The organism is Sphingobium sp. JAI105 (assembly GCF_015752145.1).
GTDB lineage: Bacteria > Pseudomonadota > Alphaproteobacteria > Sphingomonadales > Sphingomonadaceae > Sphingobium > Sphingobium xenophagum.
This window is the reverse complement of record NZ_JADOUC010000002.1, coordinates 1-115,343: the sequence shown is the minus strand read 5'-3', so window position 1 is coordinate 115,343 and position 115,343 is coordinate 1. Positions and strand designations below refer to the sequence as shown.

Annotated in this window: 104 protein-coding genes and 2 pseudogenes (1 of these 106 running past the window's edge); 49 read left to right on the top strand and 57 right to left on the bottom strand. The window is 60.6% G+C overall.

The features are described from left to right. Together chrA and IWY39_RS17995 are read right to left on the bottom strand one after the other, a co-directional pair. A protein-coding gene (gene chrA, locus IWY39_RS18000; protein WP_181316780.1) for a chromate efflux transporter crosses the window boundary here: on the bottom strand, window positions 1-285 show its start. It extends 1,119 nt beyond the left edge of the window; the window shows 285 of its 1,404 coding nt (coding positions 1-285); its start codon is at window positions 283-285; the stop codon falls past the left edge of the window. Continuing rightward, window positions 282-1,235 (bottom strand): chromate resistance protein ChrB domain-containing protein, encoded by a 954-nt coding sequence (locus IWY39_RS17995; RefSeq protein ID WP_107125263.1) that lies wholly within the window; start codon window positions 1,233-1,235, stop codon window positions 282-284. The genes chrA and IWY39_RS17995 overlap by 4 nt, the downstream gene beginning before the upstream one ends. Before the next feature lie 50 nt (window positions 1,236-1,285). On the opposite strand from IWY39_RS17995, the gene IWY39_RS17990 reads away from it, so the two are divergent. From IWY39_RS17990 to IWY39_RS17930, 13 genes and pseudogenes are all read left to right on the top strand, one after another. Next, complete coding sequence (locus IWY39_RS17990; protein WP_107125264.1) at window positions 1,286-2,644, top strand: alginate export family protein; 1,359 nt, start codon at window positions 1,286-1,288, stop codon at window positions 2,642-2,644. A gap of 212 nt (window positions 2,645-2,856) precedes the next feature. Then, a complete protein-coding gene (locus IWY39_RS17985) occupies window positions 2,857-4,857 on the top strand; it encodes an ATP-binding protein (protein WP_107125265.1) in 2,001 nt (666 codons plus the stop codon). Window positions 4,858-5,051: 194 nt separating this feature from the next. After that, entirely contained in the window at window positions 5,052-5,378 is a 327-nt protein-coding gene (locus tag IWY39_RS17980) for a site-specific integrase (RefSeq protein ID WP_231377794.1), read from the top strand. Window positions 5,379-5,409: 31 nt separating this feature from the next. Next, window positions 5,410-5,802 carry an IS66-like element accessory protein TnpA gene (gene tnpA / locus IWY39_RS17975; protein ID WP_107126048.1) on the top strand — a complete coding sequence of 131 codons (393 nt, stop codon included), beginning with the start codon at window positions 5,410-5,412 and terminating at the stop codon, window positions 5,800-5,802. Beyond that, entirely contained in the window at window positions 5,799-6,155 is a 357-nt protein-coding gene (gene tnpB / locus IWY39_RS17970) for an IS66 family insertion sequence element accessory protein TnpB (RefSeq protein WP_409994392.1), read from the top strand. Before tnpA ends, tnpB begins: the two co-directional genes overlap by 4 nt. Before the next feature lie 118 nt (window positions 6,156-6,273). Then, a complete protein-coding gene (gene tnpC, locus IWY39_RS17965) occupies window positions 6,274-7,524 on the top strand; it encodes an IS66 family transposase (RefSeq protein WP_196871669.1) in 1,251 nt (416 codons plus the stop codon). A 490-nt stretch (window positions 7,525-8,014) separates the two neighbouring features. Continuing rightward, window positions 8,015-9,253 carry a site-specific integrase gene (locus tag IWY39_RS17960; protein ID WP_196871299.1) on the top strand — a complete coding sequence of 413 codons (1,239 nt, stop codon included), beginning with the start codon at window positions 8,015-8,017 and terminating at the stop codon, window positions 9,251-9,253. Then, window positions 9,250-10,221 carry a tyrosine-type recombinase/integrase gene (locus IWY39_RS17955; RefSeq protein WP_145169986.1) on the top strand — a complete coding sequence of 324 codons (972 nt, stop codon included), beginning with the start codon at window positions 9,250-9,252 and terminating at the stop codon, window positions 10,219-10,221. The genes IWY39_RS17960 and IWY39_RS17955 overlap by 4 nt, the downstream gene beginning before the upstream one ends. Continuing rightward, window positions 10,218-11,234, top strand: a complete 1,017-nt coding sequence (locus IWY39_RS17950) for a tyrosine-type recombinase/integrase (protein WP_145169984.1) — start codon at window positions 10,218-10,220, stop codon at window positions 11,232-11,234. Before IWY39_RS17955 ends, IWY39_RS17950 begins: the two co-directional genes overlap by 4 nt. Before the next feature lie 125 nt (window positions 11,235-11,359). Further along, window positions 11,360-11,917 (top strand): annotated as a pseudogene (locus IWY39_RS17945) (IS66 family transposase); the annotation flags it as partial. Then, window positions 11,914-12,507, top strand: coding sequence for a plasmid pRiA4b ORF-3 family protein (locus tag IWY39_RS17940; RefSeq protein WP_229380777.1), 594 nt, complete (start codon window positions 11,914-11,916; stop codon window positions 12,505-12,507). The pseudogene IWY39_RS17945 and the gene IWY39_RS17940, both read left to right, overlap by 4 nt. Window positions 12,508-12,544: 37 nt before the next feature. Then, a pseudogene (locus tag IWY39_RS17935) lies at window positions 12,545-13,174 on the top strand (tyrosine-type recombinase/integrase); the annotation flags it as partial. A gap of 4 nt (window positions 13,175-13,178) precedes the next feature. After that, on the top strand, window positions 13,179-14,372 hold the full coding sequence (locus IWY39_RS17930; protein ID WP_145169995.1) for an IS91 family transposase: 1,194 nt from the start codon (window positions 13,179-13,181) through the stop codon (window positions 14,370-14,372). 479 nt (window positions 14,373-14,851) lie between these two features. Here the strand turns inward: IWY39_RS17930 and IWY39_RS17925 are convergent, their stop codons facing one another. From IWY39_RS17925 to IWY39_RS17885, 9 genes are all read right to left on the bottom strand, one after another. Then, window positions 14,852-15,772, bottom strand: a complete 921-nt coding sequence (locus tag IWY39_RS17925; RefSeq protein ID WP_107126616.1) for a nucleotidyltransferase and HEPN domain-containing protein — start codon at window positions 15,770-15,772, stop codon at window positions 14,852-14,854. Then, complete coding sequence (locus IWY39_RS17920) at window positions 15,772-16,185, bottom strand: TA system VapC family ribonuclease toxin (protein WP_107126615.1); 414 nt, start codon at window positions 16,183-16,185, stop codon at window positions 15,772-15,774. Before IWY39_RS17920 ends, IWY39_RS17925 begins: the two co-directional genes overlap by 1 nt. An 87-nt stretch (window positions 16,186-16,272) precedes the next feature. Continuing rightward, the gene (istB, locus tag IWY39_RS17915) at window positions 16,273-17,022 is read right to left on the bottom strand and encodes an IS21-like element helper ATPase IstB (RefSeq protein ID WP_231377638.1); all 750 of its coding nucleotides are present in this window, start codon (window positions 17,020-17,022) and stop codon (window positions 16,273-16,275) included. Between the two features lie 42 nt (window positions 17,023-17,064). Continuing rightward, window positions 17,065-18,618 (bottom strand): IS21 family transposase, encoded by a 1,554-nt coding sequence (istA, locus tag IWY39_RS17910; RefSeq protein ID WP_107126060.1) that lies wholly within the window; start codon window positions 18,616-18,618, stop codon window positions 17,065-17,067. 216 nt (window positions 18,619-18,834) lie between these two features. Further along, window positions 18,835-19,059 carry a CopG family transcriptional regulator gene (locus tag IWY39_RS17905; RefSeq protein ID WP_095687313.1) on the bottom strand — a complete coding sequence of 75 codons (225 nt, stop codon included), beginning with the start codon at window positions 19,057-19,059 and terminating at the stop codon, window positions 18,835-18,837. 68 nt (window positions 19,060-19,127) lie between these two features. Beyond that, window positions 19,128-19,526 carry a MarR family transcriptional regulator gene (locus IWY39_RS17900; protein WP_145169972.1) on the bottom strand — a complete coding sequence of 133 codons (399 nt, stop codon included), beginning with the start codon at window positions 19,524-19,526 and terminating at the stop codon, window positions 19,128-19,130. Between the two features lie 16 nt (window positions 19,527-19,542). Beyond that, a complete protein-coding gene (locus IWY39_RS17895) occupies window positions 19,543-20,448 on the bottom strand; it encodes a phytanoyl-CoA dioxygenase family protein (protein ID WP_107125733.1) in 906 nt (301 codons plus the stop codon). A gap of 54 nt (window positions 20,449-20,502) precedes the next feature. Further along, complete coding sequence (locus IWY39_RS17890) at window positions 20,503-20,706, bottom strand: hypothetical protein (protein ID WP_107125732.1); 204 nt, start codon at window positions 20,704-20,706, stop codon at window positions 20,503-20,505. A 73-nt stretch (window positions 20,707-20,779) separates the two neighbouring features. Continuing rightward, the gene (locus IWY39_RS17885; protein WP_196871667.1) at window positions 20,780-22,468 is read right to left on the bottom strand and encodes a DUF4153 domain-containing protein; all 1,689 of its coding nucleotides are present in this window, start codon (window positions 22,466-22,468) and stop codon (window positions 20,780-20,782) included. A 268-nt stretch (window positions 22,469-22,736) separates the two neighbouring features. Between IWY39_RS17885 and IWY39_RS17880 the strand changes: the two genes are divergently transcribed. After that, window positions 22,737-23,633 carry a vWA domain-containing protein gene (locus IWY39_RS17880; RefSeq protein WP_181316813.1) on the top strand — a complete coding sequence of 299 codons (897 nt, stop codon included), beginning with the start codon at window positions 22,737-22,739 and terminating at the stop codon, window positions 23,631-23,633. 81 nt (window positions 23,634-23,714) lie between these two features. Continuing rightward, window positions 23,715-24,065 (top strand): hypothetical protein, encoded by a 351-nt coding sequence (locus IWY39_RS17875; protein ID WP_181316812.1) that lies wholly within the window; start codon window positions 23,715-23,717, stop codon window positions 24,063-24,065. A 72-nt stretch (window positions 24,066-24,137) separates the two neighbouring features. Here the strand turns inward: IWY39_RS17875 and IWY39_RS17870 are convergent, their stop codons facing one another. Next, the gene (locus IWY39_RS17870) at window positions 24,138-25,094 is read right to left on the bottom strand and encodes an IS630 family transposase (protein ID WP_107124870.1); all 957 of its coding nucleotides are present in this window, start codon (window positions 25,092-25,094) and stop codon (window positions 24,138-24,140) included. Window positions 25,095-25,442: 348 nt separating this feature from the next. Here IWY39_RS17870 and IWY39_RS17865 point away from each other — a divergent pair, with 348 nt between their 5' ends. After that, window positions 25,443-25,640, top strand: coding sequence for an S-adenosylmethionine decarboxylase family protein (locus IWY39_RS17865; protein WP_315897875.1), 198 nt, complete (start codon window positions 25,443-25,445; stop codon window positions 25,638-25,640). 69 nt (window positions 25,641-25,709) lie between these two features. Here IWY39_RS17865 and IWY39_RS17860 read toward each other — a convergent pair whose 3' ends face one another. The 4 genes from IWY39_RS17860 to IWY39_RS17845 form a co-directional block, all read right to left on the bottom strand. Continuing rightward, complete coding sequence (locus tag IWY39_RS17860; RefSeq protein WP_196871666.1) at window positions 25,710-27,341, bottom strand: SDR family oxidoreductase; 1,632 nt, start codon at window positions 27,339-27,341, stop codon at window positions 25,710-25,712. Then, a complete protein-coding gene (locus tag IWY39_RS17855) occupies window positions 27,338-27,754 on the bottom strand; it encodes a thiol-disulfide oxidoreductase DCC family protein (protein ID WP_107125730.1) in 417 nt (138 codons plus the stop codon). The genes IWY39_RS17860 and IWY39_RS17855 overlap by 4 nt, the downstream gene beginning before the upstream one ends. After that, a complete protein-coding gene (locus IWY39_RS17850; RefSeq protein ID WP_196871665.1) occupies window positions 27,751-28,983 on the bottom strand; it encodes an FAD-dependent oxidoreductase in 1,233 nt (410 codons plus the stop codon). The genes IWY39_RS17855 and IWY39_RS17850 overlap by 4 nt, the downstream gene beginning before the upstream one ends. 162 nt (window positions 28,984-29,145) lie before the next feature. Further along, the gene (locus IWY39_RS17845) at window positions 29,146-29,388 is read right to left on the bottom strand and encodes a hypothetical protein (RefSeq protein WP_145169821.1); all 243 of its coding nucleotides are present in this window, start codon (window positions 29,386-29,388) and stop codon (window positions 29,146-29,148) included. Window positions 29,389-29,431: 43 nt separating this feature from the next. Here IWY39_RS17845 and IWY39_RS17840 point away from each other — a divergent pair, with 43 nt between their 5' ends. After that, window positions 29,432-30,271: a phosphotransferase family protein gene (locus IWY39_RS17840; protein WP_229380715.1), complete on the top strand. Its 840-nt coding sequence runs from the start codon at window positions 29,432-29,434 to the stop codon at window positions 30,269-30,271. A 241-nt stretch (window positions 30,272-30,512) separates the two neighbouring features. Here the strand turns inward: IWY39_RS17840 and IWY39_RS17835 are convergent, their stop codons facing one another. The 10 genes from IWY39_RS17835 to IWY39_RS17790 all read right to left on the bottom strand — a co-directional run bounded on the left by IWY39_RS17835 (window position 30,513) and on the right by IWY39_RS17790 (window position 40,799). Beyond that, a complete protein-coding gene (locus tag IWY39_RS17835; RefSeq protein WP_107125726.1) occupies window positions 30,513-31,409 on the bottom strand; it encodes an HpcH/HpaI aldolase/citrate lyase family protein in 897 nt (298 codons plus the stop codon). Then, window positions 31,406-31,861 carry a MaoC family dehydratase gene (locus IWY39_RS17830; RefSeq protein ID WP_107125725.1) on the bottom strand — a complete coding sequence of 152 codons (456 nt, stop codon included), beginning with the start codon at window positions 31,859-31,861 and terminating at the stop codon, window positions 31,406-31,408. Before IWY39_RS17830 ends, IWY39_RS17835 begins: the two co-directional genes overlap by 4 nt. A 339-nt stretch (window positions 31,862-32,200) precedes the next feature. Further along, window positions 32,201-33,067 carry a glycosyltransferase family 2 protein gene (locus tag IWY39_RS17825; RefSeq protein ID WP_107125724.1) on the bottom strand — a complete coding sequence of 289 codons (867 nt, stop codon included), beginning with the start codon at window positions 33,065-33,067 and terminating at the stop codon, window positions 32,201-32,203. After that, the gene (locus IWY39_RS17820; protein ID WP_107125723.1) at window positions 33,049-33,639 is read right to left on the bottom strand and encodes an SAM-dependent methyltransferase; all 591 of its coding nucleotides are present in this window, start codon (window positions 33,637-33,639) and stop codon (window positions 33,049-33,051) included. The genes IWY39_RS17825 and IWY39_RS17820 overlap by 19 nt, the downstream gene beginning before the upstream one ends. Beyond that, window positions 33,636-34,316 (bottom strand): PIG-L deacetylase family protein, encoded by a 681-nt coding sequence (locus tag IWY39_RS17815; RefSeq protein ID WP_181316811.1) that lies wholly within the window; start codon window positions 34,314-34,316, stop codon window positions 33,636-33,638. The genes IWY39_RS17820 and IWY39_RS17815 overlap by 4 nt, the downstream gene beginning before the upstream one ends. Continuing rightward, the gene (locus tag IWY39_RS17810) at window positions 34,310-35,425 is read right to left on the bottom strand and encodes an acyl-CoA dehydrogenase family protein (protein ID WP_107125722.1); all 1,116 of its coding nucleotides are present in this window, start codon (window positions 35,423-35,425) and stop codon (window positions 34,310-34,312) included. The genes IWY39_RS17815 and IWY39_RS17810 overlap by 7 nt, the downstream gene beginning before the upstream one ends. Beyond that, complete coding sequence (locus IWY39_RS17805; protein WP_107125721.1) at window positions 35,422-36,465, bottom strand: glycosyltransferase; 1,044 nt, start codon at window positions 36,463-36,465, stop codon at window positions 35,422-35,424. Before IWY39_RS17805 ends, IWY39_RS17810 begins: the two co-directional genes overlap by 4 nt. Next, entirely contained in the window at window positions 36,462-37,397 is a 936-nt protein-coding gene (locus IWY39_RS17800; protein WP_107125720.1) for a glycosyltransferase, read from the bottom strand. Before IWY39_RS17800 ends, IWY39_RS17805 begins: the two co-directional genes overlap by 4 nt. Beyond that, the gene (locus tag IWY39_RS17795) at window positions 37,390-38,544 is read right to left on the bottom strand and encodes a glycosyltransferase family 4 protein (protein ID WP_107125719.1); all 1,155 of its coding nucleotides are present in this window, start codon (window positions 38,542-38,544) and stop codon (window positions 37,390-37,392) included. Before IWY39_RS17795 ends, IWY39_RS17800 begins: the two co-directional genes overlap by 8 nt. 77 nt (window positions 38,545-38,621) lie before the next feature. Further along, window positions 38,622-40,799 (bottom strand): catalase, encoded by a 2,178-nt coding sequence (locus tag IWY39_RS17790; protein ID WP_181316810.1) that lies wholly within the window; start codon window positions 40,797-40,799, stop codon window positions 38,622-38,624. Window positions 40,800-41,058: 259 nt separating this feature from the next. On the opposite strand from IWY39_RS17790, the gene IWY39_RS17785 reads away from it, so the two are divergent. Both IWY39_RS17785 and IWY39_RS17780 read left to right on the top strand, forming a co-directional pair. After that, the gene (locus tag IWY39_RS17785) at window positions 41,059-41,805 is read left to right on the top strand and encodes a Crp/Fnr family transcriptional regulator (RefSeq protein WP_181316809.1); all 747 of its coding nucleotides are present in this window, start codon (window positions 41,059-41,061) and stop codon (window positions 41,803-41,805) included. After that, window positions 41,802-41,993 carry a hypothetical protein gene (locus IWY39_RS17780; protein WP_107125717.1) on the top strand — a complete coding sequence of 64 codons (192 nt, stop codon included), beginning with the start codon at window positions 41,802-41,804 and terminating at the stop codon, window positions 41,991-41,993. The genes IWY39_RS17785 and IWY39_RS17780 overlap by 4 nt, the downstream gene beginning before the upstream one ends. A gap of 224 nt (window positions 41,994-42,217) precedes the next feature. On the opposite strand, the gene IWY39_RS17775 is transcribed toward IWY39_RS17780, so the two are convergent. Together IWY39_RS17775 and IWY39_RS17770 are read right to left on the bottom strand one after the other, a co-directional pair. Further along, entirely contained in the window at window positions 42,218-43,543 is a 1,326-nt protein-coding gene (locus tag IWY39_RS17775; protein ID WP_107125716.1) for an aspartate aminotransferase family protein, read from the bottom strand. Next, the gene (locus IWY39_RS17770) at window positions 43,540-44,586 is read right to left on the bottom strand and encodes a phosphotransferase (protein ID WP_107125715.1); all 1,047 of its coding nucleotides are present in this window, start codon (window positions 44,584-44,586) and stop codon (window positions 43,540-43,542) included. The genes IWY39_RS17775 and IWY39_RS17770 overlap by 4 nt, the downstream gene beginning before the upstream one ends. Before the next feature lie 111 nt (window positions 44,587-44,697). On the opposite strand from IWY39_RS17770, the gene IWY39_RS17765 reads away from it, so the two are divergent. Beyond that, window positions 44,698-44,850, top strand: coding sequence for a hypothetical protein (locus IWY39_RS17765; protein WP_181316808.1), 153 nt, complete (start codon window positions 44,698-44,700; stop codon window positions 44,848-44,850). Window positions 44,851-44,891: 41 nt separating this feature from the next. Here the strand turns inward: IWY39_RS17765 and IWY39_RS17760 are convergent, their stop codons facing one another. The 3 genes from IWY39_RS17760 to IWY39_RS17750 form a co-directional block, all read right to left on the bottom strand. Continuing rightward, window positions 44,892-45,374, bottom strand: coding sequence for an Lrp/AsnC family transcriptional regulator (locus tag IWY39_RS17760; protein ID WP_107125714.1), 483 nt, complete (start codon window positions 45,372-45,374; stop codon window positions 44,892-44,894). A gap of 89 nt (window positions 45,375-45,463) precedes the next feature. Next, window positions 45,464-46,126, bottom strand: coding sequence for a haloacid dehalogenase type II (locus tag IWY39_RS17755; RefSeq protein WP_107125713.1), 663 nt, complete (start codon window positions 46,124-46,126; stop codon window positions 45,464-45,466). 161 nt (window positions 46,127-46,287) lie between these two features. Next, the gene (locus tag IWY39_RS17750; RefSeq protein ID WP_231377792.1) at window positions 46,288-46,929 is read right to left on the bottom strand and encodes an Lrp/AsnC family transcriptional regulator; all 642 of its coding nucleotides are present in this window, start codon (window positions 46,927-46,929) and stop codon (window positions 46,288-46,290) included. A gap of 262 nt (window positions 46,930-47,191) precedes the next feature. Here IWY39_RS17750 and IWY39_RS17745 point away from each other — a divergent pair, with 262 nt between their 5' ends. Then, the gene (locus IWY39_RS17745) at window positions 47,192-47,674 is read left to right on the top strand and encodes an Lrp/AsnC family transcriptional regulator (RefSeq protein ID WP_107125711.1); all 483 of its coding nucleotides are present in this window, start codon (window positions 47,192-47,194) and stop codon (window positions 47,672-47,674) included. 245 nt (window positions 47,675-47,919) lie between these two features. Here the strand turns inward: IWY39_RS17745 and IWY39_RS17740 are convergent, their stop codons facing one another. Genes IWY39_RS17740 through uxaC form a run of 3 tightly spaced genes read right to left on the bottom strand, consistent with a single transcriptional unit; the run spans window position 47,920 to window position 51,563 of the window. After that, a complete protein-coding gene (locus tag IWY39_RS17740; protein WP_107125743.1) occupies window positions 47,920-48,660 on the bottom strand; it encodes a FadR/GntR family transcriptional regulator in 741 nt (246 codons plus the stop codon). A 51-nt stretch (window positions 48,661-48,711) separates the two neighbouring features. Then, entirely contained in the window at window positions 48,712-50,136 is a 1,425-nt protein-coding gene (locus IWY39_RS17735; protein ID WP_107125742.1) for a mannitol dehydrogenase family protein, read from the bottom strand. A gap of 11 nt (window positions 50,137-50,147) precedes the next feature. Continuing rightward, window positions 50,148-51,563, bottom strand: coding sequence for a glucuronate isomerase (gene uxaC / locus IWY39_RS17730; protein WP_107125710.1), 1,416 nt, complete (start codon window positions 51,561-51,563; stop codon window positions 50,148-50,150). Window positions 51,564-51,711: 148 nt separating this feature from the next. On the opposite strand from uxaC, the gene manD reads away from it, so the two are divergent. The 3 genes from manD to IWY39_RS17715 all read left to right on the top strand — a co-directional run bounded on the left by manD (window position 51,712) and on the right by IWY39_RS17715 (window position 54,092). Beyond that, window positions 51,712-52,920 carry a D-mannonate dehydratase ManD gene (gene manD / locus IWY39_RS17725; RefSeq protein ID WP_107125709.1) on the top strand — a complete coding sequence of 403 codons (1,209 nt, stop codon included), beginning with the start codon at window positions 51,712-51,714 and terminating at the stop codon, window positions 52,918-52,920. Between the two features lie 31 nt (window positions 52,921-52,951). Beyond that, window positions 52,952-53,845, top strand: a complete 894-nt coding sequence (locus IWY39_RS17720) for a sugar kinase (RefSeq protein ID WP_107125741.1) — start codon at window positions 52,952-52,954, stop codon at window positions 53,843-53,845. Window positions 53,846-53,912: 67 nt separating this feature from the next. Further along, window positions 53,913-54,092 (top strand): hypothetical protein, encoded by a 180-nt coding sequence (locus IWY39_RS17715; protein WP_107125708.1) that lies wholly within the window; start codon window positions 53,913-53,915, stop codon window positions 54,090-54,092. A gap of 23 nt (window positions 54,093-54,115) precedes the next feature. On the opposite strand, the gene IWY39_RS17710 is transcribed toward IWY39_RS17715, so the two are convergent. The 6 genes from IWY39_RS17710 to IWY39_RS17685 all read right to left on the bottom strand — a co-directional run bounded on the left by IWY39_RS17710 (window position 54,116) and on the right by IWY39_RS17685 (window position 59,468). Then, window positions 54,116-55,081, bottom strand: a complete 966-nt coding sequence (locus IWY39_RS17710; protein ID WP_107125707.1) for a fumarylacetoacetate hydrolase family protein — start codon at window positions 55,079-55,081, stop codon at window positions 54,116-54,118. 108 nt (window positions 55,082-55,189) lie between these two features. Continuing rightward, window positions 55,190-55,759 carry a cupin domain-containing protein gene (locus IWY39_RS17705; RefSeq protein WP_107125706.1) on the bottom strand — a complete coding sequence of 190 codons (570 nt, stop codon included), beginning with the start codon at window positions 55,757-55,759 and terminating at the stop codon, window positions 55,190-55,192. A 141-nt stretch (window positions 55,760-55,900) separates the two neighbouring features. Next, window positions 55,901-57,058, bottom strand: a complete 1,158-nt coding sequence (locus IWY39_RS17700; protein ID WP_107125705.1) for an alpha/beta hydrolase family protein — start codon at window positions 57,056-57,058, stop codon at window positions 55,901-55,903. Between the two features lie 3 nt (window positions 57,059-57,061). Continuing rightward, a complete protein-coding gene (locus IWY39_RS17695) occupies window positions 57,062-57,964 on the bottom strand; it encodes a VOC family protein (RefSeq protein ID WP_107125704.1) in 903 nt (300 codons plus the stop codon). Window positions 57,965-57,978: 14 nt separating this feature from the next. After that, a complete protein-coding gene (locus tag IWY39_RS17690) occupies window positions 57,979-59,094 on the bottom strand; it encodes an FAD-dependent oxidoreductase (RefSeq protein ID WP_107125703.1) in 1,116 nt (371 codons plus the stop codon). Continuing rightward, on the bottom strand, window positions 59,091-59,468 hold the full coding sequence (locus tag IWY39_RS17685) for a hypothetical protein (protein WP_107125702.1): 378 nt from the start codon (window positions 59,466-59,468) through the stop codon (window positions 59,091-59,093). The genes IWY39_RS17690 and IWY39_RS17685 overlap by 4 nt, the downstream gene beginning before the upstream one ends. Before the next feature lie 111 nt (window positions 59,469-59,579). On the opposite strand from IWY39_RS17685, the gene IWY39_RS17680 reads away from it, so the two are divergent. The 5 genes from IWY39_RS17680 to IWY39_RS17660 all read left to right on the top strand — a co-directional run bounded on the left by IWY39_RS17680 (window position 59,580) and on the right by IWY39_RS17660 (window position 69,506). Next, window positions 59,580-60,500, top strand: a complete 921-nt coding sequence (locus IWY39_RS17680; protein ID WP_107125701.1) for a LysR family transcriptional regulator — start codon at window positions 59,580-59,582, stop codon at window positions 60,498-60,500. 263 nt (window positions 60,501-60,763) lie between these two features. Then, on the top strand, window positions 60,764-63,688 hold the full coding sequence (locus tag IWY39_RS17675) for a TonB-dependent receptor domain-containing protein (protein ID WP_107125700.1): 2,925 nt from the start codon (window positions 60,764-60,766) through the stop codon (window positions 63,686-63,688). 115 nt (window positions 63,689-63,803) lie between these two features. Then, the gene (locus IWY39_RS17670) at window positions 63,804-65,381 is read left to right on the top strand and encodes a carboxylesterase/lipase family protein (protein WP_231377791.1); all 1,578 of its coding nucleotides are present in this window, start codon (window positions 63,804-63,806) and stop codon (window positions 65,379-65,381) included. Window positions 65,382-65,553: 172 nt separating this feature from the next. Beyond that, entirely contained in the window at window positions 65,554-68,238 is a 2,685-nt protein-coding gene (locus IWY39_RS17665) for a glycoside hydrolase family 2 TIM barrel-domain containing protein (protein ID WP_107125698.1), read from the top strand. Between the two features lie 2 nt (window positions 68,239-68,240). Further along, a complete protein-coding gene (locus IWY39_RS17660; RefSeq protein ID WP_107125697.1) occupies window positions 68,241-69,506 on the top strand; it encodes an MFS transporter in 1,266 nt (421 codons plus the stop codon). Between the two features lie 174 nt (window positions 69,507-69,680). Here IWY39_RS17660 and IWY39_RS17655 read toward each other — a convergent pair whose 3' ends face one another. Next, window positions 69,681-70,280: a DUF1989 domain-containing protein gene (locus IWY39_RS17655; protein WP_107125696.1), complete on the bottom strand. Its 600-nt coding sequence runs from the start codon at window positions 70,278-70,280 to the stop codon at window positions 69,681-69,683. Then, window positions 70,277-70,963, bottom strand: coding sequence for a guanitoxin biosynthesis heme-dependent pre-guanitoxin N-hydroxylase GntA (gene gntA / locus IWY39_RS17650; RefSeq protein ID WP_107125695.1), 687 nt, complete (start codon window positions 70,961-70,963; stop codon window positions 70,277-70,279). The genes IWY39_RS17655 and gntA overlap by 4 nt, the downstream gene beginning before the upstream one ends. A 327-nt stretch (window positions 70,964-71,290) precedes the next feature. Between gntA and IWY39_RS17645 the strand changes: the two genes are divergently transcribed. The 9 genes from IWY39_RS17645 to IWY39_RS17610 all read left to right on the top strand — a co-directional run bounded on the left by IWY39_RS17645 (window position 71,291) and on the right by IWY39_RS17610 (window position 79,106). After that, entirely contained in the window at window positions 71,291-72,589 is a 1,299-nt protein-coding gene (locus IWY39_RS17645) for an aminotransferase class V-fold PLP-dependent enzyme (RefSeq protein WP_107125740.1), read from the top strand. Window positions 72,590-72,734: 145 nt separating this feature from the next. Then, window positions 72,735-73,133, top strand: coding sequence for a DUF2946 family protein (locus tag IWY39_RS17640; RefSeq protein WP_107125694.1), 399 nt, complete (start codon window positions 72,735-72,737; stop codon window positions 73,131-73,133). A gap of 111 nt (window positions 73,134-73,244) precedes the next feature. Continuing rightward, on the top strand, window positions 73,245-73,388 hold the full coding sequence (locus IWY39_RS17635; protein ID WP_181316806.1) for a hypothetical protein: 144 nt from the start codon (window positions 73,245-73,247) through the stop codon (window positions 73,386-73,388). After that, window positions 73,385-74,695 (top strand): PepSY-associated TM helix domain-containing protein, encoded by a 1,311-nt coding sequence (locus tag IWY39_RS24140; protein ID WP_107125692.1) that lies wholly within the window; start codon window positions 73,385-73,387, stop codon window positions 74,693-74,695. Before IWY39_RS17635 ends, IWY39_RS24140 begins: the two co-directional genes overlap by 4 nt. Then, window positions 74,692-75,021 (top strand): copper chaperone PCu(A)C, encoded by a 330-nt coding sequence (locus IWY39_RS17630; RefSeq protein WP_181316818.1) that lies wholly within the window; start codon window positions 74,692-74,694, stop codon window positions 75,019-75,021. Before IWY39_RS24140 ends, IWY39_RS17630 begins: the two co-directional genes overlap by 4 nt. Then, window positions 75,008-75,646 (top strand): SCO family protein, encoded by a 639-nt coding sequence (locus tag IWY39_RS17625; RefSeq protein ID WP_107125690.1) that lies wholly within the window; start codon window positions 75,008-75,010, stop codon window positions 75,644-75,646. The genes IWY39_RS17630 and IWY39_RS17625 overlap by 14 nt, the downstream gene beginning before the upstream one ends. Further along, window positions 75,639-75,983 (top strand): copper uptake system-associated protein, encoded by a 345-nt coding sequence (locus tag IWY39_RS17620; protein WP_107125689.1) that lies wholly within the window; start codon window positions 75,639-75,641, stop codon window positions 75,981-75,983. The genes IWY39_RS17625 and IWY39_RS17620 overlap by 8 nt, the downstream gene beginning before the upstream one ends. Before the next feature lie 64 nt (window positions 75,984-76,047). Next, complete coding sequence (locus IWY39_RS17615; RefSeq protein WP_107125688.1) at window positions 76,048-78,171, top strand: TonB-dependent siderophore receptor; 2,124 nt, start codon at window positions 76,048-76,050, stop codon at window positions 78,169-78,171. Between the two features lie 14 nt (window positions 78,172-78,185). Next, window positions 78,186-79,106 (top strand): alpha/beta hydrolase, encoded by a 921-nt coding sequence (locus IWY39_RS17610; RefSeq protein ID WP_107125739.1) that lies wholly within the window; start codon window positions 78,186-78,188, stop codon window positions 79,104-79,106. Here the strand turns inward: IWY39_RS17610 and IWY39_RS17605 are convergent. The 3 genes from IWY39_RS17605 to IWY39_RS17595 form a co-directional block, all read right to left on the bottom strand. Further along, window positions 79,103-79,798, bottom strand: a complete 696-nt coding sequence (locus IWY39_RS17605) for a DJ-1/PfpI family protein (protein WP_196871663.1) — start codon at window positions 79,796-79,798, stop codon at window positions 79,103-79,105. The two genes, IWY39_RS17610 and IWY39_RS17605, sit on opposite strands and share 4 nt — an antisense overlap. Before the next feature lie 117 nt (window positions 79,799-79,915). Next, window positions 79,916-81,775, bottom strand: a complete 1,860-nt coding sequence (locus IWY39_RS17600) for a TonB-dependent receptor (RefSeq protein ID WP_145246954.1) — start codon at window positions 81,773-81,775, stop codon at window positions 79,916-79,918. A 56-nt stretch (window positions 81,776-81,831) separates the two neighbouring features. After that, entirely contained in the window at window positions 81,832-83,919 is a 2,088-nt protein-coding gene (locus tag IWY39_RS17595) for a TonB-dependent siderophore receptor (RefSeq protein ID WP_196871662.1), read from the bottom strand. 160 nt (window positions 83,920-84,079) lie between these two features. Between IWY39_RS17595 and IWY39_RS17590 the strand changes: the two genes are divergently transcribed. The 4 genes from IWY39_RS17590 to IWY39_RS17575 all read left to right on the top strand — a co-directional run bounded on the left by IWY39_RS17590 (window position 84,080) and on the right by IWY39_RS17575 (window position 89,017). Continuing rightward, on the top strand, window positions 84,080-84,817 hold the full coding sequence (locus IWY39_RS17590) for an ABC transporter ATP-binding protein (protein WP_107125685.1): 738 nt from the start codon (window positions 84,080-84,082) through the stop codon (window positions 84,815-84,817). Continuing rightward, window positions 84,814-86,256 (top strand): ABC transporter permease, encoded by a 1,443-nt coding sequence (locus IWY39_RS17585; protein WP_107125684.1) that lies wholly within the window; start codon window positions 84,814-84,816, stop codon window positions 86,254-86,256. Before IWY39_RS17590 ends, IWY39_RS17585 begins: the two co-directional genes overlap by 4 nt. Continuing rightward, window positions 86,253-87,503, top strand: a complete 1,251-nt coding sequence (locus IWY39_RS17580; RefSeq protein ID WP_107125683.1) for a DUF3526 domain-containing protein — start codon at window positions 86,253-86,255, stop codon at window positions 87,501-87,503. Before IWY39_RS17585 ends, IWY39_RS17580 begins: the two co-directional genes overlap by 4 nt. Window positions 87,504-87,619: 116 nt before the next feature. After that, entirely contained in the window at window positions 87,620-89,017 is a 1,398-nt protein-coding gene (locus tag IWY39_RS17575; RefSeq protein WP_331274486.1) for an alkaline phosphatase PhoX, read from the top strand. A gap of 48 nt (window positions 89,018-89,065) precedes the next feature. Here IWY39_RS17575 and IWY39_RS17570 read toward each other — a convergent pair whose 3' ends face one another. The 5 genes from IWY39_RS17570 to IWY39_RS17550 all read right to left on the bottom strand — a co-directional run bounded on the left by IWY39_RS17570 (window position 89,066) and on the right by IWY39_RS17550 (window position 95,802). Beyond that, a complete protein-coding gene (locus tag IWY39_RS17570) occupies window positions 89,066-90,868 on the bottom strand; it encodes a CocE/NonD family hydrolase (protein WP_229380716.1) in 1,803 nt (600 codons plus the stop codon). 161 nt (window positions 90,869-91,029) lie between these two features. Then, window positions 91,030-91,854, bottom strand: coding sequence for a class I SAM-dependent methyltransferase (locus tag IWY39_RS17565; protein WP_196871661.1), 825 nt, complete (start codon window positions 91,852-91,854; stop codon window positions 91,030-91,032). Between the two features lies 1 nt (window position 91,855). Then, the gene (locus IWY39_RS17560) at window positions 91,856-93,910 is read right to left on the bottom strand and encodes a S46 family peptidase (RefSeq protein WP_107125681.1); all 2,055 of its coding nucleotides are present in this window, start codon (window positions 93,908-93,910) and stop codon (window positions 91,856-91,858) included. A gap of 75 nt (window positions 93,911-93,985) precedes the next feature. Next, a complete protein-coding gene (locus IWY39_RS17555; RefSeq protein ID WP_107125680.1) occupies window positions 93,986-94,582 on the bottom strand; it encodes a DUF1826 domain-containing protein in 597 nt (198 codons plus the stop codon). Then, complete coding sequence (locus IWY39_RS17550) at window positions 94,579-95,802, bottom strand: GTP-binding protein (RefSeq protein WP_107125679.1); 1,224 nt, start codon at window positions 95,800-95,802, stop codon at window positions 94,579-94,581. The genes IWY39_RS17555 and IWY39_RS17550 overlap by 4 nt, the downstream gene beginning before the upstream one ends. A gap of 85 nt (window positions 95,803-95,887) precedes the next feature. Here IWY39_RS17550 and IWY39_RS17545 point away from each other — a divergent pair, with 85 nt between their 5' ends. Beyond that, window positions 95,888-96,292 (top strand): MerC domain-containing protein, encoded by a 405-nt coding sequence (locus IWY39_RS17545; protein ID WP_107125678.1) that lies wholly within the window; start codon window positions 95,888-95,890, stop codon window positions 96,290-96,292. A 61-nt stretch (window positions 96,293-96,353) separates the two neighbouring features. Here the strand turns inward: IWY39_RS17545 and IWY39_RS17540 are convergent, their stop codons facing one another. Beyond that, a complete protein-coding gene (locus tag IWY39_RS17540) occupies window positions 96,354-97,010 on the bottom strand; it encodes a hypothetical protein (RefSeq protein ID WP_107125677.1) in 657 nt (218 codons plus the stop codon). 122 nt (window positions 97,011-97,132) lie between these two features. Then, complete coding sequence (locus IWY39_RS17535) at window positions 97,133-99,214, bottom strand: TonB-dependent receptor domain-containing protein (RefSeq protein ID WP_107125676.1); 2,082 nt, start codon at window positions 99,212-99,214, stop codon at window positions 97,133-97,135. A 226-nt stretch (window positions 99,215-99,440) separates the two neighbouring features. Between IWY39_RS17535 and IWY39_RS17530 the strand changes: the two genes are divergently transcribed. From IWY39_RS17530 to IWY39_RS17515, 4 genes are all read left to right on the top strand, one after another. Beyond that, the gene (locus IWY39_RS17530; RefSeq protein WP_107125675.1) at window positions 99,441-100,112 is read left to right on the top strand and encodes an ABC transporter ATP-binding protein; all 672 of its coding nucleotides are present in this window, start codon (window positions 99,441-99,443) and stop codon (window positions 100,110-100,112) included. Then, window positions 100,109-101,428, top strand: a complete 1,320-nt coding sequence (locus IWY39_RS17525; protein WP_107125674.1) for an ABC transporter permease — start codon at window positions 100,109-100,111, stop codon at window positions 101,426-101,428. Before IWY39_RS17530 ends, IWY39_RS17525 begins: the two co-directional genes overlap by 4 nt. Before the next feature lie 70 nt (window positions 101,429-101,498). Next, entirely contained in the window at window positions 101,499-101,930 is a 432-nt protein-coding gene (locus IWY39_RS17520) for a DUF3299 domain-containing protein (protein WP_229380709.1), read from the top strand. A gap of 225 nt (window positions 101,931-102,155) precedes the next feature. Continuing rightward, the gene (locus tag IWY39_RS17515) at window positions 102,156-104,279 is read left to right on the top strand and encodes a TonB-dependent receptor (protein WP_107125673.1); all 2,124 of its coding nucleotides are present in this window, start codon (window positions 102,156-102,158) and stop codon (window positions 104,277-104,279) included. A gap of 83 nt (window positions 104,280-104,362) precedes the next feature. Here IWY39_RS17515 and IWY39_RS17510 read toward each other — a convergent pair whose 3' ends face one another. After that, a complete protein-coding gene (locus tag IWY39_RS17510) occupies window positions 104,363-105,643 on the bottom strand; it encodes a cation:proton antiporter (protein WP_107125672.1) in 1,281 nt (426 codons plus the stop codon). A 58-nt stretch (window positions 105,644-105,701) separates the two neighbouring features. Next, the gene (locus tag IWY39_RS17505) at window positions 105,702-106,532 is read right to left on the bottom strand and encodes a 23S rRNA (adenine(2030)-N(6))-methyltransferase RlmJ (protein ID WP_107125671.1); all 831 of its coding nucleotides are present in this window, start codon (window positions 106,530-106,532) and stop codon (window positions 105,702-105,704) included. A gap of 300 nt (window positions 106,533-106,832) precedes the next feature. Here IWY39_RS17505 and IWY39_RS17500 point away from each other — a divergent pair, with 300 nt between their 5' ends. Both IWY39_RS17500 and IWY39_RS17495 read left to right on the top strand, forming a co-directional pair. After that, window positions 106,833-107,927 carry a glycosyltransferase family 4 protein gene (locus IWY39_RS17500; RefSeq protein ID WP_107125670.1) on the top strand — a complete coding sequence of 365 codons (1,095 nt, stop codon included), beginning with the start codon at window positions 106,833-106,835 and terminating at the stop codon, window positions 107,925-107,927. An 8-nt stretch (window positions 107,928-107,935) separates the two neighbouring features. After that, complete coding sequence (locus IWY39_RS17495; protein ID WP_107125669.1) at window positions 107,936-110,152, top strand: amylo-alpha-1,6-glucosidase; 2,217 nt, start codon at window positions 107,936-107,938, stop codon at window positions 110,150-110,152. A 32-nt stretch (window positions 110,153-110,184) separates the two neighbouring features. Here IWY39_RS17495 and IWY39_RS17490 read toward each other — a convergent pair whose 3' ends face one another. The 3 genes from IWY39_RS17490 to IWY39_RS17480 form a co-directional block, all read right to left on the bottom strand. Continuing rightward, window positions 110,185-111,681, bottom strand: a complete 1,497-nt coding sequence (locus IWY39_RS17490; RefSeq protein WP_107125668.1) for an MFS transporter — start codon at window positions 111,679-111,681, stop codon at window positions 110,185-110,187. 143 nt (window positions 111,682-111,824) lie between these two features. Beyond that, window positions 111,825-113,882: a glycoside hydrolase family 97 protein gene (locus IWY39_RS17485; RefSeq protein WP_107125667.1), complete on the bottom strand. Its 2,058-nt coding sequence runs from the start codon at window positions 113,880-113,882 to the stop codon at window positions 111,825-111,827. After that, a partial coding sequence (locus tag IWY39_RS17480; RefSeq protein WP_196871660.1) for an alpha-glucosidase occupies window positions 113,879-115,343 on the bottom strand: 1,465 nt, incomplete at its 5' end. The genes IWY39_RS17485 and IWY39_RS17480, both read right to left, overlap by 4 nt.

Genomic DNA, 115,343 nt, shown 5'->3' with positions numbered 1-115,343 from the left:
ACCGCGCGTCTTGTGCAACAGCCAGCCGATATAGATGGCAAGCTGCTGCGCCTCCGGGCCGGGCAGCAACATGCAATAGTTGAGCGCATGGAGAAACCGTTCCTCGCCGATCCAGCGCTTCTCCTCGACCAATATTCGGTGCATCACCGCGATCTGGCCAGCCGGTCCGCCAAAACTCAACGCGGCGATGCGCGCCCAGATGCGGGTCGCCTCCCCAAGCGGGATGCCATGATCGCTCGCTTTCGGCCCAGATGGATTGGCGAGCATGGAGCCGGTTGCGGTCATCGGTCTGCCTTTCGGTTCGAGAAATAGGCGTGGAACTGGTTCAGCGCGTCGCTGGCCGTCGCGATGCGTTGCAGGTCATCGTCGGTTGAGGCGCAGACGCCCGACAGCATCGCGCCAAGGCCCGCCGTCTCTGGCCGCGCGAACTTGCCGTCGGCAATATCCAGGTCGTGAATGATTTCCGCGATGGCGACGAGCGCCGGATCATCGGTCAGGCAGCCGCGCGCGACGAGGGTCTCGAAGCTGCAATTTTCGCCCTCATGGGTGAACTCTGCATCCGCCATGTCGAAGCGCAGCTCATCCTTTTGCGGCGCGTAGCTGCGGCCGTCGACGAAACGGAAGGTCGCATCCGGGTCGATGAAGCGGCGGATCAACCAGGCGCAGGCGATACGATCGACATGGACGCCGCTGCGCGTCACCCATGTCCTGCCCTTCAGATCGCGCGGCAGGTCGGCGGCCGGTTCGTCGCGACTGACGTCGGGATGCTGATAGCGTTGCCGATCGAGATCCGCCAACGCCGCCTGCGCCTGCTGCCGCCCATGCGCGCCGAAAAAGTCGAGTTGGACGACATCCGCCATCCGCTTCTGGAGCTTGGCGATATCGGCGCCGCTGGCAGGGCCTGTATCGATCAACAGCCGCGCCGCCTGGGCTATGTCATCATAGTCGGAGTTGCGTGCGGCGTCGAACATGGCGCGGATATCACCGTCGCTCTGGCCGCCCAGCATCCGCGCCTCGATGAGGGTCGCCTCGCCGCCGCCATCGATGATCTCGGCCATCAGACCGCGAAACGCCGCGTCATGTTCGTCCCGAAGAGGCAGGACATGCACCGCATTTTTGAGCGGCACCGCACCGATCGCCTGCAAGCGACGCCAGATTTTCACCCGCAGATAGGGCGGCTTGACGGGAAGCTGGTGCAGCAGGGCGAGCCAGATGGAGGGTTCTCTTGCCGTCATGATAGAACATATATATCATCTGATTTGCATTAAAGGAATATATATATCTTATGCCGATTGCTCCTGCCCGGTTGCCTGTTTTGTTGACGTCCTGCCTTGCGCTTAGCCTGCCGTCCGCCGCAATGGCCGATGAAGCGCCCGACGGCATCACCGTCAGCGGGGCGATCCGCGTCCGCTACGAAGTGATCGAAGGACAGGCGCGCGCGGGCTTTAACGCAAGCGACGACCTACTCAACGTCCGCACGAATATTCTCGCCGAATACAGGACGGGCGATGTGCGCTTCGGCGTCGAGCTGTACGATAGCCGCGTGTTCGGCCACGATGCCGGCACGCCGGTCACGGTTGGAGAAGTGAATGCGCTGGAGCCGGTCCAGGCCTATGTGGCCGCCGACATCCTGGTGCCCTTCGGCAAGGGGTCGAAACTGACTCTGACGGCGAGGCGTATGATGCTGAACCTGGGATCTCGGCGTCTCGTCGCAGCCGATGACTATCGCAACACTACCAACGGCTATACGGGCGGGCGCGCCGATCTGGTCATGCCGCAGGGGATCAAGGCGACGATGATATACACCCTGCCGCAGGTCCGGCTGCCGGACAGTCCGCAAGATCTCCGCGACGCCAGGGTCAAGCTCGACAGGGAAAGTTTCGATCTGGTCCTGTGGGGGGGCCTGATGACGAAGAGCAACATCCTAGGATCGGCGATGGGCGAGATCAGCTATTATCATCTTGGCGAACGCGATGCGCCGTGGCGTCCGACGCGCGATCGTTCGCTCGATACGTTCGGGGTTCGCATCACCGCGGAGCCGCGTGTTGGGGAATTCGATTATGAAATCGAAGCCCTTTTCCAGACCGGGGCCATCAGTGCGTCGCTTGCGTCCGTGGCATCGCGCCAGTCGGTCAGCGCCGACTTCCTTCACGCCGACATCGGCTATAGTTTTGCAGGAGTATGGAAGCCCCGACTCTCTGTGGAATTCGACCGCGCCAGCGGCGACCGGCGTGGCGGGAGCTATGGGCGTTTCGACACGCTGTTCGGCATGCGCCGGGCGGACCTGGCTCCAGCGGGTCTATACAATGCGATCGCCCGCACGAACATCATGACGCCTGGCATCAGGCTGGAGGCCACGCCCAGCAAGCGCCTCGATGCCTTTGCGGTGTATCGGGCGATGTGGTTGGCCGTCAGCGAGGACAGCTTTGCAGGGACTGGGGTGCGCGATGCATCGGGACGGTCCGGGGATTTTGCCGGCCATCAACTGGAAGCACGGCTGCGTTACTGGCTCATTCCAGTGCGGTTGCGCTTCGAATTTGAGGGACTGCTGTTGGCCAAGGGCCACTTCTTGCGCGACGCGCCTAACGCGCCATCGGGGCGCTGGACGAAATATGGATCGTTCAACCTGACCGCCAGCTTCTGATAGGTTGGATCTGTCAGATGATGTCGCGAAGATCGGCTGACGAGGGTCGACCCATCGCGGAGGCAAAGGCTGACTTTCTGTTCCCATTGCGGACGGATTGTTATCTAAGGTGCCGTGCCGTGCCGTGCCGTGCCGTGTCGCGGCTTCGAGCCAGAGCCAACTTGCGAATTAGTGCCATCTTGTTAGGACAAGCCGGGATAAGGGAGTGGCGTTTGAGCAGCATCAACATCAAGCGGGCGGTGGAAAACATCCGCTCTGGTACCACGGTGTACACGCCCGTGATCGAGTTGATCGTCAACGCCATCCAAGCGATCCGTGTCGCGAAGCCAGTAGGCGGCCAGATCAAGATCACGATCCTTCGTGATGGCCAGGTCGATCTCATTGAGCGGATTGCCTCTGTAGATGGCTTCATCGTGGAGGACGACGGCGTCGGCTTCGACCAAGACCACAGAGATTCGTTCGACACGCTCTACAGCGGCCTGAAGGCCGGACAGGGCGGCAAAGGCTTCGGCCGCTTCACCTGCCTGAAGTATTTCGAACGCTTCGATGTGGAAAGTGTGTTCCGCGATGGCGATGTACTGCGTGCGCGTTTCTTCGAGATGGGAATGCTGACCGACATCATCATCAACGAGCGGGTCTCTGACACGACGGCGACATCGACCGGCTCGAAGATCACCATCAGCGGTTCGAAGACGGTGAAGTTCTCTGACAAGTCCCTCGATGTCATCGCGCGCGTGCTGGTCGAGCGTCTGCTGCCCTATTTTATTGATCCTAAGGCAGAATGCCCGCGGATCGTGATCGTCGATGAGAAGGACGGCGTTCCGATCGTACTCAACGACTATCTGACGCAGGAGAATCGGCAGATCGTCGAGCTTGGCGTTGGCGAACCTGAAATCGTCATCGCCGCTAACGACGAGACCGAGACCTTCAGCGTGCGGGTCTTCAAATTCTATGCCCCCCGCATGAGCAAGAGCAAAATCGCACTTGTCGCACACCGGCGAGAGGTGACCGATGTCGCGATTCAAACGCACATCCCGGAATTCGCGGATGAGTTCTACGATAGCAGTGAAAGCGATGGAACGCGGCGCGACCGCAACTATGTTATCAAAGCGTACGTGTTCGGCGAATATCTCGACCGGAACGTGTCACTCGAGCGCGGCGCCTTCAACTTCCAGCGCGAAACCGACATGTTCTACGGAATCTCGCAGACTCAGATCGAGGCGCGGGCGGCCGAGGTTGCAAGCGACGCGATGGGACCAGAGATTCTGATCCGTAAAGAGCGCAAGGCCGCTAGGATCGAGGACTACATAGCCACCCAAGCACCTTGGCATCGCGCGCTCAGCCGCGAAACCGACTTCTCCTCATTGCCGATGAAACCCACGCCGCAAGACATCGAGCTGCACCTTCAGACGGTCAAGTTCGCGCGCGAAATGGAGACGCGGGCGCAGGTCCAGCAGATACTTTCCAGCGAAGACCCGAACACGCTTCACCAGCAGGTGGCCGATGTCGTGGCTAGCATTTCCCAGACAAGCAAAAATGACCTGATCCATTACGTCTCCATGCGGAAGTGCGTGCTCGACCTGTTTGGGAAGGCGCTGGAGACGGACAACGAAGGCAGCTACCAGTCCGAAGGTGATGTCCACGACATCATCATGCCCAGGCGCAAGGACTCAGATGTGCTCGACTATGAACATCACAACCTGTGGATCCTAGACGAGCGCCTCAACTTCGCCGACTATGTGGCTTCAGACATCCCGATCAACGGCGCGCGGACGGACCGCACTGACATCTCCATCTTCAACCGGCGGATCGCCTTCCGTGGCGATAACGAGCTGAGCAACCCCATCACGATCTTCGAATTCAAGAAGCCGCAGCGCCACGACTTCGCCAACACCTCGTCTGACGACGATCCGGTCCAGCAGATCATCCGCTACGTCAATCAATTCAGGGACGGGAAGTTCAGAACGCCGAAAGGTCGTGACATCCTCGTCTCCGACAACACGACTTTCTATGGCTATGTGGTCTGCGATCTGCCCCGCAAGGTGTCTAATTGGCTTCACAACGAGAAGCAGTTCACGGTCATGCCCGACGGCCTAGGCTATTTTCAGTGGTTTCCGAACATCCGTTTGTACATGGAGGTATTGAGCTGGACGAAGGTGCTCGCCGACGCAGAGATGCGGAACAAGGTCTTTTTCCACAAGCTGGGGATTTGAGCCTACGCACAACTCCGCCCAAGGGCAATTTAGCTGAACTATTGTGACGACACGAATGTCGGCTTTGAGCACAGAGCACGAACCCGCTCCGCGGGAGGGTCGCTTGGGGTGACGTAGCGTAGTATTGTTCAGGCTTTGCGAGCGGCGATGTCGCCTTGCGACCGGGGAGTTCCTTCAACGGAAAGGAACTCACCATGGATGCCATCACTTCCCCGAACCCGAAGAATTCTCTGCGCGAGCGTATGTTGCAGGACATGACGATGCGTGGCTTTGGGGAGCACACGCAGAAGGACTATATCCGGCACGTCCGATCATTTGCCGCGTTTCTCGGTCGGCCTCCCGATACGGCTACGATCGAAGACCTCCGGCGCTTTCAGATCGATCAGCATGAGCGGGCTGTTGGTCCAGCAACCATCAATGGGGCCGTATCGGCACTGCGTTTCCTGTTCAGTATAACTCTCAAGCGACCGGAGATGGGTAAGCGCCGACGGAAGGCGGCCTTGTTGCCGGCATCGGAATAGGAAAGCTCGCGGCCTTTGAGGAGGTGTGAGCATGGACATCGAGCAGTCAAACGAGCCTCGTATGAGCGGTCGCGGTGATGGCGGAGCGCTTGTACGGGTGGAGCGGCGTCGGAACTGGAGCGACGAGGAGAAGCTGGCGATCCTGAAGGAGACGACGGTGCCGGGGGCGATCGTCTCGGCCGTGGCTCGGCGGCACAGCGTTGGAACAGGCCAGCTTTATACCTGGCGCAAGCAGCTGCTTCGCGGGGCGATGGCGGGCTTCGTGCCTGTCGAACTGGCATCGTCTTCTCCGTCGGCCAAAGCTCGGCAGCCAGGGCGGATTGAGGTTCGAGGGCGGTGCGGCCTGACGGTGTTGGTTGATGGCGAGGTCGATCGGGCCGCCCTGAAACAGGTGCTCGATGTCTTGCGGGAGCTGGATCATTGAGCCTGGCTTTCCCGCCTTCGACGAAAATCTATCTGTCGCTGGCGCCGTGCGACATGCGCAAGGGGTTTGATGGGCTGTCGGCGCAGGTGCGCAATATTCTTCAGCTTGATCCCTTCTCGGGGGCGGTTTTCCTGTTCCGCGGGAAAAGGGGCGACAGGTTGAAGGCTCTGGTCTGGGACGGCTCAGGGCTATGCGTGTATGCGAAGCGTCTCGAGCGCGGAAAGTTTGTTTGGCCACGTGCCCATGAGGGTGCGCTGCGGCTGTCGGCAGCCCAGCTTGCGATGTTGCTCGAAGGCATGAACTGGAAGCAGGCGATCGTCCACGACGAGGTCATCACGCCGAGGCTCGCATAGCCAAAAAGATCAGGAAAGCCGCCATTTTATGTAGGATTTACCGTGGGCTTGGGCTATTATCGGTGGCATGCGGTTCGCCCTTGATCGCCTTCCCACAGACCCAGTCCTCCTGCAGAAAATGCTGCTGGAGATGGCCGATGCCATGGAGCAGGAACGGGCCGAACGGAGGGCCGCGGAAGCCACGGTCAAAGCCCAGACCTTGCGGATCGAAAAGCTCGAGCATCGCGTCGCGCGGCTGCTGCGCGTCCAGTTCGGTCGTAGCTCAGAGAAAATGGATATCGCCCAGCTGCGGCTGATGTTCGAGGAGGTCGAGGCACCGCAACCCGCCAACGATGAGGTGGCGGCACCGTCTGTGGCGAAATCGGCCCGCAAATCCGGCGGCCGTGTTCCGCTTCCTGCGCACTTCCCGCGTCATACAGTCGATCATCAGCCCAGCCCGTGCAGTACCGGTTGTAACGGGCCGTCAGTACAGATTAACGAGGCTGTCACTGAGGTTCTCGACTATGTCCCGGCGCGCTTCCGGGTCATTCGCCACGTGCGACCAAGACTGGTGTGCCGGTCCTGCGAACAGATCCGCCAGGCCCCCGCTGTCGATCTGCCACTCCCCAAGGTGATGGCGAGCAGCAGCTTGCTGGCCCATCTCGTCGTCAATCGCTTTGTCGATCATCAGCCCTGGCATCGGCAGTCGGTGATCTTCCGCCGCGTGGGACTCCACATCGATCGGGACGTGATGAGCCGCTGGGCCCGAAAACTGGCATGGCTGCTGGCGCCGCTGGGTGAGCGGCTGTTCGCCTATATCCGGGAAGCCGCCAAGATCCACGGTGACGACACGCCGGTCACGCTGCTGGGCAATGGCGATGGCAGCCGGACTGGGCACTTCTGGGTATATCTGCGTGATGACCGCTCCAGCGGCGATATGAGCCCGCCTGCCGTGGTCTTCCGCTTCAGCGCCGATCGTGGCGGAGCGCATCCGGCAGAACATCTCGCCGACTATCGGGGGTATCTACAGGCAGACGGCTTTGCCGGGTACAACGCACTTTACCGTGACCCCAAGACCAAGGCGCCCAGGGATATCGTCGAAGTGGGATGCTGGAGCCATTATCCAGAGCATGGTTTTATCTGGGATATTTTGGGATATAGTCCGTGCTTGCCGGAGATTTCGGCGCGCTGGGCTCCAGATAAAAGCCGCGACCTTGCTGTTGGCGGCCGCCGCGTGCGGGGGCGAAGTTGCAGATACCATTGCGTACCAGGTCGACGATCGAGGACTATGTCGCCACACAGGAGTGGCGGCGCGCGCGACTGTCGCGCTGCCCGCTCCACCCGAACGGTGGCTGTGCATTTCGGCGTCACGGCAGTTATGCGCGCCTGACCAGCCCGGGTGTACGGATCGCTCGCTGCTATTGCCCACAAGGGCGCATAACATTCAGCTTGCTCCCGGATTTTCTCGCCGCTCGCCTGCCCGGTTCGCTTGCCGCGATTGATCGCAGCGCTGGGATCGCCGCGTCGGCGCGGAGCATGGAAGCCGCCGCAGACGCAGCACGCGGGCCCGATATTTGCCTTCCAGGCGCGGTGCGCTGGCTTCGCCGCCGTGTGGTCGCGGTGCGCAGATCCGTTGCCGCCGTTGAAGTGATGGCGCCCCAGCTGGCAAGGCCGGGCTTGCCGGTGGGTGACGTTCCGGCCCTTGCAATGCTTCGCCGAGCTCTTTCCCCGCAGCTGTTGCACTGCATTCCGGCGCCCCTGGGATTCCGGCCTATCCAGAGGATTGGCAGTGGCGACGCCGCCGGTGGCTCTTGCCAACACGATGCGGGGCGTGATCACGCGTTCATCGCGAGCTACGCTTTGCCGATCGAGGTAAAGCCATGCCCATACATGTCGATCATATCGCCGCAGCCGACCCTGCCGCGCCCACCCCCGACGATATCCGCCGCATCTGGAGCGCGGAGCGGCGGCTTGGGGCAGGAACAACGATTGTCTATCTGAACCGCATCCAGCAGTTTCGTACCTATTGCGCCTTGCACGGCTTGGTCGAGCGAGAAGAGTTGACCCTCGAACGAGTTGGCCGGTTCATAGACTGGTATGCGAAGCGACGGGGTCTCGACCCGCTTTCTCTCCGCCTTTCCAGCACCGCCCTGCTGTCGCTCAGCCGTGTCTATCATCGCTTGGGGCTTGCCCCACCTGACTGGCGACCGCCTCGTCCGGTGAAGGCTCTGCTGACGCCGTTGCTCGCGCAATATGCCGCCTATCTGACCCAGCACCGCGGTAATCCAGAGGTGACGGTTCACAAGAAGCTGGGCCACATCGGCAGACTTCAGGATCATTTGATCCAGGCCGGCAAGGACTGGCACTCGATGCAGCTAACCGATGTCGACGCATTTCTGGTTGGCTGCGCCGCGCGATATTCCCGATCGCATGTGAGCGATCTCGCTTGCACGGTACGCTGCTTTTCCCGTTTCCTGCACTGGAGTGGCCAGAGCCCGGTCGATATCAGCGAGGCCGTGATCGCGCCCGTGCAACGACGGCACGAGCGACCGAGACGGTCCCTTTCCTGGGACGATGTGAAGCGGCTCCTGATGGCCGTGGACAGATCGAGTCCGTCGGGCCTTCGCGACTACGCGATCCTGCTGATGATGAGCACCTATGGCTTTGGCGCCGGCGAGATCATCCGCTTGCAGTTTCAGGATATTGACTGGGATAGCGGCACGCTGTCAGTCCTTCGCCCAAAGACGGGCGTCGCATTCACGCTGCCGCTGTTGCCACCCGTCGCCAAGGCGCTGGCAGAGTATCTACGCCACGGCCGGCCCGCTGATACACCCACCCGCCATCTTTTCGTGCAGATGAAGATGCCGCTGGAGCCATTCGTCGCTTCGAGCGCGATACGCCACATCTTGATGAAGCATGCGAAGATCGCGGGGATCGATGCGCCATTTCTGGGCAGCCATGTCTTGCGACACTCTCACGCGGCGCGCCAGATCGACCTTGGTGCGCGGCCCCAGGTGGTATCGGATCTCCTTGGTCACCGGGATCCAGAGTCGGTCTCGGCCTATGTGCGGATCGCCACCGCATCCCTGCGCGAGATCGCATTGCCGGTGCCAACATGACCACCGTCGTCGTCCTGGAAGAGTTGAGGAACGACGCCGCGAGCTTTCTGGCATTCAAGCGCGCCATGGGCCATCCCTATCGACGCGGCGAGTTTGAGATCGAACGCTTCCTTCGCTTCGTCGAAGACCAGTGGGGCGACGATGTCGATATTCCGCTGGCCGAAGCGATTAGCCGCTGGTGTGGCCGCTTGCCCGACCGCAAGGCCGTCACGCTCGGCAATGAGTTCGGGGTCATTCGTCAACTTTGCCTGCATCGCCGTCGTCGCGATCCCACCAGCTATGTGCCCGAGCACGCCTTTGCGCCGGTGAAGGAGTCGACGTTCTTTCCTTATATTTTCAGCCGCGACGAGATCCGCTGCATTCTCGCCGCCGCGTCAGCGCACCAAGGCCGCTTCATATGGGCATCGATGCTGCGAAGGCTGATTCTCGTGCTTTACTGCACCGGCCTCAGGCTCGGCGAGGCGGTGCGTCTGACCATGGATGATGTCGATCTCGACCGTGGGACCTTGCTCATCCGCAACAGCAAACGGCGTACGCGGATCGTCCCCATGCGCGACGATCTTGTCGCAGAGCTTCGCCTCTATGTCGATGATCGATGCCGGTTACTTCACGATCGTGGTCAAGTGGATTCCGAAGCGCTGTTCGTTCGCCTCAACGGCGCGCCACTCCATACCCACGCTGCGTCCGAAGCTATTCGCAAGCTCCTGCGCCGCCTCGATATCAAGCCTGCGCAAGGGCGCGTCGGAGCGCGTCCATATGAGTTTCGGCATGCATTCGCGGTTCACCGCCTGACGGCATGGGCGGAGGAAGGTGCTGACATTCACGCCAAGCTCCCTTGGCTTTCGGCCTATCTCGGGCACCAGAACGTCATTGGGACCGAGGTCTATCTGAAGGCGACGCCGCAACTCCTGGAACTCGCGAGCACGCGCTTCGAACAACATATGCGACACGCCCGGCAGCCACGATGAGTAAGGCCGGACCTCAGATGCTGTTCGCTCTGGTGGAGTCGTTCTTCTCCAACTATCTGCCGCGTCAGCGCGGCGCGAGCCCACATACGACGCGCGCCTATCGCGACACGCTCAAGCTGCTGTTTCAATTCATTGCCCAGCATCGCAGCCGCGAGGTCGCCGCGCTTGTGCTGGAGGATCTCGATGCCGACACCGTCGCTGGGTTCCTCGATCATCTCGAGGGCGGAAGATCGAACTCCACCGCGACGCGCAACTGCCGCCGTGCCGCGCTTCGCAGCTTCTTCAAGCACCTCTTGCGCAACGATCTCGACAATGCCCTCCGTTACACGCAGGTGCTGGCGCTGCCGTCGAAGCGGGCGAGGCAAAAGCCCGCAACTTACCTCGAAGCAACCGACGTGCGGGCCATCATCGCCCATCCCGATCGGCGGACCCGCAGTGGCTGGCGCGACTACACGCTGCTGCTTTTCCTCTATAATTGCGGCGCCAGAGTGAGCGAAGCAACCGGCCTGCTGTGGCAGGACCTTCAACTGACGCCGCCACACCAGGCCCGACTACATGGGAAGGGCCGCAAGGAGCGGTTCGTTCCGCTATGGCGCGAGACGGCCGACGCGTTGCGGCGCCTGCAAAACCTGTCGGGTGCCGCGGGTCAGCAGCATGTTTTTATGAACCGACACGGCCAGCCGCTGACCCGCGATGGAGCGGCGTACATCCTTACCAAGCATGCCTCGCCAGTCGTCCAGGATCGGCCAAGGTTGGCGCGTGACCGCATCACTCCTCACGTTTTCCGCCACAGCTGCGCCGTCGCGCTCCTGCAGTCAGGCACCGACGTGACCGTGATCCGCGATTATCTCGGTCATTCCAGCATCGCGACCACGAACCGGTATATCTTAACGAACCTGAAGATGAAGCGCGATGCGCTACAGAACTTTTGGAAGCACGCTGGCATCGAACCCGCAAAGGCCACGCCTTGGAAGCCAAAGCCGGATCTGCTTTTGTACCTCCGGTCCCTATGATTTTATCACGAGGTCCACGCAGAGCTTTTTCGCCGATCCCGGACATCAGCATCGCGTGGCCCCAGATAAAACCATGCTCTGGATAATGGCTCTTATGTCGATCTCGACATAAGAGCCACGCGCGCCGGAAATTTACCGACATCTTGGACAAGAGCCCGTCACCGATCGCGGCGGAGGCGGTTGTGCGGATCGCCGAGCTCTTCGCCATCGAGCGCGACATCAAGAGCGCGCCACCCGATGAGCGACGACGCATCCGCCAGATCAAGGCGGTGCCGAAGCTGGAGGCGCTGCGCGTCTGGCTCGAAACCCAGAACCGAGGCTTGTCGTCTGACAGCAATCTGGCGCGTGCGTGTCGCTATCCGCTTAACCGCTGGCAGGCCATGATCCGTTACTGCGATGACGGTCGGCTTGAGATCAGCAACAATCTGGTGGAAAATGCCCTGCGCGGTGTCGCGCTCGGGCGCCGGAACTGGATGTTCGTCGGCTCCATGAAGGGGGGAGAGGCGGCCGCGTTATTTTACTCCCTGGCCGGCACATGCCGGCTCAACGGCGTCGAGCCTGAAGCGTGGTTCACAGACGTCATTGAGCGCATCGGCAACCATCCGATCAATCGGATCGATGACTTCCTGCCGTGGAAATGGCAGGCATCAAAGCTGAGCAACGATCTGGAGAAGGCTGCGTGAGCAACGGCACTGTGGTGCGGATGAAGATTGCGCTGGACGATGTCACACCGGCCGTCAGCCGAACGCTGGAGGTGCCGCTCAATATCCGCCTGGACCGCTTGCACACCGTCATCCAGACCGCCTTCTCGTGGACGGACTCTCACCTGTGGGAAATGAGCTTCGGGCAGACTGGCTTTGGCATCCCTGATCCTGAATATGGCTTCGACGGGCCGCTCGATGCCCGTAAGGCCACTCTCGCCCAGGTCCTGGCGGATACGAGGCGCAAGACCTTCCGATATCTCTATGACTTTGGCGACGCCTGGGAGCATAGCGTCAAGATCGAGCGCGTCAGCCCGGCCAGCCCGCACCTGACATATCCACTCATCCTCGACGCAGTAGGCATGCGGCCTCCAGAGGACTGTGGCGGCCCATGGGGTTACGCCGAAAAGCTCGAAGCGCTCGGCGACCCCCAGCATGAGTATCATGAAGAAGCGCTCGATACCCTCGGCGAAGACCATGATCCCAACGCCCAGCCCGATATCCCCCTGATCGAGGCAAGGCTGGAAGCGCTCGCGAAAAAATGGGCGCCGCGAACACGCCGGAAAGCCTGACAGGCCGCGTCAACGCCACCTTCCGTCGGCGCTTACGGAGATGGCGCTGGGGCTTGTCGTCATGCACTACGCGCCCAAGTTGCGGGTGGTTTTGAGCGTCGAGGAGACAGCGCGACTGCTCGAGGCTGCGCCAGGTATCAAATACAAAGCAGCGCTCAGCGTCGCCTATGGCGCGGGCCTGCGCGTTTCGGAAGTTGCCCACCTCAAGGTCGATGACATCGACAGCACCCGGATGGTGATCCGCGTCGAGCAGGGCAAGGGACGCAAGGATCGCAACGCCATACTTTCACCGCACCTGCTGGATTTGCTTCGTCAATGGTGGCGCGAAGGCAAGCGGCGGGGAGTGATGTTGCCACATGGCTGGCTGTTCCCCGGCCGCAACGGCACGGATCCGGTCTCAGCGCGCCAGTTGCATCGCGTCGTGCAGGAAGCGGCCGAGCGCGCCGAGATCCATAAGCGGGTAAGCCCGCACACATTGCGGCATTCGTTTGCCACTCACCTGCTCGAGCAGGGTGTCGATATCCGCGTCATTCAGGTCCTGCTGGGACACGTGAACATCAACACGACCGGCATCTATACTCAGGTTTCGAGCAAGACTATGCGGGCGGTGGCCAGTCCGCTCGACCAGATCGTGGCCGTGATGGAAGGCAGGGGCCCTCCCGGTTGAACCGGTGCGCACCTCACTCGAGGTCGCCGACATCTTCCGTAGCGCCGGGCCCGCCTATCGCGCAGCCCATGCCGGGCATCTGAGCCTTGGCCAGCTCAAGGTTATGACAGCGATCGAGAACTGCCGCACAGCCGCACTGGGCGGTCACGTCGAGGCCTGCGATGACTGCGGGCATTGGCGGATCGCCTACAACTCCTGCCGCAACCGGCACTGCCCCAAGTGTCAGGGCGCGGCCGCGCGCACTTGGCTGGCCGCGCGCGAGGCCGATCTGTTGCCGGTCGGTTACTTCCACGTCGTGTTCACCCTGCCTGCCGAGATCGCGGACATCGCCTTCCAGAACAAGGCGGTGGTCTATGATCTGCTGTTCCGCGCGGCTGCGGACACCATGCTGACCATCGCGGCCGATCCGAAACACCTCGGCGCTCGCATCGGCATCACTGCCGTGCTGCACACATGGGGATCAGCGCTCACGCACCACCCGCATGTGCACATGATCGTGCCCGGCGGCGGCATCACGCCGGACGGCACGCGGTGGATCTCCTCGCGCCCCGCCTTCCTGCTACCGGTACGCGTGCTGGGTGCGTTGTTCCGCCGGCTGTTCCTCACACGCCTGCTGGCGTTGTTCGACGCTGGGAAGCTGGCCTTCTTCAACGCCTTGGCGGGCCTGGCCTCACGTAAGCCCTTCCTGCGGCATCTGTCGCCGATCCGGAAGAAGCGCTGGGTGGTCTATGCCAAACCGCCCTTTGCGGGGCCGCAGGCGGTGCTGGCCTATCTCTCGCGCTACACGCACCGCGTTGCCATCTCGAACCGGCGGCTCATTGGCTTCGACGAGGCCGGAGTGACATTCCGGTACAAGGATTATCGCCGCGATAGTGCTGAACGCCAGCAGGTCATGACGTTGGCGACAGACGAGTTCATCCGCCGCTTCCTGATCCATGTCCTGCCGCGCGGCTTCCATCGCATCCGGCATTATGGCCTGCTCGCCAGTTCGACGCACAAGGAAGCTATGGCGCTCGCCCGCAGGCTGCTGGGCGTTGCTGCGCCGATCGAGGAATCCGAACCCGACGAGCCGCCCGATCATCGCCCGCCATGCCCATGTTGCGGCGGGCATATGACTATCGTCGAAACCTTCGCCCGCTGGTGCCAACCGCGCGCACCACCAACGCCAGCCTCACACGCCCGGAGACACGCGCCATGATCCGGCATGGCTCGCTCTACATGATGGTCACGCTCATAGCGTCCTGGCCGACGACCGGGCGCATGCCCATCCCGGAATTAGAGCGGGCGCAGGACACGCTGATCCGTAAAACCACCGCTGCTAGCGGCCTAACGCGGCCCGAAATCATGCCGTTCCGCCCGATAGTCGCACTTCCGGCCCGGCAACGTCTACCCGCCAGAACCATCCCAAAGCCTATTTACCCATAGAGCAGCGCGTGGGGCCCGCGGGTTCCTGCACTGGAGGCTTTCGTACGCAGGGCGCCCGAAACCCTTCACATAGGCGGCCATCAACGCAAACGCCTTCGAATGTCTAGTTTCCCAACGCCTGCCCTCCGAAGCGGACAGTCTCGAAAGTCCCAGTCCTTGCCGTTGTAGGGCCTCTGGGTTTGACGTTGGAAAAGGTGCCGGAGCCACTGCCAACGCACAATTTACGATGCAGTAGCCCTATATTCCATCGCCTCAATGGGCAGCATTCCTTCGCAGATTCGCAATATGGGCGGTGCAGATTTCATGCGTCATCTGCCCCAGAATTTTGATCCGCTCGGCGAGCCAGTTCAATTCTTCAGGTGTGATCCGGTAGTGCTTTGAATAGCGCGCCTTCACATAGGCGTCCTTGAGCTTCTGGAACATCGCCCGTTCCTTCCGGGTACCGCGCGGCCAAACGTCGAACAGCGATTGGTTGCGGCCTTCTGCCTGAAGCCTCAGGAACGCGACATTGTGATCGTAAGGCGTATAGAACGTCAACGTAAGCAGGATGGCCTGATACAGTGCCTCTGTAGTTCGATGGAACAGGAACGCCGCCTGTTTGTGGAAATTTCGCTCAACCGCAACCTTTGCGAGTTCGAAATTGCTCATCGCGTCCGGGAAATATTCGTCAAAATATTCCTGCGCAGCCTCCAGCGCCTGGTTTGGCGTCTTGGGCTTGGGCTTGGCGAGTTCGCGACTGTCTCCGTCATAGAGGGCGATGCCTTGCTCCGCGATCTCCATGAAGAAGACCCGGCCATGGGCAAGGCCCTGATTAACCTGCTGGAGCGAATGGACGATGAAATGCACCGGCGTGTTGATCCGCTTCTCGATGATATAGGCGTCGATCAGCCTTTGCTCCGCCGCCGACCAGTATGCGGCAACATCGGCCATCTCCTTCTGGTTGACGATCACCAGTATATCCATGTCTGACTTGTACTGGTTGGCGTCGAACGGCGCATCGACCCAGTCGCCCCGTGCATAGGAGCCGAACAGAATGATCTTGAGGATGCGCGCCGATTTCCGCCGGCCCGTCGCATTTTCGGTTGCCTCGCGAAATTCCGCGAACAGAATGCGAACGACCTCCTCAAGCTCGCGCTGCTTGGCCGCCGGAAGATGGTCGAGGTCCGTGCGCATCACTGATGTCCGATAAGGTGGAGGGCGGCTTTGCCGCCGCTGACGGCCCGGGGCGAGAGCCGCCGGTCGAACGTGGCAAGCTTGCCATCATGCGCTACGGCAAGGGCAAGGAGATAGGTGTCGGTAACCTGCGCAGAGGTGAGAAGCTGGCTCTCGTCGACCCGCTCGTCCGACAGCAGGCTGATATCGTCAGCCCAGAAGCTGTGCCCTGGCAACTGCCGCATCTGCCCGATGATGCGCGCCACCTCGGCTGGCGAACCGGGGGTCGAGGGATATCTGACGTTCCCCACGATGCGGATGACACCATTCTCGGTGATAGGGCAGGTCGCCCAGGCCCTGGCACCGATGGACTCGAACCATTGATGCGCGGCATCATGGCCGACATGATTGGGATCGATCTGCGTATTTCGCAAAAGTCGGACAGCTGCTTCGCTAAATCCCGGACAAGCGCTTCAGTAAATCCGGGACAGCTGGTGTAGGCAGTGGATGCCTGGTTGCTGTCAGGGTTGAGTGATTTCGATATTTGCTTCCTGGGTCAAGCCATGCGGAGCTTTTTGTCGCCGCATGCTGTCTCCTTTCAGCGTGATGCGATGGGCATTGTGGACGATGCGGTCGAGGATAGCATCGGCGATCGTGGGCTCGCCGATCATTTCGTGCCAGGCCGCCACGGGGAGCTGGGCGGTGATGAGCGTGGATCTGCGGCGATACCGTTCCTCGAAGATTTCGAGCAGATCAAGGCGTTGCTGATCGTTGAGACTATGGGTACCCCAGTCGTCCAGAATGAGCAGCTGAACGCGGGCAAGCTTGTCGACGACGCGTGGGAAGCGACCGTCGAGGCGCGCGAGTGCAAGATCCTCGAACAGGCGCGGCATGCGCAGATATAAGACGGAGTGATCCTGGCGCGCCGCCTGTCGCCCGAACGCACATCCCAGCCACGTTTTTCCCGTGCCGGTTTGGCCGGTGATAATGAGATTCTCATTTGCCTTGAGCCAGGCACCCTGTGCGAGCGAGAGGATATTGCGGCGATCCAGTCCGCGATGCGCCCCGAAGTCGATATTTTCGACACAGGCGTCGACAAAGCGCAGTTTCGCGCTGGCAAGACGATTAGTCAGCCGTCGATCGGCGCGAGTGGCGATCTCGCGGTCCAGCATGAGCCCGAGCCATTCGTCTCGGGTCAGATCGCCAGCGGTGTCTTGCTCGGCAATGTCGCGCCACGCGGCCGCCATGCCCGCTAGCCCCAGGCTATGCATTTGATCAAGGGTAGGATGCGTCAGCACAAGATCGTCCTTTCATTATTGATAATAGGACCCGCCACGGATGTTGTCGTGCGCCGGTGTTGGTTTGAGCGGCCCCGCTGTCGGCTGGATCTTGTCGAGCCCGGCCTTGAGGATGGCGTTGAGGGATGAGTAGGTAACGGCGCCGATCACCAGCGCTCGATCGCAGGCGGCTTCAAGCCGATCGCGCTCGTAGCGCCGGGCCAGCGAGAGGACGCCCATGGCGGAGCGATAGCCCTGCTCGGGATGTGGCTTGTCGATCATCAGCCTTTCCACGAACGTCGCTGTGTTAGGACCGGTTTTCCTGGCGCGCTCGATCAGGCTCGCTGGCGATATATTCGCATAGCGCTGATGCGCCTTGGGCATGTGCTCATTCACGGTAACGTGCCCACGGCGCTGCGATGTCCGCATATGGCTGGCGACCCGCGCATGATCGTAGAAGATCTCGACCACTCGATGCGTCAGGCGGATATCGACCTGCCGGCCGATCAGTCCGTGCGGCACGGAGTAAAAGGTCTTGTCGACCTCGACATGATAATCAGGATGGACCTTGGCGCGTTTCCACTCGGCATATTCGAACACCGACGTAGGTAACGCCGCCAATGCCGTCCGTTCGATCTCGTCAAAGATTGCGCGACGGGATTTGCCGACATGGCGCATGGGCCGATCATTGAGATCAACCAGCAAGTCCGCGATCGCGGCATTGAGATCCGCCAGACTGAAGAAGCGCCGATTGCGCAGCCGCGCCAGGATCCAGCGCTCCACGATCAACACTGCGCCCTCGACCTTTCCTTTGTCGCGCGGCCGCCGGCTCCGGGTAGGCAGGATCGTCGTATCGTAATGCTCGGCCATCGCCGCAAAGGTCGCGCTGAGCGTGGGCTCGAACCATAGCGCTTTGGCAACGCCCGCTTTCAGATTGTCGCACACGATCGCGCGCGGAACGCCGCCAACAAAGGCCAATGCCCGGCACTGCGCGTCGATCCAGTCCGGCAACTGCTGGCTCAAGCTGGCCATTGCGAAGGTGAAGGATGAAGCACCCAGCACCGCTACGAAGATCTGTGCCTGGGTGATGACGCCCGTCACAGGATCGATCAGCGGCACAGTCTGCCCGGCATAATCGGTTTGCAGGACGGCGCCCGCCTCATACCGATTGCGAAAGCTGACATGGGTCCGCCGCTGGAAGGACAGGAACCGATCGCAAAACCAGGTATAGCCATAGCCATTGGGATGGGCAGCCCGATATTCTTGCCACAGCAAAACCAGCGTCACGCCCTTGCGCTTGATCTCCCGCGCAACCACTGGCCAGTCCGGCTCGCCCAGATCCTGAGGAGGGCGGCCGACACGGCGGAACACCAGCCGTTCGATCGCTGCGTCGTCGTCGTAGCCGGCCGGCAACGGCCAGCCTGTCAGCCCAGCCTCGCGCGCCCGCAGTAAATAGGTCGACACCGTCGTCTTGCTAAGCTTCAGCCGCTCTGACACGGCCCGTACCGACAAACCCTGATCGTAGGTCAGCCGGAGGATCGATCGCATGTCCTTCACGTCGGTTCGTCTCGTCTGCTTCCGCCTTGGCATCACCCCTCCCATCGCAACGATGAGGAGCAACAATGCCAGAGCGGCGCATCACAAAACCTAACCTTGATCCTGTCCCAAACCCTGTCCGGGATTTAGCGGAATCACTGTCCCGTATTTACTGAAATGCCTGTCCGCGATTTAGTGAAATAACTGTCCGGAATTTTCCGAAACACGCATCGATCAGAGCAACGAGCACATTGACGTCGAGAAGATAGGTCACGGCGCCTCGTCTCGCAGCGCGTTGACGATCTCTGGCGTCACCACGACGCCGGGTTTCGGAGCGAGGAGGGCGATGCCGTTGCGGCTGCGTGCGGCTTCGGGGGCGCGAAGCGAGCGACGGGCCAGATCGGAAACGACCTGGCCGATCGAACGGTTCTGATGCTCCGCGATGGCGCGCGCGGCTTCCATCACATCATCATCTATGACCAGCGTCGTACGCATCAGCTCATCCTTGTCGCATCTGTCATCACGCATCATATTAGATGCGCGGCGGCGACGCAACTCCCGGCTCACGGGGCCCATCGTGCAAGCCGGTCCATGATACGGTCCAGAGCGTGCCGGGTGTCGTCCGTCATGGTGACGATAATCCGCCGCTTGTCCATATCGTCGTGGCGTCGCGCGAACACCCCCCGGGCGGCAAGCTTTGCTGCCCAACGGTGCGCACTGGAATCCGGTATGCCGGCCGAGAGGCAAAGCGCCGACTGATAAACGTCCCGTCCTTCGCTCTCCGCTTCATAGAGTTCAAGCAGCATATCCCAGTTGAAATTGGCGCATAGTTTCTGCCCGAAGGCCGCCTGCACCAGTCGCCGTTCCTCTATGAGGACCCGGCAGATCCGGGCACGGTCCTGGCGGCGGGCCTTCTCCGATTCCTGCGGACCGATGGGCTCGCCTTTCCTTGTCATGTCCATGTGTGTCCGCCTTTTTTCAGGACGGGGCGACGGAGGGCAACAGTCCTTCGCGGCGATAGGCCTCGATCAGCGCATGCTGCTCATCGCCCAGTGCGTCGACGGCGCCGATATTGGCATCGGTACTGCGCAGCATCTTCGAAGGACAGTGGCCCTCATAATTGCCGAGGTTCGGACGATGGATACGATAACCGATGAGATCCGAAAGGTCCGGGTCGAATTGCCTCGCCAAGTCCGGCGGGTAGGCAAGCCATTGCAGCTCATAGGGCTTGAGCCAGCCCAGCGCATAGCTGACAATCATGCCGCGACGGGGGTGATCGGTCTTGTTGGGGCCGCCTGCGTGAAGCGTCGATCCGAGAAACAGAAGGGCCGAACCCGGGTCCATCTCGGCGACAATTGCGTCTTCGGGATCGAGGATCGTCTCATCCTGCCGCCGGTGGCTGCCCGGCCAGACCCGCGTGGCGCCATTGTCCCTGGTAAAGGATGTGAAGGGCCACATCACATTGACCAGGAATTCGACATGGAGGTCAGGATCAACCAGGCGGCTGCACGGCCACATGTCCTGATCGCGGTGCGGCACCTGCTCGATCGAGCCGGGCATGAGTTCGATCGCCTGGGTGAGGTTGAGCGCGACATGGTCGCACCAGGGGCCAAGTATCTGGCGGACCACCGCCAGTATGAGGTCATGCTGAACGAAGGCCTGGGCATGGGGCGAACGCCGCAGCAGGCTGCCGAACCTCTTCGTGTCATTGCCGTAGAATGGACCGGTCGAAGCCGCCGTCCTCTCGAAATCCGCGGAGAGATCCTCGGCAAGGTCTCGGGCGGAGGCGGCGGAGAGGGCTGCAGGAATGATGCAATAGCCCTGGTCGAGCAGGGCGCTCGTGTGATGATCGGCAAGCGGGGCAATGTCGGGTAAATTTGCCATGGTCGCTTCTCCTCAGGCCGCCGCAGCAGCCGCGAAATGAACGGGTGTGTCCTGCTAGACGCCCGCTTCGGCCATGCGCGCTGGGGTGTCCCTGTCGATGCTGATCTCCATGGCGCCTGTCATGCCGAAGGGAAGCATCTGCGGAAGACCGAGCGGGCGACATTCCCAGCCGAAGGACAGGATCTGGCTGAACCAGGGCATGTCGGCGACGCAGCAATAGCGCTCGATGCCATTGTCTAGCGCGAAGCGGGCCGCCATTGTCACCAGCCGGTTGCGGACTTGCCGTCGCTGGGCGGCCCTGAGTTCGCGCGACAGGCAGAAACGCCTGCCTCTATCGTGTCGAGCCCAGCCTTGCTGAAGGCGAAGACGAGAAGCTGTCGAATATGGGGATCGTCATCGACGATGAGGATCGTGCGCGGCATAGGACACATGAGCATTGTTCCTTCGCCTGTGTCAATGTGGGAGTGGTGCTCGCAGGTGCTGGGGTTGCTTCTGCGGCAGGCGGGGCGTGCTGCACGAGAATGCCGTGACAGTCCCGCTCTCCGGCGGGCAGTGGAATGGATTTGATGGTCTTGAGCCGTTTCCTCGCCATGTCGAGGCGGTATTCATTCCGCAATGTCCACCCTCCTTGATGGTCGATGTAGATCATTGTCTCCTGAATGTCGGACCGGACCGATTGGACGCGCTCCTTGAAAGGGCGCGTCAGGGGGCGACCTTCCAGTTCGATGAGTGGCAGCAGGGCCGAGGGTCCCAATTGACGGAGATGGCATAGGTCGAGGGCCGGACCCCGGCCCGTCACTTCGCGCGCATGTCGGACATTCCACCACGCTGCCGCTTCGCCCGCGTCGAAGAAGGAGAAGAAGCTGAGCGTCAGGGCCGCGAGCAACATATTCATGTTGATCAGCCATGCTGCGTCCTTCTCCCGCAGCATACGCCAGTAAATGAGCAGCAACCCAGCCGCGACCAGCGCCATCCAAGCCAGTGCATGGATTCGCAGCGCCGTGAACATGCTGGCATCGACATAGTCCAGCGTGTGCTGAATGCTGGACGCCACCAGGATCATATTCTGGACAATCCACAGCATGACCAGCCGCCGGATCGCCGGTACAGCCGCCGTCGAAGAGCCGGGGCGCAACGTGACGAGTACGAACAATCCCGCCAGCAAGGCCGTGACGATAAGCGGGTAGGCGCCGCGATGAACATAGGCGGCGATCGTCATCCCGCGGGGTAGCGGCAGGGCGCGGGACAGATAGGCGATATCGAGCATATTCTCGATCGCGAACAGGATGTTGAAGAGGATCAGCGACAATTTAACCGACGCGACTGACACGCCCGCCAATGGCAGGTCGCCGCGACCATCGAACGTCGGGATGAGCGATCGCGCGGCGCGGGCCCGCAGCAGGCTCCAACTGAACGCAAAGATTGCAAGCCACAATGCGAGCCGGGCGGGCGTGACGGCGGACAGGTCGGGCAGTCGAATCATCCCCAGCGCGTCGGCAATGATCGGGTTGGCGGTCGCGAAAAGGATCAGAATGATCGCACTGCCGCCTAGCGGCAGGGCCAGGATCGGAACGAAGGCTCTCAGCCTGAAGCGCCTGTCGCGTGGCTTTCGCCAGACGCGTGCGAATTTCCTAGCATCGATAAAAGGCGCGATTGGCGAGCGCAGGCCGTGCAGGACCATGCGCTGGAGCCACAACCAGCCATCGTCATAGGGCGTCGTCGTACCAAACAGCGCAGCCATGCTGATCGCCACCCAGAAGAGAAGCCAGGCCAGTGGTCCGGGATCAAGGATCAACGCACCACAGAAGGCCAAAGCGCACAGCGCGGCGACGCTTCCCTGCCATCGCTGCCAGATGCTCCTCCGGCAAAGGACGAGACACAGCAGCACACCAAAGGCAAAGATGCCGATATATCCGCCCGAGAGGCCGTTTTTATAAAATAGGTTATCGGCAAAGATAATGGCTGCCGATGCGAGAAATAGCTTCCATTTGAAGCTTTTGAAAAGAGATAGGCGGCGCATGCGAACACTCCCAGATTGTCGGGAAAGTCAGTCTCATGCGGCGATGGAGTGGTGAGCGGCGGGATTGTGTTCTTGCCGAGGATTTGTCGTGCAGATCCGGTGCAGGGGCGCCCGCCACTCGGATCTAAGATATTATAATATATAGATTTATCTATTATAAGGGCCATTTGCAGGATCGTTCTTTCGCTTTCATGCGGACAGTGCTGGTCTTGGCAATTTCAACTGCAGAGATAGATTTGTCCTCATTCGATCTGGTGAGGGGAATATCATGCAGCCGCCCTATTCGATCCAGTCATCTCTCTGCACTGTGCTCGCCCTGTCCATGTTAGCCGCCGGATGCTCGATGCCGACGGGGGAGACAGGCAGAGAACGGACCACGGTCACTACCCGCGAACTGGATGTGGGCGGTCTTGTGAAAATGCGGGAGGAACGGCGGACTGCCGAAATGAAGGAGGAGACTGCGGACGAATTTGATCGACTGCAGGCCGGCAACCTCACGGCGGGCGATCATGACGATATCCTCAACGCCGATCTTTATGCCCGCTATGCCAGCGGGCTTGTGCAGCAGGATGTCACTCTGCCCTTTGTTGATACGCGCAACCGTGTCGCAGTGAGGGTGGTGGATTCAGCTGGGCGTCCGATGCCACAAACCCGGATCGCGGTCGATCGTCCGGGCGGCGCATTGCATCTCGTAACGGGCGCGGACGGGGTCGCATCCTTCTATCCCCGTTATGACCATGTTGCTTCCCGGTCACGGATCAGCATTGCCTCGGTAGGGCAATCAGTCAGCCGTGTCGTGCAGCTGCGAGACTATGGCGAGCAGACGGTGACGCTCGCCGTGCCGGGCCGGAGTCGTCCTGTCGGTGCGCTCGACCTCGTGCTGGTGATGGATACGACCGGCAGCATGAGGGACGAGATATCCTATTTGCAGGCGGAACTGAATGGCATCATCACTCGGCTAAAGCGGGACGCGGGCAATCTCGACATCCGGGTTGGTCTGGTTTTCTACCGCGATCAGGGTGACGACTATGTCACGCGATCCTTCCCTTTGTCGCGAGATATGGGAGGCGTGCAATCCACACTGGACCGGCAGGATGCCGATGGCGGCGGTGACATGCCCGAAGCCGTCGACCGTGCCCTGATCGCAGCCGACGATATGCAATAGCGCCCGGAGGCCGCCAAGGCGGTACTGCTGATCTCGGACGCCCCACCCCATCGCGACGCGTTCGGCGCGACGCTCGATGCGGTGGCGCATTTGCGCGAGCAGGGCGTCAGAATTGTCCCGATCGCGGCGAGCGGCGTCGAGGATAGCGCCCAATTTGTCATGCGGGCGATGGCAGCGCTCACCGGAGGGCGCTATATTTTCCTTACCGACGATAGTGGTATCGGCAACGGACATGCCGAGCCGAATATCGACTGCTATGTCGTGACCCGGCTCGACCAACTGATTGTGCGGGTGCTCGCGGGAATCGTGGGAGGCCATCGCGTCGAACCGAAGCAGGGCGAGATTATCCGGACAGTCGGCAGCTATGATCGGGGTCGATGTAAGACAACGCAATTACAGCGCGCTGATGCACAGGGCGAGCATGAGGGCTAATATTCTGTCGCTTGGGCGCTAGCAGACCGTCTGATCCCGATGAAAGGAATTTGCCGCTAGAGCATCGAGCCTTTAATCGGACGCATATCCAGCGGCTTTGAGGAAGTTTCGGCATTCGTCAGGGGTGTAGATGTCGCAGATATTTCCGATAGCCTTCCAGAGGGCATCGATGGTTCTGGCTCCTGTTCGGCGAAGATGTGCCTTGAGTTTGGAGAAGGCCATTTCGATCGGATTGAGGTCGGGACTGTAGGGCGGTGTGAAGAGGAACCACGCGCCGCGCGCTTTCAGGATCGCCTTGGCTTTCTCGCTTTTATGGCTGGAGAGATTGTCGAGGATGACCACGTCGCCGGGTTGCAGCGTCGGGGCGAGTTGCGTTTCGACATAGGTCTCGAAAGTCGTGCGGTTCATGGGACAGTCGATGACCCATGGCGCGGTCAGTCCGTCGCAGCGCAGGGCTGCAATGAAGGTCTGGGTTTTCCAATGGCCAAAGGGCGCACGCGCTTTGAGGCGCTGGCCACGGCGCGCCCGTCCCCGTAACCGCGTCATCTTCGTGGTGGTTGCTGTCTCGTCGATAAACACCAGTCGATGCGGCTCTCTTCGCAAGGCAGGCTGCCGATAGACGCGCCAGGCCCGGCGCGCCCGGGCGACATCATCGCGTCCGCATTCCGATGCCATCAGCGTTTTTTTGAAGCTGTAGCCGGCCTTGAGCAAGGCACGCGACAGCGAGGCAGGGTGCGCCCGAACACCGGTGGCCGCAGCAAGCCGGGTCGACAGTTCGGGCATGGTTATATCCGGCTCGGCATCGACCCATCTGACCAAAGTCGCCATGTGGGGCGCCAGTTTGCCGTCACCGGGCGGGCGTCCTTGCCGAGCAGGCGCTGCCGATCCCGTCGTCGCCACGCGCTGCGCCAGTTTCACCGCGCAACTGGGGCTTACCCCAAAATGTCGGGACGCTGAGCGGCGCGATTGCCCCGATGCAATGTGACTGGCGATCCGATCCCGAAGATCGGTTGAATAGGACTTTCCCATGATCCACCTCCAACAACGGTGAATCACATTCCAGACCTTCTGGGAATCCCTCGATTCCTATTTCAAGCGTGATGCTCTAAACGCCTCCAGAGGGTCGGGTCCGCCCGCCCGCAGCCGCTGCTGACCCAACGCCGCTTTCACCGATCCGGGCCAGATGCCAGGCAGGGCACATTGTCACCAGTCCAATCGATCTCGGTGGTTGTAGGCACTCTACTGCGTGCCTGAGCATCCGTGTTTTTGCCGCTCGGATTGTAGGTTATCCATGCCATGCTGTTATCAAACGCAGCGATGCGGCCATTTCGGTGAAGGACAGGGCGTTACCGGTGTGGCCTGCTCGTCGAATCACATATGTCGATCCGCGCATGGCCCGAACATGGCTATGCTGCCATCGACATTTTCCTGTGCGGCGCGCGCCATGATCCGGCAGCGGCACTTCATGTGCTATGTCGATATTTGTCGCCCGCCCGCATAAGTCAGAATCTAGCTCGCCGGGGCGATATTTCCGAGCTGACGCGAGAGGCGGATGGTCAGAAGCTGGAACGCTGAAATTGATTTTTGAGCGGCCACTGTGGGTCGACATGCGAGATACGGGGATAACTCTGTGCCGTAATACTATTAAGTTGGTGCTGGTTCAAGCCATCCGCGATAATGGACCAGTTGTCCAATCAGCGGCAAGGCGATCGGCACATCGAAGTGGAAGCGTCCGCCTTCCGCCCATTCTCGTGCGTTGGAGCGTGGGGCCAGCCATTTCGGCAAGGGCAATGGTCCAAGCCACCACCGCCGCATCACCATGCTCAACCCTTTATCATCGCTGGGCAGGTCGAAGGCAAAGCGCAGCGGGCCGAACCGTTCGACAAGCCATCTATTGCGCTGGCTGAGTTCGCTTTGGAAGCACCGTCCGCTGAAATCGCGTGTCCAGGTCTCTCGGCCGTCGGCTTCCTGAAAATGGACATGCAGGCGGTGATGACCAGGCCTGGGAAAGCCTACCACGCGCGCAACACAGGCCGCCAACGGGTTGGCCGCGCCTGTTACCAGCGCTTCGCCCATTGCGCCGCCATCTCGCAATATATCGTGGATCGCGCGCACCTCTGGCGGCAGTCGCGCGAAGCGGTCACCCATCACGCGTTCATATAGCGGCAGTGGAGCGGGCCGTTCCTCCATCGCGTGACAGACGGCCAGCCGTCCGAACGCATCGGCATAATCGCCCAGCGCCAACGCCTCTCCGGCATCGCGGGCACCGGCGGCTTCCTGTCCCGAAAGGATATGGGCGATGATAGGTTCTACTGACAATGTCGGTATCTCCGGGCCATCGCCCTGGTCGGCGATCAGCGTCCATAGACGCTCGATCCGCCGGCTGCCGACATCGCCGAACAGGCGCACGATCATGGCGGAGCGATCGCTGCCCAGAGAACGGGTCAGGGACTGGAGGGGACGCAGCAGGCGAGCGAACGGCGCGAAAGAAGTCACGATCCGCGCCCGCACCAGCCAGCTTGCGAGCCAAAGCATGCGGTTCTGGAAACCGAGTTCGGTGCCCGCGCGAAAACTAACGGCTGGATGTCCGACCAGCCTTTCCGGCAGAAGCTCCAGGTCGGGCACATCGACAAGCGCGACCTGCCGACCCGCAATTGTAACCCCGCCTGCGCATTGGAAATGGACCAAGTGCCGCTCCTGCCATCCATAGGCCGTCGTCCAGCGCTGGCCGCGCCAGATACGCATGGGCTGGCCGATCTGCCCCAATATGGCGGCGGAAACGGCCGGACCCGCCGTCGCTTGGTTGGAGGCACTGATCGCTATCTCTACCGCGCGCACCGTGTCCATGCCGCGCGCCAGATGCCGCACCACCGCGCCCGATAGCGCCGGAACGCTGGAGGCACCGGAAAGGAGGACGACGCCTGCTGCCTTGGCGGCCTCATCCAATGTGCCGATGCCGCAGACAAAATCGCGGCTGTCGGCGATGTCGACATAATGCACTCCGGCCGCGATGCACGCCTTGGGGATACCGTAGTCCATCGCTTGAAAAGGCCCGGAAGCATCCACGACTATATCTGGTTCATGCTCGTCCAGTGCGTTTGCGATCTGGCTGCGATCCAGGGCCAGCGGCGTGAGGCCGGGCGTGTCGCCGCAAAAGGCGCGCGCCTTGTCGATGGATCTGCCTGCGACGATCACTCTATGCCCTGCAGCGACCAGACGCCGCGCGATGCGTCCGCCAAAGCCGCCATATCCGCCAAGGAGCAATATACAGATCACAGGATTCGGCGCGCCTGCTGCGCCGTGGGTATCCAGCAGGTGGAGCGCTGTCCGAACAGCCGGTAACGGTGACGCGCCACCCAGCGATAGGCCGGATCGCGCAGCCAGCGCGGGACGATCCTGAACAATGCGAGCGCGTTCCACGGGCGATCCAGTCCTGCCCATATGGCCAGCACCGCATCGCTGTCCTGCAAGGCCCGGTCCCCATTCACCACGATCAGGCTTTCCGGATTGGCCTGATCGATGCCGAACCGGCGGTAAAGCGCAGCGCCGATGTCACCCTGCATGGACGCCAGCCGGAACCGTCCGGCCCGGTCGTGCCGCATCACGAAGGCGGCATTGGCGGAGCATAGCACGCACATGGCGTCGAAGACGATGATCGGGCCGTGCTCGCTGGCAGGATTGGTGCTCACGCGGCCACCGATTCTGGCGCGGGCATATGAAGCGCACTTTCCAGCCCCAGCGGCCCAAGCGGATCGGCGACCAGTCCACTCACCATCGCCGCCTGTATGCTGGTAGCGGGCCAAAATTTGGACAGCGGGCCGACAAAACGATCGCGGATCAAGGGCAGCAAACGACTGTCCGATTGATAGACGGGCGTGAACAAGGCGGTGAGCCACTGGTAGGTCAGGACATGGCGTCGCCGCAGCTTGATGCCGAGACGAACCCCCTCATCCACCCCGTTCGCGTCCGCCAGACCTTTGGCCAGCGCCCAGGCATCGAGCAGGGCCATGTTGGCGCCTTGACCCAGCTGGGGACTGGCGGAATGCCAGGCGTCGCCGATATGGACCAATGCCCGCTCAGCCGGTGACCGCAGGGTACGGTGCGCGTAGCGGGCGAAGGTCAACTGGTCGGGATCATCAATCTGGTCGAGCAACGGCGCACAAGCGGGCCAGAGCGCGGTAACGCGAGCCTTCCACGGCCCCAGTCCGGCCTGATGCCAGTCGCCCAGCCGATCGGCGCGCAACGACCAGAAGAAGGCGGCCTTTGGCGTCGCCGCGCCCGGCGGCGTGCCGATCGGCAAGACACCCGCCATGATGCTGGCGCGGTCATAACGCTGCGCAAGGGCATGAGGATCGAAGCGCGCGTCCTGCGGCAGGTCGAGGCTGGCCCAGAGTGCGCCATAGGCGAGTTCCCGGCCGGTCGGCGGCGCCAGTGGTGTGCGCGTGCCCAGCGCATCGACCACAAGATCATAGGGGATGCTGGTTTCGCCATCGGCAAAGCGCAACGCACGTTGCGCACCGACCGGTTCGCTGTCCACGAGCGTGCGCCCGGTATGGACGGTGATCCCCGCTCGCTGGACCGCCTCATGCAATATCGCAAACAGGCTGGCGCGATGGATGCCGATGCCAAACATAGCGCGGTGGCGCAGCGCGGCATAATGGACGTCAAGGACGACCCGGTCCTCCGCCTTGCCGAACAGCCGGTCGATGCGTGATCCGCGCCGCAACACGTCGTCCAGCATCCCCAACTGGTCAAGAACCGCCATGCCTGTGGGCTGGATCATCAGGCCCGACCCGATCGGGCGAGGCGTGTCGAAACGCTCGAAAAGGGTGACCTGATGGCCCGCCCGATGCAGCAGCAGCGCCGCCGCCAGTCCGCACGGCCCGCAGCCTGCGATCGCGATGTTCAGACCCCGCATGACCACCGTCTAGACGAGCAGGCAGGCCGTTCCAAGAGGATGGACCGGAATTGCCTATATTGGGGAGTAAAGAAACGCGCCCGGAATATTCGGCGAAACTGAACCGGCATCCAGCGATACATGCCGAATTTCACCACCTGCCAGCGAGCGAGATGACGCGCGTCATGCCGCTGCCAATCCCCCCATCGTCACATAATCCAGCTTGCCTGTGCCGAGCACCGGGAGCGCGTCCACTTCGCGAATGTCACGGGGAATGGCCAGTTCGGTGATGCCATTTGAGCGCCCCCATAACTGGAGATCGCTTACCTTCGCGCCTTTGCGCGTGGTGAACAGCACCAGCTGTTCGCCCGTAAATCTTGCTCGCTCGTTAGCGCGTTCGACTTTGCTCCAAGGCACCATAGCCATTTATGGTAGAATAGCGGGCAGTTTACCGTAAGGAATAAGGGATATGGATAGTCCCACAAGCATGTCTGCGCCGTTTGGCGAACCGCAACGATTGATTGCCGGAGGCGAGAGTGCGCAACTGTTCGACCTTGGAAGTGGCCATGTACTCAAATTGTTTCGTGAAGGCGTATCGGATGAGATGATTGCGCGGGAATCCGATGCATCCTCTTATGCAGAGGATTGCGGCGTGCCTACTGCGGCAGCGATCGGGCAGTGGGTTTGGGACGGGCGGCGCGGCATCGTTTACCCACGGCTTGAAGGCGGGACATTGATGGACTGGATTCGCCGCAAGCCATTGCGGGCAGGGTGGGCGCTGGATCAGATGGGGGCCATGCATGCCGCCATGCATCAGAAGAGTGGAGGGGCGTTGCGCCCACTCAAACAAGTATTGGCTACAGACATCTCGCATGGCCCTGCGCCCGTCGCGCTGCAACGGGCTGCCATTGCCTATCTGGATGCTCTGCCTGAAGGGGACGCGCTAATCCATGGCGACTTTCACCTTAGTAATGTCATGATGACGCCACAGGGCATGAGGGTGATTGACTGGTCGAAGGCAGCGTCAGGCCATCCTGCGGCCGATGCGGTGCGATCCGAGATGCTGATGCGCTTCGGCATCGGACCTACCGATTGGGTGACTAATCTGTGGCGCGACTGGGCAGCGAGGCGATTGCGCAAAAGTTACATGGCACTGGGGGCTATTACACCCCCTGAGTTGGCGCTTTGGCGACCCGTCGTGGCGCTGGCGTGGTTGCGCTCTCGCGACGCGGGAAGAACGCTAGCATTTCATCACTATCTGGATGTCGCGCTGCGAAATAATGGAATTGGCCGTCTGCACCAATTGTGACTATGAAATCAAATGCCGTGCTTTGGGCTCAATCCGAACGGAACGGTCAGAAATATCCTGTGCGGCCAGGCACAATGGGCAACAAGGGGAGGCCGGTATGTCACGACGCAAAGTGCCTTCGATACCGAGCGACATTCTCGATCACGAGGCCCTTACCGTCACTGGCGGTCTATCCTACGATATGCCGCGATCGGGAGGCTTGAAGATCGAAGCGCCCGGTGATCCCTCTATGCCAGACGGATCAGCGGCGCGTGTAGGCGGCAATCTGAGCCAGCACATTGTTGGCCTGCTTGAGATGGGGGATGTCGAGCATCTTGCCATCCAGGCCGACCGTCCCCGCGCCATCGGCCGCCTCAAAGGCCGCGACGACCCGGTAGGCATGCTCAACCTCCGCATCCGTTGGCATGAAGCTTTCGTTGATCGGCGCGACCTGTGCGGGATGAATGGCGATACGGCCGCTCCATCCTTCCGCGCGGGCTGCGCGGCATGACGTGCGCAAGCCTTCCTGGTCGCGGAAATCGACGAACAAGGTATCGATCGCCGCCACGCCTGCTGCATGTGCGCCGAGCAATGTCAGCGAACGGACCAGCTTATATGTCAGTGCCCATTCGCCGCTGGCGTCCAGATTGGTGCTTGCACCCACGGCGGCGCTCAAATCTTCAGCCCCCCAGGTGAGACCAGCCAGCCGCACCAGATTGGCCGCAGCATAGTCGCCAAGACGGAACGGTGCGATCGCGGTCTCGGTGGCGACCGGCAGAATCCTGATGCTGGTCGCGTCGATGCCCGCCTGGACTTCCAGCGCATCAAGGAAAAGCGAAACCGTGCGCACATCGTCCGGCCCATTGGCCTTTGGCAGCATGATCCCGTCCGGCGCGCCAGCGACGACTGCCGCCAGATCACCCAGCAGCAGGTCGGTGTCGAGCGGGTTGACCCGGACCCACAATTGCGACGTTCGCTGCTCGCGCGGGCGTGCCATGAGAAAGGCAGTCACCATCTCTCTCGCGCGCGCTTTGTTGGGCGGTGCAACAGAATCCTCCAGATCAAGGATCAGCGCATCGGCGCCTGTGCCATCGGCCTTTCCCAGCTTCTTTTCGCTGTCGCCGGGAATGAACAGAAAGGAACGGATCGGTGCGGTCATCCCTGTGGCCTCTTCAACTGGAGGCCGGAGCGCTTGCAACTCGCGACCAACTCACCAAGCTGATTTAAGGCTTGATGCAGGAAGGTGACGATGCCGGCATTGGGCCTCGACTTGCTTTCGCGCAGTTCGATGACTTCGCTGACGACATGGATGGTGTCGCCGTGAAACAGCGGTTTGGGAAAGCGGACCTCGTCCCAGCCCAGATTGGCAACCGCCGTGCCCAGCGTCGTATCGCCGACCGAAATGCCGACCATCAGGCCCAATGTGAAGGCGCTATTGACGATGCGCTGACCAAAATCGGTCCCGCGCATATATTCCTCGTCCAGATGCAGCAGGGCAGGATTGTGCGTCATCGCGGTGAACAGCACATTGTCCATTTCCGTCACGGTGCGCCGGATGGGATGCTCAAATATTTGCCCAACCGTCATTTCGTCAAACCACACGCCAGCCATCAGCTACACTCTCCGCTATCTCAGTCAGAACTACCCGCCCAACGCCTGGCTGTCATGCCCCGATGACCGGAGTTCGCGACATTTTGCCCCCCGCCCGGCGTTGATTGGCCACAAGGGGGCGCATTGTTGACTATGAGTGAGCGGGTCCAGTCGGCTACCGTCGGCAGCGACCTTTGGCTCGGTGGACATTTGCGATCGTCAGATTCGGAAATACAAATCGAAGCAAGTTGACGCTGAAGCGCACAAATCCGAGTCCCCTCGCTGTCATGTTGCGCCGATAGACTGGCGCGGCAACATGATCCGCGCCACACCTGCGGCACATGTTGCTGTCCCTTTCTGTCAGGGCGAAACAGGCAGCAACATTCGCGCATGCTCAACTTCGATGGCGCTTGGTTGACGAAGCACATGAATCCCGCGCCCGGACCGTAAGATCAAACCGGCTGTCTCGAAGGCGTCGAGCCATCCTTCCATCGGCCATATATTCCAGCGCTTCCGAAAGAGGTTGGCGTTGCGGACAATGTCATTCAGGTGCTGAAGCGGTGGGTCGAAAACGTCGTGATATTGGTGAAAGGCACCAGCACCGCCCATGAACAGCAGCGGTAAGCCTGCCTCCCGCGCGCGGAAGCCGAAGTCGGTATCCTCGCCGCCATAGCCGGTAAACGCTTCATCAAACCCGCCCAGATCAAAAAATCTCTGGCGATGCAGGCCGAATGCCAACGACCAGAAAAGACCGGCATTGTCCTCCTGACGCAGACCGTTTGCAGGAAAGTGTCGAACAGGATGTCCATGCGCCCGCGAAAGAAGATCCGCTTCTTCCCATTCGCCACGGGCATCGTCAGGGCCAAGATAGCGTATGTCAGCGCAGATCAGCACGTCATGATCGTGCAGGCATTGCGTGATGGCCCCTGTTAGTGCGCGCATCGGGATGCAGTCGACGTCCAGGAACAACAGCTTGTCCCCTTTGGCCGCCCGCGCGGCTGCGTTCCGCGCTGCCGCGAGCGGCAGTCCCGGGCCATCAAGACGTAGGACATGAATTGGAAATCGCGCCTGTTCGGCATGGATCGGCGGATTGCTGGCCATGTCGACGATGATGAGTTCGTCGGGGCAATGCGTGCTGCGGCGCAGACCTTCGATGAGTTGCGCCAGATGCGCCGATCGGTTCTTGACGATGGTGAGTACGCTCAAGGTCATGCGCAGACACGCCATAGATCAAGACGGTACTTGGCCGTCCGCTGCGCCGTGATCTCGGTGATGGCTGGGGCAAGTGCAGTCTGCATTTTATGCACCGCATCATCCCCGCTCTGGGGATAGTCGGTGTCTCCAGTCCAGTGGACCAGCAATATGTCGCCGCCGGGCGCCACATGGCCGGTGATCCACCGCGCGGCACGGCCGATGTCGTCATCATCCCAATAATAGGCGACTTCGGACAGGGTGATGAGGTCGAAGACCCCGCCCACCGGTGCCTGTCCCGGAAAAGCCATTTGGCCAAAGGAGACGTGATCAAACGCGGCACAGCGCTCGCGCGCGGCCTTGAGCGCGGTTTCGCTGATGTCGATCGCCAACAATGCGTGGCAATGGGGCGCCAATGACTGCGTCAGTACGCCCTTTGCGCAGCCAATCTCGAAACCCAGTCCATAGGTGCGCCCACCCAGCGAGCGGATGCTATGGGCATATTTGTCCCGCTCATAGGCGCTGCTTTCCAGATCCCAGGGATCGTCGGTCGAACGAAACATCGTCTCGAAATAATCCTGATCCAGGCTGGCCTTGCGCCGCGTCATGAGGCTCTCCGCAGGTAAAGGATGTCGCTAGCGGGCATCGCACGACGCGTGGCAGGCAGCCGAAAGCCGGGGCCGTGGGACGCGGTAAGCTGGCTGCGGTGCGCGGCCAGGGCATGGCGGCGCTGTCCGCGTAGCATGGGCGCGGTGCGCAATTCGCGATAGCTGGAGGAGGCCGGCGGCAGCGCCCAGACGACATATTCGGCAATTACCAGCCTGCCCTTGATCCGCTTTCCCACTGCATAGGCCAGTTGTGCGGCGGCTTCATGGTCGCAATGGGGTTCGTGACGGGCAGTAACGGCCAGAGCATCGACCTGCCAGCGTCGGCACAGTGCGGTCAGCCGTCGCGCGGCGCGGTCGAAAGCAGGGTGTCCTGGCGGGACGGGGGAGGCGTCCTGCCAGTCAAGATGCACCGGCGGTTGATTGCGGTTGCCCGTCAGGCGGTGAAAGGCGGTGGCGGCTTCGCGCTTGCGGCTGCCTACCAATGTCCCCGACCTGCCCGGCATTGTCTCATGCGAACCAGACCCGTCGGTGAGATAGACAAGGCCCGCCAGTCGCCCCGCCTTCGCCGTCTGAGCAATAAGCGCGCCAGCCCCCAGCGTCTCGTCATCGGGATGTGGCGCAAGAACCAGCCAACGCAGCGTTCGCCACGGCTTCGCAGATAGAGAGAGACCTACCACAAGGCGTCCTCCGCGCCCCATGCGTCATGGTCCAGCCAGGTGAGCGCGGCCTGATCGCGGGCATAGTCAGGTCCGCCCTGTCGCAGATAGAGGCTGAGGTCGCGGATGACTTTATCGATCCTTTCGCCGTCCATCGCGCTGCGCGTGCCGATGATGCGCGTCGCCAACTCCATCACGTCCAGACCTGCACGCTCAACAATGCCGCGCGTCATGCGGGCGAAAGCGGGACCATCGGGATCTTCGTGCGCAGCGCGGAGTGCGCATTCGCGGATCCAAAGATAGGCGGTGCGGGCCGCAGCAACAGCGTCGGCGAATTTGGCGCGTTGCAGCGGATCGGCGCGCGCTGCATCAGACATGGCGAGCCGCGTTTGCGTCAGCAGCGCCTCGATCCCACCCAGTTGCACGGCAGTAAAGCGCCAAGCACCCGAGGTGAAGCGCGGTTCGCGGTCATAGTCGCCGGGCCGGCCCAGCAGGTGAGATGGATCGATCGCCATGCCCGTCAGGTCATAGAGGCCGCTACCCGTTGCCCGCATACCCCTGGCCCGCCATTGCGACAGGTCTGTCCGGGCGGGTTCGTCGGCGCGAACGACGACCAGTTGCCGTTCGCGCTGTTCAGGCTGCGCGGTGATGATGGCATAGGCAAGTCCCCCTGCGCCCGTCGCGAAAGACTTGCCGCCCCGCAGCATGGATTGGGATAGCTGCACACCCGGCGGCGGCTCGGTGGCCCACACACCGTAAAAGGCGCCCTGATCAAGTTTTCGGCCCAATTCGGCCTTTTGAGTGGCAGAGCCAAACCAGTCGAACAATGCGAGTGCGTTGACATGGCCTTCATAGAGCCGTCCGACGCTAAGGTCTGCGCGACCGACGATCCGCAGGATGCGCATCAGACACTGGTTGCGGGTGGCGGCGTCCTCAAAGGCTTCGCCGCCGCTTTCGATGGGAGCGAACGTGCGATGGATATCAGCTGCGACCAGCGCCTTCAGGCTCTCGACCGGAAAGACTGGCGCGGCATCATAGCGGCTGCCAAGCGCGACAAGGGTGGGGGTGATCGCCTCCGCGCGCGCGATCGGGCTGTCGATGCTGGAACGGGTATGGTGGGATAGGGTCATGCGACGGGGTCCAGTTCTTGAACAGCAGCCGCGGCCATTCCCGCAAGCCAGCGAGCGGCCGTATCTACGCCATCGCGATCGTGCAGACGCTTGCGGCATTGCGACGGGAGCATTTTTGCCTGGCGGATCAAGCCTGGCCACTGGTCGGGAGACGGCCATGTTTCCAGAACGACCGCGGCGTTTAGCCGACCCAGCCCGTGCGCTGTAGCCAACTGCTCGTTAAAAGGGCGGTCCTCCGGGATACAGAGAAAAGGACGGTTGGCAGCAAGAACCGCACTCACCAAACCGTCTCCTGCAGCGCCAATTATCAGCCCAGCGCGGGCGATTTCCTGTGCCGGATCGTTGACCCATCCAGCCAGATCGAGATTTGCGGGTCGATCGGCCGTTGCGGTTACAGGCCCGATCACCCGCCATTGCATATTCGGGCAGGCACGGGCCGCTTGCGCGATCGCTGGGCCATCGCCCGGCGGGCCGCCCCGACCGATCACCACGAGTATGCTGTTATCCTCGGCAAGATGATCCGGTGTGGCTGGCGTAATGCCGGGAAGATAACGGCTCTTGTTCCTGATCCACGGGGGCGTCGATGCCATTTCCAAGTCGCGATGAAACGGCGCAAGTAGCGCTGTCGCGCCCCTGAAAGCGTCAAGATGGGCTACGTCGCTGCGATCGCCGTTAAGCCGCACATAGATGCTGGTGACCGATGCGAGGCGGGCCAGCATCGCCACTTCAACCGAAACATCGACCACCAGCAATGCAGGGCGCGCGGTCGCGATCCAATGGGCGATCTGGGCCACGCGGGACCGTACGCCTTCATGGTCCAGAGGCGCGTAGTGCAAGGCAGAGGGGCGTGAAGCCGTCTCATCCACACCGTCGAAGCTGCCAGAAAGGGGGCGGTCATCGCACAGGTCAATCCCTGCCGTGCCCAGCCCCGTGCCCAGCAGGACAACAGGCCAGTCGATGGCGGCGGCGATCGCCTCCGCCCGCGCGCGATGGCCGGCGCCATGATGATGAACATAGTAGCCGATAGGGCGACGGTTCATGGCTGGAGTTCCAGCACCATGTCGTGCGGCATCGGGGGCAGCAGGGGTTCTTGCAACGCGATCAAAGCAGCGCCATCGGGCTGCATACGCAATTGCCTGCGCCAGTGCGCGCGTTCGTGCCAATGGGTAAAGGCTGGCGTCATGGGTGAGATGTTTTTTCGGGCGCTCGCGAACAATGTCCGCATACCGGCCGCCATGCCGCCGTCGGCGCGTCCATCCAGCCGTGGCGAGACCCGTGTGGAGACCGTGACGGGATGGACAAGCCGTCCGCCCTGGGCGAGCGCTGCCATTACGAGCGCGCGGTCCTCTCCGCTCGCGATTGCGGGAACACCGCCGCAGGCGAGATAAAGCGCAGCGCGAATGGCGAGCGAAGCGCCGGTATGATCACCATGGCGGGGCGCGGGGTCCCAGGGCAGAGGATCGATCATATCCTCGATGGTACGGACGCTCACCCAATACCGGTCCCATGCCATGCGCAAGCGCTGCACTTGCGGTGGCAGGGGTTCTGCGCCATCTATTTCAATCCGGCCGCCCACCATATCGGCGCCACGCGAAAAGGCAGCGGCGATATTGCGCAGCCAGTCGGTCGGAGGGCGGCTGTCAGCGTCTGTACTGACGAGAGCCGTATTGTCCAGTGCAGGTAGAAGCTCGAGGCCTTTGTCCATTGCCAGCCGCCGGGCTGATCCGGCGTGCGCAAGGTTCGGCGCGAAAATATGTTCGGTTATGCCTATGTTGAGCCGCCCGGCGTAACGCTGGCGGGCGGCCTCGACAACAGCGCGGCTATTGTCGCTACTGTTGTTGATGGCTATCGAAACCGGGATCAGATCGGGCCAGTCCTGCATCGCAAGCGCATCGAGCAATATCGGCAGGCGTGCCGACTCATTCCGCGCAGGCACGCAGACGCACAGCGTCATGGCGCTCTCGTCAGCCAAGGGAGGCCGAGCTAGCGCTTGGTGCCGAATGGGGCAGACGCGTCGAGGGCATCAGATGGATGGATGCTGTTTTTTCGCTGCGGACAGTTGAAGCCGCCGTGGCAATCTGACGCAGATATAGCGCCTCATAATTATCGACCATGCGATCGGCATCGCACATCTGTTCCGCTCTGGTCCGACACGCGCTGCGGTCCAGCGCCAGCGCGGCCAGCACAGCGTTGGCGAGCGAGGTCACGTCATCCGGAACTGCAAGGACCCCGCATTTGGAATCCAATATTTCAGGGATCGCCCCGCGCGCAAAGGCCGCGACCGGCACGCCGCAGGCGAGCGCTTCGGCAACGACCAAGCCATAAGGTTCATCCCACATGGGTGTACAGAGGAAGGCGCGCGCGCCGCCAACGAGGTGGGCGAGTTGCTCGTGAGTCAGATGTCCGACATGAGCGACATCCTGACTCAGCGCCGGTGCGATCTGTGTCCGGTAATAATCATCGTCGAGGATTGGCCCTGCAATCTTTAGCGGAAGGCCAACGCGCCGGGCAGCTTCGATCGCCAGATGCAATCCCTTCTCCGGGACGATGCGGCCATACCAGACCAGATAGGGATCGACGGCGGGCTGAGGATGGAATGCAAATTTTTGCAGGTCGATGCCGTTCCATATCACTGCATCGCTATGTGTGACGTGGTTCCAGAGAGCGGCAACCGAGCGCGACACGGCGACGAAACTATGGCTGCGCGCTGTACATAGGCGGATACCACTTTCCAGCCAGCAGAAGGGCGGCGTGTGCAACGTCGTCACCATCGGCATGGGCAGGCTGTCGGCCATAGCTACAGGCAGATAATGAAGCGAATTATTATGGATGATGTCGAAGTCGCGATGGCGTAAATCGGTCATAAGACTGAGATAGGCATGATGTTCGCGAAAGAAGGGCACGTCGCTGGCTTCGGTCGTACCCACCGTTTGTATCGCGGTTTCGGCGCAGATCGCTTCCAGATTGATCCCCGGCTGCGATCGAGATGAAGCAAACAGCGTCACTGCATGGCCTCGATCCCTCAGCGACCTTGCCAGCAGATGCGTGTGCATTTCCAATCCACCGGCAAAGGGCTCGGCTATCGGATGTTTGAGATGGGCGATGATGCCGATCCGCATAGAGTGTCATCCTCTCGCGCGCGTGATTGGGGATGGCGTGAAGCCATCTCCCCGTTGATTTTCGTAAAGATCCGCGATCAGGCGTCGGGCTGGGCGTCCAGATCGACCGTCAGTTCGCGCGACCAGTAGCGCAACGCCCGGCAAGCGGTCAGGAATGACCGGGCATCCTTTGCTGTCGCCAGCGGCAGGCAGGCTTCGTCCAGATCATCGGCTATCCCTGCCTTTTCAAACAAATTCTGCGCCTCGGCTGTCAGACCGATATATTTGCAATGCGCAAATGCATCCGTGACGAAATCCTTGGCGGCCGCGTCCATGGCTAGCAGCGCAGCGCCTTCCTCCGACGCCACCACGGCAATGGCGTCGAACAGAACGGAGGGACCCCCGTCTATCTTCTGTTTGGCCGGAACCGCTGTGCCATCCGACAGGGTCACGCCGCCGATCTTGGGCGCGACAACCTCGTAAACCGCACCCTCCTTGTCGACCGCCTTTACCAGCGCATTAAAGACGACAGCATCAGCGCCGTCGGTCAGGAGGATGCCCAGCTTACGCCCCTTGAAACTGTCCGGCCCGTTTTTGAGGATGCTCAGTGCATCAGACGTCGGCAGGTCCATCATGGTGGGTCGCGCAGCCTTCGCCGGGTCGGGCAAGGCAAGACCAAGCCCGTCAGCAACAGTTTGCGCCAGAGTAGCGTCGATGTTGATCAGGTGCGAGACGGTTCGTGAGCGAATGTCGGGACGTTCGACCTTGCTCAGTTCAAACACGATCGCGTCGCCGATATGCTTCTGCTCGGTAGGCGTTTGGCTGATAAAGAATTGCCGCGCCTGGCTGTAATGATCGGCGAAGCTTTCCGAACGGACCCGTTGTTTGGGGCCATCGGCCTCCTGCGTGAAGCTGTTAAAGCCACGCACCGGGTCTTCGCGCGGACCGCCCTGCGCCGCCCCCCAGCTATTTGGCTCATAATTGGCGCGCCCCTTGGGATTGCGCATCGCCATATGCCCATCCTGCTGAAAATGGGCCATCGGACATTTGGGCGCGTTGATCGGCAAATGGGTGAAGTTGGTGCTGCCCAGACGCTTGATCTGAGTATCGAGATAGGAAAAATTGCGGCCCTGGAGCAGCGGGTCGTTACTGAAATCGATGCCCGGCGGTACATTCTGGGTCATGAAGGCGACCTGTTCCGTTTCGGCAAAGAAATTGTCGACGACCCGGTCCAGAACCAAACGCCCAACGATGCGGACAGGCACCAATTCCTCCGGAATCAGCTTGGTCGCGTCCAGCACGTCGAAGTCGAAGCTGTCGGCAAACGCATCGTCAAACAGTTGGACGCCTAGCTCCCATTCGGGAAAGTCCCCGGCGTTGATCGCGTCCCACAGGTCGCGACGATGGAAGTCAGGATCAGCGCCGTTAATCTTGACCGCCTCGTTCCACATGACCGATTGCAGGCCCTGCTTGGGCTTCCAGTGGAATTTGACGAAGGTCGATTTGCCATCCGCATTGACGAGGCGGAAGGTGTGGACGCCAAAGCCCTCCATTGTGCGCAGCGAACGCGGAATGGCGCGGTCCGACATCGTCCACATCACCATATGGAAGCTTTCGGGCGTCAGGCTGATAAAGTCCCAGAAATTGTCATGTGCGGTCTGGGCCTGCGGAAAGTCCCGGTCCGGCTCCGGCTTGGCGGCGTGGATCAAATCGGGGAATTTGATCGCGTCCTGTATGAAGAAGACAGGGATATTATTGCCGACAATGTCCCAATTGCCTTCCTGCGTGTAGAGCTTCACGGCAAAGCCGCGCACGTCGCGGGCGAGATCGGCGGAGCCTTTGGACCCTGCGACCGTGGAGAAGCGCACGAAAGCGGGAACGCGCTCGCCGACCCGCTGGAGGACATCCGCGCGGGTGACGTCGCTTAAGGATTCCGTCAGTTCGAAATAGCCGTGCGCACCGTAGCCGCGAGCATGGACAACGCGTTCCGGGATTCTTTCATGGTCGAAATGAAACAGTTTTTCGCGGAAATGCGCGTCCTCCAATAAGGTTGGGCTACGCACGCCCTGTTTCAGGCTGTTCTGATCATCGGCAACCGGGATGCCATGTGCCGTCGTCAAGACCGCGACGTCGCCTCCGGCAACCTGATGCGTTTCGCCCCCTTCTGCCTGCGGTTCTGCAAAGTTCATTGAGAGAGTTTCGGCAGGTGCAGGTCGGGAAGCCTTTCTGGGCGTATCGCCGGGGACTTTACCGGCGGCGGGAGGGGGCTTGGGCATGGGGCATCCTTATGCACGAGAGAGGCGCCGGACGCGTTTCCAGCACTTTTTAGGGTCATCCGAGATAAATGCGAATTCCCGCATGGTCGGGAACCCGTACAACTTGCGGAGAGATAACCCGGCGCTCTTCAGCAAGTTGCGCAGACGGATCCAAAACTAATGTACGTTATAGCGATTTATTTCCGGCGGCTGGATACGGCGTCGCCACGGACCGTTGCTATTGTCCAAACCCAGGTTTTTTCACCGTGAAGGACCAATCTTGTTTACCGACAAATTTCTAAGGGATCGTCGCGGCGTCGAACTGGATGTTCATGAACGCGCCATTCTGGAAAAAGCGGTTTTCGAAATACGAACGATCGATGCGCGCAAGACTGTGGTGCAGGCTGGTGACACGCTGTCCGTGAGCATGTTGCTGCTGGAGGGCTTCATGTGCCGTTACCTGGACGATCGCGAAGGGATGCGCCAACTCGTCGCTGTCCAAGTGCCAGGGGATTTTCTGGACCTGCACGGCTATCCGCTCAAGATATTGGATCATGATGTCGCAAGCCTGACAGCGGCGACGATTGCAGTCATTCCGCACCAGGCTTTGGACGACATCAACGCGACAATGCCCGAGCTCACACGCAAGCTATGGTTTTCCACCCTGCTCGATGCTGCCATGCACCGGGCGTGGCTCTTCCGTCTGGGACGGCTGGACGCAGTTGGGCGCGTGGCGCATTTTCTGTCTGAAACCAACGCCCGCCTGGTGCCGGTCGGCTTGAGCGACGGAAAGCGCTTTGCCTTGGGGCTAACCCAGGCGGATATTTCGGAAATCTGCGGCATAACCAGTGTCCACACCAATCGCGTGCTGCGACAGTTGCGGGAAGAACGATTGTGTATCTTTCGCTCGTCGCTCGTGGAAATTCTCGACGTCGAAGGTCTGGCCCGCAGAGGTCAGTTTAATCCTGCCTATCTCTACATTGAGACTATATCGGATCGCTCAGGCATCGAAAGGCTAACATCATGATACCGCCAGAAGATTCCAGTGTTCAGTCGCTACCAGGAAAAGCGAGCGTGGAAGAAGGGCTTGTCCTGCTCGATGGGCCTAATGGCGTCGCGGTGACCATGACTGCCTATGCTGCATCAGAAACCGGCAAAAGTTTGATTGAAGCCGCCAGGATGATCAAGGAAGAGACGGAAAGTGAAAAACTGTAAAACAGATTTTCGTCCAACAATTTGAAGTGTTACTTAATTCAATATAAGTTTACCTGGCCTATATTGTCCTTTTTATTCTGTCTTTTCGTTAAATGATTCTCCAGCATTTCGCGCTCATGATCAATGGCGCACCAGATCGACATCTCTCTGTTGATCTTGACGTACATTTCGTTGAGGTGTCAGCTACAGCGCCGCCGGACGGTGCTTGACCGACTGCGCAGGCTTCAGCGTTCAAGCGCCCTATCAAGAACATCGACGAACAGATCGACATTTTCGCGACTGAAGATCAACGGTGGGCGGATTTTGAGAATGTTGTGGTCGGTGCCGCAGGCACTGATCAGGACGCCGTTTTCGCGCATGTCGTTGACGATCTGCGCGGTACGAATGCGGTCCCCTGCCTGTGTCTCACGATCCGACACAATATCGGCGGCGACGAACAGGCCCGCTCCCCGAACATGGCCCAGGCACTCGTGACGCGCCCGAAGCGCATCGACCTTCTCCAGCAGATAGGCGCCGACGTCCCGCGCATTGTCTTTGATCTGGTCGCGCTGAATGACCTTGAGAACGGCCACCGCTGCTGCGCAGGAAACGGTGTTACCGGCGAAGGTATTGAAATAACGCGCGCTGTTGCCGAACTTTTCCACAATATCATGGCGCGCAAGAAGCCCCGCGATTGGCTGGCCATTGCCCATCGGCTTGCCCAGGGTAACGATATCGGGGGTTACGTCATGACGCTGAAAGCCCCACATATGGCTTCCAGTGCGACCAAAACCCGGCTGCACTTCATCAGCAACGAAGATGCCACCTGCTTCGCGGATCGCATCGACGGCACCCTTCAGAAAGCCAGGCTCCTCCGGCAGAATGCCATCGCTCGTAAAGATTGAGTCCACGATCAGCATAGCAGGCCGGATGCCATGCCGCATCAGATCCGCAATTGCCGTTTCGACGTCGCGCTGGAAGCGCTCCGCAACATTTGGTCCACTTCTGTAGGCGGCTGGCGCTGGAACGGTGCGAACATGCGCACCCAGATTGACAGCCGGCCCAAGCGTGGGTGAGAATTGCGATACGGTGTCGGTTATGCCGTGATAGGCCGTTTCGGTGATGATGATGCCGGTCCCGCCGGTCCGCACCTTGGCGATGCGGTAGGCAAGGTCGTTCGCTTCGCTGCCGGAGCATGTCAGCATCATGTGCGACAATTCGCTGCTGACCGTCGACAGCAGGCCGTCCGCAAGTTCAAGAATGGTTTCATGCAGATAGCGGGTGTTGGTGCACAGCGTCGCAACCTGCCTGGTGATCGCTTCCACCACATCGGGATGGCAGTGTCCCAGAGAAACGACATTATTATAGGTATCGAGAAATGGCCGGCCGGATGCGTCGTAGAGCCACACACCCTCGCCCCGGACGAAGTGGAGCGGCTTTTGATACATCAGGCGATAGGCTGGTCCGAGCAAACGGTCGCGCATCGCGACCATGTTCGCCTCATGCGCGTCCAGTTGCACCTGGCCGGGAATGAAGGCGTTGACCGATGAATTGTCTTGGATCGTCATCATTTGTCTCCCGACGAACAGAATTGCAGTAATTGCGCGCTGGCCTCATCGCGCGAAAGCCGCTGAAATTGATCAAGACCCTTCCAGGCAAGACCATTGTTGCGCATGATATATTGGTAATTGTCGGGGTAGCGGGCTGCGCGCCATTCGGTGATCAACACGGTGATCACCAAGCGTGCGGTCACGAGATCAAGCAGAACGGCCTTTTCCGTATGCTGCAGGGGTAAAACTGCGTCATAAGCGCCAATCATTTCCGCTGCGCCACGCAGCGGATCCGGGTCATCGCCCAGCTGATACGCGGCGGCGGTCGCGATTTCCCCGACCAATGGCCCATGGACGATGTCGCCAAAGTCGATGACGGCCGCCACTGCTTCGCTATCATCCGGATCGACCAGCACGTTGCCGAGATTGAAGTCGTTGTGGATGAGTTGCGCCCGCAACCCCTTCAATTGCGGCAGGACGCTGGCTTCATAGTCGGCCATGAAATTCTGCAGGAGTTGGCGTCGCGCGGGATCGGCCACGCCTTCGATCATGCCCTTCAGCCTGTGCGCGGCGGCAACGTTCCACAACAGATCATGGTTGGCGGCGGGATGGGTGAAGCCTTCCAGTGCCCGGTCCAGACGGGCCAGACAGTGGCCCAATGCGCGCCGTTGCTGGCTGGTCCGTTCTGATTGATGCAAGGGTGTGCCCGGCAGGAAGGTCAACATCCGCAGGATGGACAATCGACCATCGTCCAGTTCGATAGCCGTTTCGAACGCGCCGTCGTTCGCGGCCACCATATGCGGTATAGGAAGCGTCGGATCCTTCTGACGGATATGATTGAGAACGCAGGTCTGAAGATTGACGATCTCGACCGCTTCGGCGGGATTGGAGAATTTCAGCAGGAACTTGCGTCCATCCTGGCCATCCATTCTGAAATTACGGTCGCGTTCGCCAGACAGCGGGTGCGCATTCAATTCCAGCCCGTAGAAGCGCCGCGCGCAAGTTTCGGCATCCTGCGGCGTGACCTGTGGCGGCTTGGTGGTGAGCGTCGGATCGAGTAACATCTATCTGCCTATGATTGTCGGCGTCAGATGGTTTGCATCCATCATCCTGACACCCGTCCTTTTTCAGCTTTGCTGTTCGAGGCTGTTGTCGCTCGGGCGGCGCCATAATTTGTGCTGAATATTGCTTATCTGCGGATGCTATCGGCTGATGATCTGCGGCAGTTGGCAGTTTTTCTGCCAGAAGCGATCGTCGGCCAACTCATTTCCGATTCCGGCAAAAGTAAAGGGAAACAGGAAATTATGCCGATTGCGCTGTGGGTATGACCATGAGTTTGCCGCCTTGGCCTTCATGATGTCATCGCCGGTCAGGCAGGCTGTTCCAATTCGTCCAGATATCCCCTGTCGCCCAGATTGAAGCTGCGCACGACGAAATAGCTGAAATAGCGATCCACCAGCGATCCTTCGTCGACGATCTTCATGATCGTTTCGCAATAATGGGCGACAGATCGCGTCACGAATTTGAGGATATAATCGCAATCGCCGGTGACGCGCGCGCATTCGCACAATTCATCGATTGTCTTGAGCTTCTGTTCGAAGCGCGACACGGTCGCCATGCGTCGATCCTGAAGGGTGATCTCCGTGAAAACCGTGACCAGTTCACCAATCGCCGAAAGATTGAGCTTCGCCCGATAGCCGGTAATATATCCCGCCTTTTCAAGGCGCGTCACGCGGGTCAGGCAGGGACTGGGCGTCAGGCCGACCTTTTCCGCCAGCAGCGAATTGGTCATGCGGCCCTGTTTTTCCAACTCCGCCATGATCCGAAGATCGATCGCATCAAATTTTATCATGGCCTCTGCGATCGCACGATCTCCGTCTTGAAAATTGCAGGCAGTATGATTGGCGATCGATACATCATATACCGATCGCCTGATATATCTTAAAGCCCGACCAGGGCGGGAAGTTCGCTGAAGTCCTTGATCCGCACGACGCCATAATGGTCTGTCGGCGCTTCATGGCCGCGATCGACGAAAACCTTGGCGCCAAAGCCCAGGTCATGCGCGCTCATCAGATCATAGCGCGGGCTGGATGAGACATGCATCATGTCTTCCGGCGCGCAGCCCAGTTGATCGACCATATATTCAAAGGGCCGCAACAGCGGCTTGTAGGCGCCGGCCTCCTCCGCTGTGTAAATTGCGTGGAACGGTACGCCGATGTTGCGCGCGCTGTGGGGGATAAGGTCGGTCATGCTGTTGGAGAGGATGACGAGCGGATAATGTTCCGCTACCCGGCCCAATGGTCCCGGCACATCCGCATGGGGCTGCCAGGTCGGAATAGCATCGTATAGCGCCTGGACGTCGCTGGCGTCACAGACCACGCCATATCGCTCGCACGCGCGCGCGATCGCATTGTCAATGACGTCGTAGAACGGCTTCCATGCGCCCAGCACTTCATCCAGCCGATAGATGCGAAAGGCATCGAGGAATCCGGGCATCGCCGCGGGATCGACCCGATCAGCGAAAATCTGACCCGCTGTCGGCCCCATGATGAAATTGATCATCGTGCCATAGCAGTCGAAACTAATATATCTGGGCCTGAACATGGTCGCTCGCACCTTGATTGTGATGTCTGACGCGCTTGATGCTAGGCAAAGCGTTGCGGGAAATGCTGCTGTGCTTCCAGCCTTTCGAAGAATCTTGCCCTGTGAACCGGCATATTGGCCAGCATCAATATGCAGTGTCGCTATCGTCGGACAGGCTTGGCCTAGACGCCAATAGGCAGCGGCCGGTTGCGGATGGGCATTCCGGAAACGATGAAGACAGAATAGCTCTGAATTCCCAGATCCGCCTGCCAAATATCCTCCATGACGCGCGCGGGGCCATCATATCCCGGCGCGACGATTTTCATGAGATAATCATATTTGCCGTTGACCATGTGGAATTCCACCACTTCCCGGATGCGGATGATCGCCTTTTCAAATCTCTGCGCTTCCGCACGCCGGTGGTTTTTGAGAATGACCTGAACATAGGCGGTTATGAAGTTTCCCAACTTCTCCAGATCAAATTGCGCTTCATACCCGACGATGATCCCTGCTTTCTGGAGGCGCTTGATCCGCGCCAGGCAGGGGCTGGGGGACAGGCCGACGGCATCTGCCAAATCGACGTTGCTGATGCGACCATCGGTCTGAAGCTGCCGAAGGATTTTAAGGTCGATCCGATCAAGTTTCATGGCAATTCCCAATCCCGCACGGATGGCGACTAGCGATCGCTGACAACATGTGAGCCAACCTATGTCGAGACCCTGCTTCTTCCAATCCGAATTCAGTCGGTCGGGACATAGTGGGAGATCGCTGCCGGTTCGAACGGTCTGGCAAACTTGGAGCCGACGGCGATTGCCCCGATGCATGACCCAGCCGTCCTGTCGCCGGAGCAACTTAAATCGGGATGGCTCGCCATATCAGGTCATGTATCTCTCTGTTGTCGAATCATTGTTTCCGCTTCTTCATTGAAAGCCCTTTCCACGCGAAAATCTGCGCTTTGACGGGCGCTGGTCATGCATTTGTTGACGTTTTTATCAGCTTCCGCGGTAGAATTTGCGGCGGCATATGCCCTAGGCTATCTGCGCCCCGATGATCGACTGGGTTCGGCGGTGGGCATGAGGAAAAAAGGTGGAAAAGCTCGACCGGCTGGACTTCAGGATATTGGCTTATCTACAGGATAACGGACGTGTGACGAACGTCGCGCTCGCCAAGGCGATCGGCCTGTCAGCCAGCCCTTGCTTGTCCCGGCTGAAACGGCTGGAGGATTGCGGCTATATCAAATCCTACGGAGCCCGCATCGCGCTTCAAAAACTCGGCGATTCGCTCATGGTCTTCACCGAAGTGACGCTTGCAGACCATAGAATTGCCGATTTTCAACGCTTTCTAACACAAGCAAGAAAAATCCCACAAGTCATGGAATGTCACCATGTCAGTGGTGGCTATGACTATTTCCTCAAAATCATCGCGCGTAGCGTGAGCCACTACCAATCCATCATCGAAGAACTTCTGGAAAGCGACGCAGGGATCGAAAAATATTTCAGCTATATTGTTCTGGAATCCCCCATAGTCCGCGACTCATATCCTATCGCCGAAATGTTCCTATTGGAATGATATTGATCATCTATACAACAATAGAAATTATATACAGAAATTTCATCAATAATTACCATGAACGAATAGTATCGCCATCATACTCTGCTGCCTTGCAGGCATGCGGATTACGGACAATATGAAACAGGCGGACGATGATCTCACCCTATTCTTGACCGACGGGACGCAATGAGCTCAGCGTGTCAGACCGTCCTTGACCCACGCGGCGCCGACCGTGCGCGCTTGCAATCAGCCAAGGGCATGCATTATTTGCCAACAAGCCGACGGCGCTTGTCGCCTATCTCTTTCTTTGCTTTTTCGATCAATTCGAGTTCGGTGACAACGAGCAAATCTTCAGACACACGGCGAAGGTGATCGCGCATCGCGCTGCGTGATGCAGCAGGGTCGCGAGTTGACAGTGCATCCAAAATCCTCCTGTGTTCCGAAGGGCGAGGATTAATGCCACTGCTTCGTGCCTGGTGAAACATATGCTTGCAAAGGGGCGAAGTTTCTCGAACGTCCCACAATGTTTCGATTGTCTGTTCGATAAGACTGTTCTTGGTTCCTCTTGCAATCGCCAGATGGAACTTGCGGTCGAAGGATAGTTCTTCTGCCGACGCAGGGTCAACGTCCTCCATCTTTACCAGAATATCGCCCAATTCGTGCAATTCGTCGTCCGTCATGGCTAGCGCGGCTAGTGCCGCTGCCTCCCCCTCGAACATCATACGGGCTTCGATCAGCTCAAACGCGCCGACGTCCAACTCGGCAAGATTTTCCTCCATCGCCGGCAGGTGGACAACATATACGCCAGACCCATGTTTGACCTCCACGAGATTGCGTATCTCGAGGGCAATGATTGCTTCCCTCACCGTCGGTCGGCTGACACCAAATTTGTCAGCCAGATCTCGTTCAGGCGGGAGACGTGCGCCCAAGGGATAGGCGCCATCCTTGATGCCCTGCTCAATCTTCCGGGCGACATTTTGATACAGCTTCAGCTTGGGTTGCATGGGTTTGACCATGTCACAGCTTTTTTGCTGCCGCAAGTTACCTTACCAATCTCAAGCGTCATCAGCGGTTGAATCGCCCGCCATCCTATGGCCCAAGGCTTGGACAAGGTGTTCCATGGTAAGGGCATTCGCGACGCAATGAGGAGCGAAAATGCCGTCTGGGCCGAGAATGGCATGGGCGAAGCCTTCGTCGTCGCGGCGCGCGAAGGGGCTCAATATATCGGCCATCGGATCTTCGATCTGCCCCCACCGGTCGATATTGTCACCGCGTAAGTGGCGGCGCCAAGCGGCGATGGCGGCCAGGATCGCTGGGCTTTGCTGTCCCGCACATTGGCGCTCGGCCAAGGTCTCAAGCCAGCGTTGCGGGACTTTCTGGCTACCGTCCATCGCAATCTGGATCAGTTTGTGGTCGACAGTCGGATTGGCAAACCGATCAAGCAATTGGTCGGCATAAGCGAAAAGATCTTGCTCAGGCGCCGGCCTTATGGTGGGCAGTGCTTCGTCCCGCATAAGCGCGGTCACGATGGGGCGAACGATTGGATCCATCACCGCTTCGCGCACGAAGCTGTGACCACGCAACAGTCCAAGATATGCAAGTGCGGAATGTGCGCCATTCAACATGCGCAGCTTCGCGGTTTCATAGGGGGCAACGTCGGTGACGATACTGGCGCCGACGAGATCCCAGGCTGGCCGGGAGCCGGCAAAATCATCCTCGATGACCCATTGACTGAAAGGCTCGGTGACGATTGCGCCGCGATCGTCGGCGCCTATGGCGGTGCTTGCGAAGTCGCGATCCTCACTGGATGGCGCAGGCACGATGCGGTCCACCATGGAGCAAGGGAAGCGACATTCTGCCTCGATCCAGGCACCGACGTCCGTATCCAGATCTCTTGCATAAGCAAGGAGCAATGTCTTGAGCTGTCGGCCATTGTTGGCAAGATTGTCGCAAGACAGAAGAGTGACGCCCGGCAAGCCTTCGACCATGCGCTTTCGCAGCCCTTTAAGCAGCAGAGGGTAAATGCTGCCGTCATCAGCCGCTGCCCTGTCGATGCCACCGTCCGGTGCGCGGCAATAGCCTTTTTCCGTGACAGTGAAGCTGATCACATGCACGTCCGCGCTGGCAATTGTCGCCACGATAGCCGGTGCATCTTGCGATGCGACCAGAACCTGGCGCACTGATGCGATGATTTCCGTTGCGCGACCCTGGGCGGAGGAGGTGGTCAGGGTATAGAGTCCATCCTGCGGATTAAGCTGATCGCGGATAGTAGGCGAGCGCATGGAAACGCCAATGATCATCCAGTCCCGGTCGCCGGCTATCATCGCCCTATGGGTGTACCATGCCTGATGTGCCCGATGGAAAGCGCCAATGCCGAAATGCACAATGCCTGTCTTCTGCGCATCTCGGTCATAGGAGAATGGTGCCTGTCCATCAGCAATGGCACGCAGCCTTTCGGCATTTAGGCGCGTTCCCGACATTTCGTCACCCATCACAGCCGATACGCCGTCTTAACAAGATTATAGGTCAGATCGCGCGCGAGTTCCGCCGCCTCCCAGTCGGCCAGACGATGTTCAACAACCAGTTGGGCCAGAAAACCGCAGTCGATCCGGCGCGCGACATCATGGCGTGCTGGAATGGACAGAAAGGCGCGCGTGTCGTCGTTGAAACCGACCGTGTTGTAAAAGCCTGCTGTCTCGGTCGTCATATGCCTGAAGCGTCGCATGCCTTCGGGGCTGTCATGAAACCACCAGGCCGGCCCGAGCTTCAGGCAGGGGTAATGGCCGGCCAACGGCGCAAGCTCGCGCGCATAGACGCTCTCGTCCAAGGTGAACAAGATGATCGACAGGCGCGGGTCGTTACCAAACCGGTCGAGCAGGGGCTTCAAGTTGGCGACGAATTCCGTACGCATTGGTATGTCGGCACCCTTGTCGCGCCCGAAGCGCGCGAACAGGCTGGCATTATGATTGCGGAAGGAGCCGGGATGGATTTGCATGACCAGGCCGTCATCCACGCTCATCCCAGCCATTTCGGTCAACATCTGCGCGCGGAACAGTTCGGCGTCGTGCATATCAAACATTCCGCTGACAATCTTGGCGAAAAGGGAGGCAGCCTCATCGGGCGGCAGGTTCGCCGTCCGGGGGGTTGCGTGTCCATGGTCGCTTGACGTCGCCCCCATCTCGGCGAAGAAGGCGCGGCGCTGCCGATGCGCGGCGAGATAGCCGCTCCAGGTGAAGCAATCCTTCCCTGTTAAATCCGATAGCCTGCCGAGATTTGCGGTAAAGCCTTCAAACTCAGGGTCGATGACGGCGTCGGGACGATATGCCGTGATCACTTTGCCCTGCCAGCCGTCCGCTTTCCGATTCTCCGCGCGGATGGCGGCATGATGATCCAGAGTATCGAGCGGACCTTCCGTCGTCGCGATGACTTCGATCCCGAAACGATCGAACAAGGCCCGTGGGCGAAAGGCTTCGGACGCAAGACTTTCCGTGATGCTGTCATAATAAAGGTCGCTGGTGGCTGCCCCGAACTGGACCTTCATGCCGAACACCGCCGCGAAGACCCAGTCCAGCCACATACGCGACGGTGTGCCTCTAAAAAGGTGATAATGGCTGGCAAATAGCCGCCAAGCTTCGCGCGGATCGGCGAGAGAGTCGCCGATCCCCAATGCTTCCAGCGGGATACCCTGCGAATAAAGCATCCGGAAAATATAGTGATCGGGCTTCAGCAGCAGATCGGTCGCGTCCCCGAACGCCTCATTCTTCGCGAACCAGGCCGGATCGGTATGGCCATGCGGGCTGACAATCGGCAGCGACGCGACACTGTCGTAAAGCTGCCGAGCGATCAGACGGGTGGCCGGTTCCGCCGGAAGAAGGCGGTCGGGATGTAGATCGAGAATGTTTGCCATCTGTGTCCGGTCCCATGCTGATGAACTATCCCAATCTCATAATGGATCATGAGCTGCCTGCAAGACATATGATCTCTTGTGAAAAAAAGGTAAAACCAATATCAGGCTGGGGTGAGCGGCGTTTACGCCGATTTTAAGGAGGGCTCGCATGAAGATCGTATCGGCCAAGGTCATCGTGACCTGCCCAGGGCGCAATTTTGTCACGCTGAAAATCATGACCGACCAAGGCGTCTATGGCATTGGCGACGCGACAATGAACGGTCGGGAAAAGGCGGTTGTCGCCTATTTGGAGGACCATGTCGTGCCGTGCCTGATCGGTATGGACCCACGGCGGATCGAAGATATCTGGCAATATCTGTATCGTGGTGCCTATTGGCGGCGCGGGCCTGTTACAATGCGGGCTATCGCAGCCGTTGATGTCGCCCTGTGGGATATCAAGGCGAAGATGGCAAACATGCCGCTCTACCAGATCCTTGGTGGCCGCAGCCGGGATGGTGTGATGGTCTATGGTCATGCCAATGGCAGCGACATCGCTGAAACAGTGGATGCAGTTGGTCAATATATCGATCTGGGATATAAGGCGATCCGCGCGCAGACGGGCGTTCCGGGCATTAAGGACGCCTATGGCGTAGGTCGTGGAAAACTCTATTACGAACCGGCCGATGCATCCTTGCCGTCGGTGACGGGATGGGACACGCGCAAGGCGCTCAACTATGTGCCCAAGCTGTTCGAGACGCTGCGCGCGACCTATGGCTTCGATCACCATCTCCTGCACGATGGACATCATCGCTATACGCCACAGGAAGCAGCCAATCTGGGCAAGATGCTGGAACCCTATCAACTGTTCTGGCTGGAGGATGTGACGCCCGCCGAAAATCAGGAGGCGTTCAAGCTTGTCCGCCAGCATACAGTCACGCCACTTGCAGTCGGAGAAATCTTCAACACCATTTGGGACGCCAAGGATCTGATCCAGAATCAGTTGATCGACTATATCCGCTGTACGATCGTCAGTGCGGGGGGCGTCACGCATCTGCGCCGGATCGCCGATCTGGCAAGCCTTTATCAGGTGCGCACCGGCAGCCATGGCGCGACGGATCTGTCGCCGGTCACCATGGGGACCGCGCTGCATTTCGATACCTGGGTACCCAATTTCGGCATTCAGGAATATATGCGGCATACCGAGGAAACCGACGCCGTGTTCCCTCATGACTATCATTTTGCCGATGGCGCGTTGTTCTGTGGTGAAACGCCCGGTCATGGCGTCGACATCGATGAGGAACTGGCGGCCAAATATCCTTACAAGCCCGCTTATCTGCCGATAGCCCGGTTGGAAGATGGCACAATGTGGAGCTGGTGAGTTGCCTGACGCAATCTTCCTGGGTGAAGCGATGCTGGAGCTTTCGCAAAACGGGGAAAGCTGGACGCTTGGATATGGAGGCGACACGCTGAACACGGCTGTCCACCTGGCGCGTGCGGGGATAGATATAGGCTATTTCACGGCGATGGGGGTTGACGAGTTCAGCAAGCAAGCAACCCGGAAATGGCAGGCGGAAGGGCTGGACACTAGTCTGGTCCTGACGCACTCTGCGCGAATAGGCGGCCTTTATGCCATTTCTTGCGATGCAGGTGGCGAGCGTAGCTTCACCTATTGGCGGGGCGAGAGCGCGGCGCGGGAGATGTTTGACTGTCCCGGAACTGCCGCCGCTTGCGAGGCGGTTGGCAAGGCGCGCTTGTTTGGGTTCTCCCTGATTAGCCTTGCCATCCTGAACGATCGGGGCCGCAACAAGGTGTTGGAGATGGCGCGGGGCGTCCGCGACGCGGGTGGCATGGTGGCCTTCGATGGCAATTATCGTCCACAACTATGGACGGACCGGGAAACGGCGCAACTTTGGCGGACCAGGGCGATAGAAGTGGCGTCGGTCGGGTTGCCAACGCAGGAGGATGAAGAGGCCTTGTCTGGTCTAGCCAGCGCATCTGCCATCGCCGAACATTGGCGAGGGCTGGGATGTGTGGAAGTGATCGTCAAGATGGGCGTTCAGGGCGCGTGCCTCGGCGGGGGACCTGTCATCGCTCCACCTCAACGATTGGAGGCGGTTGATACTTCTGGCGCGGGTGATGCGTTCAACGCGGGCTATCTTGCCGCCCGACTAAGCGGTGCGTCCGTGGAAGTGGCCACGTTGCGGGGACACCAGCTTGCAGGTTGGTGCGTGATGCAACGCGGCGCGATCCCACCTCGACCCCGATCCCCGTTAGCCAATCCCTATGCAGCTTTACGTCACTGAGGTGGCCTTGTCACATTGACCCGATTTCGAATATTCAGGACATTGAGCCAGCGCTGGTTGGTGGGTCATGAATATCGCAGCACCCTTATTTGCAGCTACCTACGCCTGCGCAGTTAATATTGACCTGACTGCGGCGAAACTACCGACGCGCTCGCGCAGCATGCTCTTGCATGCCGCCACCCTGCCAAACCCAAGCGCTCCCAATTTCAAGGCGCTGCGGCAGGAATGGGCCAGGATGTTGCCCTGATCAGGAGATCGGGGCGCTATATATTATTGAGAGTGCGGGGCGACGCATTGATCGATTTCACCGAATAATGCACCGCCATCCCCTGCCGTCATTCTGACGCGGTCGCCGAAGCGAAGGAAAGATGTCTTCGGCTGACCGTCCTGTATCATTTCGATTGCACGACGTTCCGAAATGCAGGTCGATCCTACCGATGCATAATCGGTGTTGGAAACAGTGCCCGATCCGATGATAGTGCCCGCGCACAAGGAACGGGTTCTCGCGGCATGCGCGATAAGGTCGTGGAAGCCGTAAGCCATTGCTTCGCCCGACGGATGGCCAAACCATTGCCCATTCACCTCCACCCGAAGCGGCAAGCAGACGCGCCCGTTAATCCATCTATCTCCAAGTGCGTCTGGGGTTACGGCAAACGGCGCGACGCTGCATGCCGGCTTTGCTTGAATCCAGCCAAATCCGGTCTTCATTTCGGCCGGAGCGACGGCACGCAGTGACCAGTCGTTGAGGAGCAGGATGAGCCGTATATGCTGCATGGCTTCATTCGCTGGGCAACCCATCGGAACATCATCCGTGACAACCGCAAATTCGCCCTCGAAATCAATGAAATCCTCTTCGCTGGGCAAGATCACATCTTCCAGCCCCGACAGGAATTGGTGGCTTAGCCCCTGGTACATGAGTGGCTTGTCAGTTTCGATCGGTGGGTGTTTGAACGCCGTTTCCATTAACGTGCCGTGGTTGGGAAAGGCGGAACCATCAAGCCACTGCCAAGTGCGGGGCAACGGGGCGATAAGGGAGGCTGGATCTATCGCGAAACCGTTGCCACGCGCGATGCTCGCCGCGACAGTCGACGCGTGTTGCTTTAGAGCATCCCAATTGGCTATCGAATGCAGCAGGTTAGGGAAGCCGCTGCCCATCGGCAGCCCATATAGTCCATCGTCAGCGACGAGCAGCAGTTCGCCATCCGCGGTTCCATTGTCGCGCGTCGCAAAACGCATGGTCAATCCTTTCGACTTGTCGTTTACGGCTGGTGTCGGAGCTATCGGGGGAAATCATCGTCCCAGGCGTGACGAATTTCTACCTGAGTGATGGCGCCGTTTGGCCTTTCAGCGCTTCAGATCAGGTTCGAATGTCCCATCGATCAGAATGAAAGCGATGCGACAGTTGCGATCGGAGCGGTTTGACCAGCCGTGGTTCGTGCCGCGTTGTATGACGATGTCGCCGGCACGGACCGTGGTTTCGCCTTCATCCATGATGAGCACCAGTTCGCCGTCCAGCACGATGCCATAGTCGATCGTTTCGGTACGGTGCATCAGGGCATGGCGTGAGTTCTGTCCCCCATGTGCTGAAGCGCTGCCTGCACCGACTTCGGCAAAATGAGCCTTGGCTTCTTCTGCTGTCATCTCGCGGATGCCGTCCCCCTCTGGCGGAATGTCGAGGATCCGGATGCGCGTGCCGCCTTTTGGGGGTGCCAGGGTGATGCCACCTTCGTCAGGCTCATCCGATGCTGCATCGATGGGGGCAGGGGTCTGTGTCGTGTTCCAGACTTCGTGGAAGATCGGACCGATTTCACCACCAACGCGCTGCACGCGGGAGACCGGACCATCCTCCTGAATGATCGCGCGGCCATCTGCATCATGGCCGGTGACCACGCGGCGAACGGGTGAATATTCCATTGCTTCAATCCTTTGTGACAATCGGGTGGAACAGGCGATGCTGCATCCATAGGGTGACGTTCCCCGTCCATGCGCGGATTGCGCACCAGCGCCTTTTTCATGCGCGAACACAGGGCGCGCTCGTCGGGCCTGGCCGTCAGCTTATCCGCTATTGCCCCCTAGCGTTTGGGCGAACCAGTCGGCGAGAAGATCTCGGCCATAGGACATATTATCCGCGCCGACATGTTCGACCCCACCCTCACGCGCGGTGAAGATCATTTTCTCTCGCCGGGGAGAATTTACGAGTTGATCGTACAGATCGTCGGCGTAGGCGACGCTGATCTGACGATCGTTGGCGCCGTGGGTGACGAGGAAAGGTACCTTGATCCGGTCCATGTGGCCGTTCAGGTTCATCGTTTCGGACTTGGCAAGGAAGTCATCCTGATCCTTCGCGCCGAAGGCCCAGTGAACATGCGCCCAATAATGCGGAACCGGATTCTCGCCCTCGCGCGCCATCCGCTTGTCCTGCACCTCCCGCCAGTTGTGGTTCGCGCCCCAGACGGCGCCACTGGCGAAGCGCGGTTCATAAGCGACCGCTCTGGGCGCAAAATGCCCCCCAAGCGATATGCCGGTCATCCCGATGGCCTTAGGATCGACGTCTCTTTGTTGTTCCAGCCAATCCACTGCCTTGCTTGCCCAGCTTTCGCTGTGCGGATCGACGGGCAAGCCCTGGAGCCGCAACGTCTCCCCCGATCCTGGCTGATCGACGCAGAGGGTAGATATGCCCCGTCGCGCCAGTTCGACTGGCAAATTGGTCCAGTAAAGCAATTCCTTGCAGCTATCGAGCCCGTTGCAGAATACGACTACCGGCTTCTTGCCTGCGCCGGGCGCGCGGGTGAAGAGTGCGGGCATAGTGCCGGTTTCAAGTGGGATTTCGACCCGTTCACGGTTGAGTTTGCCAAGCGCTGTGGATCGGTCAAAAGCCTCTCGTGCCTTTGCGTAGGTCTCCTTACGACCCGGCGCTCCATGACCCTGCATCCGTTCGGCAACGAACAGATAAAGCGACGCGCGCTCCAGCTTGTTCGAGGCGGAAAAAGCGCGCCCCTTCGCCTCGTCTTCGGCCGCGAGTTCCAGCAGGCTGTCGCCCATGCGCGACCATGCCTGCATGAACTGCGGCGTACCTGCGTCTCCGCCATTGGCGGCCGCATCCCGTATCGGTTGGCACATATCGACGATCTCGCCAATGCGCCCACCACTTTCGAGGGCGATCGCAACGGAGAGGTTCCAGATATAGTTTGGGAAATATTCGAACAGCGCCATGGATCAGACCTCCACCGCCACGAACAGGCCCTTGTCCGCCTCCGGATGCGGCATGGTCTGAGGGCCGCCAACGCCTATGCCCCATTGGTCCATAACCTTCGGCCCCGGAATATGGACCTTCGCCTCATGGGCTTCAAAGTCGACATCTTCCAGTTCAGACGTATACTCGACGGCAAAGCCCGCAGGCGTCGTGAAATAGCTGAAAGTGTTGTTGCCCGCAGTATGACGTCCAGGCCCCCAACGGATGTCCGTGCCTTTCTGTCGCAGGCGATTAATGCCCACCATCATGTCATCGACCGAAAGCATGTCGTAGGCGACATGGTTGAGGCAGGGCGGTCCGGGAAGGATGGCAATGCGATGATGGGCTGAATTACAGCGCAAAAAGGCCATGAAATCGCCCAGCCAGTCCGACAGCTTGAAGCCCAATACGTCGCAGAACCATTCAACCAGCTTTTTGTGATCGGGCGAATGGAGTACGATGTGGCTGATTTTCTGGGGGATGCCCTCCCACCGGTCAAGCGTGCGGGGAGTGCGGACATGGACGTCGCTCGAAACCTCGAAAGGGAGGCCGTCGGGCGAGAAGAAACGGAAGCCGTAACCGCCGCCCAACGTGTCGAGATCCTTTGGCGCAAAGATGATCCGACAACCGGACGCCACAACCTTGGCATGCAGCGCATCGACATCGGCGCGCGCGTCTGCCGCCAACGCGATCACGTCGATCCGCTGATCTTCTGCCTGTCGCAGGCGAACGACATAGCCTTCCGCGCCGCCATCGGCCGTAAAATAGACCATTCCGTCCTGCTCGCCGACTTCCACCAGCTTCCACTGGTCGGCGTAAAAGGACCGTTCATTTTCAAGATCGGGCAGCGCGTAGCCCACATAGCGAATTTCCGTAACACGACTCATAGCTATCGCTTCCTTCAGATCGGTTGGGACACCATCGCGAACATGTCCGCGGTAGCTTTGTGATTGTCGACGGCCGGCCCTTTACCAAGCTGGCCCATGCAGATGGCGAGCGATTGCTCGACGATATAACGGCAGCGGTCGTAACGGCGCTCACGGTAAGCAAGAAAGGCGGCTTCGGGCGTGTCAGCCCTTGCCAGTTCCTCGGCCAGCACGATGCTGTCCTCGATAGCCATGCCCGCACCCTGTCCCAGGTGCGGCGTGGTCGCGTGGATCGCGTCACCCAACAGAACCACCCTGCCATTGTGCCAAGGGCCATGCATCATGAGGGTTTCGAGCGGACGATAAACCACGCCAGCATCATCGGTGATGTGTTCGGCAAGGGCGCGAATGGCCGGCGAACAATCCGCCATTTTCCCCCGCATCCGCGCGGCCATGCCTTCTTTCGGGTACCAAGGATTGTCCGGCTCTGGCGTGGTTACGAAAATATACATGAGATCCCCGGAAATCGGGACCAGGCCGACGCCCGTTGCGCCATTATATGCCTGAAGGGAATCGAGCCCCTCTGGACGCGGCAGGTTGTAGCGCCACACTGCTTGCCCGGTGAATTCAGGCTTCGGCGCATCGCGGAAAAACTCTGCCCGTATTTGTGAATAAACACCGTCCGCGCCGATCACGATGTCATAATCCCCGCTCGAACCATCAGAAAATGCGACGTGCACGCAATCGTCCTGATCGTCGATCGATACAGCGGTGATCCCAAGGCGCACCTGTGCGCCCGATGCGATGGTGCGATCGCCCAGCATCTTGTGCAATGCGGGTCGCCCGACACCCATATTGGCAGGATAGCCGTCCACCAGCTTGGGAGAGGGAATGCGGGCCACCTTGACACCCTCCGGCGTGAACACTTCGACCGTATCGAACCCTGCGCCCGCCGCGACATATTCATCCAACAGTTGAAGATGATGCATGGCGCGCAGGACATTCGACTGTTGGATGATCCCGACGCCATAGACCGACCAGCTTGGGTCGCGTTCAATGACGGTCACGTCAAACTCATGGCGACGTAGGGCAATGGCGGAGGTTAGACCGCCAATACCACCGCCGATGATCAGGATATTTGCTTTTTTCATGAGTTCTTCGGCTTTCCTGAATGGGGACGGAAACAGTCTTGACCCTGATTGACTGCAATCGTTGCAGGGCTGTCGAAAGCGGAGCGGATGTCTGGCTTGCGCATCTGCATTTTTACGTCCTTGGCACGCGGGGCGTTGGCCAGGCGGGATGCAAACATCGCGTCCAAGCCCGTTTGCGAGCTCGAACAATGAGCCATCTGCGCTATGACCAATCGGGTCGTTGGTTGCCGAGAGACAATCGCATCGGCAGAGAGACGGCCTTCCGCCTTGGCCCGATTGGGAAGGCGAGACCTGGCGAGCACATTTGCGAACGGCACCTTGAAAGGCATGGGCATGCCCCCCGGCATCGTCACGCAGCAGAGGAATTGGTTCATATGGGCCCCTCCCAAAGCCGATCTGCGTCGGACGAAAGGGGAGTGACACATCAATAAGATAACGTAAAATGGATGATATATCTCATTATTGATCAATGAAAGTGATGGTACATGCGGCTCGACCGGTTCGACCTCAATTTGCTCGTGGCTTTCGACATTCTGGTGGAAGAGCGAAATGTCACTCGCGCTGCGAAGCGCCTCAACCTCACGCAATCAGCCATGAGCGCGGCATTAAGGCGACTGCGAGAGGCTTTTGCAGACGACATATTGGTGCAGCATGGAAAGAAGATGATCCCCACTGCGGCAGCCTTGTCGCTTGCACCGGAAATTTCCGCGCTCGTCGCGGATTTGCGGGGTCTCATATCGCGCGGACTGGCGTTCAACCCGGCTGACAGCCAACGCCTGTTCCGTATCGTCGCATCGGATTATGTCACGACCGTACTGATAGGTCCGCTCGTCGAGCGACTACAGCTTATCGCCCCGCAGGTGCGCCTGGAAATCACTCTGCCCCGCAACAATATCAGCGAGAGGCTCGAGGATGGTGACATCGACCTCATCATATCGCCCGAACGCTTTCTGGAAGGCCAGCATCCCAAGGAGCTGCTCTTTGAAGAAAATCATGTCGTCGTTGGGTGGACCGGCAATCCGCATATCCAGCAGGAGTTGACGGAAGAGATTTATTATCAGGCAGGGCATGTGACAGTAAGCGTGTCGCGGGATGGCACATTTATAGACAATCATCTGCGAGACCGCGGCGATCGTCGGCGAATTGAAATCTGGTGCGCCGCGTTTAGTCAGGTGGCCTGGATGCTGCCGGGGACAACTCGACTTGCGTTGATGCACGAAAGGCTGGCCAAGGTTATGGCCAATGCGCTGCCGCTTCGCATCATGCAGCCACCGACGCCTTTACCCGTCATGCAGGAGATGATGCAATATCATCAGGCGCGCGCAGCCGACCCCGGCCTCAACTGGCTACGGGCGCAGCTTGGCCAGGCGGCAAACGCGTTCAACACCGAATTGGATTGTCAATAAGGTCTATGATGGTATTGCCACTTTAGCGATTTTTTGCAGTTCTCATGTAGCCAATTCGCAACACGCGGAACTGTGGCGCGTGTGTGGAGATGGCAAATCTCTGTTACGTCGCGCCAGAAGCCACTTTCTTACCTGTGATCATTCATCAATCCTGTTGATGGATAACGAGAAATAAAAATCACTGGTTTAATCATGCGCCGATCCGTAAAAATTGGACAAACCAAATGTCTAGCCGATCACGGGCGTAAAAGAGGGGATAGAAAATGAAAATCAGCCGGTTCAAGTCATCGACGACGGATATCAACCGTTCGATCAAGCTGTGCCTTCTCGCCGGTGCTGGTTTGTGCCTGCCCGCCGGCGTCGCATTCGCGCAGGACTCGACAACCGGCTCTGCGCCGCAGGATGAGGCATCTTCGTCCGGCCAAGACATCGTCGTGACAGCGTCCCGCCTGTCGCGCAGCGGTTATACGGCGCCTACTCCGACAACTGTGATCGGGCAGGAATTTCTGGAGGCGCGAGCCATCACCAATGTTGGCGACGCGATAAATCGTGTTCCTGCGTTTCGCGCGGCTGTTTCGCCAAATGCCGGCGGGTTGGGCAATTCAGGCGCGTTTCTTGCGGACCTTCGCGGTCTGGGGCCAACGCGGACCCTCGTGCTGCTGGATCGTGCCCGCCTTCCCCAGACAATCACGCCCGGCCTGACCACGTCCGCCGGTTCCACAGATCTCAACGTCATTCCGACCGTATTGATCAAGAACTCCGACGTCGTCACCGGCGGCGCATCGGCGGCTTATGGGTCTGATGCTGTAGCGGGTGTCATCAACTTTCAGCTTGATGATCGTTTCGTGGGGATAAAGGGTTCTGCCCAGTATAGCGAAACGCGCTACAACGACGCGAAAAGCAAGTTTGCAACATTGGCCGCCGGGGCGAACTTCGCGGATGGCCGCGGTCATTTCGTGGCCGGCTTTGAATATAATGATGATGGCGGTACGGGGGCTTATAACACCCGGCGCGGCTGGGGCCGGGAAGCTTGGAACTCGGCGGTTATTGCCAATCGGCCCGCGGGCACGGCGGCAAATGTGCTGGGCCCGAACGGCAACTATTATGGAACGGGTAGCAGCGGCGGCGTGATCCTCTCCGCCGGCGCGCTGCAGGGGTTGGCATTCGTGCGCAATTCCGCCGGTGCCGTCACGACGACGACGTTCAATCGAGGATTGAGCAACCTTACGTCCAGCCTTGACTTCTTCTCGCCCACCGCACTTGCCGCCAACATCGCGGCAGGAATCAACAATCTCAATCCGCAGCAGCTTCGACCCAAACAGTCGCGCTTCAACGCGATTTCCAAACTGTCTTTTGATTTTAACGACAGCCTCAGCCTGTTTGTCACGCCGATGTATTCCAGCGTGCGGACCGAAGGCATCGTTATCGTTCGCCGTGACGGTGCAGGCGCGGGCCCAGCGCTCAATATCGCACGAGACAATGCCTATCTGGCACAGGCTCTGACACCCGCGCAACTGGCGCTGGTGCCGGCAACCGGGTTGTCGGTGGGATATTCGGGCCAGGATTTCGGTCCATCCAGGCGCATCATCGAGAATGAACTATTCCGCGTCCACACCGGCTTGAAAGGGAGCTTTGGCGGGTCGTGGAAATGGGACGCTTCCTATCTTTACGGTCAGAATATATCGAGCGTCTCGATCGCCAATACCTTCAACAACGCCAACTTCCGCAATGCGATTGACGCTGTAACTGTCGACGGACAGATTGTTTGCCGCAATGCGGCTGCGCGCGCAGCGGGCTGCGTGCCAATCAATATTCTGGGTTCGGCCGTGGCTTCGGACGCGGCGCGTTCCTATGCAATGGGTACGGCCATCGGCCGCGGCAAGACGCAGCTCAATGATTTTGCTGCCAATGTGCAGGGCGAGCCGTTTTCGACCTGGGCGGGTCCGGTCTCTGTCGGTGTCGGCGCGGAATATCGCAAAGAGTCCGTTGAACTCACAACGGACGCGGTTTCGCGGGCTAACGGTTGGTTGTCGGGGGCTGGATTGACGCTGCCCAAGGTCAGCCAAAATGTGAAGGAAGCCTATGTCGAAGCCATCGTTCCGCTGGCGCAGGATATGGCCTTTGCGCGCAAGATCGAGTTGAACGGTGCTGCGCGCATCACTGACTATAGTACGTCGGGCAGCGTAACGACCTGGAAAGCTGGCCTTACCTGGGAAGTGATCGATGGGCTGATGTTCCGCACGACGCGGTCGCGCGACATTCGTGCCCCCAACCTGATCGAATTGTTCACGCCACAGACGCAATCTTTGCCATTGCCGACCGATCCGCGTCCCAATATCGCACGACCCACGAACAATGCAGGGTTCGTGGTTGGCGGCAACCAGGATCTGACACCGGAAAAGTCGATCACCCAAACCGTAGGCGTGACGTATCAACCCGAATTCCTGCGCGCGCTTCGTCTGTCGGTCGATTATTATAACATCCGTATCAAGGATGCGATCACTTCGACCAGCACGCAGAATGTCGTCAACAACTGCTTTGTTGGCGGAACCTATACTGGCAACAGCTGGTGTTCTTTGATCAGCTTCGCCAATAATGATCCTGTCGCAGGTCAGTTGACCGGCGTGCGCGGTGTCACGGCTAACGTGGCAGAGTTCAAGACGAAGGGACTCGATTTTCAGGCTACCTACAATCAGTCTGTTGCCGGCGGCAACCTGACGGCCAACCTGCTGGCAACCCATGTTATGTCGTTTGAATCTTCGGTTGACGTCTCGGCGCTCTTTCCGAACGGTATCGACCGTGCGGGGCAGACAGGCGCACAGTTTGGCGGGGCTGCGGGCCTTCCCAAATGGCTGTTCAACGTCACCCTGGATTACGAGAATTCCGGTTTTGGCGTGAATGCGAATGCACGCTGGATATCGAAGTCGAAGCAGAATAACGGCCTGTTCGGTCCGGATGATCCACAATATAACCCGGCGGCGTCGACCAGCATCAACAATAATGACATTCCGGCCGTAGCCTATCTCGACCTAGGTGTTCGTTATGCCTTTGGCGCTGAAAAGCAGTTCACAGTCTATTTTAACGTGGACAATGTGTTCGACAAGGATCCCCCATTGCCCGCAAATGGCAGCGCTTATTATGATCTGATGGGCCGTACCTATAAGGGCGGTGTCCGTTTCAATTTCTAAGCAAATGGCGGGGCAGGATGGCGGACGGCGGTCTGTCAGAATGCCTCGCCCTTCATCCCAGTCGGGCCGTAATGGTGGAAGGATCGACATGCGCTGTCTGAAAACTGTTTTGGTCATGGGATTGCTGATCGCGGGCCTGCCTGTCGTCGCTGCGCCTGCACCTTCGTCGATGCCGCGCGTCAGGGTTGAAGGGGGGGAGCTTCAGGGGACGCTGCTTCCAACCGGCGAGGAGGCGTTTCTCGGCATACCCTACGCCGCGCCGCCGGTGCGTGAGCAGCGCTGGCGTGATCCGCAACCCGCCAGCCATTGGCGCGGCACTTTTCATGCGGATCGCTACGGCCCTCAATGTCCCCAGCCGCAACGTGGCATGTTGACCAATTCCTATTCGGGTGCCGAAGTTACCAGCGAGGATTGCCTCTATCTCAACATCTGGGCGAAGCCGGGCCTGAAAAAGGCGCCCGTAATCGTCTATATCCACGGTGGCGCCTTCTTCATCGGCTCGGCGTCCATGCCGATGTACGGCGGCGCAGCTATTGCCCGGGAAGGGGCAGTTTTCGTCAATTTCAATTATCGTCTTGGTGTGCTTGGTATGATGGCGCACCCTGACCTGTCGAAGGAATCCCCGCACGGTACGTCGGGCAACTACGCATTCCTGGATCAGATTGCTGCGCTGAAATGGATAAAGCGCAACATCGCCCAATTTGGCGGCGATCCTGACAATGTCACCATCGCCGGGCAATCCGCTGGCTCCATGTCCGTCAATATGTTGCAGGCATCTCCTTTGGCGCGCGGACTTTTCCAGCGCGCGGTGGGAATGAGCGGATCGCTGCTTGAAGGCCCCAGCGCGCTGCTGACGATGACGGACGCGGAAAAGCAGGGCATCAATCTACAAACCTTTCTAAAGGCCGGATCGCTGGCGGACCTGCGGGCAATGCCGGCTGATCGATTGATGCTTCCCCGGTCGGCGAACGGGCCGAAGATCGGGCCGGTAGTGGATGGCTATGTTGTTGCCCAACCGGTCGAAAAGGTGTTCGCGGAAGGCAAACAGGCCGACGTACCACTCATTCTTGGTTTCACGCGCGATGAATCCTTTGGCGGTATCGGCCCGGTAGCTGACCTGTCCGACTACAAGACGAAGGTGCAGAAGAAATTTGGATCGCGCGCGGCGAAATTCCTTGCTTTATATCCAGCCGACGATGATGCGCAGGCACGGGCGCAAGCCCGACTGGCTGATCGCGATGGTACAATGGCGGTAGGCATGGACGCATGGGCCAATGCCCAGGTGCGGCATGGAAAAATGCCTGTATTCGCATATGAATTCGCGCGTGTTCCACCATTCACGCCAGGCGCAGTGATCGAGGGGACCGATGTCGCGACTGCTGGAGCCTATCATACATCGGAGGTGCCGTTCTGGTTAGGTACGCTCGATAGCTTTAACCTGTTTCGCCAGACGCGCGACTGGACGGCCGCTGACAGGGCGATGAGTCTGGCGATGACCAAGGCCCTCGTGTCGTTCGCGCGAACTGGCCGACCGCAGGCCGCCAATGTCGATTGGGATGCTTATACGCCGGATCGTCGTAACCTGATCAGATTTGGCGAGACCATGACGGTCGGCATGTGGCCATCTGCTGAAAAGCTGGATTTCTTTCGTTCGGTAACCGCGGAAAGGGCGGAAGGCCGGGTCGGGGAGTGAAAAGATTGATATTGTGCGGGGCTGCACCCCCGCGCTCGCTGGCTTGGCGAAGGGGATAGTTTATGGCGCCAGCCAGCACCTTGTTTGTTGAAATGCGACGCGGCCGCGGGACTGGTCTGATCTTGGCCTAGCCCGTCATTCAGTTTGGCCATGATAGGAGAGAGTAATGTCCATGAAGCGTTCCCTGCTGATCATATCGACGCTTCTGGGATCGGTGACGACGCAAGAGGCAGCGCTTGGCCAATCCTCTTCAGGGGTCGCCGCGAATGAAGTGCGCGTCATTCGCACGATGGCTGACGGGTGGGAATTTCATCTGGGCGACCCGATCGCCGCGCCTGCGCCCGACGTGAATTGGCAGCAGGTCAAGGTGCCGCATAGCTGGAACCGCATCGGCCTTTACAATGAAGGGACCGCTGCCGCAAAGACCATCACGCGTAAAGTCGATCAGACGCAAGGCGTAGGCTGGTATCGATTGACGCTGCCCGCCAATATATTGCCCAGGAACAAGCGGCTTTGGCTTCAGTTCGACGCAGCGAGCCGGACTGCCGAGGTCTGGCTCAACGGCCAGAAGCTTGGAGACCATGCCGGCGGTTTTTCCCGCTTCCGGTTCGATGCGACATCAGCCTATCGATCTGGCCAAGACAATCTGCTTTTGGTCAAGGTTGATAATCGAGAGCCTGAAACCACGGGGGTGCAACCTACCTTGCCCCTGGCGGGCGATTTTTTCGTCCATGGCGGCCTGTATCGTCCTGTCAGTGCCGTCATCACCAACGACGCGCATTTCGCTATGCTCGATCATGGCGGCAGCGGGGTTTATGCACGGACGTTGACGATCCAGGATGGCAAGGCGAAAATAGCCGTCAATGTTCGCATGAACAATGACGGTGCGCGATCGATGCGCGGACGTATGACCATTCGTTTGGTGGATCGCGACGGGCGGGACGTGGCGCGTCAGGAAAATGCCGTTCGGATCAATGCCCGGTCCGGACAGGAAGCCACGGCGCAAATCGATGTGGAGAACCCGCATCTGTGGCAGGGTGTGGACGATCCATATCTCTACACGATGATAGCAGAATTGCGGGATGCAAAGGGCGCGCTGCTGGATAGCGTGGAGCAGGCTTTCGGCATTCGCACCATGCGACTGGACGACAATCAGGGCTTTTTTCTAAATGAAAAGCCATATCGGTTGCATGGCGTCGGGCTGCATCAGGATAGCGGAAATGCAGGTTGGGCTTTAAGCGAGGCCGAGATCGAGAAGATGGTATCGACCATCCGTGAAATGGGCGCGAACAGCATCCGTCTCACACATTATCAGCATGGCCAGACAGTGCATGACCTTGCCGATCGGATGGGCCTGATACTGTGGGATGAAATCCCGCTTGTCACCACATGGACGATCAAGCCGGAAGAGAAGGAAGCGCCCAAGGCTGTCCTGGACAATGCCCGGCAGCAACTGGTCGAATTGATCCGGCAAAATTACAATCACCCGTCGGTAGCTGTATGGGGCATCGCCAACGAGGTCGATTTCGGACCCAATCGCCCCGGTTTCATTGGCAAGCCCGTTTCGGAAGTTCCTGATCCACGAGGATTGCTGGTGGAATTGAACAGTCTTGCCAAGATGGAAGATGTCGGGCGGCCTACCGCACTGGCCAATTGTTGCGAGGACAATGGCATGGAGGGCGTGCCGGATGTGTCGGGAATAACCGACGCGTTGGGGATCAATCGCTACATGGGTTGGTATTATGGCAAGGTTGGCGATTTCTCTGCCGTTCTTGATGCCCAGCATCGCAAGCATGGAAGCCAGCCGCTCGCCCTTACAGAATATGGTGCAGGGGGCGCGACATCGCAGCACAGCGATGACCCGGAAGGCGGGCCGATTGACCCGTCCGGCCGCGCCCAGCCTGAGGAATATCAGGCCTGGCTGCATGAACGGGTCTGGCCGCAGATTGCCAGCAAGCCTTATCTGTGGGCGAGTTGGCTCTGGAACAGCTTCGATTTTGCGACCAAGGTTCGCAAGGAAGGAGATTCGGTCGATATCAACACCAAGGGGTTGGCCACTTATGATGGGGCGATCCGTAAGGACGCTTGGTGGTATTATCGCGTCAATTGGTCGGCCAAGCCCGCCGTCCAGATAGCAGGCAAGCGGTATGTCCAACGCGCTTATGGCGTGACGGACATCAAAATATACAGCAATGCGGCTGAAACCGAATTGCTGTTGAACGGGCGATCGCTGGGGATGCGGCCCGATTGCGCCTTTGCAACATGCGTATGGCCTGCGGTGCGACTGGAGGCGGGCGACAATAGGCTGGAAGCGCGGGCGCGTTTTGCCGAAGGCATATTGTCTGACACAGCGCGTTGGCAGCTGGATGATGATGTTGCCAATGCATTTCGGATCGACAGCGGCGCGATCCTGGCCGCAAAGGCGAAGGCGCATTTCGGTTCGGACGCCTTTTTCATGGGTGGTCGCGCCGATACCGCCGATACGCGCAAGAACCGCTGGGCGCCGATTCAGCCCTCGGTGATTGAGGGAACGGATGTCCGCGATATCATGGCGACGTTCCGCGCAGGTGATTTCCGATATGTCGTTCCGGCAAAGCCTGGACAATATATGGTCGTTCTGCATTTTGTCGAACCTTCGCTGGCGGCAGGCAAGCGGACATTCGATGTGGAGATTAACGGCAAGACGGTGCTGTCCGGCTTTGACGTCGCTTCTGCGGCGGGGGGCGCACTGAAGGCTGTGGATCGAGCGTTTCCGGCCGTCGCGGGCAAGGACGGCATCGCTATCGCGTTCAAACCGCGCGTGGGCGATGCGATCGTGTCTGCCATCGAGATACTGCCAGCAGCAGGAAAGCGCTGATCATGGCAGGAAGGGGCCGCAAACCCATCCGTCACCTTCGGTGGTGGATTATCAGCCTGGTGACTATCGGTACCGTCCTGAACTATCTTGCCCGCTCGACGCTGTCTGTCGCGGCGCCTACGCTCAAGGACGAGCTAGGAATGACGACGGAAAGCTACAGCTATGTCGTTCTGTCCTTTCAGCTGGCCTATACCGTCATGCAGACGGTCGCAGGTGCGGTTCTAGATCTGCTCGGAACGCGGCTGGGCTTTTTCCTGTTTGCGGTAGGCTGGGCGTTTGCCAACATGGCGCATGGTTTTGCGACCAGTTGGCAGGGGTTGGCATTTTTCCGCGGCCTGCTAGGCGCGACAGAGGCTGCCGCCATACCAGCAGGCGCCAAGTCGGTTTCGGAATGGTTTCCGGCGCGTGAAAGGCCACTTGCAACCAGCGCTTTTCAGATGGGAACGAGCGTAGGCGCCATCGCTGCCCCGCCGATCGTCGTCTTCTGCATTCTCACATGGGGATGGGAGTCCGCATTCCTCGTCACTGGCGCGCTAAGCCTGATCTGGGCGACGATATGGTGGTTCAGCTATGATACCCCTGATCAGCATCGGGCACTGGGGGCCGACGAACGGGCATTGATCGCGGCAGGGCAGGCCCAAGGCGATGAAGCGGGCCGTCCTTCAACGCGGGGCGAGGTTCTGAAATCGCGTGGCTTCTGGGCGATCGCCATTCCGCGCTTCTTTGCCGAGCCGGCCTGGCAGACATTCAATTTCTTCATCCCGCTCTATCTTGTCACCGTCTGGAAGCTTGATCTCCAGAGCATTGCTTTATGGGCGTGGATGCCTTTCGTCGCGGCCGATCTAGGTTCCCTGGCGGCAGGGCTGCTACCGCCTTGGCTGATGAAGCGCGGCGCAAATGTGCTGGAATCGCGTAAAATCACCATGTCGATCGGTGCGATATGCATGATCGGGCCTGCCTGCATCGGTCTTGCCGGTTCGCCTGGGTTGGCCATCGCTCTTTTCTGCATTGGCGGCTTTGCCCATCAGATGTTGAACGGCGCGTTGATTACCTTGTGTTCCGACGTGTTCGACAGCCGTATGGTTGGCACCGCAAGCGGCATGGCCGGGACTGCGGCGTGGATTGGCGGCATGCTCTTCACCCTGGCCATAGGGCAGAGCGCTGATACTTTCGGTTATAGCCCGCTCTTTGCCATGCTGGGCGCGCTTGACCTGATCGGGATGGCCATTTTGTGGTTCTTACTCAGAAAGCGGTCATTGGCCGACTGAAGGGCAGGCTATTAGATATTTGCGGGAATGGTGATGCATTTCTGGCGACGCTTCGTCGAGGCTTATCCGGCCTAGCAGGCGAGGTCCGATGTCCAAGCCTGGTAGCCAGGAAGAATGGTCAAGCTTGGGCACCAAACCTGCTCCACGCAAATTTGGATGCGCGGCACTCCTGACTCAGTCGACGATGTCCGATATTTGATAGTGGATCGGCTTGAAGGTGCCACCGTTTGAGGCCGGAGCCGAGCAGGCCGTCAACCCGATGATGAGGTCTATTTCCGCGCGAAAACAGATATGATCACCCGCCTTGCTGACTGGCGGGAGAACCTCCAGCTTTCCTGACGGTCCAACTGGTACGTTCATGAAGCAATTGAAGGCGACGGGGATCGCATCCGGTTCGATCCCATAAGGTGCGAGCGCTTCAACAAGATTGCCAAAGCAGCCCCGATGCGGTTCGAGATCGGGATAGAAGTGGTGGAACGTGTCGATCGAACAGGGAGTCAGCAGGAAATCATGTTGCCCTACACTGTCATCGACAATGGTCAGCATGACCTGCGACCGGTTGGAATAGAGATGATGCCCGGTCGTCAGGCTTATGGTTTCGGCATAATCGAGCGTACGGCCGGACGATATCACTTCCCGCACATCCACCGCATTATAGGCAAGCAGATCGGCAACCTGCCCGCCCCTGGGGTCGATGACGGTGAGGAGCGCGCCCTTGAGAAGCCGGAATGCCGTCCCGCTCCGTTCAGGGATGGCATGTGTCTCGCCCCTCATGGCCTGTCTCCCTGATATTCAAATGGCGCCTCCCAATCTTCCTCCACCTGCCTACCTGAATATTGCCGCGCCTCGCTATTCTCTCCGAAACGCTGGAGCATTGGATTACGCGATCCGGCCAGCGCCTCATCGCGGACGAGAATTTTCTCGCGCATGCCTTCATATTTCCCTTCGGCACGAAGCTGTTCGAACTGGTCATGCAGATTGAAGACGAGCGTGGGATGAGCAAAGCGCCGGGCCGGGCGGCTTGCCTGAGGGTGAAGACCGACGATGAAAAAGGCCTCGCCACCAAAACTTAACGAAAAATGGGGATTGGAGGGATCGGCGCTGACCCGATCGTCATAGCCCTGACCGCGCCAGGCATCCTTGTCGCTCAACGATTGGACACGATCCCAGAGAGCATGTTCGAACGCCTCTTCGGAAAGGTCGTCAGGCCCCACAAACACTGCCGCGAAACTGCGAAAAAGTCCGGGATGGGCATGATAGTCGTGTGTGAAGCCAAGAAGACCGTCATGAATGCGAAGATCGTCCCAGGCGCTGTCAATGCGATCGCAGGCGAGGACCGTCAAATTGCCTTTTGCAAGAGCAGCTTTTGCGCCGACACAAGGAAAGGCGGGCGCTGCGATATGCGCCTGCAATTCCTCTTCAAGCTGCTGTTGCGACTTATGGGTCCAGGGAAACATAACGCTCCTCAAACAATTGAACTTGAGACGGCATTCCCAACGCATAGCTTAAGGAGTTCGCTTCATGGCTTCGACCCAAAATCTGGCTGATCGAGATTAGTCCATTGTCCGCCATGTCGCTCTCACCGTCGCCACTTGGCGCATCGCTTCACAGGGTTCGGCTTCCAGACGGTCTTGTGCGCCTTGGACGACATGCCCTGTCTCCTTCATGGTCCGGGATTTTGGATCGCGCATATGGGGTATGGATCAATGTCGGCCTCATCGTGGGTCGACATGGTGGATATGGGGTACCCCAACGTCTCGATCGAAAAGTCAGGAGTCCCTTTCATGCTCAATCGTCGCGATCTTTTGGCCACCGCTACTATGGCGCCCATGCTGACATTTGCGTCTGTAGCTGAAGGCGCCGAAACGCCGCTGCCGGTCCTGCCTGACGACCTGGGTTTCGATGCCCTCCAGCGGCAACTGGCGAGCCTCTACGATGTCGACCGCGCCATCGTGAATTTCGACGCAGCCTATTATGGGGCGATGACCCGACCGGTCCATGCCGTCTATATGGAAAAGACAGGCTGGATGAACCGCTACAATTCCACCTTTCTGCGCAGCGCCGTGCCAGGCGCGCCCCGCGACGCTGAGCTGGACAAGTCGCGCGATGCGGTTTCGCACATGATCGGTGCCCAGCCCGACGAAATCGCGCTGGCAGGCGGCGGGACCGAGGCGCTCTACGCGCTGATCGCCAATTATGCGCTGCTCAAGGCGGGGGACGCAGTCATCTATTGCGATGTCGATTATGACGAGATGCAATATGCGATGGACTATCTGGAGCAGAGCCGGGGCGCCAGGGTCGTCCGCTTTTCCCTTCCGGAACCCCACAGCCGCGCCAACATCCTGGCTGCTTACGAAAAGATACTGAAGGACACGCCACGCGCGAAACTGCTGCTGCTGACCCATGTATCGAACCGAAATGGCCTCATCCCGCCCGTCGGGGAAATCGTCGCCATGGCCAAGGCGCATAGGGTGGATGTCATTCTCGACAGCGCGCAGGCAGTCGGCCAGATGCCATTCAATGTGGATGAGATCGGCGCGGATTTCATCGGCTTCTCTCTCCACAAATGGCTGGCCGCGCCGCTTGGAACCGGCGCCATCTACATCCGCAAGGCGCGTCAGAAGGATATTCTTCCCTGGCTTGGCAACCGGATCCACCCGGTCGATGATATTCGCGCGCGCATCCCGACCGGTACGGTCGATTTCGCCGCGCGCCTCACCATTCCTAGCGCCGTGGCGATGCAGACGCGGATCGGGATCAACCGCAAGTTTGCGCATTTGCGCGCCCTGCGCGACTATTGGGTTGCGCGCGCCTCCGACATTCGGGGCGTGGAGATGATGTTGCCGCAGGAAAAGGACAATTATGGCGCGATCAGCGCCTTTCGCTTACCCGGCATGAAGACTGGCGACCAAGCGAGGCAGGCGCAGGCGCGCTTTATTGAAAGGCATAAGCTGCTGGTCGTCGCAAAGGCCGGTCTGGCATCCGGCCCGGTCCTGCGTGTCACGCCGGCGCTGTTCAACACTAGCGGAGAACTGGACCGGCTGGTGCGTGCCATACAGGCGGAACGCGGCCTGTTCCTGTAAGGCTTTTCCGCCAGCGATCCGGCCACGATCAGCCGCCCACGACTTTGGCTTAATTGATCTCTCCCGCGCTACGCGATAGGGGCGGCACAGCGATGGGACATCATGCCCTATCGACTTGCGGCGAAGCGAGCATTAGGCAAGCGCGATGAACAGGTGGATCAGGCAGCCAGGGAGATGTCGCGGGCTTTTCGCCCTGCTGATGCTTTGCGCCTTGGCGATCCGGATCGCGATCCCCACCGGTTTCATGCCGACCCAGGGCGCCGATGGCATCGTCATCTCCCTCTGCACCGGGCAGGGCGCGGTCAAGGCGGTGCTGCCGCTGGATAAAGGCGGCCAACCGTCCGATCATCACCAATCCCAAGGCGGTGAATGCAACTTCGCGGCCGGATTGGGCGGTGGCCTGCTGACGCCGGTCCTTTCGCTTCTGCCGCTATTGCCTGTGCCGGTTGCGTCGCAGGTCACAGACCGCGCGATCGCCGACCTGACGGTTCACCGCCTCGCTGCCCCGCCGCCGCCGTCCCAAGGCCCTCCCGCGCGCGCCTGACCGGCCCGCGCGGCGAACCGATTCACCCTCGTTCGCCGTCTCCACCGCATGCCCTGTGCATGCAGTATGCCGCTTTCCCTTTGGAAGCGGCCAAAGGCGAATGAGAATTTCATGCATATTCCATGGAAGGCGCGCGACGCCTTCATCGACTGGCTGCGGCAGATTCGACGATCCGCCTGGACGTTGATTGCGCTTGGTACGGCGCTGCGGATCATCATCGCGCTTTTCCCAGGCGCAGCCGTGCTTGCGCCATGATGTCGCGGTCTCGTGCCCTGGCGCGCCATATCCATCTCTGGCTTGGCCTGTCCGTGGGTCTGCTCTTCGTACTGCTTGGACTGACGGGATCGGCACTGGTCTTCTATCAGGAGATCGACGCCGCGCTACATCCGGCGATCCAAGTGAACATGAAAGCGCCCGCGCCCGGCTGGGACAGTCCTGTTTGGGACAGGGCGCTTGCGACCCTGTATCGGCAATGGCCGGACGCCAGCGGACAGTGGCGGTTCGAAGCAACGGGCGAACCGGGTCCGATCGCCGCGCGCTATTATCCCTCCGTCGCGCCGACCAGTCATATGGCGAAGCATATGATGGTCTGGCTTTCGCCGGACGGCGCCCATGTCCTGCGCCACGACGGCTGGGGCGATTATGCCATGAGCTGGATCTACGAACTGCACATGGACCTGCTGTCCGGCGAGACAGGGCACCAGATCATAGGCTGGTCCGGCCTTGTCATCCTTGTCCTGCTGGGCGCTGGCGTCATTGCCTGGTGGCCAAGGGGCAGTTGGCGCAAGGCGCTTGCTTTCAAGCCCCGCGCCGCACCCGTTCGTCGCCTGTATGACATTCACAAGCTGGCAGGGTTGTGGAGCCTTGTCCTGCTGATCCTGTTCGCCATCACTGGCTTCATGCTGGCGCTGCCGAAGGAGAGCAACTGGCTGCTGGAGCGGACAATAGCGCCTGTCGATGACACGCCGTCACCCAAGACCGCGCCGCGCGCCAGGCCGACGATCACCATAAGCAAGGCGCTTGCTGCCGGGCATCGCGCGCTTCCCAACGCGCGTCTCGCCTGGATCGAGATGCCATCCTCCAGGACAGGCATGTTCAGGCTGCGGGTTCAGGTACCCGGCGATCCCAGCAGGCGCTTCCCTCACAGCTATATCTACATCGCCCCCTATTCGGGCGCGGTCCATACCATTCTGGACGCGCGCAAGGCCAGCGCGTCGACCACCATCAACAACTGGCTGCACCCGCTGCACGATGCATCAGTCGGCGGTCTGCCCACACGCCTGTTGGCCTTCATCGCCGGCCTCGTTCCGGCTGTCCTCTTCATCACTGGCCTGCTGCGCTGGCGCACCCGCCGTGCTGCGCCGAAGTCGCGCCTGCAAATCACTTCCGATCTCACCGCAAAGGAGCATTCATCATGCGTTTTCGTCACGCCGCTTTCCTCGCCGTGCCTCTCCTCGCCATCCCGGCCCTCGCCCACGAATATCGAAAGGGATCTGTCACCATCGACCACCCCTGGACACGACAAACCGCGAAGGGACAGAGCGTCGGCGGCGGGTTCATGAGCATCGCCAACGCAAGCGCAACCCCCGACACTCTGGTCAGCGCGACATCCCCCGTTGCCCAGAAAGTCGAAATCCACAGCATGAAGATGGACGGCGGCATCATGCGGATGCGACCCCTGCCTGACGGGCTGGCCATTCCGGCGGGTGGCCGCATGGAACTGAAACCGGGCGGCTTCCACATCATGCTGATCGGCCTGAAAGCGCCACTGGCGCTGGGCAAGAGTGTGCCGCTGACCCTGCGCTTTGCCAAAGCGGGTGCAGTCACGGTTCAGTTGAAGGTGGAGCCGGTCACCCACGGCATGGAGGGTGGCCATGACGGACATTGATCCGCACGAAGGCGATCGCGCCACGCCGTCACGGCGAGCGGGCCTTCTGGTATTCGGTCTGGTCGCGCTGCTGCTGGGCGTGGTCGCTGCGCTGATCCTCACGCCCGGTTGGGTGAACGATGCGCCCGTGTCGGCGTCTGCTAACGGTCCTGGCGGTCCGTTTACCCTGACCGATACGCAGGGGCGAACCGTCACTAATCGTGCACTGCTTGGCAAGCCCTATGCCATCTTCTTCGGCTTCACCCGCTGCCCTGATGTCTGCCCGACGACGCTCACCCGCATGACGCAGCTGCGCAAGCAGCTCGGAACGGACGGCGACAAGTTCAACATCGTCTTCGTCTCGGTCGATCCAGGGCACGACAAGCCGGCGGACATCGGCAATTATCTGACCCTGTTCGGCACGCCGATCATCGGCCTCACCGGAACCGACGCCCAGATCAAACAGATCACCAACGGCTATGGCGTCTATTTCGCGAAGGTGCCGGTCGCTGGCGGCGACTACATGATCGATCATAGCGCAGGCATATTACTGTTCGACAGCCAGGGCCGTTATGTCGATGTCATGGACCCGACCGAGCCGATGGCGACCAGCATAGGCCGCCTGCGCGAGTTGATCCGTGCGTAGCTGGCGCCTTGCTCTCCCGCTTTCGCTGCTGGCGAGTGCGTGCATCCCCAACAGCGCGTTGGATCGGGATCAGGTGCGCGCGACCATCGAACAGAATGCGGGCGTCGGCGGATCACCCGTGACCGTTGAACGCATCTATCTCAGCGGCGACTATGCCTTGGGCCTTTGGTCACAGGGGTCGCGCCGCGGCGACATGGTGCTCGCTCGCCGATCGGGCCAATGGGCGCAGCTGCTGTGCGGCAATGGCCCCATCCGTGACCAGGCAAGACTGAAACGCGCCGGTGTCCCCGATTTCGCCGCAGAAATGCTGGTCAGCCAGATCGCAGAAGGCGGCTGATGCCGAGCGACCGATATTCAATCCATTGTGAACAATGCCGGCTTCATCCGGCCATGGGGGTATTATGACAGTGACATGTTCGACGCGGCTTCGCCTTTCCAGCGCCATGCTGGCAGCGCTTTGCCTGACGCAGGCTGCCCGCGCGCAGGCGCCGGAAACTGATGGCGAAACCAGCTGGACCGCCAGCACCATCATCGTCACCGGCGAGCGCGGGCACTATGCTACGCCGACTTCCTCCTCGGCGACGCGCACCGACACGCCGCTGATCCAGGTGCCGCAATCGGTGCAGGTCATCACTAGCGCCTTGTTGCAGGAGCAGGATCGCCGCACCCTGGGCGAGGCGCTGGTGAATGTTTCGGGCGTGACCCCCACGCGGTCGGAAGAAAATCTGTTCATTCCGCCAATTCTGAGGGGATTCCCGGCCGAGGTCTATGTCGACGGCCTGCCGATCTTTGCGGGCAATCAGCAAGCCTATGACCCGACCAGTCTCGTCGGCGTCGATCGGATCGACGTCCTCAAAGGGCCCAGCGCCACGCTTTATGGCGGGGGGCTGGGTACGCCGCTTGGCGGCATCATCAATGTCGTGACCGAGCGACCCAGTGACAAGGCGCAAGCCTATGTCGCGCTGCGCGCTGGCAGCTTTTCGACATGGAACCCCTATGGCGATGTCAGCGTCCCGCTGGCGTCGGGGATCGCCGCGAGGCTGGCCGGCGAATATCAGAGCAATGCAAGCTGGATCGACAGGATCAAGGGCAGGCGCTGGTCGATCCAGCCCAGCCTGTCCTTCCAGATCGACGCCGATACCGACCTGCTGCTCCAGGCCCAGTTCAACCATCGCAGCAACCTTGAATATTCCGGTCTGCCCGCCGACGCGGCGCTGGCCGACATGCTCGACCGCAACGCCTTCCCCGGATCGCCGATCGGCCAGCCTCGGACGAAGAACGACAACAGCATGGCTACGGCGACGCTTCGCCACGCCGTCTCCGATACTGTCAAACTCACTGTCACTGGCCGCTATTATGACAGCAAGGTCGACGAAAGCGGTAGCTTCGTCTTTCCGGGCCTGGCTCCGACCGGCACGACGTCCCCAATCTATGACGTTTTCCCGATCACAATGATCAACCGGACGAAGGAGGCGACGTTCGACGCCAATCTGGGCGCGAAGATTGATCTGCTGGGCGGGACGCATGAACTGCTCGTCGGTGTCAATTATGACTGGACCAGCTTTTATAGCGGCATGGGCCTGTTCGTGAGCGACAGCCCATCGGGCACGATCGACCTGTCCGATCCCGAATATGACCTGTCCTATACGCCCCAGACGCCAGTCAACAGCTATACGGACGACCGTTTCGAGACCTTTGCCTTCTATGTACAGGATCAGGCCAGCTTCGGTCGGCTTCACCTGACCGGCGGATTGCGCGTCACGGCGCTGAAGTTCATCGAGAACAGCAACTTCGGCGTCGCCAATGACAAACGCTACACCCATGTTTCGCCACGGGCCGGCGCGACATTCGACGTCGCACCGGGGATCGCCCTGTTCGCTGGCTATGCGACGGCCTTCCGAGCGCCCTTCGGCTTCATCGGCATGGGTACGCCCCGGCCCGAAACGTCCAGCAATGTCGAAGGCGGACTGAAGCTGACGCTGCCCAAGGCGGGCCTCTCCGGCACCATAGCGGCGTTCCGGCAGACCCACGATAATGTCGTCACGGCCGACCCGGCCAATGTGGGCTTTTACATCCAGAGCGGGCGGCAGCGGGCACGCGGCGTCGAGGTCGATCTGGTGTGGGAACCATCGCCGGCCTTCTCGTTGCTCGCCAACTACGCCTATAGCGACACCCGTGATGATGGCGTAGCGCCGGGCGACCGGCTCGCGCGCGTACCCAGGAATAGCGGACGGGTAGCTGCGCGCTATCGGTTGCTTGATGGCCCGGCGAAGGGACTTTCGTTCGGCGCGGGCATCTCCGCCTTTACCGCACGCGAACTGACGCTGCCCAACAGCATTGCCGTGCCCGGCTATGCTGTGATCGATGCGCAGGCCGCCTATGACGTCGGCCGCTTCTCCCTTGGGCTTTCCGTGGTCAATCTTGGCGGACGACGGGCCTGGGACCCGCACAGCTATATGGGCTATCCGGTCGTGTCGCCCAACCAGCCGCGTTCGGCCTTCGTCACGCTAAAAGCGCGCATGTGATGGTGCAAAGGATCATGACGTGTCTGGCAAAGGCGACAAAGCTCGCCGTTGCGATCACGCTGCTGTCGGCAGCGGTGACTGTGCAGGCTGGCACGGTCGCAGGCGAGATCATTCCGCTATATCCCAAGGGCGTCGTCGCCGCGCTCGGCGTCCCGGAAACGCGGGACGTCTTGCGCGAGACGGGCGAGACGATGATTTTCAACGTCAGCGATCCCACGTTGGAGCTGTTTCGTCCCGAACCGACGCGCGCAACCGGCACGGCGGTTATCATCGCGCCGGGAGGCGGCTTCGTCGGCCTTGGTTATGAGGCTGGTGGCACCGCTGTCGCGCGTCAGCTGGCACAGCGGGGCGTCACTGCGTTCGTACTCAAATATCGCACGATACGTAGCCCTGACGATGCCATGCACATGCCCGAAATCCATATGAAGGAGATGGAAGTCATCATGGCGCGGGCAAAGAGCGGCTTGCCCGAAGAAGTGCCAGTCTTCGCAGGGGAGAAGCATGCAGTAGAGGATGGCGCACGGGCCATGGCGATCGTGCGGGAGAGTGCCGCCGATTGGGGAATCGATCCCAAACGCATCGGCTTCCTTGGCTTCTCCTCAGGCGCTTTCCTCGCGGCTGACCTTGCCATCGGCAACAGGGTTTCGCGGCCCGATTTCGTTGGACTGATCTATGGCGGGCTGCGTACGCCGGTTCCGTACGATGCCTCGCCGGCCTTCATCGCGGGCGCGGCGGACGACGCCTTCACGCCAAACGATCCTGTCCAGCTCTATACGGCCTGGCGGAAGGCGGGAGCTCCGGCCGAACTGCACCTGTATGAACGCGGTGGGCACGGGTTCGACCTCAAGCCAAAAGGCACGACCAGTGACCACTGGTTCGAAGCCTTCTTGTGGTGGATGCAGTCTCGCGGCCTGATCGCGACGGTCAAGGGTTAGGGACGGGTTTCCACCGCAAACGGATCCTTGGCAGGATCATCGTTCCAGACATATTCGCTGCCACGCGCCGTGCGATCCGCCATCTCGCGGCCGTAGAGCTTTTCGACAAGCCCCAGCGCCATGTCGGTACCTGCCGATACGCCCGATGAAGTGATATATTTGCCGTCGATCACCCAGCGGGCGTGCCCCTGCCATGCGACCTTGCTCGACTGACTCGATGCCCAGGTGAAAGCGATTTTGTTGGACGTTGCCTTGCGGCCATCGAGAATGCCTGCCTTGGCCAGCAGGGCTGATCCCGTACAGACCGACGTCGTCCATTGGGTGCCCTTGTCCTGCTTGCGCAGAAAGCCCAGCATGACCGGGTTGTTGACCTCGGTCCGCGTCCCCATGCCGCCTGGGATCATCACTATGTCGAACTGTGGCGCGTTATCGAACGAATAGGTCGTGACCGTGTCGATCCCCTGAGCCGACTTGATCGGACCGCCGTGCTGCGAGACCATGACGATCTGGTAGTCAGGAAGGCGTGCCCACATCTCCACCGGACCAAAGACGTCGAGCGTCTCGAATCCGGGGAACAGGACGATGCCGATCGTCTTGGGCTTGCTGACGGAATCAGCCGGTGCGGTCGACGCCGTCTGGCCGGTCGCGGTCGCTACGCTAGTCAGCGCCAGCATGCCGACGATCAGCAACATCGCAACGCCCAGACGGCGGAGGCAGGGCCATCTCAGGACATCGCAAGCAACGGGCGGAACTTCGCTCCCGCCGCGCGAATTTGGAAATCCCTGATAAAGCGTGTCTGTCATCGTTGGCTATAGATCCATCGTCAGGACTGCGGCCAGTCTTCGTCCTGGCAACACAGTATATCCCCCGCCGCCCGACACTTTCCAGCCAAAAACATCAGTCACATTCTTCGCCTGAAGCCGCAGCAGCGTCGGAACGCCCGCTATCCGGGTACGATACCGCGCGCCCAGATCGATCACGGCCTGAGCAGGCAATGTCGCGCTGTTAGCAGCATTGGCGACCTTCTCGCCTTCATAGAGCATATGCACGTCAAACGACAGGGCCGGCATATTGGGCAAGCGATAGTCGAGGTTGGCATCAATGGTTAGGTTCGTGCGGCCGATTGGCTCTCTGCCCAGACGTCCCTCATCGACGGCCTGTCCCGTCACGCGAGGACGCAGATAGACTGCACCGATCACCATGTTCATGCCAGCGAAGGGCTGACCGGCGAGAGAGGCTTCCAGACCGCTATGCCGCACATCGCCCAGTGCGCGATAATAACCGTCGCGACTGTCTATATCGAAATAAGGCTTGCGCAGGTCGAAGAGCGCCGCGACCAGCTTGATGCCGCCGGGCAGTTGCTGACGAAGGCCGATTTCCTTTTGCCGCGTATGCAGCGCAGGCAGGGCGAGGTTGCGGTTGACGGCGTTGGCGGGCGCTACGCCGCTTTCCTCCAGCCCGCGCGTCATCGCGCCATAGAATGTGGTCGTTGCGGTCGGCGTGATGGCGATCGCGGCGTTCCATAGCCAGGGGCGATCATGCACCAGGTCGACGGGCAGACCAGGTTGCGCGACCGTCTTGCGATAATCGGCCCGGGTGACGCCCAGATTGAATTCGCCAACCCCGCGCCAGCGCACTTCATAACCCGCCGAATAATTCATTTGCTGCACCCGGTCACGGGTCCGTTCCCCAAATACGAAGTCTGGCTGTTCCTGCGGGTCGGGCACGCCGATCATGGCATCGCCAAGGTCGATCGTGTCGAAGCCGCCATAGCGCGCTTCGGCCCTGCGTCCCCTTGCCGAGAACAGCAGGCGGTGCACCAGCGCGCCACTACCCAGGGTACGGCTTAATCTGGCTTCGCCAGATGTCGACACATTGCTCTGGTCCCGCCCGACGAGCAGCGTTGAACGGCCCATCCCTTGCGCGTTGACACCCGAATAATAGGCTGACGCATAATCGTCCCTGGTGAAGCGGCTATCGAACAGGCCCATGGCGATTTGCCACCGGTCAAGATTCGCCTTGATCGTGCCGCCGATATTGCGATTGTCGCCCGCCCAGTCGGCCCAGTCCTGCCCAAAATAGCGACGGCGCTTGATACGCGGCGGCGGCGCGCCGTCTGCGGTATAGATAACCGGCGCCTGTTCTTCATCGCCATATTGATAGCCCGCGACAAAGGCAGTCGCCTCCACGCCCTGCATCGGTCGGTAGCGCAGCACGCCGCCATAGCTGACAAACCAGGCGCTCGCACCGCTGACATATTCATCATCGTACAGGCCAAGGTCGAGATTGACGTCGAACTTCTCCGTCACCGGCAGGGCGGCGTCGACCACCAGATCGGTGCCCAGATAATCGCCACTGTTGAACTGGACGCTGACCACAGGCTTGTCGCCGACCCGGCGCAGATCGGCATCAACGATGCCGGTCGGCGCGGGGAAGGGGTAGCCAAAGGCAGTGAGGCCGACCCTGACCGTGGAGCCACGTACGATCACATTGCTGATCTGGCCCGCCTTGTCGAAATAGAGTCCCTCGACACGGTTATTGCCGGCATCGCTGGCGGAAAAGCCCCGGACATTGCCGCTGGCATAGATGCCAACGGAATCACTGCCGACGCTTTTCCCGAAGCCGTCCTCCGCCTCGCGCACCGCATTTTCATCGGTGCGCTGCGCCATCGCGGGCTGCGTCAACAGCCATGCGGAAAGAAGAAGCGGGCCAGCATATTTCCCGGTCACAACGATAACACAAGCCTGCCCCGGACGGTACGCGGTGTGCCCGGAGTGATCCAGACATTGCTGTAGCTGCTTTCCAGATAATAGGCGTCGAACAGATTTTCCGCGTCCAGATGCACGGCAACATGGTCGCTGACCTGATAGGACAGGTTGAGGCGCGCGGTGACATAGTCTGGCAAGCGGAAGCCGCTATTGACGTCATCGCCGGGCCGTTCGCCGACATAGGTGATACCCGCGCCCAGCCCGATTGATCCGGGATTGGTCGCGTTCGACTGCCAGTGGCCATAAATGGCTCCCGAATGACGTGGTACGTTGCTCAGGCCCGATCCCAGCAGCGCTGGCCGCGTGTCCTTCGTCACTTCCGCATCGGTATAGGCGTAAACGGCGGTCAGGTTGAACCGCTCATCCAGCGCATAATTCAGGTCGAATTCGAAGCCCCTGCTTCGGGCTTCTCCGGTCGCGATCGAAAAACCGCTGCTGGTGCCGTCGCTAACCAGGACATTCTTCTTGGTGATGCGAAATACGGACAGGGTGCCGGTCAACTGCTTGTCCAGCAACGCATATTTGACGCCGCCTTCCAGCGCTTCCCCGCGTTCCGGGGCATAGGGGTCCGAATTGGCGTCAACGCCCTGATTGAAGCGGAACGACCGGCCCCAACTGACATAGGCGGACAGCGACTGGCTGGGCGCGAAGGTGAAGGCCGCGCGCGGCGAGGTAACGGACGGGCTTTGCCGGTCGACCGCGCCGCTGCGATAGTTATTGACGCGCTGGCGAATCCAGTCGTGCCGGACGCCAAGCAGCAGGCTGAAGCGGTCGTCGAGCGTCAGGAGATCCTGCGCATAGACGCTCTCGCCGCGCTGCTGCTCCAGCAGGTTCTGATTGAGCGGTGCAACCGGCTTGGGTTGGCCATAGACCGGATTGAAGATGTCGATGTCATAGGGATTTGCCGCTGTCGGGCTGAAGCGGTAAAAGACGCGGCGCTGGTCATAGCGATACGCATCAGCGCCGATCCGGATCTGGTGATTGACGCCGCCCGTCGTGCCGTTGGCGCTTAATTCAACACGGCCGGACAGATCCTGCCAATCATAGTCGTGAATGCGCAGCTGCCGCCGAAGGCGCGTCCCGACCAGCGCGCTGTTATGCGTCGACTGGCCCTGCATCACGCCGTCGCGATACTGGACGCCCGCCTCCAGCGCCACACCCTCGGCAAGGTCGATCGTTACACTACCCTGATGCTGCCCCGTGCGCTGAAGCATCTGACCGTCATTGGGTTCGCCCAGAAAGCGGCTGCGCGGCAGTACCTTGCCATCGCCGTTTACCGCGACAAGCCCGCGATCATGGGTGAAATGCACCAGATTATATTCAAGCTGGTAGAGGAAGCGCACGCTTTCGCTCGGCTGCCAGGCGATCGAAGGCGCCAACAGCAGACGGTCGCTCTTGTTAAAGTCCCGGAAACTGTCGCCCTGCTGATAGACGGCGATCATCCGGGCGGCGACGGTTCCGGACACAGGGCCGCCAAAATCGGCGCTGCCACGGATTGTGTCGAAACTGGCGTAGGACAGTTCGGTCGATGCGTGGAAATGGTCAAGCGGTGCCTTGGTGACAATGTTGATCGATCCGCCCGGTTCCCCCTTGCCCGACAAGGCGGAAGCCGGTCCCTTGAGCACCTGGAAGCTTTCGACCGTGGCCACGTCACGACGAGCGTTGAACCCGCGATTGGCATTGAAACGATTGAGCAACAGGTCCGGCCCCTGATTGATGTCACCGGAAAAGCCGCGAATGGCATAGGCGTCCCATGCTCCGCCGAAGCTGTTCTGTCGGGCCATGCCGCCAGCCAGATCGAACATTTGCGACAGATCGGTAAAGCCAGCTTCTTCGATCAGGTTGCTGCCAAGAATGCGCACATTCTGCGGGAGCAGCAGAGGGTCGACGACCAAGCCGTTGATGCTGGCGTTGGCTTCCCGCGATCCGGTGACCAGAATATTGGTCTCGCTATCGTCAGGCGCGGGCTGCTGGGCCAGCGCGGACGGCGCAATGACGGAGATAGCGGACGCGAGCAACGCAAACCGCAGAGAAAAAATGTTCATGGAAGGCCCCCCGGTTCGATCAAATGATATAGAATATCATTGACGATTGGCCCCCTAATGCGCTGACACCGCCAGCGCAAATGGAAAATGTTATAACGTCCCATTGACAGATTGCTGCATAGGCTAAATGGTCCGAGCCAACAGCCAAGGAGCATCATTCATGTCCCTGACCGCAATCGGCCAGCGCATCCTCTTGTCCGACGTCAACCTGTCCTATGGCAGCCATCATGTGCTGCGCGGCCTCAGCCTGCATGTCGATGCAGGAGAAATTTACGCGCTGCTGGGCGGCAACGGTGCAGGCAAATCGACGACCATGTCCACATTGCTTGGCTTTGCCAGACCCGACAGCGGAACCGTTTTGGTCGCAGGGCATGACCCGGCAGGGGCACCGGACAAGGCGCGGGAACAGATCGCCTATGTGCCGGAGAATGTCGCCCTCTACGAGCATCTGACAGCACGGGAAAATGCCGCATACCTGCTGGCGCTGGCGGGTCGTCACCCATCGCGGGACGCCATTGACGGCGCGTTCGAGGCGACCGGATTGCAGAATGCGGCCTGGGACAAGCGGCTTGGCGGCTTTTCCAAGGGCATGCGGCAGAAGGTGGCGATCGCCATCGCGTTGCTGCGCGAAGTGCCGGTGCTGTTGCTGGACGAGCCTTCTTCCGGCCTTGACCCCCGCGCCACCGCCGATTTCAACAAGCTGGTCCATGATGTCGCCCGGAAAGGTGCGGCGGTGCTGATGGTGACGCATGACCTGTTGTCGGCGGCCGACATTGCCGACCGCATCGGCTTTCTGGAATCCGGTCGCATCGTCGATGAAGCAGCGGCGCAGGGCGAAGAGCGGTTCGACGTGCGCGAACTGCACAGGAAATTCGCGCGGGAGGTCGTCGCCGCATGAGCGCCATCAGTCTGATCGCGCGCGATGAACTGCGCCTGATGCGGCGCAACCGGGTTGCTGTCATCGCCTTTGCGCTGCTCGTTCTGCTGACGCTGGCAGCAGCGCTCATTAGCTGGTCTCACCAGCGATCCATTGCGGAAACCCGCGCCCGCTTTCAGGCGCAGGCCAGCGAAGCGTTTGAGGCGCAGCCCGATCGCCACCCGCACCGGATGGTCCATTATGGCAATTTCATCTTTCGTCCGTTGGGACCGCTCGCCGCCTTCGATCCAGGCGTGGACGCCTTCACCGGGAACAGCATGTTCCTGGAAGGTCATCGCCAGAACAGCGCCAATTTCGGCGATGTCCGCCAATCCTCCCTGCTGGTCCGCTTCGGCCAGTTGACGCCTGCGTTCGTCTTGCAGGTCATTGCGCCGCTGCTGCTGATCTTCCTGGGCTATGGGGCGGTCGCGCGCGAGCGGGAACGCGGTACCCTGCGCCAGATGCTGGCGCAGGGCGTATCCGCACGCGCATTGATCCTGGGCAAGCTGCTTGCGCTGGCCATGGTCGCGGCCCTGGTGGGGCTTCCCGCCATGATCGCTTTCCTGCTGATCGCCGGGCAGCCGGGGGCGCTCGCCGGACCCATGCTGGTGATCGCCATCGGTTATGCCGCCTATCTGGCGCTATGGGCGATCATCACCATCCTCATATCCGGGCTGGTGAAGCGCGGCCGCGACGCGCTGTTGGCACTGCTCGCGCTATGGGCGGTCCTTGTGATCCTCGTCCCGCGAATTGCACCGGACGTGGCATCGCAGACGCATATGCTGCCCACGCGCCTGGAAACCGACATTGCCATCGCGCACGATCTGCACAAGCTGGGCGACAGTCACAATCCCGACGATCCCTTTTTCACAGCGTTCAAGCAAAGGACGTTGCAGCAATATGGGGTGACGCGGGTCGAGGATCTGCCGGTCAACTATAAGGGGCTGCTGGCCGTGGAAGGCGAAAAGCTCACGTCGCGGCTGTTTGACGATTATGCCGATCGCAGTTTTGGCGTCCAGCGGGCGCAGAGCCGACTGACGGACGGCTTTGGCATCGTCAGCCCCGCCATTTCGCTGCGGCAATTGTCCATGGCGGCGGCTGGCACCGATCTGGAAGGGCATCGCCGTTTCCTCACGCAGGCGGAGGCCTATCGCTACGATATGGTACAGCGGCTGAACCGGCTTCAGGCCGATGCCGTCAGCTACGCCAATGACACCGCGAGCGACGCAGGGGCCGATCAGCGCAAGCGCATCTCCGCCGGGCATTGGCACGAAATTCCGCCCTTCCGCTTCAAGGCGGCCAGCGCTGCCGAACTGGTGAAAGCCAGCCTGCCGGGGCTTGGCTTGCTTCTTGGCTGGCTCATCCTCGCCGCGCTGGCGCTGGTGCCCGTCGCACGTCATCTTCAGAAAGCCCGTTCATGACCCTGATCGCCCACGAACTGCGCCTGTTGCTGCGCTCGCGCATGGCTGCGCTGGCGTTGCTGCTCGTCGCTCTTCTGTCCTGTGCCGCCGTGGTGGCAGGGATGGCGGAGATAAGTCGTCAGCGTGAAGTCATCGCGCGTATCCAGCCCAAGCAGGCGCAGGACATCGCCAGCATCGCCCAATGGGTCGACAGGGACAAGGATGCTGGAAGCGCCGCCTATTACAGCTTTCATGCGACCTGGGACACGCCAGCGCCGCTGGCCTTCGCAGCGCTCGGCCTGCGCGATGTCGCACCCTATATCCTGCGGGTCCGGGCGCTGGGACTGGAAGCGCAGCTCTATGACGGTGAAGCTTTCAATCCGGAACTGGCTCTGCCTGGCCGTTTCGATTTCTCCTTCGTCCTTGTCTATCTGACGCCGCTCTTCGTGATCGCGCTGTTCCACGACCTGGTGTCGAGCGAGCGGGAGGCGGGCCGACTGCGTATGCTCGACGCGCTGGTAGGAACGGGGCGTCATCTGTGGGCGCGGCGCGTGGGCTTGCGCGGCGGACTGCTGTTCCTGGCGCTTGGCGTGCCGCTTTCGGTCGGTGCGATCCTGTCGCATGTGCCCGTCGCTCAGTTACTCGCCGTGCTGGGTCTCGTTGCCCTCTACCTCATCTTCTGGATCGGCGTCACGCTGCTGATCGGACGACTGCGCTGGAGTTCGGTCGCCAATGCTGCGACGCTGGCGGGCTTGTGGCTGGTGCTGACGCTGATCCTGCCCACTATTGCGCATGTCGCGATCAACCGGGCGATTCCGGTCGGTCAGGGTGTCGAAATAAGCCTGGCCCAGCGAGAGGCGGTGAATCGCGCCTGGGACATTCCGCGCGAAGATACGATGCGGGCCTTTTACGCCAATCATCCCGAATGGAAGGACAGCCCGCCTCTGCCCGCCGCCTTCCACTATAAATGGTATCTCGCCTTCCATCAGGTGGGTGACGAGAGCGTTGCGAAAAAAGTCGCGGACTATCGCAACGCCATAGAGGCGCGTGACGCGATCGCTCATGCCATTGGCTGGCTGCTGCCTTCGGTCGGGGTTCAGTCCGTGCTCGCGCGACTTGCCCAAACGGATATGCAGGCGCAGCTTGCCTATCAGGACCGTATCCGCGCCTTTCACAAGCGGCTCCGCAATTTCTACTATGGCTATCTGTTCACCGACACACCGTTCGGAAAGGCCGACTTTGACAAGGCGCCGAAATTCGAAGGCTGATGGCATAGGCGTGGCGCGGTTTGAACAGGGTCACATGCGTGACGCAGTTAAAGTCTAAACTGTCATCAGGGTCGGACGACGACCGCGGATATTGTGTCACGAATTTGAGGCATGACGTGAGCAGAGATGGAATGGAACGACCGCTGACCGAAGCAGCGCAGGTTGATCGCCGCCATTTCGCCGCCGGGTTGGCGGCGGCGATCGGGGGCCTGGCGGTGGCCGGTTGTGCTCAGCGGTCCGCCATGCTGGTCAGCCCCGCGCGCCCGGCGCTGGGCTACGGCCCGACCATCGCCGACCCGGCGGGACTGATCGACCTGCCGGCGGGCTTTTCCTACCGTGTCATATCCCAGTTCGGTGACAGGATGAGCGATGGCCGTTTCGTGCCCGACCGGGCTGACGGCATGGGCTGCTTCGCGCTTCCCGGCGGTCGGCACGCACTCGTGCGCAATCACGAATTGCCGATCAACAGGATTGATGACGGTGCGATGCGGGGTCGGAAGGCCGATTTCCCCGCCTTTGACCGCTTGTCCGATGGTCGCGCGCTTCCTGGCGGAACGACGACCATCGTCCTGGGTGATGCAAATGGGGACATCGTCTCCCAGCATCTCAGCCTGGCAGGAACGATCCGCAACTGCGCGGGCGGAACGACACCATGGGGCAGTTGGCTGAGCTGCGAGGAAGATATGACGCGCGCGGGCAATGGCGTCGGGCAGGATCATGGCTGGGTTTTTGAAGTACCCGCCTCCGCGCGCGGATTGGTGGACCCGCAGCCGATCCGCGCCATGGGCCGGTTCAATCACGAAGCCGCTGCCGTCGATCCGCGCACCGGCATCGTTTATCTCACAGAGGATCGGGACGACGGGCTGCTCTATCGCTTCCTTCCCAACGAACGCGGACAATTGCTCAAGGGCGGTCGCCTTCAGGCGCTGGCATTGCTCGATCCCGCGCGCACCGACAGCCGCAACTGGACCGGGGAAGACATGGCGCAGGGGCAATGGCTGCCGGTTCGCTGGATCGACCTGGATGGCACGGACGCACCTGACGATGACTTGCGCCTTCGCGGCAATCGCGCAGGGGCGCTGCGTTTTGCGCGGGGCGAGGGCATTCATTGGGGCGATGGCGAACTATTTTTCTGCTGCACATCCGGGGGATCGGCCAAGCTGGGCCAGATCATGCGCCTGCGACCCGGCGCGCCGCGGGAGGGAAGCGCCGCAGACCGGCTCCAGCTCTTCGTCGAATCCCGTGGCAAGACGATGCTGGACTTTGGCGACAATCTGACAGTCGCGCCAACGGGCCATCTGGTCGTTTGCGAGGATCAATATACGGACGTCGTCGCCAATCGCCTGATTGGCGTGACGCCGGCCGGTGCCACTTACGTCCTTGGCGCGCTCAAGACGCAGACCGAACTTGCAGGGGCCTGCTTCTCGCCGGATGGTCGCACCCTCTATGTCAACGCCTATAGCCCTGCAAAGACTTTGGCGATAACCGGCCCGTGGCAGACGGTCGTTCAGTGAAACCGTCCGCCCCGAACCTCCAGGCATCGCCACAGGTCATTCGATGATCTAGTCCGGAACGACAGGCAGCCAGACGGCGCTGGCTGCCTCGCCGCCCCGGTGGATCGTCTCGGTCGCCTTCACATAGTCTTCGGGCTTGGCTTCCATGATTGAGTTCACCCAGCTTTGGGGGTTGCGATCATATAGCGGGAACAGGCTCGACTGCACCTGTACCATGATCCTGTGGCCCGGCAGGAACACATGGTCGACATTGGGGAGCGACCACTGGAAGGCATATGTCTTTCCCGGCTCCAGCGGCGCGGGGGTGGCAAAACCGTTTACGTAGCGACCGCGGAATATCTCGATGCCGATGCCGAGCTGGTAGCCGGCCATGGCGGGATTGGCGGAATATTCGTCCGGATAGACGTCGATCAGCTTGACCACGAAATCGCTGTCGCGTCCCGTGGTCGCCGCGCGTAGGTCCACCTTTGGCGCGCCCATGATGTGTACCGGCTTGTCGAGTATGCCGGTCGTGTAGCTCAACACATCGGGGCGCCCATCGACGAAACGCTGATCATGGACCAGCCAGGTGCGCCACTCCTCGCCCTGCATATGGATCGGACGGGGCAGCATCGGCACAGGCTTGGCGGGATCGGAGACATAGCTGTCGCTGCCTGCCTCGGGCTTCGTCCACGACAGGCCGAAATTTGCGCCCAGATAGAGGGGGGTCGGTGTGCCTGCCGGCCAATGCTGCGACACGTCCCAGCGGTTTGCGCCGGTTGCATAGGTCAGTACCGGCGGCGTGTTGCAGGGGGATGGGTTGGTCTTGAGATGACAATCCAGAAAAGGCTTCATGTAGCGCGTGCGGAACTGGAGCCCCGTGTCGCCTTCCCAGGTTAGCGGGCCGAGCGCGCGCGCTTCGTAATTGACCTGGGAATGGCGCCACGGGCCGATGACGAGGCTGACCATGTCATTGGCCGTGTCCTGCTTTTCCAGCGCATGATAGACTGCCGGAGCGCCGTAGCTGTCCTCCTGATCCCATTGACCCACGACCAACATGGTCGGAACCGTCAGCTTCCGCTTCTCCAGCAATTTGTCGACCGCCTGCCCCTGCCACCATGCATCGTAGCTGGGATGCTCCAATACCTTGCGCACCACCGGAAGGTCCAAAAGGCCGTAGGCTCTGGCATAGTCGGCCGCCGATCCCGCTTCCAGATAGGCGGTATATTCATCCCCCGTGCCCTTGGGCACCGGGCCGCCGCCCTTCTTCACCGTCTGGCCAAGATCATAGTCGAAGCCGAAGGTGCGGAACGCGCCGTTGTGGAACCAGTCGTCACCCATCCATCCGTCGACCATCGGACTTTGCGGCACCGCTGCCTTCAGCGCGGGATGCGGATCGACCAGCGCCATCAGCCAGGTGAAGCCCAGATAGGAAGAGCCGGTGATGCCGACTTTCCCGTTGCTCTCCTTCACATTCTTCACCAGCCAGTCGATCGTGTCATAGGCGTCGGTGGCGTGATCGACCTTGGTAGGATTAAGGGGGCCGCGCAGCGGGCGGTTCATGACATAGTCGCCCTCCGACCCGTCAAGGCCACGCACGTCCTGATAGACGCGAATATAGCCGTCATTGACGAACTCCGCGTCCATGACGGGCAGTATCTCTTCAATCTTCTGGCTACGGTTGCGGCTCGTCGACTTGTCGGCATTATAGGGTGTGCGGCTCAGCAGGATCGGCGCATCGGTCACGCCCTTGCGATAGACAATGACCGTATAGAGCTTCCTGCCGTCGCGCATGGGGATCATCACCACCTTGCGTACATAGTCGGCCTGCGGGCGGACCCAGTCATAGGCCTTGACCTGCTCGTTCATCATCGTGTCGGTCAGCGGTGCCTGCTGCGTCGGCGCTGCGGTAGCCGACAGCGTCCATCCGCAGAAGGACAGGCATATTGCGCTGGCCAATTGGCGGCGGAAGGAAGTCTTGAATTTCTCGTTGTCGATCATGTCCTATTGTCCTCCCGATGCGACACATCATCCTATGCGGCGTCGAACCCTGTGTTGGTCGGCTTGGTCGCGACCGCCAGATGCGCAGTCCCCGGCATGCGGATGATATCCTCCTCGCGCCATCGATCCAGCATCGTTTCCGCCTGTGCGATGACGGCGCGGCGATCGCCCTCGCTCAGTCCGGCGATCAACGGGTTCGAACCGATCATCGCGCTGTCGCTGCCCAATATATCGGCGGGCAGGAGAATGTCATGGGTTCGACTGTGCAGCACAACTTGCACCAGCCCCGCGGCTTCGAGCGCGGCGATGAGGCGATCGCCGTCATCCAGCACCATCATGCCGGGAATACCCATGTCGATCGCGACGTCGGGCCATAGTGTCAGCCGCGCCTGCGCCAATAGCTGGTTGGGGCCAAAGCCATAGGGGTTTGCCGCCACACCAAGCACGGCAAGGCCGCCGGGGCGCAGTACGCGCGCCATTTCCGCAAGGCCTGCGCGCCAATCAGGGAATAGCGGTACCCCAAAGACCGAGCAGACGCGATCGAAATGGTCTGACGGCAAATCGAGCGCCTGACCATCCATCTGCCGGGCCTCGATAGCAAGGCCGCCAGACCGGACGGTGAGGCGATCGATCATTCCAGTGGAAAAATCGACGGCGGTGACATTTGCGCCAGCCGCCGCCGCGGCTAGCGCCAGCGCGCCGGGACCGGTTGCGATGTCGAGCAGGGACATCCCCGGCTCGATATCGGCCAGCACCACGGCATCGCGGCAGAATTGGCCCGTGAACGGCTCCGCGCCCATGACATAGGCATCCGCCGTATCGTCCCAATAGGCTGCCGTCTGAATGGGTTGCGCCACGTCAGCGCGCCTTGAGTTCGGTGACCAGCCAAGGCGCGGGGTAAAGTTTCTCCAACGCTTCCTGCACCGCATCGGTCGAAACGACCACGGTGCGGTTGAGCGACGGATCATAACCGTAATTGCCGCCCAGCGAATGGATGTTGCCATCAAAGGTCGCGCCGATCACCGCGCCGCTGCGATCGATGACGGGACTGCCGGAATTGCCCCCGATAATGTCGTTGGTGGTCACGAAATCATAGGTCGTAGCTGGATCGATTTTGCCACGTTGCGCGGCAAAAGCCGTTGGCAGGTCGAACGGTGCGCTGCCGGTCGCGCGATCGAACGTGCCACCCATGGTCGTGGAATAGGGGACCGGCTTGCCGCGTTCGGTCCAGCCTTTCACCTGGCCATAGCTGATGCGCAGGGTGAAGGTCGCGTCGGGATAGAGCGCGTCGCGATAGGCCGCGAAGCGCGCCTCGGCGAGCTTGCCGCCGGCTGCGGTCAATGGTCCCTGGTAATTTTCGTCGACCAGACGTTTGAGGGCGCGCTGACGCGGTTCGAGTTTCAGGGCATATTGGATCAGCGGATCCTTGGACGCTTCTATCGCCTGCAACCCGCCTTCCCATAGCTGGCGACGATATTCAGGGTCGGAAAGGCGGGTCTGCGACACCAGCCGTTCGGCCAGTTGTTCGGGACTCTCCTTGCCCAGCAGCAATTGCGTATCCGGATCGTCCACGCCCAGATATTCGCGCGCCTTGGACAAACTCCAGGACAGTTGCAGCTTTTCCAGCCATGGATAGAGCGGCCGTTTGTCCAATATCTGCCTTTCCAGCAGCGGCAGCGCGCTGTCAGTGTAGCCCGGCAGGCGTTCGCTATTGGGTTTGGCCCTTTCCTTCGCCGCCATCACCAGGGCTTCGGCATAGCCATAAAGATCGCTTGATGGCGTGATGAAACGGTAGGGGAGGTAGAGCGTGCGATAGTCCTGTACGGCCGCGCTCACGTCTTTCCATGGGTCGCCTATGGCCGCATTGCCGCCGCTGCGCCCGCGCAGATCCGTTTCTGCCTTAGCCAGCCTACCGGTAAAATCGGGGTCGTTCAGCGCCTTGGTCCGGCCGATATAGACTTTGAGCGAGTTTTCGATGCCGTTCAGCATGTCGAGCCCTTCGCGCTGCTTTTCCGGGCTGGTTTCCATCGCGGCGATCAGTCGTCCGCGCAGTTCGGACAGAACAGCGACCGTGATTGGCAAGCGTACTTCGCGCTCGAACGCGAACTGGCTCTGTGTCCATAGCCGCGCCGTTGAACCCGGATTACCAACGACGAAAGTCAGTTCATCCTGCTTGGGCGCACGCGGGCTCCAGGTGAGATGATCGGCAGGCTTGACGGGCTTTCCGTTTTCATAGGCACGCAGGAAACTGGCATCGAGCGAGTAGCGGGGAAAGTTGAAATTGTCGGGATCACCGCCAAAGGTCGCTGCCCGGTCCTCCGGCGCCCATACCAGCCGCACGTCGGAATATTTTCGATAGGTATACAGCTTATACTGTCCACCACCGAACAGGGTTACGACCTGGCACCGCGTCGTCTTGCGATCGGGGCAGCCATCCGCCTCCACCTTCGCAATGGCGGCGTCGCGCGCGCGGGTCAGCGCTTCGCCTGACATGCCCTTATAGGCGTTCTGCACGGTTCCGGTGACATCGGCGATGGCGGTCACGATTTCCGCCTGCTGGCCGGGGCACAGCTTTTCATCCTCGCGGCGGGCAGCGATGAAACCCTTGTCGAGCAAATCGGCTTGTGCGGTGCTGTTGTCGAACAGGCAACTCGCGACGCAATGGTGATTGGTGAGAATCAGGCCTGCGCTCGATACGAAGCTTGCCGAACAGCCGCCGGTCAGCCGGACCGCTGATTTGCGGACATGGTCCAGCCAGGCCTGATCGGGGGCCCAGCCATAGCGATCGCGCACGGATTTTGCCGGAAATGCGTCGAAGGTCCACATGCCTTCCTCAGCCGCGGCGGGACCGGCTGCGATGATCGCGAGCGAGAGGATGGCGGGATATCGCGCCAATGTGTGAAGGAACGTCATGCACCTGCCTCCGGGTCGAAATTTATTCATGCAATGTTGGGCATCTGTCGTCGAAGATCGAGGAAAAAATCGCCGTCAGGCGCCTTCGTTCCGTTCGACGGGATTGAGCGCGAAGAGCAGGCGGGTTGCGCCCGTTGCCGCGACGGGAGGCGAGCGATGGAGAATGCGCGGATTCTCGGTCCATCTCCATCCCTTGAACAATCCGACTTCGCCGGGTTGCAGCTCGTAAATGCTCTCATCGTCCCCGGCATGTATCCATTGCGTGCCGGGTCCGACCAACGGCATCAGCAAGCGTGCGGAAACATTGTCGGCATGAAATTTCCGGCACGCGTCCGTCTCGATCACTTCCAGACGTAATCTCATCTGGACGCAATCCATGATGTCGGCAAAGCGCTGGCATAGCGGCACGATCTCATTTGTTAGCGCATCGACCATTGCGTCATAGCCTGCTGCCTCGACAAGGGCAGGAATGTCGGTCGCCAGCGTGTCGTGTGAGATCGGCTCGTCGATATCGTCGATCTCTTCCCAATTGAGCGATAATAGCGGCGAAAGGCTGCCGGGTAGCGGCCTGCGCCACAGCGCCAGATGTACGTCCGGTTCCCGGATTCGCGCTAGAATATTGGCGTCAAGGTCCGTCACGACCGCCGTGCTGCACATTGTCTGCACGGTCATTCCGCGGCCTCCAGCTGCGGCTCCCAGCTTGGGAAGGGGTCGCGCAGGCCGGTCCACATCTCTGGCGTGAAGCGCTTGACCGGGAGCAGGCAAGCATCGAGCCGGGCGCGGATGCGCGCTTCGTCCATGCCGATGCCGATGAACACCAGTTCCTGCCGTCGGTCGCCCCAGACATCGTTCCAATGCTGCGCGACGAAGCGTTCGAAGCGGTCATCGTCGGGCCAGTGGTTCTTCGGGATGGATGCCCACCAGCGTCCCATCCGCGCCGTCATCGTCTGCGCGCCGGCGACGGCCAGTTCGCCGACCCAGTCGGGTCGCGTCGCCAGCCAGAAATGGCCTTTGGCGCGCACGACATTGTCGAGTCCGCCATCGGTCAGGAAGGCGTGAAGCTTCGCCGGGTCAAAGGGCTGGCTCGCGCGATAGACGTAGCTTTCTATGCCATATTCTTCGGTTTCGGGCTGATGGTTGGCATAACCGTACAACTCCTTGGCCCAGAGCGGGTGCTCCGCGGCCTTTTCCTCGTCGAACAGGCCGGTGTCGAGCATGGCATCGAGCGGCGCCTTGCCATGATCGCAGGTGATGATGCGCGCATCGGCATTGAGCGAGGCGACGAGCTTCTTGACGATCGCAAGCTGTTCAGGAGGCACGGCGCTTGCCTTGTTGATCACGACCACATCGGCAAATTCGATCTGCTCGACCAGCAGGCCGACCAGACTGCGTGTGTCATCTTCGCCCAGGCTTTCACCGCGATCAGCAAGGAAGTCCTGGCTGGAATAGTCGGTAAGCAGGTTGAGCGCATCGACCACCGTGACCATAGTGTCGAGCCGGGCGACGTCGCCGAGGCTGTTGCCATCCTCGTCACGGAAGGAGAAGGTGGTAGCGACCGGCAAAGGCTCGGAGATGCCGGTACTCTCGATCACCAGGCTGTCGAAACGGCCTGCCTCGGCAAGGGCGCGCACTTCCTTGAGAAGGTCATCGCGCAGGGTGCAGCAGATGCAGCCATTGGTCATCTCGACCAGGCTCTCCTCGCTGCGCGCGAGCGCCGCGTCGCCGCCGCGCACGAGATCGGCGTCGATATTCACTTCCGACATGTCATTGACGATCACCGCGACGCGCCGTCCCTCGCGATTGGCGAGGATGTGATTGAGGGTGGTGGTCTTGCCCGCGCCAAGGAAGCCCGAAAGCACGGTGACCGGAAGCCGATTGTCAGTGGAAGCCATATTCTGCCCTTGACCTTTATGTGACGGTATATCATCTCTGATACGGATATGCGCGACGTCTGTCCAGCGTCGGTCGGAGAATGTCATGAAACTATTATCCTCCAGGCAGCCGCTCTTCGACGGGCTGGCGATCGGAGCATCCTTTGCCTGCCTCATTCATTGTCTGGCCCTGCCGCTGCTGATCATGCTGCTGCCCGCGCTGGGGGCATTTCTGGTCGTGCCGGAAGCCTTTCATGTCTGGGCGCTCGTCTTTGCTGCGCCGGTCAGCCTGGTCGCGCTGTCTGCTGGCTATCGACATCACAGGGCTGCCGCCCCCCTGTTCATCGCCCTGCCGGGCCTTGCACTGATGGCAATCGGGGCACTTGCGACATCATCGGAATGGATGGAAACAGCGTTTACCGTCCCTGGCGTGCTTTTGCTGGCGATCGGTCACGCGCTGAACTGGCAAGGGCTGCGGCTAGCAAGCCAAAGCCGGAAAGCCGGCGCATGAGCGGGGTCTAAAAAGAGGGCAATCCGCATTTCCCGGTAACGCCCCCCGTGCTGCGGGCCTCTCAGCCTGCCTCCGCCGCAATCACATAGTCGAAACCATGCCGCAGCCCGCCTTCGCGCGCGATGATGGCCAAGGCGTCCTGTCGCAAGGCTTCGCCCCGCGCGTGCAGCGCCGCCGCCAGCGACCGATCCCCAAGCCTTGAAAGCCGCGGCGCGCACATGTCGATCTGACTGTCCACGAACCGGCGCTGGTAGCGGATGGGGAAGCGATGCGCGTTCACGATGCGAAAACCCGATGCCGTCATCTGTTCCAGCACCCATTCCATCGGGAACTCACGATAGGGCCACTCGCCCGCATGGAGCAGGACCGCGTCGCGCCATCGACCGATATCGCCCAGGATTTGGCCATCGCGCGTCCCGGCACGCTCAGTGATATAGGGTTCCAGCCCGATCAGATAGAGCCGCCCGCGCGCCAATGCCCGCAGGCGGGCGAACATGCGTTCCTGAAAATAGGGTGCGAAGCCTTCGATCGCCCCGATCAGATAATCGGCGAGAATGGTATCGAAACGCTCGCCTGCCAGCAGCGTCGGATCGGCCCAGTTGCCGACGATGATCCTGTCCTGCGGTCGGCGAACGCGATCCGATGCGTCACGCACCTGAACGGCATGGCCCGCCGCGCCGGTGACGGCGACCCAGCGATCGGTTGCAAGCCCCGACACCCAGTCGATCGAATTGGTGCCTGTTCCCGCGTCCAGAAAGCTGCCCCAGGGCCGATCGCCCTGAAGCGCCTCGATATGGCGGAACAGCGCGGACGGTCGCCGCGCTGTTCCTTCCGTCTTGCTCAGAATGCCCCCCGCAGGCCGAACACGAAGTTGCGGCCGCGCAACGGAGAGAAGGTCTTGATGAACGAGCTATGGTTATACGCCAACGCGTTGGTCAGGTTGGTGCCGCGCACGAACAGTTCCGCGCTGCGCTTGTCCCCCAGTTCGAGGCGATAGGCGAGCGTGGCATTGACCATGTCATAGCCCGGCGTGCGCGTTTCAAAGGCTGCGATCCGGTCCTGTTCGAACACATGATAATATTCCGCATCCGCCGTGAACGGCCCGACATGCGCATCGCCGCGTGCGCCAAGGCGCCCGGCCGGAATACGCGGCAGGTCGCCGCCGCCATTTTTCAGCTTGGCGCGAACATAGTCGCCGAACACCGACAGGGCGAACTGATCGTTGAAGGCATGGCGCACTTCCCCATCGATGCCGGTGAAGGTAGCCTTTGCCCCGGCATAGCGGATCAGACGGAAATCTTCGAACTGGTCGAGCGTCTGGGCGTAGATATAATTGTCGAAGTCCTGATGATAGGCGCCGATGGTGAAGGTCGTCGGCCCTGCCGTCTTGCGCAGCGTCAGGTTGACCGAATTCGCCTTTTCAACGCCTTGCGATACTTTTTCGGCAAGGCGGCTGTTGCCGCTGACGATCCCGATCTCATAGGTGTTGGTCGCAAGGTGCAGGCCATAGGCATAAAGTTCCTGCACCGAAGGCGCGCGTTCGGTATGCGCCAGCGACAGCGCGAGCGAGTAATCGCTGCCTACATTCCAGATCGCGGCGGCCGAGGCAGAAAAGGGCTTGTGCCTGATCGACGGATAGCGGGTGATCAGCGACTTTACCGTCTGCCATTCCTGCCGGGCGGCTGCCTCCAGCCGGACAGGGCCGAGCGAATAGGTCTCCATCAGGAATATCGCGGTATTGCTGCTGTCCGTATTCAGCGTATGAGTCTCGCCGCCGCTGATCGCCTGGAACCGGCTGCCGCTCTGTTGGATGCCGAACGTGCCGCGCAAGCCCCCCAGCGGTGCATGGGTCAGCTCCACACGCAGGTCGTGGGCTTTGTTGAGGAAGGTGTTTTCCGCTTCTCCATCCTCGATCTCATCATGGGCATAGTCGGTGAAGGACAGGCGGAAGCGTACCTTCTCCAGCGCGGGCACCGGATTGTTATAATCGCTGCGAATGTCGAAGCGATTGCTCCGCAGCTTCACGAACGGCACTTCCTCCTCATGGTCGTGCTCATGATCATGGTCGTGATCATGCTCCTCTTCTTCTCCATGACTGCCGCAATGCAGGCCGATGCCATGGGGATGGCAGCTTTCATAATCATGATTGTGGCCCGGCACGCCATATTCATTGCGCTGGCGGGTATAGGCAACGCCCAGATAGCCGTCCGGGCCGATCCAGCTTCCCCCGACACTGAAGGTCGATGTGTCATTGTAGGAGCCATGCACTCTGTCCTCCCCAAAGGCGCGAGGAACCCGATAGTCGTCGGAGCGGCGGTGGACGCCTTCAACCCGCAGCGCCAGCGGCCCGACGCCCACGGTCACACCGCCTACGAGACTGCGCTCGTCATCGCCCGTGCCCAAGCGGCCTTCGGCTGCGCCGGCGATGCCCCCTTCCGGAACGTAGATCGGCACCTTTTCATCCAGCAGGTTGACCGCACCGCCGATCGCACCGCTACCATAGAGCAGGGTCGCGGGACCGCGCAGCACCTCGATCCCGCGCAGCAATAGCGGCTCGCCCGTGACATTGTGGTCCGGCGAGATCGCCGAGGCGTCCTGCACATTGGCGCTGTCGCTCAGCACCTGCATGCGGGGCGAGGATTGGCCGCGAATGATCGGACGGCTGGCGCCGCCGCCGAAATTCTCGAAATTGATGCCAGGCTGGCCGGCCAGCGTTTCACCCAGAGTCGCCGTGCGACGGTGGATCAGTTCTTCCCCTGTGAGCGTCACGACCGGTGTAACGGTTTCATCGGCCGTCTGGCCCAGTGGCGCCGCTGTCACGACAATGTCGTTTTTGCCATGACCGCCCGCCTGGGCAACTGCCGTTCCGGGTGCGATCGCGATGAGCGATACGGCACATAGATAATGAAGGTGATTTCTCACAAAATGCCCCTGCCAATGATTTGAGTAGGGCGCAGTTACGTAATATCATATCATGAAACAGCCCCGAATGGGCAAAAATTTTGCAGAACAAACCCATGTTTCCAGATGGTTACATAATGTTTCTGGCATTTGGGGCGTGACAAGAGTGGAAGCTTGCACAGTTGATCGTTATGATACACCGTGACATTCAACCAAGGTTTTTACGGCCATCTTCTTGGGAGACAATATGCAATCCCCCGCTTCGCCGGTTCTGGATATCGCCGGATTGACCCATGGTTACGGCCCGACGCCGGTCCTGAATGACCTGGCAATCCGGCTGGACCGTGGGGTGCATCATTTGCTCCTGGGACCGTCAGGATCGGGCAAGACGACATTGGTTCACGCCATTTCCGGACTGCTGGCACCTGACAAGGGCCAGATCATGGTTGATGGCGAGGCCATGACAGGGCGCAGCCAGACGGCGCGCGATGCCCTTCGGCGGAACAAGATTGGCCTGATCTTCCAGTCGCTGCGCCTTGTTTCGGCTTTGACCGTGCGGCAGAATCTGCATCTGGCCGGACGGCTGAGCGGTCATCCCACAACGAACGATGCGATTGACGGGCTGCTTGCCCAGTTGGGGATCGCCCACCGCGCCGCCGCCAAGCCCCGTCGCCTGAGCCAGGGCGAGGCCCAGCGAGCGGCCATCGCGCGCGCGCTCATAGGCAGGCCCAGCCTGCTGATCGCGGACGAACCTACATCGGCACTGGACGATGACAATGCTGCGCGGGTGGCTTCGCTGCTGATCGAAGCGGCGGATCGCAACGGTTCGACCCTGCTGATCGCAACCCATGATCAGCGTCTTAGAAAAATGATCCCGCATACCATCACTCTGGGCGCCCAAGGGGGCACGATCCAATGATCCGCGTTGCCCTGGCCTATCTGCGCGATCGTCCGCTGATGAGCGCGCTCAACATCCTGCTGCTGTCATTGGCCGTTGCCATGCTCGTCATGCTGCTGTCTGTATCCACCCAATTGGGCGATCGCTTCGAGCGCGACGCACGCGGCGTCGATCTGGTCGTGGGGGCCAAGGGGTCGCCGCTGCAACTGATCCTGTCCAGCATCTACCAGATGGATACGCCCACGGGAAACATTCCCCTGGACAGCATTGCCTTGCTCCGTCGCGATCCATCCGTGCGGCAGGTTATCCCGCTTGCCCTGGGGGACAATTTCCGGGGTTTCCGGATCGTCGGGACCGAGCCGGCCTATCTTGGCCTTCAGGATGCGAAGCTGGCGCAGGGGCGGATGTTCGCCAAGGCGCAGGAAGTCGTCATCGGCGCGCGGGTGGCCGACGAACTCGGCATGACGCTTGGACAGCGCTTCGTCGGATCGCATGGGCTGACCGAAGACGAAAATGCCGGCCATCATGACCATACCCCTTTTACCACCGTCGGCATCCTCGCGCCTACCGGATCTGTGATGGATCGCCTCATCCTCTCCAATGTGGAAAGCGCCTGGGAGGTGCATGGCATCGAGCATGATCATCATGACGAGGAGGAATTGCACGAGGGCCAGCATGCACATGAGCATGGAGCGATGGGTGCAGATCAGCATGAAGCGGCCGAGCATCATGATACGGATCATGACGCGCATGATGGGCCTGCCAATCTGACCGAGCGGGAACAGTTGAAGCCGGAAATTACGGCGCTTCTGGTATCCTACAGGTCCGCGTTCGGCGCTGTATGCATACCATCGATGATCAACCGCCAAACCAACATGCAGGCCGCGGTGCCCGCCGTTGAGACGGCCCGGCTCCTGTCGCTTCTGGGTGTCGGCATTGATGGTGCGCGCGCGTTTGCCTGGCTGCTCGCGGCGACCGGCGGTCTTTCCATCTTTGTCGCCTTGCTTGCGGCAGCGTCGGCGCGGGAAGGCGATCTGGCGTTGCTCCGCGTCATGGGTGCCAGCCGCGCGCAGATATTCGGAACGATCATGGCGGAAGGGCTCGTCATTTCGGCCATTGGCGGGCTTGCGGGGTTGCTGCTGGGCCATGGTGCGCTGGCGTTGGCGCGCAAAAGCTTCGAGCAACTCAGGGATTTCGGATTCGATCCCTTCACGCTTTTGCCTGGTGAAGCAGCGATCCTGCTTGCGGTCCTGACCATTGGCCTTGTGGCATCCCTGATCCCCGCATTGCGCGTCTTCCGCCTCGATCTGGCGGACAGCCTGACGCGATCCAGTTAAGGAGTCCATGATGCGCCTTTTGATTTTACCTGCCCTGCTGGCGCTGACCGCGATTCCGGTTGGCGCCGCGATGCAACTGGGCAAGCCAGCCCCGACCAAAGATGTGTGGCAACCGGCAAAAACGCCTGCAGGCGGCACGCCCTGGTCTTTGCTCCAGCAAACGAAGCTGAACGACCGCACGGACGAGGCGACGATGATGATCTACACCAAGCCGAGCTTTCCGCCGGCGGTGAAGGCCCTCAATGGCAAGCAGATCAAGATTGCGGGCTGGATGATGCCGCTCGACAACGGGTTAAAGCAGAAACATTGGGTTCTGCTCGGCTATCCACCCGGCTGCCCCTTCCACATGCATGCGCTGCCCAATCAGTTCATCGAGATCAATGCGGCCGTTCCTTTCCCGACCGACGAAAGCAAGGTGCATGTCGTAACCGGGACATTGCAACTGACCGGCTATGATGAAAGCGGTATCTTTTATCGCCTGTTGAACGCGCGCCCGGCCTGAATCCCGGAGGGGGGCTGGGTCATGAGGCTAGCTGGCCTGGCATAATCCGGCTGCGGGTTTCTGCCCCTCACCACCCTTTGCGCCGATCCAGCAATATTTTGACACGATTTGTTTATGATATATTGTATCTAAAAACAAAGCCGCATAAGAGAGCCGCGACAGGGGAACGCGCCAAGAGCGCATTCAGGAGAGGATCCGAGGTTCGGATCATAAAAAGGGTACCCCATGCGCATCAGTTTTCTACTATCTACTTGTTCGGCCATTGCGGTCCTGACGCTAAGCCATCCCGCTCTGGCGGAGGATGACGGGTCAGCCAAAGCGGGATCGCACGAACAGACCCCTGCCAACATCATCGTGACTGCGCCTTTTCAGCGTGACCGGTCCGACATCCTCTCTGGCACGTCGGTGCTTCAGGGCAGCGAGCTGACCCAGGCCATCCGGCCTTCGATTGGCGAAACGCTCCGGCATACGCCCGGCGTGTCCGCGACCTCCTTTGGTCCCAGCGCGTCCCGCCCGGTTTTGCGCGGGCTTCAGGGGGAGCGCGTCCGCGTCCTGGTCGATGGCATCGGCTCGATCGACGTGTCCAACACCAGCGTCGATCACGCTCCCGTGGTCAACCCCTTGCTGGCCGAACGCATCGAGGTGCTGCGCGGTCCCCAGTCGCTGCTGTTCGGCGCGTCGGCGATCGGCGGCGTGGTCAACGTCATTGACAAGCGCATTCCGCGCAGCGTGCCCGAAGAGCCTGTTCATGTCGACGCGATCGCCACCTATGGCAGCGCGGCCGACGAGCGCAGCGGCGCGGGTTCGGTCGACGTACCATTGGGTGACAAGTTCGTCGTCCACGCCGACGGCAGCTATCTGAAATCCGACAATATGCGCATCGGTGGCTATGCCCTGTCGCCCAGTGCCCGCGCGGAAGCGCTGGCATCCAGCCAGCTTCCCGCAGAAGAGCCGGAAGAAGGCGAGGAAGCCATCGATTTTGCCGGCAACGCCGCTATCCGGGGCAAGCTGCCCAACAGCCAGGCCAAGACCTGGACTGCTGGTGTCGGTGCTGCCCTGATTACCGAGACCGGCAATCTGGGCGTTTCCTACAGCCACTATGACAGCCTCTATGGCGTGCCTGTTCGTTATGCGACCCGACCCGGCCAGGAACAGGAGGCGCCGCGCCTCGATCTCGCGCAGGATCGACTGGATTTGCGGGCGGAGATCGAAACGGGCGGCGGTTTCCTCAAGACCATTCGCGCGCGCGCGAGCTATGCCGACTATCGCCATTTCGAACTGGAGGAGAGCGGCGAAGTCGGCACTGCTTTCTACAACAAGGGCATGGAAGGGCGCATCGAACTGGTGCAGGCCGATCGTGGCCCGTGGCAGGGCGCAAGTGGCGTTCAATATTATTCGCGAAACTTCAACGTGGTCGGCGAAGAAGCCTTCCTGCCCAAGAATGATACGCAGCAGTTCGGCGCGTTCACCCTGCAGACCCTGGATTATGGCCCGGTAAAGCTGGAAGCGGGCGCGCGCTATGAGCATAGCGAGTTGCAGGCGCTGCCGCTCGAAGAACAGGACCAGTTCTTTTCGGGCAAGCGGACCTTCGACACTTTCTCCTTCTCCGGCGGCGCGTCCTATGGCTTGAATGACAATTGGCGTCTGGGCGCCAACATCTCGCGGTCCGAACGTGCGCCTTCGGCAGAAGAATTGTTTGCGAATGGTCCGCATGCCGGGACGCAGGCGTTCGAAGTCGGCAATCCCGATTTCAAGACCGAACGCGCATTGGGGGTGGAAGCTGTGTTGCGCGGGAAGGGCGACAATTACAGTTTCGAAGCCTCCGCCTATCATAACTGGTTTTCCAACTTCATCTATGAAGGGCTGACCGGCGAGGAAGAGGATGGCCTGCCCGTCTATCAGTTCAATCAGGCGAAGGCGCGATATTACGGGTTTGAAGCGCAAGGTTCGGTTACCCTCGCCACATTCGGCGAGATGAAACTCGTCGCCGATGCGCTGGGCGACTATGTCCATGCCCGGATCGTCGGGGAGGGCCCCGCGCCCCGCATTCCGCCGCTGCGTGTGCTCGGCGGTCTGGGCGTCACCAGTCCCAAGGTGGATGTGCGCGGCGAGGTTGAGTGGACGGATGACCAGAAGCGCGTATCGGACTTCGAGACGGAAACGAAGGGCTTCACGCTCGTCAATGCCGAGGTCAACTACCGCCCCTGGGGCATGGAGCGTCCCCTGAGCTTTGCGCTGTCGGCGAACAACATCTTCGACGTTGTTGCCCGCCGCCATGCCTCCTTCCTGAAGGACTTTGCGCCATTGTCGGGACGCGACATCCGCGTCACGGCCCGCGTCAGCTTCTGAAGGCCAGATGTCCCGCCGCGGCTGCCGCGGCGGGACATTATATCAGGCAGCGGCATATCAGGCAGCGGCGCTCCTTAGCCGATTTAATGAGCGGCGGAACCGTTCCCGTCGGGATCGCGACCATGCCAGCGATCAAGCATCCGCATGGCGGGGGTGACGGTCAGGCCGTGCAGCAGGATTGACAGCAAGGCCACCAAACCGACGATGGCCCACAGGCGAGGCCCCTCATCAATCTTCAGGTGATTGAGGCCATATGCAAGATAATAGAATGATCCCACGCCCCGGATGCCGAAGAAGGCGATAGTTCTCTTTTCCGCCCGGCTCGCGCGGAACCCGGCAAGGGCTACCAGCCCGGCAAAGGGCCGGACCACCAGCAGGATGACGATGGCCGCCGCTACATCGACCCACCGCAGCGGCCAGAGCATGCCACTCAACAGCGCGCCGCCAAATAGCAGAAGCAGCACCATCATGGCCAACCGCTCAACTTGTTCGGTCAGATCATGCATTTGCCGGTTGAACGCATGATCCCGATGCGATCGCCGCAGCGTTAGGGCGGTAACGAATACGGCCAGGAAACCGTAGCAGTGCAGGATTTCGGTGACGCCATAGGATATGAATGTTGCGGAAATCGCGATCAGTCCGTCGCCGGTCTTCGACAATCGGGTGTCGGCGGGAATATGGAAGGTCAGCCACCCAAACAGACGGCCGATCAGCCAGCCAACCAGAACGCCTGCGGAAATTTCCCACAGGACATTGTGCAACAGCCATTGCGCAGCCCAGGGCTCGCCCGTGGTTGACGCCAATCCCAGGGCGATGGCGAGATGCACGAATGGAAATGCCAGGCCGTCATTCAGTCCCGCCTCAGAGGTCAGTCCGAACCGTACCTCATCCTCTTCGCCGGACTTGGGTGGGCCTACCTGAACGTCGGCAGCAAGCACGGGATCGGTCGGCGCAAGGCTGGCCGCCAGCAGCAGCGCTGCTACCCAGGAGAGGCCAAGCCACCACTGACCGATGAGCGTTATGGCCAGGATGCCCAACGGCATCGTGACGGCCAGCAGCCGCCAGGTGATGTTCCATTTGCCCCAGCTGAAAGGTCGGTCGAGTTTCAGCCCGGCCCCCATCAGGGCGATGATTACGACGAATTCGGTAAAGCGCTCGGTCACTTCGGGATAGGTGAGCGGCAGGGGACGCAGCGTAACCGCAGGCAAGGAAAATATGGCTATACCGATGGCGATGCAGACGACGGGCAAGGACAGCGGAAGGCGCTTGAGCGCCAATGGAAGCCATGCCACCAGCGCTATCAGTAGCCCGGCGCCGGTGAGGATCAGGATATAGGGGTCAGGTGCTGAAATGATTTGCTGCATCGCCTGATAACGACGCAACTGTCGGATTGGCTACATCATCCAAGGCAAGACAGCGATTTTACCTGCCCAACCAATCGGAGGTAATCTCGCCGCTATGCCCCTCCGGCGCCAGCGCGGCGCGCAGAGCGTTTTGCAAAGGCGGCAGGGCCTGCGTGAAGGCGTAGGGCGGGTTGACGATGAACAGACCCGCTCCATTATAGATGCCGGACTGGTCGTCATCGTACAGCCAATGTTCCACGCACAGAAACTTCGGGATGCCGAGCCTGCGCAACTGGTCCTTCCACCGTGAATGCGTGGCGCGGTCTTTCAGCGGATACCAGATCACCGTGACGCCGTGCGCCCATTTGCGGGTAGCGGCGGCCAGAGTGGCTGTGATACGGGCGCGTTCGTCTGTCTGCTCGTACGGCGGATCGACCACCACCACGCCGCGCGGCGTTCGGGTCGGCAGCAATGCCAGCCATAGCTCGTAGGCGTCGCGCTGATGCACGGCGGCGGACGTGCCGCGCATCGCGCTGCGCAAGGCATGAACGTCCTCAGGATGTTTTTCGTTCAGGATCAGGAAATCCTGCGGACGCAGAAGCTGCGCCAGAATATGCGGCGAGCCGGGGTAAAGGCGTGGTTCGGCCCCGTCATTCACTGCCCGCACGGCGGCGCGATAGTCGTCCAGTAACGGGTTGGCGTCGGCGAACGCCCGCAGCACGCCGTGCATGGCCTCGCCGGTGCGCTGGGCCTCCTCGCTGCCAAGGTCGTACAGCCCACAGCCGGCATGGGTGTCGATCAGGGTCAGCGCGCCTTCTTTCTGCTGCAACGCCCGGACAAGGGCGATCAGCAGGCTGTGTTTCACGACATCGGCGCTATTGCCAGCATGGAAGGAATGGCGATAATTCATTGAGATTCAAAATCCTGACGATCTGCCTTCATATAAGCCGCCGGGTGGGGAAGCGGCGCGCGAGGCGATTGAAGCAACACATCGGATGCTCGTATAGAGTCACGCGGAAACCTTCAAATCCGTAGCCGCCATCTTCAGCAGTATGTTGGCCATTTGCGTGAGCGTGCCCAGACCGACGACGAGGAGGAATGGACGAAAGATTGTCGTTCATGAAACTTGCGTGCTTCTGGAGGCTTGTAGCGGTGCAGCCTTGTCGTGGATGGGGGACGAAGGGCTCAACTCGTTTGAGAGGACGCCCGTATGAAAATCGCGCAAATCGCTCCCCTGGCCGAAAGTGTCCCGCCGAAACTATATGGCGGCACCGAACGTATCGTATCCTATCTGACCGAAGAACTGGTCCGTCAGGGCCATGAAGTCACCCTGTTCGCCAGTGGCGATTCGCAAACCAGCGCGGAACTCGTGCCGATCACGGACATGGCGTTGCGCCTCAACCCCGCTGTTGTCGACACAATCCCCTATCATATGATGATGCTGGAGCAGGTCCGCCGCCGCGCCGACGAGTTTGACGCGCTGCATTTCCATATCGACATGCTGCACCTGCCGATGGCGCATGATTTCATCGGGCGCACCGTGACCACGCTGCATGGCCGGCTCGACCTGCCAGACCTGCTGCCATTCTACCGCACCTTTGCACAGCACAGCCTGGTGTCGATTTCCGATCATCAGCGGCTGCCCATGCCGCCGGTCAATTGGGGTGGCACCATCTATCATGGCCTGCCCGCCGATCTGCTGGCGCCGCGGCTGGGCGCGGGCGAGGATTATCTCGCTTTTCTTGGGCGCATATCGCCAGAAAAGCGGCCCGATCGCGCGATCCGCATTGCCGCGCGATCGGGGCTCAAGCTCAAGATCGCGGCCAAGATCGATGCTGTCGATCGCAGCTATTGGGAACGCGAAATCGCGCCGCTGGTGGACCATTATCCCAATGTGGAATTTATCGGCGAGATCAACGAGCAGCAAAAGGCCCAGTTTCTGGGCGAGGCTGCCGCGTTGCTGTTTCCGATCGACTGGCCCGAACCGTTCGGCCTGGTCATGATCGAGGCGATGGCTTGCGCCACGCCGGTCATCGCCTTCCGTTGCGGTTCGGTGCCCGAAGTGATCGAACATGGCGTGTCCGGCTTCATCGTCGATAGCGAGGATGAAGCGGTGGCGGCCATCGCGGCGCTGCCTGATCTGGATCGGCGGCGGGTACGTGCCGCATTCGACGCACGTTTCACGGCGCAGCGGATGGCAGCGGACTATGTGGCCCTGTACCATGATTTGCCCGGTGCCCGTACCGATGCCGCCCGGTTGCGGCGTCATCGGGGCGTGGAAGCCGAATTGCAGATCGTCGCATAGGAGACGCCATGACCCTGAGTCAGCCCCAGCCCGACATGCCGGGTATCGCTGGAGGGCAAGCGCTGTCCCAGGCGCAAACCCAATTTTTCATCCCCGCGACCGCCTCGCTCCACGAACGCAGGCCGCGCACGCTCAAATATGGCAACAGCTTTGCCGTGTTCGATCATAGCGGTGACGCGATCTCCGGGCCGGGCAGTCCGGAGGGGCTGTATCACTGCGATACCCGGTACCTTTCCCACCTCTATCTTACCATCAACGCCATGCGGCCGATCCTGCTGAGTTCGGCGCTGCGCGACGATAATGCCATGCTGACATGCGACCTGACCAACCCCGACTTTTTCGGGGACGACGGGCGGGTGGCGGTGGAGCATGATCTCATCCACCTGCGGCGCACGCGCTTTTTGTGGAAGGATGCGTTGTATGAGCGTGTCACTATCCGCAACTTCGACGCGGAAACGCGTCAGGTCAGCGTCGATTTCAGCTTCGCGGCGGACTTTGCCGACCTGTTCGAGATACGCGGCATGACGCGGTTGCGCCGGGGGACGATGTGCGAACCGCAAGTCGGCGCGGCCGATGTCCTGCTCGGTTATGTCGGACGCGATGATCGCGAACGGCAGACGCATCTGCATTTCGATCCCATGCCCGACGCATTGACCGACAGCCATGCACGGTTCGAGGTGACCCTTCCGCCGGGTCAGCGTTGCGCGCTGTTCACCCGCATCTGCTGCGAACGGACTGAGGCGACGGAGCCGCTTCCCAAGCAGTTCCTCAAATCGCTGCGGGAGGCCATGGGGGCGCTACGCACGGCGCGCAGGCGTGGTGCGACGCTGCATTCTTCCAATGACCTGTTCAACGAGGTTGCCCGTCGATCGGTTGCCGATATCTCGATGCTGTCGACAGATACCGAATTTGGCCCCTATCCCTATGCGGGCATTCCCTGGTTCAGCACGGTGTTCGGTCGGGACGCGATCATTACTGCGCTCGAAACGCTGTGGATGGACCCGGCGATCAGCCGTGGCGTGCTGGGCTATCTTGCCGCGCATCAGGCCACCAGCTTCGATCCGGCGGCGGACGCTGAACCTGGCAAGATATTGCATGAGGTGCGGCATGGAGAAATGGCGGAACTGGGCGAGGTGCCGTTCCGCCACTATTATGGGAGCATCGATTCAACGCCCCTGTTCGTGATGCTGGCGGGCGCCTATCTGGAACGGACCGGCGACGCTGCCTTCCTGACGAGCATATTGCCGCATATCGAGGCGGCTCTGGAGTGGATCGACACCCATGGCGATCGCGACGGTGACGGTTTTGTCGAATATGGTCGCCTGACCGACCAGGGGTTGCAAAATCAGGGCTGGAAGGACAGCCACGATTCCATCTTTCACGCCGATGGCACGCTGGCGCGCGGGCCGATAGCCCTCGCCGAGGTGCAAGCCTATGTCTATGGCGCGTGGCAGGCAGCAGGGGCGCTGTTCGCGACGATTGGCCAGGAGGCGCGCGCCGCCGAGTATCGCGATCGCGCGGCGCGTTTGCGCGACCGGTTCGACGCCGCCTTCTTTGACGCGGCACTGGGTACCTATGTGCTTGCGCTGGATGGCGACAAGCGACCATGCAGGGTGCGATCGTCCAATGCAGGTCATGTCCTTTATACAGGACTGGCGCGCGAGGAGCGGGTCGAGGCCGTCGTCCGGACGCTGATGGCGCCTGCTTCCTTTTCCGGCTGGGGCGTGCGTACCATCGCCTCGACCGAGGCGCGCTATAATCCCATGAGCTATCATAATGGCTCGATCTGGCCGCATGACAATGCCCTGATCGCGGGGGGCTTTGCGCGCTATGGCTATCAGCGGGAGGCCGCGCAGATATTCGAGGGGCTGTTCGCCGCCGCCACCTATGTGGACATGATGCGCCTGCCCGAACTGTTCTGCGGCTTTCCCCGCCGTCGGTCGCAGGGGCCGACATTCTATCCGGTGGCGTGCAGCCCGCAGGCCTGGTCGGCGGCGGCGCCGCTGGCGCTGATCCAGTCGAGCCTGGGGCTGAGGTTCGATGTCCCGACGGCGCAAATATCCTTTCACCAGCCCAAGCTGCCGCATTTCCTCCACAGCCTCGCCATCAAGGATCTGAGCATCGGTCCCTACAGGGTCGATATCATGTTCGATCGACTGGGCGATCAGGTGGTGGTCAAACCCATGAAGCATGATGGCGACGCCCGGATCGTGACGATTGCCTGAGACGCGACTTGCCGATTTGCGCGCCTCCCCCCCTATCGGCAACGTAGCGTCGCGATGGATGCCAGCATCATGACACCGGCTGCAAAGGCCATCGTCCAGATCGGTTCGGTCGGGAAGAAGTGGCGCATGATCGTGCCCATCACGGTCGCGACCAGCAGTTGCGGGATGACGACGAAGGCGTTGAACAGTCCCATATAGATGCCGAGCTTTGTCTGCGGCACGCTGGAGGCGAGCATGGCGTAGGGCATGGCGAGGGTCGACGCCCAGGCGATGCCGATCGCGATCTCCGACAGGAGCAGCAGTTGCGCGTCGCGCAGGAACAGGAAGGAGAGAAAGCCCAGCGCGCCCAGCATCAACGCGATGGCGTGGGTATTGGCCTGGCCGATGCGACGGGCGAGTGGCTGGAGCAGGAAGGGAGCGGCCAGGGCGGCCACGCCATTATAGGCGGCGAACAGGATGCCGACCCAGTTCGCACCGGCATTATAGGCGGGGCTGGTGGGATCGGCCGATCCGAACATATATTGGGCGACGACGGGCGTGGTGTAGATCCACATGATGAACAGGGCCGACCAGGTGAAGAACTGGACGAGCGCCAGTCGCTTCATCAGCGGTGGCATGGTCGCAAAATCACCGACGACATGGCTGAGCAGATTGTCGCTGCGACCCTGCGCATGGAGCCGACGCGCGACGAGGCGCGCGCAGCCATAGGCCGCCAGCAGCGCGCCCAGCAGATAGAGTTCCTTTTCAAGCGACCAGGCCCATACGATCGCCAATATGACGCCGCCGGCCACGATCCAGCCCGGCCCGCCCGCAGGCATGGCCCGATCGGCCGGCAAGGCGGCGGGTGGTTGCCCGTCAGCCTGCGCAAAGCGCGCCATCTGATCGGGCGCATATTCGCGCGTCGTCAGCACCGTCCAAAGGACAGCGAGGAACAGGGCCGCCCCGCCGATATAGAAGCTGATCCGCACCGTGTCGGGTATGCCCTGCGCAGCGGCAACATTGGAAACGCCCATATGATCAAGCAGCCAGGGTGTTGCGGAACCGATCACTGCGCCCGCGCCGATGAAGGCGGTTTGCAGGGCATAGCCGGCCATATGCTGATCCTTTGCCAGCATGTCGCCGACAAAGGCGCGAAAAGGCTCCATCGACACGTTGAGCGATGCGTCGAGTATCAAGAGCATCATCGCTGCCGCCAGCAAGCCGGGCGCATGGGGCATCCCGATCAGCGCCGCCGCAGCAAACAGCGCGCCGACAAAGAAGTAAGGTCGCCGCCGACCAAAGCGGCACCAGGTCCGGTCGCTATAATGACCGATGATCGGCTGGACCAGCAGGCCGGTCAGGGGCGCGGCGATCCACAGCAATGCAAGATCGTCCAGACTTTCGCCCAGCGACTGGAAGATGCGGCTCATATTCGCGTTCTGAAGGGCAAAGCCGATCTGGATGCCAAAGAAGCCGAAGCTGATATTCCATAGCCCTGCAAAACCCTGCCGGGGGCGGCTCGCGCTCGCGCTGCCTGTGTGACCGTCCATCCTGCATCCGCCCCTTAACTTCGCATATTTCCCGGCAATTCTGAAATTTTATTACCCGATCCTGATCCTATCGAACAAGCGGCCATCCATGCGGGCAGCGTTGCAGCATAGAGATTTGCCTGCCTGTAGGACAGGGTATAGGATCAGCGGCGGCGCGCCTTGCCGCCAGCCACGAAGCGGATCGCCTGACCACCGCCGGGCGCCATTGCGATCGTCAATATGTCGCCTTTCCTGACCGCCTTCTTTTCGATCACGATCGCATGGCGCGCATCGGTGCGATAATCAGCGCCCGGCCCGTCACGATAGATTTCCGCGATATAGCTTCGTCCCGCAACCAGAAAATCGAGCGTCACCTGAACCGCGCGGGCTTCTTCATCACCCACGGCACCCAGATACCAGTCATCGCCGCCCTTTTCCTTGCGCGCGATCGTGGCATAATCGCCGACCTCTCCATTGAGCGCGCGAGTGTCGGACCAGTCGGTCGGCACATCCTTGATGAACTGGAACGGGCCGGGATATTTTGCGTAATTTTCAGGCGTGTCGGCTGCCATCACGACGGGCGAATAGAGCACTACATAGAGGGCAAGCTGTTTGGCCAGCGTCGACTGGATCGCGCTGCCTTCCGATCCGGAAAGGCTAAGCACGCCCGGCGTGAAGTCCATCGGCCCGCCCAGCAATTGGGTAAAGACCAGATTGGCCTCATGCTCGGGCGGGTTCTTGCCGCCGATCCATGCATTATATTCCATGCCGCGCCCGCCTTCGCGCGATACCCAGTTGGGATAGGTACGGCGCAGCCCGGTGTCCTTGACGGGTTCATGGCTGTCGATGCTGACATGATATTTCGCCGCCGTCTGCACGACGCGCAGATAGTGGTTCACCATCCACTGGCCTTCATGCCATTCGCGATGGCGGGTTCCATCGGCATCGACGCGCTCGATCTGGCCCGCATCGGTGACATAGCCGGTTTTCACCACGCGCTCGCCATGATCGGCGGCCCATTTGAAGGCGCTGTCCAGCTGGCCGTCATAATGGCTGGCCGACCCGCCGGTTTCATGATGACCGATCAGCGTCACGCCCCTGGACCTGGCATAGGCGGCCAGCCCGTCGGCGTCGAAATCCTCGGTCGGTTGAGAGAAATTCATGGCGTTGCCATTGCCGAACCAGTTGCCGTCCCAGCCGACATTCCATCCTTCCACGAGGACGGCGGGGATGCCGCTGGCGGCGGCAAAGTCGATATAGCGCCGGACGTTGGCGGTGGTCGCGCCATGTTTGGGACCGCGCGCCCAGCTCCAATCGCCCTTGATCATGTTCCACCACACGCCGACAAATTTGCCCGGCTTGATCCAGCTCGACACGTCGCCCAGCCTGTTGGGTTCGTTGAGGTTGAGGATCATGTGGTTCATGTAGAGGCCCGCCGCATCGTCCGCGATCGCGATGGTGCGCCATGGCGTCGAGAAGCCGGCATTGCGCGAGACTTTGGGTGCGCCTGCGCCCGGCGTCAGCGCGGCGCGGAAGGTGTTGCCCTGAACCCGCGCCAGATTCATCCCGCTATAATCGACCAGAGCCGCTTCATGCAGCGCGACATGGGTGCCGCCCGCCAGCTTCACCGTCATCACCGTCTGCGCCGTGCCGACGGCATCGAGCGGGGTCTTGTTGTACAGATATTCCTCCCGGTTCCATTCGAACGCGGGTTTCCACCAGGCAGTGCCGGGCTGGGCGAAGGCGAACTGGGTCAGTTCCTCCGCAATGTTGACATGGTGCAGATTGGGCTGATCGGGCAGGGTGTAGCGAAAGGCGACGCCATCGTCGAACAGGCGGAAGGTGACGTCCATCGTCCGTTCAAGATCGCTCTTTTCGCGGAAGGCGAGGCGGATTTCGCTGTGATTGTCGCGGATCGTCGCCCATTCGCCCCAGGGCTGGGTCCATGTCGTGTCGCTGCGATCGCGCTTCGTATCGGCCAGCATCAGGTTGCGTTCGATCTTGGGAGCGTCCGTCAGCATGAAGCCCAGGCGGCTGTCGGCGATCAGCGGCTGGCCATCGCGCTGCACGGCGTAGCTGGGGCGGCCTTCGCCATCCAGACTGACGGTGAGCGTGATGCGACCATCGGGCGAGGCGGCCTTGGCAACGACATCTGCGCGCGCGGCGACAGGGGCGAGCGACAGGGCGAAAATCGGCAGGGCAAGCGCAGTCAGTCGCGTCATGAAACAGATCCTTGATATTGGGCGACGAGGGCGGAGGCAGGCGGGAAATGCCATGGGGCGGCGTCACCGCATGTCAGCAGGGGACGCCAATGGTCGGCATCGTCCGGTGTCCAGTGCGCCGACTGGTCGCCGAGGTTGAAAATGCACAGCATCTGCTGATCCGCATGGCTGCGCGTGAAGGCGAGCAGGTCGCCGGGCAGATTATGGAACGTCATCGTGCCGCTGCGCAGGGCAGGGGAGGCATTGCGCAGCGCCAGCACCTGACGGGTCCAGTGCAGCAGGGATGCCTGATCGGCCTCCTGCCGGTCGACCGCGCGCGGGCGATGCGCTTCGCCGATCGGGAGCCAGGGCTTTGCGGTGGAAAAGCCCATATAGGGGGCGTCGGCAATCCAGGGCATCGGCGTTCGGGCGCCGTCGCGCGACAGGGTCAGCGGCCAGTTGGCGATGGCTTCGGGGTCTTTAAGATCCTCAAAGGCGATGTCGATCTGCGGCAGGCCCAGTTCCTCTCCATAATAGAGGAAGATATTGCCGCGCAGGCAGGCGAGCAGCAGCATCTTCATCCGGCAATAGGTGTCCGGATCATGACCCTTGCCCCAGCGCGACACGGCGCGGGGGGCATCGTGATTTTCAAAGGCCCAGCTTGGCCAGCCGATTCCCTGTTCCGCCGGCCATTTTTGCAGCGCGTCCCTGATGAGCGAACTGGTCAGCGCGGGGGCATAGAGGAAGTCGAAGCCATAGGCGGTGTTGAGGCGATGGTCGCCCTGCGTGAAGGCCTTCATTTCCCGGTCATTGTCCGCGCCGCCGACCTCTGCAACGGTGAAGCGATCGGGATAGGCGTCGAAGACGGTGCGGACCTTTTCCAGAAACAGGGGAAGGTCCGGGTGGCTCTGGCTATACAGTTTGAGCTGGAAATCGAATGGCCGGGTGCGCACGCTGCCATCGTCGGGGGCTGGCGGATTGTCGCGCAGCTTCGGATCGTGCATCGAATGGTTGATCGCGTCGATGCGAAAGCCGTCGACGCCCCGGTCCAGCCAGAAGCGGATAATGTCGAAGATGGCGGACTGCACGTCCGGGTGATGCAGGTGCAGCTGCGGCTGTTCGCGCAGGAAGCTGTGCATATAATATTGGCCGCGCCGCGCATCCCATGTCCAGGCCGGGCCGCCGAACACCGACTGCCAGTTATTGGGGGGCGATCCGTCCGGCTTGGCATCCGCCCAGACATACCAGTCGGCCCTGGCATTGTCGCGGCTGGCCCGGCTTTCGACGAACCAGCCATGCTGGTCCGACGTATGCGCCCATACCTGATCGACGATCACGCGCAGGCCAAGCGCATGGGCGCGGGCGACCAGCGCGTCGAAATCCGCAAGCGTGCCGAAAATGGGATCGACATCGCAATAATCGGACACGTCATAGCCGAAATCGCGCATGGGGCTTTTGAATACGGGCGACAGCCAGATCGCA

What these genes read in the sequence shown, in the direction of transcription:
- IWY39_RS17950 (WP_145169984.1), top strand. Translation starts at nt 10,218, where the DNA reads ATGAGTAAGGCCGGACCTCAGATGCTGTTCGCTCTGGTGGAGTCGTTC.
- IWY39_RS17610 (WP_107125739.1), top strand. Translation starts at nt 78,186, where the DNA reads ATGACGTGTCTGGCAAAGGCGACAAAGCTCGCCGTTGCGATCACGCTG.
- uxaC (WP_107125710.1), bottom strand. Translation starts at nt 51,563, where the DNA reads ATGGCAAACATTCTCGATCTACATCCCGACCGCCTTCTTCCGGCGGAA.
- IWY39_RS17700 (WP_107125705.1), bottom strand. Translation starts at nt 57,058, where the DNA reads ATGGCGCTGTTCGAATATTTCCCAAACTATATCTGGAACCTCTCCGTT.
- IWY39_RS17820 (WP_107125723.1), bottom strand. Translation starts at nt 33,639, where the DNA reads ATGACGCGGCGCAAGGCCAGCCTGGATCAGGATTATTTCGAGACGATG.
- IWY39_RS17630 (WP_181316818.1), top strand. Translation starts at nt 74,692, where the DNA reads ATGAGCATCGCCAACGCAAGCGCAACCCCCGACACTCTGGTCAGCGCG.
- IWY39_RS17830 (WP_107125725.1), bottom strand. Translation starts at nt 31,861, where the DNA reads ATGGCTGGCGTGTGGTTTGACGAAATGACGGTTGGGCAAATATTTGAG.
- IWY39_RS17635 (WP_181316806.1), top strand. Translation starts at nt 73,245, where the DNA reads ATGCATATTCCATGGAAGGCGCGCGACGCCTTCATCGACTGGCTGCGG.
- IWY39_RS17685 (WP_107125702.1), bottom strand. Translation starts at nt 59,468, where the DNA reads ATGAACCAATTCCTCTGCTGCGTGACGATGCCGGGGGGCATGCCCATG.
- IWY39_RS17735 (WP_107125742.1), bottom strand. Translation starts at nt 50,136, where the DNA reads ATGTCGGGAACGCGCCTAAATGCCGAAAGGCTGCGTGCCATTGCTGAT.
- IWY39_RS17895 (WP_107125733.1), bottom strand. Translation starts at nt 20,448, where the DNA reads ATGGCAAATTTACCCGACATTGCCCCGCTTGCCGATCATCACACGAGC.
- IWY39_RS17580 (WP_107125683.1), top strand. Translation starts at nt 86,253, where the DNA reads ATGACCCTGATCGCCCACGAACTGCGCCTGTTGCTGCGCTCGCGCATG.
- IWY39_RS17615 (WP_107125688.1), top strand. Translation starts at nt 76,048, where the DNA reads ATGACAGTGACATGTTCGACGCGGCTTCGCCTTTCCAGCGCCATGCTG.
- istA (WP_107126060.1), bottom strand. Translation starts at nt 18,618, where the DNA reads ATGCCAAGGCGGAAGCAGACGAGACGAACCGACGTGAAGGACATGCGA.
- tnpC (WP_196871669.1), top strand. Translation starts at nt 6,274, where the DNA reads ATGCTGCTGGAGATGGCCGATGCCATGGAGCAGGAACGGGCCGAACGG.
- istB (WP_231377638.1), bottom strand. Translation starts at nt 17,022, where the DNA reads ATGCATAGCCTGGGGCTAGCGGGCATGGCGGCCGCGTGGCGCGACATT.
- IWY39_RS17655 (WP_107125696.1), bottom strand. Translation starts at nt 70,280, where the DNA reads ATGAGGGGCGAGACACATGCCATCCCTGAACGGAGCGGGACGGCATTC.
- IWY39_RS17835 (WP_107125726.1), bottom strand. Translation starts at nt 31,409, where the DNA reads ATGACCGCACCGATCCGTTCCTTTCTGTTCATTCCCGGCGACAGCGAA.
- IWY39_RS17850 (WP_196871665.1), bottom strand. Translation starts at nt 28,983, where the DNA reads ATGCGGGGTCTGAACATCGCGATCGCAGGCTGCGGGCCGTGCGGACTG.
- IWY39_RS17600 (WP_145246954.1), bottom strand. Translation starts at nt 81,775, where the DNA reads ATGGCGCAGCGCACCGATGAAAATGCGGTGCGCGAGGCGGAGGACGGC.
- IWY39_RS17545 (WP_107125678.1), top strand. Translation starts at nt 95,888, where the DNA reads ATGAAACTATTATCCTCCAGGCAGCCGCTCTTCGACGGGCTGGCGATC.
- IWY39_RS17810 (WP_107125722.1), bottom strand. Translation starts at nt 35,425, where the DNA reads ATGACCCTATCCCACCATACCCGTTCCAGCATCGACAGCCCGATCGCG.
- IWY39_RS17795 (WP_107125719.1), bottom strand. Translation starts at nt 38,544, where the DNA reads ATGCGGATCGGCATCATCGCCCATCTCAAACATCCGATAGCCGAGCCC.
- IWY39_RS17500 (WP_107125670.1), top strand. Translation starts at nt 106,833, where the DNA reads ATGAAAATCGCGCAAATCGCTCCCCTGGCCGAAAGTGTCCCGCCGAAA.
- IWY39_RS17710 (WP_107125707.1), bottom strand. Translation starts at nt 55,081, where the DNA reads ATGCGTTTTGCGACGCGCGACAATGGAACCGCGGATGGCGAACTGCTG.
- IWY39_RS17840 (WP_229380715.1), top strand. Translation starts at nt 29,432, where the DNA reads ATGGATAGTCCCACAAGCATGTCTGCGCCGTTTGGCGAACCGCAACGA.
- IWY39_RS17770 (WP_107125715.1), bottom strand. Translation starts at nt 44,586, where the DNA reads ATGTTACTCGATCCGACGCTCACCACCAAGCCGCCACAGGTCACGCCG.
- IWY39_RS17560 (WP_107125681.1), bottom strand. Translation starts at nt 93,910, where the DNA reads ATGACGTTCCTTCACACATTGGCGCGATATCCCGCCATCCTCTCGCTC.
- IWY39_RS17755 (WP_107125713.1), bottom strand. Translation starts at nt 46,126, where the DNA reads ATGTTCAGGCCCAGATATATTAGTTTCGACTGCTATGGCACGATGATC.
- IWY39_RS17720 (WP_107125741.1), top strand. Translation starts at nt 52,952, where the DNA reads ATGCTGGAGCTTTCGCAAAACGGGGAAAGCTGGACGCTTGGATATGGA.
- IWY39_RS17495 (WP_107125669.1), top strand. Translation starts at nt 107,936, where the DNA reads ATGACCCTGAGTCAGCCCCAGCCCGACATGCCGGGTATCGCTGGAGGG.
- manD (WP_107125709.1), top strand. Translation starts at nt 51,712, where the DNA reads ATGAAGATCGTATCGGCCAAGGTCATCGTGACCTGCCCAGGGCGCAAT.
- IWY39_RS17490 (WP_107125668.1), bottom strand. Translation starts at nt 111,681, where the DNA reads ATGGACGGTCACACAGGCAGCGCGAGCGCGAGCCGCCCCCGGCAGGGT.
- IWY39_RS17790 (WP_181316810.1), bottom strand. Translation starts at nt 40,799, where the DNA reads ATGCCCAAGCCCCCTCCCGCCGCCGGTAAAGTCCCCGGCGATACGCCC.
- IWY39_RS17905 (WP_095687313.1), bottom strand. Translation starts at nt 19,059, where the DNA reads ATGCGTACGACGCTGGTCATAGATGATGATGTGATGGAAGCCGCGCGC.
- IWY39_RS17890 (WP_107125732.1), bottom strand. Translation starts at nt 20,706, where the DNA reads ATGGCGGCCCGCTTCGCGCTAGACAATGGCATCGAGCGCTATTGCTGC.
- IWY39_RS24140 (WP_107125692.1), top strand. Translation starts at nt 73,385, where the DNA reads ATGATGTCGCGGTCTCGTGCCCTGGCGCGCCATATCCATCTCTGGCTT.
- IWY39_RS17660 (WP_107125697.1), top strand. Translation starts at nt 68,241, where the DNA reads ATGGCAGGAAGGGGCCGCAAACCCATCCGTCACCTTCGGTGGTGGATT.
- IWY39_RS17670 (WP_231377791.1), top strand. Translation starts at nt 63,804, where the DNA reads ATGGGATTGCTGATCGCGGGCCTGCCTGTCGTCGCTGCGCCTGCACCT.
- IWY39_RS17680 (WP_107125701.1), top strand. Translation starts at nt 59,580, where the DNA reads ATGCGGCTCGACCGGTTCGACCTCAATTTGCTCGTGGCTTTCGACATT.
- IWY39_RS17605 (WP_196871663.1), bottom strand. Translation starts at nt 79,798, where the DNA reads ATGTTGCTGATCGTCGGCATGCTGGCGCTGACTAGCGTAGCGACCGCG.
- IWY39_RS17750 (WP_231377792.1), bottom strand. Translation starts at nt 46,929, where the DNA reads ATGCATCGGGGCAATCGCCGTCGGCTCCAAGTTTGCCAGACCGTTCGA.
- IWY39_RS17900 (WP_145169972.1), bottom strand. Translation starts at nt 19,526, where the DNA reads ATGGACATGACAAGGAAAGGCGAGCCCATCGGTCCGCAGGAATCGGAG.
- IWY39_RS17845 (WP_145169821.1), bottom strand. Translation starts at nt 29,388, where the DNA reads ATGGCTATGGTGCCTTGGAGCAAAGTCGAACGCGCTAACGAGCGAGCA.
- gntA (WP_107125695.1), bottom strand. Translation starts at nt 70,963, where the DNA reads ATGTTTCCCTGGACCCATAAGTCGCAACAGCAGCTTGAAGAGGAATTG.
- IWY39_RS17640 (WP_107125694.1), top strand. Translation starts at nt 72,735, where the DNA reads ATGAACAGGTGGATCAGGCAGCCAGGGAGATGTCGCGGGCTTTTCGCC.
- IWY39_RS17555 (WP_107125680.1), bottom strand. Translation starts at nt 94,582, where the DNA reads ATGACCGTGCAGACAATGTGCAGCACGGCGGTCGTGACGGACCTTGAC.
- IWY39_RS17515 (WP_107125673.1), top strand. Translation starts at nt 102,156, where the DNA reads ATGCGCATCAGTTTTCTACTATCTACTTGTTCGGCCATTGCGGTCCTG.
- IWY39_RS17510 (WP_107125672.1), bottom strand. Translation starts at nt 105,643, where the DNA reads ATGCAGCAAATCATTTCAGCACCTGACCCCTATATCCTGATCCTCACC.
- IWY39_RS17955 (WP_145169986.1), top strand. Translation starts at nt 9,250, where the DNA reads ATGACCACCGTCGTCGTCCTGGAAGAGTTGAGGAACGACGCCGCGAGC.
- IWY39_RS17870 (WP_107124870.1), bottom strand. Translation starts at nt 25,094, where the DNA reads ATGGGAAAGTCCTATTCAACCGATCTTCGGGATCGGATCGCCAGTCAC.
- IWY39_RS17775 (WP_107125716.1), bottom strand. Translation starts at nt 43,543, where the DNA reads ATGATGACGATCCAAGACAATTCATCGGTCAACGCCTTCATTCCCGGC.
- IWY39_RS17715 (WP_107125708.1), top strand. Translation starts at nt 53,913, where the DNA reads ATGAATATCGCAGCACCCTTATTTGCAGCTACCTACGCCTGCGCAGTT.
- tnpA (WP_107126048.1), top strand. Translation starts at nt 5,410, where the DNA reads ATGGACATCGAGCAGTCAAACGAGCCTCGTATGAGCGGTCGCGGTGAT.
- IWY39_RS17740 (WP_107125743.1), bottom strand. Translation starts at nt 48,660, where the DNA reads ATGCAACCCAAGCTGAAGCTGTATCAAAATGTCGCCCGGAAGATTGAG.
- IWY39_RS17805 (WP_107125721.1), bottom strand. Translation starts at nt 36,465, where the DNA reads ATGAACCGTCGCCCTATCGGCTACTATGTTCATCATCATGGCGCCGGC.
- IWY39_RS17570 (WP_229380716.1), bottom strand. Translation starts at nt 90,868, where the DNA reads ATGATGAACGAGCAGGTCAAGGCCTATGACTGGGTCCGCCCGCAGGCC.
- IWY39_RS17595 (WP_196871662.1), bottom strand. Translation starts at nt 83,919, where the DNA reads ATGAACATTTTTTCTCTGCGGTTTGCGTTGCTCGCGTCCGCTATCTCC.
- IWY39_RS17690 (WP_107125703.1), bottom strand. Translation starts at nt 59,094, where the DNA reads ATGAAAAAAGCAAATATCCTGATCATCGGCGGTGGTATTGGCGGTCTA.
- IWY39_RS17880 (WP_181316813.1), top strand. Translation starts at nt 22,737, where the DNA reads ATGCAGCCGCCCTATTCGATCCAGTCATCTCTCTGCACTGTGCTCGCC.
- IWY39_RS17525 (WP_107125674.1), top strand. Translation starts at nt 100,109, where the DNA reads ATGATCCGCGTTGCCCTGGCCTATCTGCGCGATCGTCCGCTGATGAGC.
- IWY39_RS17885 (WP_196871667.1), bottom strand. Translation starts at nt 22,468, where the DNA reads ATGCGCCGCCTATCTCTTTTCAAAAGCTTCAAATGGAAGCTATTTCTC.
- IWY39_RS17550 (WP_107125679.1), bottom strand. Translation starts at nt 95,802, where the DNA reads ATGGCTTCCACTGACAATCGGCTTCCGGTCACCGTGCTTTCGGGCTTC.
- IWY39_RS17585 (WP_107125684.1), top strand. Translation starts at nt 84,814, where the DNA reads ATGAGCGCCATCAGTCTGATCGCGCGCGATGAACTGCGCCTGATGCGG.
- IWY39_RS17980 (WP_231377794.1), top strand. Translation starts at nt 5,052, where the DNA reads ATGGATGCCATCACTTCCCCGAACCCGAAGAATTCTCTGCGCGAGCGT.
- IWY39_RS17485 (WP_107125667.1), bottom strand. Translation starts at nt 113,882, where the DNA reads ATGACGCGACTGACTGCGCTTGCCCTGCCGATTTTCGCCCTGTCGCTC.
- IWY39_RS17760 (WP_107125714.1), bottom strand. Translation starts at nt 45,374, where the DNA reads ATGATAAAATTTGATGCGATCGATCTTCGGATCATGGCGGAGTTGGAA.
- IWY39_RS17590 (WP_107125685.1), top strand. Translation starts at nt 84,080, where the DNA reads ATGTCCCTGACCGCAATCGGCCAGCGCATCCTCTTGTCCGACGTCAAC.
- IWY39_RS17665 (WP_107125698.1), top strand. Translation starts at nt 65,554, where the DNA reads ATGAAGCGTTCCCTGCTGATCATATCGACGCTTCTGGGATCGGTGACG.
- IWY39_RS17995 (WP_107125263.1), bottom strand. Translation starts at nt 1,235, where the DNA reads ATGACGGCAAGAGAACCCTCCATCTGGCTCGCCCTGCTGCACCAGCTT.
- IWY39_RS17645 (WP_107125740.1), top strand. Translation starts at nt 71,291, where the DNA reads ATGCTCAATCGTCGCGATCTTTTGGCCACCGCTACTATGGCGCCCATG.
- IWY39_RS17780 (WP_107125717.1), top strand. Translation starts at nt 41,802, where the DNA reads ATGATACCGCCAGAAGATTCCAGTGTTCAGTCGCTACCAGGAAAAGCG.
- IWY39_RS17705 (WP_107125706.1), bottom strand. Translation starts at nt 55,759, where the DNA reads ATGGAATATTCACCCGTTCGCCGCGTGGTCACCGGCCATGATGCAGAT.
- IWY39_RS17960 (WP_196871299.1), top strand. Translation starts at nt 8,015, where the DNA reads ATGCCCATACATGTCGATCATATCGCCGCAGCCGACCCTGCCGCGCCC.
- IWY39_RS17925 (WP_107126616.1), bottom strand. Translation starts at nt 15,772, where the DNA reads ATGCGCACGGACCTCGACCATCTTCCGGCGGCCAAGCAGCGCGAGCTT.
- IWY39_RS17625 (WP_107125690.1), top strand. Translation starts at nt 75,008, where the DNA reads ATGACGGACATTGATCCGCACGAAGGCGATCGCGCCACGCCGTCACGG.
- IWY39_RS17990 (WP_107125264.1), top strand. Translation starts at nt 1,286, where the DNA reads ATGCCGATTGCTCCTGCCCGGTTGCCTGTTTTGTTGACGTCCTGCCTT.
- IWY39_RS17825 (WP_107125724.1), bottom strand. Translation starts at nt 33,067, where the DNA reads ATGGCGTGTCTGCGCATGACCTTGAGCGTACTCACCATCGTCAAGAAC.
- IWY39_RS17530 (WP_107125675.1), top strand. Translation starts at nt 99,441, where the DNA reads ATGCAATCCCCCGCTTCGCCGGTTCTGGATATCGCCGGATTGACCCAT.
- IWY39_RS17675 (WP_107125700.1), top strand. Translation starts at nt 60,764, where the DNA reads ATGAAAATCAGCCGGTTCAAGTCATCGACGACGGATATCAACCGTTCG.
- IWY39_RS17695 (WP_107125704.1), bottom strand. Translation starts at nt 57,964, where the DNA reads ATGAGTCGTGTTACGGAAATTCGCTATGTGGGCTACGCGCTGCCCGAT.
- IWY39_RS17505 (WP_107125671.1), bottom strand. Translation starts at nt 106,532, where the DNA reads ATGAATTATCGCCATTCCTTCCATGCTGGCAATAGCGCCGATGTCGTG.
- IWY39_RS17520 (WP_229380709.1), top strand. Translation starts at nt 101,499, where the DNA reads ATGCAACTGGGCAAGCCAGCCCCGACCAAAGATGTGTGGCAACCGGCA.
- IWY39_RS17865 (WP_315897875.1), top strand. Translation starts at nt 25,443, where the DNA reads ATGTCGATCCGCGCATGGCCCGAACATGGCTATGCTGCCATCGACATT.